The following is a 115343-nucleotide window of genomic DNA, read 5'->3' on the forward strand; positions in this document are numbered from 1 at the left end:
CCTTTATCAATTATCGCTCTAAGCTCGGATACTTCTTCTTGCAGTAATTTGACCCTGTACCTTTTCATCTTTTTTCTAAAGGTACTGAATTATTACGTTATTTTAAATTTTACTTAACACTAGTGATAGACGATATTTTCAATGAAGAAGAGGAACAAGTGATGGAAGGGGAAACTTATTGCTCTCTTCCTCTTCCGGAAGAGGAACATGCAGCATCTATAGGAGGGATGTCAAAATTTTATGAATACTTGGCCAAGAATATGCAATATCCCAGGCTTGCCCGAAAAGCCATGATTGAAGGCCGGGTGTTTGTACAGTTTGTAGTAAGTCCGGAAGGTATCTTAACCGACTTCAAAGTATTGAAAGGAATTGGGGGAGGTTGTGATAAAGAGGCGATTCGCGTATTGAAAAAAGCACCCCCCTGGAAACCTGCCAAGCAAAGAGGCCGTCCGGTAACACAGAGGATTGCCATTCCGGTTTTTTTTCAATTGAGATAGTCGGATAACTACTATCTTTTCTGTTTTTGAGATTGGTTAACAATAGAAAATTGAAAAAAGTACAAAATCATAGAAAATGCATTTTCCTTTGTAAGGCACTTGTAAAGAGTGTGTTATGATTGTTTTTTTATTAGGGTGGCCACTTTCTTTACCAGGTTAAATAAAAAAAGTAAAAAAAAACTTTTGTCAAACTGTATCTTTTTGTGACTCTACCATTATGGAGGTAAAAATCATTCATCTTTAACCCCTGTAAATTATGATAGAGAAACAAAACAATCATTGGAGTAAGGGTAGAGGACTTCATTTACAAATCGGCTTGGTTGTCAGCCTTGCTCTTGTATTGACAGCCTTTGAATGGAAAACCTACGGAGAAAAATCTTTGGTCAAATTAGGAGAATTAGAGGCGGATGTGACAGAGATGATCGTCATACCTATTACGGTAATACCGCCACCGCCACCACCCAAAATCAAGAACCCTACTTTTGAAGTAGTAGATGATGAAATGGAGATTCCGGAGATCGATATCGAAATAGATACGGAACTCGATCCGGACCAGGTTATCGAAGATATTTCCTTTGATGAAAGAGAAGAGGAAGAAAAACCGGTAGAAGAAAATGACGTGTTTTTGTTTTTGGAGGATTCTGCAGAGCCTGAAGGAGGAATGAAAACCTTCTACGAGTATGTGGCTAAAAATATTAAATACCCCAGTCAAGCTCGAAGGTCAACAGTGGAAGGCCGGGTGATCGTACAGTTTGTAGTGGACACGGACGGTTCGTTGACGGACTTGAAAGTGCTGAAAGGGATCGGAGCCGGTTGTGACGAAGAAGCTGTACGTGTATTGAAAAAAGCCCCTAATTGGAAACCTGGCAAACAACGCGGACGTGCGGTAAAACAGAGAATTACTATCCCGATCTTTTTCCAATTACAATAGCCGGAAATATCTGATCCTTATTCTATCCAGTTCCCTGAAATTACATTGATGATGAGTTATTTTACGAAAGAAAAAGCAGCCTCACGCTCAGACGTGAAAATCAACAGTAGTTCGATGGCCGATATCGCATTTTTGCTATTGATCTTCTTTTTGGTAACTACCACGATTGATTCGGAAAAGGGCATTCCAATGCTACTTCCTTCAAAGTTAGATCAGCCGCCTGTCAAGCAGCATGACCGCAATGTTCTGAATATTTTATTAAATGGTAAAAACCAACTCATGGTAGAAGATGAGTTGATGGACAATAATAACTTAAAACAAAAGGTCATGGAGTTTATTAACGGAACACCGGGGGAAAATGCTGCTGATAGTCCGGAAGATGCGATTGTTTCCATTAAAACGACTCGTCAAACCAGCTATGAAGCCTATATATCTACTTTGAATAAGGTGAAGGCTGCTTACTATGACCTCAGGGCCGCTCATTTGGGCCTTAGTGTGGAGGCATATCTGAAGTTAAATGCCAAGATACCTGAAGAAAAAGCTTTACTAGATAAGGCCCAGGCTCAGATTCCGATGAGAATATCGGATGCAGAGCCTGTGGAGATCGACCGGTAGTCCTTGAAGTCGTAGTCATGAGGCAAAGGGGAAAAGCTGTTGCGTTGCAACGGAACTTTTCCCTTTTCCTATTATTTTAAAATATTCTCAATTCTACAATCTGGATTCATTGTGGATCTGTGATAAGGCCTTGTTGTTGTTCAACCGGAAGTTCATCAATACGGGCAGGTGATCAGAAGCTGTGTGTGTACCTTTAAGTACTTTCCAATCCAGTGCTTGAATGTATTGGTTGTAAAAGATAAAATCAATATGTTCATTGGGATTGTCCGAAGGGTAGGTACATAGATTAAGGTTTTTGCTGGCTTCAACAGGTACAGCGGATTTTAAACCTGCTTCTTGTAAAAAGAGTGTGATGGTTGGGTTTTCTGACTGGTGCGGATCGCTATTAAAATCACCTACCAGAAGTACAGGTTTGTCCTGGTATTTTTTGTAAAGGTCTAATACGTATTTGCTTTGTCGTCTGCGCGTTTCCTGATCAAAGGCTTCCAAATGTATATTCATGACAATCACCTCTTCTCCATTCAATTGGACTGTACATACTTGTGCCAAGCGGTCGATATAGAAAGCATCATAATAAAACGGATGCTTGTAGGGGCGTTCTAAAACAATGCGTTTTTGCTCTTTGATGGGGTTGTTGCTCAATATTGCTTGCCCGGATACCAACCGTCCGAAATGTACTTCAAAAGGAAAGTAAGGAAAAGGTACATAGTTCTTATCCCAATTCACGGCAAGGGCGCCTTGCGGAAGAGAGAGTTGTTGCATCAATACTTCATCCTGTTTCACAAAGTATGAGCGGTTTGCATGAAAGTCGATTTCCTGTAAAGCCAATATATCAATGGAATGGGATCCCAGTGCTTTTACGACCTGGCTCATATTCTCTTCAAAAAACTTCTGGTTTTTACGGTAGGGGAGGTTGTTGGTCATTCCTGACAAATAACCAATATTATAGGTGACAATGGTCCAGGTGCTGTCAGGGCTTTCTTTTGCCAGTGAGAGGTTTTTTAATTGAGCGTATTCACTGACATCAAGCCCGGGAGAAGATGCCCAAAAGTAAAAGCCACTGGCTGAAATGACGATGGTCAATAGGATGACCGCTAATAAGGTGAGTAGTTTTTTCATTGTGTTTTTAAGTAATGGTTTAGGTTGAAGGAGTCAGGACTGTCCTAGGTGCTGGCTCTCAGTGGAATATTTGCCTGGTGATTCTTACATAAAATAGTCTTAAAAATACACTTTATTTCCAAATTATTTGAAATAAGAGGCCGTTTCACCACCGGTTTGAACTTTAATTTTTCCAATCGCTAACTTGCTTTCTTGGGGCTATTGCCTTCTTAAATGCGAAGGTTTTATATTTTTGCAACATTAAAAGTGACTTTATGGAAATAGAAAAGAGTTCTTTTGCTACTTTTCTGGGCTTACCAAAGGAAACTATGTAATTTCGGTGGGCTGATAATGATTTTAACGAACATAAATATTTCAAAAAAATATGGAACAAAAAGTGCGTGTGCGTTTTGCGCCCAGTCCTACCGGGCCACTACATATCGGAGGCGTAAGGACGGCTCTTTTTAATTATTACTTTGCAAAAAAGAATAACGGGACGTTTATCATCCGCTTGGAAGATACTGATCAAACGCGTTTTGTGAAAGGTGCTCCCGAATATATCAAAGAAGCCTTGGAATGGTGTGGTATCGTACCGGACGAAAGTCCTTGGAACCCCGGAGAGTGCGGACCTTATGTACAGTCGGAAAGAAAAGACTTGTATGAAAAATATGCCTTGCAACTCGTAGAGGAGGGAAAAGCATATTATGCGTTTGATACCCCGGAGGAGCTGGAGGCAATGAGGGAGCGCTTGAAGGAAGCCAAGGTGGATAACTTGCAATACAATGCCATCACCCGTACTCAAATGAAGAACTCCCTGACGCTTTCTGAGCAGGAAGTAAAAGCCCGTATGGAGGCTGGCGAACCTTATGTGATCCGGATCAAGGTTCCGCAAAAAGAAGAAATACGTTTGCATGATATCGTGCGGGGTTGGGTGAAAGTACATTCTTTTACCTTGGATGATAAGATTTTGATGAAATCCGATGGAATGCCAACCTACCATCTGGCGAATATTGTGGATGATCATTTGATGGGTGTCACCCATGTGATCCGTGGAGAAGAGTGGTTGCCTTCGGCTCCTTTACACGTATTGTTGTATCAATATTTAGGTTGGGAGGATTCTATGCCTCAGTTTGCTCACTTACCTCTGATCCTAAAACCGAACGGAAAGGGTAAGTTAAGTAAACGGGATGGGGATAAATTGGGCTTCTCGGTATTTCCCATCGAATGGAAAGATCCCGAAACAGGTGAAATTTCCAGCGGTTTCAGAGAGGACGGTTTTACTCCGGAAGCATTTGTAAACTTCCTTTCCCTGTTGGGGTGGAACCCAGGTAACGAGCAGGAAATTTTCTCATTTGATGAGTTGACTGAGCACTTTTCATTGGAGCGGATTGTCAAAGCCGGCACCAGCTTTGATATTGACAAAGCCCGTTGGTTTAACCAACAATATTTGAAAAATAAACCGGATGCAGTTTTGGCTACCGAACTGCTGGATATTTTGAGCAAGGAAGGAATCGATTGCTCACCAGAGTTAGCCGAAAAAATTGCCGGGCAAATGAAAGAACGAGTGACCTTCTTAAAGGAAATTCCGAAAGAAGCAGGCTTTTTCTTTGCCACTCCCGAAGAGTACGATGCTAAAGTGGTGAAGAAAAAATGGACGGAAGAAGCGGTACATGTATTTGGTCAGTTCAAAGATGCCGTGTTGACGATGGATGATTTTACGGCGGATACGGTGAAAGAAAAGCTGAATACCGTTTTGGAAGAGAATGGAGTAGGACTTGGTAAAGTGATGCAGGCACTGCGGGTAGCCGTCACCGGAAAAGGAGGCGGACCTGATTTGATGGCCATAATGGAGATTTTAGGAAAGCAAGAAGTACATGACCGGATTCAGAAAGCCATTGAAGAACTTCCTGTAAAAGGTCAGTAAAGATTGATCAGAAATCGTAAAAAGCCGGTGATTGAAACCGGCTTTTGCTTTTCAAACCCTTCCGTGACAAGCAAAGCTATTGATTCTGTTTATTGGAGTTTTCTTCTTTCTGTCCGTTTTTTTTAGGCTTTTGTTCATTCACTTCCTCCGCAATCACCACTTCGCTGGGTGGAGAAGCAAGGTCCGCATCATTGACACTTCCCAAGTAGGTAGGAAGATCGATGCCCGCCTGCTTGGCCAAATCATGAATAGGGGGTAAGGTGCTGATAAAATCTTTGATAAAGCCGGAAGTCGCTCCTTGCTTGCCATTTGCCCCGGAGTCCCAAATGGTAATTTTATCGATTTTGAGATTCGAAATGGCTTCGGTTTGTTTGGAGACCAAGTCGTCCAACTTTTCTAATAATAACAAGGTTGCTGCTGCCTTTGTATCTCCGTGGCAGGCATTGATGATTTCCTGATACCCTTGGGCTTTGGATTTGAGAAGTTGTTTCAAACCTTCTGCTTCTGCCTGGTATTTTGCCAATATCGCATCCGCTTCTCCACGCGCTTCTCTTCGGGTTTGCTCTGCAATGGCTTCGGCCTCGATTTCCCGTTTGCGCTTTTCAATTTCCTTTTGAACGATTTGCTCTTTTTCCAACCGGCTTAATTCCGTAGCTTTTTGGGCTTCCAGAATTTTTTGTAAGGCATTGGCATTGGCTACTTCGCTTATTTTGCGTGCTTCGGCTTCTTTTTCGGCCAAATTCGCATTGTAAGAGGCTACCAGTGCTTTGGATTGGTTTTCTCCTTCTACAGCCTGTGCTTCGTAAGTCGCCACCTTGATCCGTTTGCTGGATTCGGCCTCTTTCACGCCTTCATCAGCTTTGGCTTTTTCAATGGCTAATTGTACTTCTTGCTCCCGTTGGGCACCGGCTTCCCCGGTGGCCGCTTTCGATTCCAGACTGGCAATGGAGATCCGTTTTTGTGTCTCGGCATTCTTTTTTCCCTCTTCTGCTTGAGCCATTTGCATGGCTACCTGGATTTCTTTTTCCCGGTTGGCTTTGGCCTCTCCGGTAGCTCCGGACCCTTCTTGTTCCGCCACCTCTACCCGGGCTTTATTGACGGCTTCCGCTGCGGCTTTCTTACCTATGGCTTCAATATAACCGGATTCATCAGTGATGTCCTTGATGTTGACATTGATCAATTCCAATCCGATTTTATTCAGTTCAATAGCTACATGCTTGTTGATTAGTTGTAAAAATTGCTCGCGGTCTTGGTTAATTTCTTCGATGGTTAATGTGGCGATGACCAACCGCAATTGTCCCAAAATTATATCCAAAGCCTGGTCTCTGACTTCGTCAATCCCTAAGCCCAAAAGCCGTTCAGCTGCATTCAACATGATTTCTTCACGGGTAGAAATGGCTACGGTAAAGGTACTGGGTGTATTGATCCGGATGTTTTGTTTGGATAACGCCCCACGTAAGTCGATTTCAATGGGTAATGGATTTAAATCCAAGTACTTCCAATCCTGAATGACAGGCCAGATAAACGAGCCCCCGCCATGCACACAACGGGCACTTTTGCCTTTGCCTACTTTTCCATAAATGACGAGGATCTGGTTAGAAGGACAGCGTTTGTACCGGCTGATAAAAAAGAGTACTAACACGACCGTGATACCGACCACAATACCAATGATGCTTCCGAAAAATTCCATTTACATAAGGTTTAATGAACTAAAAATAAAGGAGTTGAGGGCTTTGCTGTTCTGGTAAATAACTAAGCCTGGACGTTTTCAGAGGATATTTGGTCTTCGTATTTTTCGACAAGTAATCTACCGTCTTCTACTTGATAAATCAAAACTTTTTCACCGGTTTTTATGGCGGTTCCTTCTGTTTCGGCATCCAACATAACCAGCTTGTGTTGTAAGATAATTTGGATTTGTCCGGTACCTTTTCGTGCTCCGGGAATACTCAAATACACTTCTGCCGTTTTGCCGATGGCATTATGAATATCCAAATTGCCACTGGATTCCAAAAGCTTTAATTTTTTGAAGGCAAATCCGGTCAGGAAGAAAGCGGCTAAGCCTGCCCCGGCAGATATGAGAGAAATCGATATATGTGAAAAATCCGTAATTTTAAAACCCAATACGCCTGTCCAACTACCTGCCATAAGCAAAGCCAGTACTGCCGTGATGGAAAAATCGCCCATCTCCAGGTCCAAATCAACATCCGATTCAATGTCCAATCCCAATAAGTTTAACAGACTTTTTATTCCCAGAAGGCCGGTAGAGGAAACCGCTATAATCCAAAACAAAGCCTCTAAATTGGTAGATGTCTCAAAAAAATCTTTAATGAAATCCATAGACTATTGAGATAGAGTAAAAGAGAGTGTTAATCAACCCCGGTTGGGATTTTGACAGGACAGGCTGGTTGTGCTTATTGGATAGTTGGTTTTTTGGGCGTCAAAAACTGGGTGTTTTTGTTAATGAATTGTATGTTGTTTCAACATCTCTATAATTAGCTATACGTAGAAGTGAATTTTTGTTTTCAAATTTCCAAACTTTATTTCTATCTAATTAAATATTTGATGCATTTATTTTAAATATTGATATTCAGTAGAATTATATTTTACAATGGAAAATAAAACAAGTTTATATTTTGTTGCAGCCTTGCCCGGGCAGGAATTACAGGAAGAAGTTACTCAAATAAAAGAGTATTTTGCCAATCATTATCAGAGTAAACATGCATTGAAATCTCCGCCACATGTAACGGTGCAAATGCCTTTTTACTGGCCGGATCATTTATTGGAAAAATTAAGCGAGCTGCTCCGTAATTTCTCAAAACATTTTCACTCTTTTCCTTTACGTTTAAAGGACTTCGGGGCATTTCCCCCACGGGTAATCTATGTACATGTAGAACCTTCCAAAAAGCTGGAAAAACTCAAAAAAGCGTTGACTTCTTTTTTTGAACATCAGATCATGCTGGATCCCAAATTTTTGGATAAAAGGCCTTATACACCTCATATGACAGTGGCTTTCAAGGATTTGCAAAAGGAACAATTTAAATTGGCATGGGCAGAATTTAAAGAAAAATCATTTTCGTATGATTTTAAGGTAAATGCTCTTTCTTTGTTGAAACACGATGGAACCCATTGGGAGGTGATTGAATCGTTTCCTTTTGGGAGTGAGGACTAAGTAGGGGAAAGTACGACAGAGGTTTGTTACCTTTGAAATCCGTAAACCTAAATTCGCGTGTCTACGTGAGTATATCTTAAATAGGAAAATATCATATCTTAAAAAACGAAATATAATGAATGCTGAAGAGCTGAAAAATATCAAAGAGAGGCTGGAAAAGACCATCCAAACATTGGAAAGTCAGACGAATACCTTGAAAAATGATTTGAATTTGATCAAAGAGTATTTGGCAAAGCCCGATCAGGAAAAAAACAGTCAAGGTGAACAGTTTGTCAACGAGTTGAAAGAACAAGCACACAATACCGAGAATCAGATTGAGATCAATCAAGGCTTGTTACAAAAGTTGAAATCCACCCAGACGGAATCGACCGACTCCAAAGACTATTATGATCGATTGGGAGAAGAGGCTATCAGTTTACTACAACGGATGAAAGATAAAGTCAGCCAGCAAGAAATTCTTTCGGAATTGTATCGTACGGTTACTCCTGCGTCCAAAGAATCCGATAAGGAAGAAAAAACCAAAGAAGAACCTCAAGCACCCCCTTCCGATCCGAAAGCCGACCTGGAATTTGAGAAAAAACTTCAAAAGTTTGAAGAGGAAGATGCTTTGGCCGCTTTGAAAAAGAAGATGGGGATAAAATAAGAACTAGCGATTGGGAATGCCTGGGAAATACCCTCTGTGCACACCTTCGTAGGAGGAGTTCTTTGCCTCCAAAAATTTTTCAATGGCAAAGGTACTGGAGGAGAAAGCAATGTCTTGCCAGGGAATTTCGTGATAGGCAAACATCCGGACCTCAGTACTTTCCAAGGTGCTAATAGAAAAATCCGGGGATTTCATCCGCGCCAGAAAATGTAAATACACCTGATTGAATTGTGGGATGCTGTATAAGACATGGAGCCGGATGATTTCTACTTGGGCATGAGCTTCTTCATACGTTTCCCGGATGGCTCCTTCTTCAGCCGTTTCCCCGTTTTCCAGATATCCGGCAGGCAGGTTCCAGAAGCCTGCACGGGGTTCTATCGCTCTTTTACACATCAGAATTTTGTCTTCAAATACGGGAAGGCACCCCACAACTATTTTGGGGTTTTGATAAAAAATTTCTCCGCATTGTTCACAACAAAACCGAGGTAAACTGTCTCCCTCAGGGATTTTTAAGCTGATTTGCTTGCTTCCGCAATTGCTACAAAAATTCAAGTTTATAGTGTTTAATGGATATTTTTTGAGTAATCACACCTGAATGTTTGACCAAGTTGGGGGAAGGAAAGGTTTTGACTTTTCCCCTCTGATAAATTCCATACCTGGTACTTAGGTGATAACAGGTGTTTAAATTAAGTAATAAATACGGAAGGGAAAAATTCTTGGGTTGGAATACAGTGTGGAATAGGGGAGTGGATTGAGAAAAGAACCGCATACCCTCAATCGACATGCGGTTTTGGGGTGATGTTAGCTTAACCGGTTTTTATACACTTCGTATCCGAATTTTTTAACTAATTGAAAGGTGTTGTCTTCTTTCCAAATACCGATGGAAGGCAAGCCCACCCCGTTAAAACTTGTGGTTTTTACCATGGTATAATGAATCATATCTTCAAAGATGATTTTATCACCCACTTGTAAAGCCTTTTCGAAGTAAAAGTCTCCCATATAATCTCCCGCCAGGCAAGTTAAGCCTCCAAGGCGGTACTTGTGTTTACTCTCGTTTACAGAATGAAGGACCCGTGGTTGATAGGGCATTTCCAGACAGTCTGGCATATGTGCAGAGAAAGAGACATCCAGCATGGCTGTTTGGATATGCCGGTTTTCCACAATGTCAAGTACAGAAGCAACCAAGTATCCGGTGTCCCAAGCTACGGCACTACCAGGTTCCATAATGATTTCGAGTTGATAATTTTGCCGGAGGTTTTTGATCAACTCTATCAAGAGTTCTAAGTCATAGCCTTTTCGAGTCATTAAATGACCTCCGCCCATATTGAGCCATTTGGCTTGGTGCAATAAATGTCCAAATTTCTCTTCCACTGCTTGTAGCGTTTTTTCCAGGTCTTCGGCACCACTTTCACAAAGTGTATGAAAATGCAAGCCCTCAATTCCTTCAGGAAGAGTATCTCCCAATTGCTCAGCCGTAATGCCCAGGCGTGTACCCGGAGCACAAGGGTTATACAGATCTACCTCTACTTCGGAAAATTCCGGGTTGATACGCAGTGCAGTCGATAGGGGTTGTCCGGCTTGTTGAACTTTGGGCTTATATTTTTCCCATTGAGAAAGCGAATTAAATGTAATATGACTACAGATTTTCAGTATTTCATCTATCTCATCTTCCAAATAGGCCGGGCAATATGCGTGTACTTCTCCGCCAAATTCCTCTTTGCCTAATAAAGCCTCGTTTAAGGAACTTGCCGTGGTACCTGGTAAGTATCGACTAACCAGGGGAAAGGCACTGTACATGGCAAAGCCCTTTAAGGCGAGAATGATTTTGGCCCCACTGGCTTTTTGTACATAGTCTATGACCTTCAGATTATTATGCAAAGCCTGTTCATCCAATACAAAGCAAGGAGAGGCTATTTGCTCAAAATCTATTTTAATCGGCATATTTCTTCTTTTTTAAATTCAAGCGAAGTTAGGTACTTATGATGAAATTATCCGGTTTAAGTAACCGTAAAAAAACAGGTTAACGACCTGAAAGCCATTAACCTGAGAGTTGAAACTGTTCTCATTTGAATATTCTAAATTCGAAGAGCGTTGATTGGGTTGGGAGAGAAAGAACCAACCAATCCCTCAACTTTTCTATTTTAATATTCGTGAGGCAATGCCGTGTTCACTTTCTCATGCCATGGCAAGCCATGTTTGGCAAGTTGCTCTAAGAATGGATCAGGGTTGAATTCTTCTACGTTAAATACTCCTTCGCCTTTCCATTGGCCTGTCAACAACATCATGGCACCTACCATTGCCGGAACGCCAGTAGTATAAGAGACGGCTTGTGCTTTCACTTCTTTGTAAGACTCTGCATGGTTACAGTTGTTGTAGATGTAATAAGTCTTTTCCTGTCCGTCTTTCATTCCCTTAATTTGGCAACCGATAGAGGTTTGACCTTCGTAGCCTTCCCCTAAGGATGAAGGTTCAGGTAACACTGCTTTTAAAAACTGTAAGGGGACAATTTCCACTCCTTGGTAGGTAATGGGTTCAATGCTGGTCATTCCTACATTTTGTAAAACTTCCAGGTGTTTGATGTATTCCTGACCAAAAGTCATCCAAAAACGCGCTCTTTTGATGCTAGGGATATTTTTGACCAATGATTCTAATTCTTCATGGTAAAGTAAATAAGACTCCCTCGGGCCGATTTCGGGGTATTCAATCGGCTTGTGAATAGACATAGGGTCTATTTCTACCCATTGACCGTTTTCCCAATACTTTCCTTTCTGGGTGATTTCACGAATATTGATTTCCGGGTTGAAGTTGGTAGCAAATGCCTTACCATGATCCCCGGCATTACAGTCTACAATATCCAAGTAGTGGATTTCATCAAAATGGTGCTTGTTGGCGTAGGCAGTAAACACGCCTGTTACTCCCGGGTCGAATCCACAACCTAAGAGAGCTGTTAAACCGGCTTCTTTAAAGCGGTCTTGGTAAGCCCATTGCCATTTATATTCGAATTTTGCCTCGTCTTTGGGTTCGTAATTTGCGGTGTCAAGATAATGCACCTTGGTTTCCAAGCAGGCATCCATGATCGTAAGATCTTGGTAAGGAAGAGCTACATTAATCACCAATTCAGGTTGTACTTTTCGGATGAGGGATACCAATTCCGGTACGATATCCGCATCCACCTGTGAAGTTTGGATTTCTACTCCCGTAGCCTCTTTTACATCTTGAGCAATTTGCTCACATTTTACCAATGTACGACTGGCCAAATGTATTTCAGAAAACACTTCAGGAACCATTGCACATTTGTGTGCCACTACATTGCCAACCCCTCCGGCCCCGATGATTAAAACCTTACTCATTGCTTGCTGTGTTTATTTTGAAAAATAAAAATATAAAACTGATTTGATTCAATGTTTATCAAGCATCTTTACCTGATCAATTACTTTTCCATTGATTTATATTACTGAATCTATGGATGGATTACAAGTGGAATCGCAAATTATTTAATTGGTAATTAATTGATTATAAGCTTATTATCCTTTGTATTCTGTTGGTGTTTTATCAGCTGGAATTAAAGAGGCACAAATGTAAAGAAAAGGGGGAAGATAAAAAGCGAAATTCGGGCAAAAGATTAGTGGATTCGATGATTTTCTTGTAATATTGGCAGCTTTCTATAGGATACGCGGAAGCGTAATAGGTCTTAAAGGAAGATTTTAAAGTAAATTTGACGTTTGAATTGAATAGTACAATAAGGCACTTCTATCAAGGGAGATGATGCCAAAGCCCTCTTACATAACCAATGATCTTAATAGAATGAAGAAGTTTTTTTTAGGGAGTTTTCTCGTATTGTTTTTAGGTTTATATTCCTGTAAATCTTTTGAACAACCGGAGTTCAAAGGTATAGAGAATGTATCCTTATTGGATTTGGAACAGGATGAAATGCAGTTGGAAGCGGATGCGATTATGTACAACCCTAATGGCATTGCGGCTACGGTAAAGGAAATTTATCTGAAAGTGTATATTGGTGAGAACGAAGTGGCTTCCATGACGGAGGAAATGAATGTAAAGGCTCCTTCCAAAGAGAATTTTGCCATACCGGTAAAGATACGCTTTGCCAAAAAGAAAATCTACAACAATATAATGGAAGGCCTGATTAGTATTTTATCGTCCAAGAAAGTAAACCTGAATTACCAAGGACATATAAAAGTAAAGGCGCTGGGAGTTACTTGGAAAGTTCCCATGCGCCAAAAACAAGAGCTTAAACTTTAATATACTTCTTTTGCAGCTTGTCCAGTAACTGGTTAAGCGAATACAATATAATTCCTATCAGAATGGTCAAAAAGCCATAGAGCGCCCCGGAGGCTATGGCTTTTTCTTTTCCCAATCCTCCAAATTGTTGAAAATCTGCAAAATCGTTGATAAATATAAGTTTGGCCGGGTTGGCAAGTTGCTTTTCAATTTCCTGTTTTCTTTCCAACAATTGCAAATTCCCTTCATACACTTTGATCGGGTCTGCCATGAGGGATTGGGTATTGGCCAGGTCTATTTTTAAAGTAGAACTTGAGCCATTCTTACCATACTGAAATACCGCCTGGTTAATACGGTCTTTTAACGTATCCAAGGTGGCTAAATCATGATTGATTCTTTGCTTCTCCTCTTGTAACAGTTGACGGGAAGTTTTATAGTTTTGGGCTACATAATCGTTGGAAGCGATAAAGCTTTGAAGGCCCTTTTGTATTTTTTCCAAGCCGGTCCCCATCCGGTACATGTTCATGATTAAGACAAATTCTTCACCGTGAATTTTATTGGCCATTTGTAAAGAATCCTTGAGCATTTCATCATTGCCAAAGGCCTCTTCTAAGCTGTAATAATCATAAAAATTAATTGCCCGGATACTTTTGAGAGAACGTGCTTCATCAGGTTGCAGGCCAAGGCGTTTGCCTAATTCCGTGTAGTTACCCTCTTGGCACAAAATGTCCAATTTGTTGATCTCGGAAATAAAACGTATTCCGTTTAGGTATTTTGATTTGACCGTTGAGTTGGTTTCAAAATAAGGTGTGGATTTTTGTTGATACAAAAAACCCGCAAGACCGCCCAACACAGTTCCCAAAAGAAATAATATCCAAAACCGGAAAATGACATAGCGGAAATGAAGGATGACTCTTAGGAAAAAGTTGAGTACACTACCTACCAATGCCGCGATGCTTTTGGTAATATACCCGAAAAACTCCCGTAAATCAATCTCATCCTCATAACGTTTAGGAGGATGAGATTTTGTAATCTGTTCCTCTGACCTCTTATTTTCTTCCATCAATTATCTAAAAAATTATTTGGTACTTGATAAAACCGGATGCGAAAATAGGTATTTTTAGGAAACTTTCACTTCTTTGGACTCGATGAAATCAGGTTTGAATAATTCCTACATTAAAAGATTCAAGTTGTGCCTGATGGTTTGCTGCTTCTATACCCATAGAAATTGTATTACGGGTTGCTAAAGGGTCAATGATTCCATCGATCCACAAACGGGAAGCGGCATAATAAGGGGAGAGCTCTGCATCGTACTTTTGTTTGATTTGTGCCAGTAGCTGGTTTTCTTCTTCCGCACTGATTGTTTTGCCTTTGGCCTTCAAAGAGGCAACTTTGATTTGCAAAAGTGTCTTTGCGGCAGAGTTGCCACTCATTACAGCAATTTGAGCCGTGGGCCAGGCAAAAATCAATCGGGGATCGTATGCTTTGCCACACATGGCGTAATTTCCGGCCCCATAGGAGTTGCCTATTACAATGGTAAATTTGGGAACCACCGAATTGGCTACAGCATTAACCATTTTTGCCCCGTCTTTAATGATTCCACCGTGTTCTGCACGTTTTCCTACCATAAATCCTGTGACATCCTGTAAGAAGACAAGGGGGATGCGCTTTTGGTTGCAATTCATGATAAAACGGGTGGCTTTGTCTGCCGAATCGGAATAAATAACGCCACCCATTTGCATTTCTCCGGATTTGGATTTGACAATTTTACGTTGGTTGGCCACAATGCCCACAGCCCATCCGTCAATCCGGGCATAGCCACAAAGCAAACTTTGTCCGTAGTTCTCTTTATACTGGTCGAATTCGGAATTGTCCACTAAGCGATGAATCACTTCTACCATGTCATAGGGTTTTACCCGGTCAGCTGGAAGAATACTATACAATTCAGAGGGGGACTTAAGAGGAGGGTAAGGCTTGGTCCGGTCAAAACCAGCTTTAGGAAAATGTCCTTGTTTGCTGAGTAAGCGTTTGATTTGGTCCAGGCATGCCTGATCATTTTCACATTTATAATCCGTCACCCCGGATATTTCGGAATGGGTGCTGGCCCCCCCTAAGCTTTCGTTGTCAATGTCTTCCCCAATGGCTGATTTTACCAAATACGAACCGGCCAGAAATACCGAACCCGTACCGTCTACAATCAAGGCTTCATCTGACATTATTGGTAAATAGGCCCCTCCGGCTACACAGCTACCCATGATGGCTGCAATTTGAGGAATTCCTTTGGAAGACATTACCGCATTGTTGCGGAAAATGCGTCCGAAATGTTCTTTGTCGGGAAAGATTTCATCTTGCATGGGAAGAAACACACCGGCACTGTCAACCAAGTACACAATGGGTAAATGGTTTTCCATGGCTATTTCCTGGGCCCGCAAATTCTTTTTAGCCGTGATGGGAAACCAAGCCCCCGCTTTTACGGTGGCATCATTGGCGACAATGACACATTGTCTGCCACTGATGTAGCCAAGTCCTGTAACGACCCCTGCGGAAGGGCAGCCCCCGTACTCTTCATACATTCCTTCACCGGCAAAGGCTCCTATTTCGAGAAAATCGGAATCTTTATCTATCAGATAGTCAATGCGCTCTCTGGCAGTCAGTTTTCCTTTTTTGTGTTGTGAGGCAATTTTTTTTTCACCTCCTCCTTTTTTCACCTCTTCCAGTTTTTTGGCTAATTGGGAGCATAATTCTTTCAAGTGGTCTTCATTTTGGGTGAATTCCAGATTCATTTTCATAGAGCGTGTGTTTTATTTTTGGTTGTTTATCTAGGCTTTGGTCAGCTATCATTAAACATAGATAAAAAGGCCGAAAAATGAAAAATAAACCGCCCGGAAAATATAAGGGTAGTTTGTGAGGGAAGAAGAGGAAATGCTTTTGCCTGTAATAGAACTCGTCATCAAATGTCTTCTTTCCAGATTTGTTGAGGGTTCACCTGATGACGAGTGCAAATGAGAGTGCTTGCTAAAATATGAGAAGAGTATTGTCTACCAATCGATTTCCGGAAGGTTTTTCGATTTCAGGTATTCATTGGCTTTGCTAAAATGATTGTTGCCGAAAAATCCTCGTTTGGCGGATAACGGAGAAGGGTGAGGGGACTTCAGTACTAAATGTTTGGATGTGTCAATAACAGCTCCTTTTTTCTGTGCGTAAGAGCCCCAAAGGATAAAGACTACGTTTTCTTTTTGTTCAGAGACCACCTGAATCACTTTATCGGTAAAGGTTTCCCAACCTTTCTTTTGATGAGAGCCCGCATCATTGGCTCTTACAGTAAGAGTAGCATTCAGCAAAAGTACTCCTTGCTCGGCCCATCGCTCCAGGTTGCCGCTTTGGGGAGGTTCTTTACCTATATCGTTTTTTATTTCTTTGAAAATATTGCGAAGGGAGGGAGGGAAGGGAATGTCATCATTTACAGAAAAAGATAAGCCGTTTGCCTGTCCGGGACCATGATAAGGATCTTGACCGAGTAGAACGACTTTGACTTGTTCGAAAGGGCATTTGTCAAAAGCATTAAAAATGAGTTTACCAGGGGGGTAAATTTTGTAATTTTGTATATCCTCTTTAATAAATTGCGTTAAATTTTTGAAGTAATCTTTGTCAAATTCCTCTTTCAAAAGTTCCTTCCAAGAGTTGTTAATACTTACATTCATTTTTATTAAGAGTTTTTCTGAAATAATTTGAAGAATTATGTAGTTTATTTTTTGTAATATAAATTGAGCACAATAGCTTTATAGGAATTTTACTATTTTCGGATGTAAATTAACTATCATCAGGGAACTTCCGTCTATTATAATTGATTTAGTTTTAAAATTTCTTACATACGATGGTGACCAAAATTACTGAAGGCATAAAAGTAAGCGTTGAAACGGAATACCAGCCAGAATATTCCAGTCCTGTACAGTCTCATTTTGTTTTTACTTATAAAATCACCATAGAAAACCATAGTGAATTCACCATTCAGCTCTTGCGAAGGCACTGGTTTATTTCGGATGCCAATGGCATCCGAAAAGAAGTGGAAGGAGAAGGGGTGGTCGGCAAACAGCCGGTGATTGAACCTGGGCAAGTACACCAATATGTTTCGGGATGTAACCTGAAGACTGGCATAGGAAAAATGCGTGGAACGTATTTGATCGAGCGAATGATCGATGGCAAACACATCCACGTCAATATTCCTGAGTTTAATTTAATTGTTCCTTTCCGAATGAACTAAGAAAGGGTTTTATTCATCATCAAATTCTTCTAACCTTACTACTGCATTTTCCCATTCTTTTGTAGTTGATTCTACGTCAGATTTCACTTGCTCATATTGAGCAGATAATTCTGAGAGTTTGGTATTGTCCGAATAAATTTCCGGGTCAGCCATTTGGCCTTCCAGTTGTTGCTTGAGCGTTTCCAACTCGTCAATTTTTTGCTCGGTTTCTTTAACTTTGTTCTCTAGCTTTCTTCTTTGTTTTTGCCGCTCTTTAAATTCCGCATCGTTGTAGCTTTTCTTCTTCTCTTTCTTTTTACTGAGTGATTTTTCGGGTTGAGCTACTTCTTGCTTGGCTTCTTGTTCATTTTTCCAGGTTAAATATTCTCCATATGTACCGGGATATTCTTTGATTTGATGCTCTTCTATGTACCAAATTTTATTGGCCACATTAGCAATGAAATGCCTGTCGTGAGAAACGGTGATAAATGAGCCTTCGTAATTATTCAGTGCTTGAATCAACAGGTTGACCGATTGAATATCCAAGTGGTTAGTCGGCTCATCCAGCAACAAGAAATTTGCCTCTGAGATGAGCGTTTTAGCCAGTGCTACCCTGGATTTTTCTCCTCCGGATAGAACTTTGATCTTTTTAAACACATCATCCCCACTGAACAAAAAGCAACCCAGTACGCTTCTGAGGTCTTTTTCTGTTTTTCCGGAGCCGGCTTGTTTTAACTCTTCCAGAATTTCATTTTCTATGCCCAAGGCTTCCAATTGGTGTTGGGCATAGAAAGCCGGCAATACATTGTAGCCGGTTTCCCGGTGTCCGGTTACAGGTTCGGTGCCTGCAATGATTCTGAGCTGCGTGGATTTTCCCTTTCCATTGGCCCCGATCAAGGCAATCTTATCCCCCCGTTCTATGGTTGCATGACTTTCCTGCAAAATGATTTTTTCTCCAAATGCCTTTGAGACATTTTCCATTCGGAAAATAATCTTTCCTGGCTGTTGCTGAAAGGTAAAGCGGATATTTAAATCTACGATTTCTTCGGTCACTTCTTCCACTTTATCCATCTTTTCCAACAGTTTCATTTTTGACTGTACCTGTCGCGCTTTGGTAGCTTTGGCCCGGAAACGGTTAATAAACTGTTCCGTTTGCTTTATCTTTTGTTGTTGGTTTTTGAAAGCGTTGCGTTGGATTTCATTTCTCAACTCTTTTTCTTCCAAGTAAAAAGTATAGTTGCCGGAATAGAGTTGGAGTTTACCACCGGATACTTCCACAATGGTATTCACGGCTCTGTCGAGGAATTCCCGGTCGTGAGAGACAATAATAACCGCCCCTTCGTAATTGCTTAAATAGTTTTCCAGCCATTCGATAGAGGGAAGGTCTAAGTGGTTTGTCGGCTCATCCAGCATCAGAACAGAAGGCTTTTGCAAGAGAAGTTTTGCTAACATGACCCGCATACGCCATCCTCCGGAAAACTCCCATAAAGGACGTTGCAAATCTTCCGTGCTGAATCCCAGACCTTCCAGGATTTCTTCCGCTTTCGATTGAATGGTATAGCCGTCTAAGGCTTCGAATTCCTCCTGTAATTGTGTTAGTTTATGCACCAGGTCCTCTTCATAAGCTTCTTCCAACTGTTTGATGACCTGGTTGATTTGACTTTGCAATTTCAATTCTTTCTCAAAGGCCTGCATTGCTACTTTAAGTATGGAATCGTCACTTTGATACGATAACAAATCCTGATTCAAAAAGCCGATCGTACAGTCATTTGCCTTTGAAATAGTACCTGCATCGGGAGTCAAATCTCCATAAATCAATTTCAAAAGGGTGGTTTTACCGGTTCCGTTTAAGCCTACTAAGCCAATGCGGTTTTTAGGTTTTATATGCAATGAAGCATCTTCATAAATGGTTCTGCTTCCGTAGTGAAAGGAAAGGTTTTGTATTGCTAACATAGTTTGATCGTTTCGGAATTTTTGAATGTGCAAATTTCTTGAATTATTCCCTGGAAAGAAAATTGACTTGAAAATGCTTGAAGAATACGCCAGAACTTATCTATTCACAATATTTGCTTCTGTAAACGGCTCCCTCATGAATCCCTAATTGGTAAGCTTGGGACCATAAGTTACATGCCTGAAGGGTATCCTTTACTTGAAGGTGGTACAGCCCCAAGTAAAAATAAGGAATGCCATTCTTCGGGTTTATTAAAAGGGCATCATTTAACTTTGGAAGTGCCTTTTCAGGTTGATTTAATTGGAGTTGGCTCACTGCAAAACCAATTAATGCTTCTCTTCGGAGACTGTCCGATGCTTTCTCTATTGATAAGACTTTGTCGTATTCTGATAAAGCTTCTTGAAACAGTAACTCTTTGTAAAGGAAAATGTCCCCTTTTAATAGATGAGCTTCCAGATAATCAGGCGAAAGCAACAAGGATTTTTCCAGGGCTTCCAGAGAATTTTGATATCGCTGGGCATTGTAACAAGCAATGGCAAGTGTCCAAAAGTATTCTTTCGGAGGGTTTTCTGACAGTGTGATAGCCCGGTTAAGATGTGAAATGGATTCGGCAGAGCGAACCTTTTCCCGTACATATATACTCCCTAACAAGAAGTGGGCTTTTTCAAAATCATCGTCTCTTTCTATGGCTTTGGAAAGCAGGCTAATTGCTCCGTAGGGATTGTCTTTTTGGATTTCGGTGGCTTGCCTGTAAAGGCTTTTCGCTGTGTGTTTCTGCATAAAATTGAAAAACAAGGCCATCGCAAAAAGTATGGCAATAAAGCCCAAAGCTACAGCCAGGTGAATTTTTCCGCGGTTTTCCGGAGGGACTTTCCGGGAAAAACCTTGGTAATATTTTCTGGTGTGCCTGGTTTCCGGCCCTGAAGACGGATGAGTAGTAGTTTCGGAATAGTCTTTTAGTAAATACTCATCATGAAGGGCCTTTTTGAGAGGATCAGACAAAATTTGATACGCTTCGTTGATCAATTTGAATCTTTCCTCTGATTGATGGTCTTCCGGGTTGCGATCGGGATGATATTTTAGCGCTAACTTTTTGAAAGAGGACTTGATTTCATGCTCACTTGCATTATGATTTAAGCCTAATATTTGGTAACAATTTATCAAGGGCGATGTTCGGGTTAATCTTCAGTATATGAAACAGCTTTCTAAAAACTACTATATTAGTACAAAGTTAGCAGATTCTTCAGGGTTTTGTTTTAAAACCTTGAACTTAAAGATGGAACTTTGTGAAAGTTATTGAGGGTGGATGTTTGAAACATTGCTACCGGGCTAAGGTAATTTTCAAAACCGCGAAAGTAGAGTTCCCAATGAGCTTATCCATGTGCTGCAAGAGTAAAGTGCGTGCAAAAGACAAACCTAGGGTGTTTGGAAAAGAGTAGGGGCATCAAAAGCTTCTGACAAAGTAATTTGTGGTATGAATGTATAAATTTAAACATGCTCTTATAGGGATTTTGAGAGGAAGGATGTATTATGTTGGTTTATTTAAATAGTGATTTGACAGTGGTATTTCTCCGGTTATGGCTTTAATCAGTAAGAAGAAACCTATTTTTAAAATTAATAAGACATTGAAAGAGTACCTTATCCGGTATAACCGCTATGCCAAGGTGCCGATTCATTATCCTGACCTATTGCGTTATGAAAATGCCATCCCTTTGTATGACTCTCTAGGCAATGATACATTATGGGTAACTGTATTTTATAGCCAGACAGATATGAGGACGATTTATGAAAACCTCAAACATATCTATGCCATTTTAAAAGCCGGAGGGGATGAGTCGGTGATCAAGCATTTGTATATCGACCGGGTGGATTTGTGTATTTATGGAAATACGAGGCCTTTCCGGGTGCGGGTTGTCAACGAAATCAATGACAACTTTGACTATTTTTATGTGAAAAATGCCGATGCTTCAAGGGTATACGGTTTGGAGTTGGAAGAGGTGCTGTCGCCTAACCGGGTAAGCTATTTGGTACATGGGGAGACATTGATCGAAGAGCATATCGCCGGAATACCCGGAGAGCAGTTTATCAAAGAATATTTGGACGATTGGCGTTTGAACAAAATCCGTTTGGCCAAAGAGTTTGTCAAATTCAATGAACGCTGTTTTGTAAGACTGTTAGGGGATATGCATTCGAATAACTTTGTGGTGGATATCACTCCGGATTTTGATGAAGTCAGTTACCGAATCCGGGCGATTGATTTTGATCAGCAGTCGTATGAAGGAAAGCGCTCCATTTACATGCCTCAGTATTTTAAACAAAACAATCCCATCATCCATGTAGGGTTGGAATGCATGACTCCGGAAACAACCCGGCAATATCAGAAAGAGGAGAGGGTGTTGATTGCCAACCGGTACCGGGCTTCAAAGTTCAAAATCAGAGGGATTTTATATGCGATGAAGTATGACTATATCTCCAACCAGGAAAACACCCAGAAGTTAAAGGAAGAATTGAGTCAATATTATAAGAACAATGCCTTTATGCAATGCAAAAATATGGGTGAAATTCTGGAAACGAGCCTGAATTTCACCGTATTGAAAGTATCATGATAATTTGCCTTCCTCAATCATTCCCTTCAACATGAAGTGGGCTGCTGCCGGGTTGGTTGCCAAAGGAACATTGTGCAGGTCACAGAGGCGAATAAGCATTTGAACATCCGGTTCATGTGGATGCTTGCCCAGAGGGTCTCTGAAGAATACCACGGCTTTGATTTGCTCTTCCACTACCATAGCGGCAATTTGTGCATCTCCTCCTAGCGGGCCTGATAATTTTGCATCCACTTCCAGGCCTGCTTGTCTGACAAACTTTCCGGTGGTGCCGGTCGCTACAATTTCAATATTTGATAACCCGGTCAGATGATCTTTTAAAAAGGCCACCATTTCTGCTTTTTTGCCATCATGGGCAATGATTGCTATTTTCTTATTCGTCATAATTTTCGTTTTATATCCATCACTTTACCAGGTCAACAAAAAAATAGCCGACCTATCCTGGTCGGCTAAATTAAAATCAATTCTGCGTATTTCATATACTTACTTGTAACCTTTTTCCGGCTATTAAGGAGCTTAAGGCTCTGGTATACCCTTTGTCTTTTAGGATATAATCCATAATTCCCAGCTTAATAATCTCAAATAACAGTTCCTCATTATCTTCCGGAAGTAGTAGAATTAAATGGGTGTCCGGAAGCATTTCGTACAAACTTTCCACCATATGCAAACCACTCATATCTGACATAGGGTAATCCATAATGATGACTTCGGGAAATTGCTGATGGTGATCTTTCAGGTACTGAATGCTTTGGAAGCATTCTTTGGGGTCTTTAAGAGAGATGATTTCATATTCACCTTTTAAAGAAGTTTTTAGGTAAGACATCCCCGCTTTTTCTGCTTGGATATAATACAAGGTTCTCATTGTAAAGAATGATGCTTGGTTAAGGATTTTAGCTAATTGTTGTTGCTAGTATCAGTAATATAAATTTACTTGTTTCTGAGGTTTTGTGGACTTTTCACATGTCCCTTTAATATTTATTAACGAACAGAAATATCCAAAGGTATTTTAGGATTAATTGAAGGGCTGCAAAAGAGTCACCCTTTGTTCTGTGTTTATTCAAAAAACATGCAATAATTAAATTGAAGAAAGAGGGTTTTTATCTTGGCTTGTTAGATGAATGAGTAAAAAACGGATACGTAAATGATGTCACTTGGGGGAAATAGACGTAAAAAAATAAGGTTTTGAAACGATCTGTTCAAAACCTTATTTTTTTACAAGTGGAACGTATTGGATTCGAACCAACGACCCCTGCCCTGTCAAGACAGTGCTCTAAACCAACTGAGCTAACGTTCCTTTTCTTTGGCTGTGCGAAATTATAAAAAATACCTGTTTTTTCTGCTTTTTCAGGTAAAAATATTTGTCATGGGGGAAAATATCTTCCGGATTGTTCTGTCCGGAAGATATTGTTTAAGTACTTTTAGCGGGTGTTTTTTATTAGTATTGATTTCATTTTCAGAATGTTTCTCTGCTTAGTGAACAATCAAAATGTTGGAAACCTTCCGTTCACCCCGGTGATCAAATTTTTTGTTATCACTAGGCATGTTTACCACGCCATTGTCCGGTTGATCTTTAATCCACATCGTTGTGGAGCCTCCTCCATCCAGGTTGATTGCTTCATTGCACCCCAGAGCAACCAATAGTTTTTGTAATTCGGGCAAAGTCATTCCCGAAGCTTCTTCGGCACGTCCGTCAATGGTGATAAGATAGAGTTTGTTTTTCACGGTGCAAGCACATGTACGGGGGTGTCTGTTTTGTACAAACTTGGAAGGGTTCTCTAAATTTTGCAGTTGGGCATCATCAATCAATACCGGACCGGTGACTAAGACTTGTCGCAAATTGGGGTTTTGATTGTAGTTACGATGATCTTTTTCTTGTTGTGCGACACTCACAGCATTGTTCTGATCAATCAACAGGGCCCCGTTCAAATGATCATGCGGTTGCCATTTGCCTACTGTATCCTTGTCAAGAATTTTCCCATCTACCTTGATATACGTTACAGAACCTCCGTTGCGCATATCAAAAAAACCGGCATTGACAGCCGCAATGGCTTCTGTCTCTTTGGCCATTTGGCTGGTAATGACGTTCTCTTCGGGGTTATAAACGAGTTTTACCTTTCTTTTTTTTAGATTGACCTCCAAAAGGTTGATATTTTGTGAGGTTCCATTCCATGACTCGAGATATGCGTGTTTCCAAATAAGTCCTTTAGCGATTTTTTCTTTTCCCCACTTGATTTTTTGTGCTTGGGCATAAACGGAGTTTAGTGAAAGTAAGCCGGCTAAAAGCAGTAGCAATTGAATTTTTAGCAGTTTCATCGAAATAGTATACTTTTAAGTTTTGATGGAATTGAATCATACAAAGAAGTGAATTAAACTTTTTCTTTTTCCGAAAAGATGTTTCAAAAAGGCCTCCTCTGTGTTACTTTTTTCAACAATAGCTTTGGTTATTCTCTTCAAAAAGTGCCTTGATGAGCCGATTTTGATTCCATCTTTGGTCAAAAACTAGAAGTATAAACCACTTCAAATTCATATCCTCGAATTTAGTTGGGAATGGTGATAACTATCCTTGAAGAAGACTCTTTTTTCTGAAAGAAAAACAATGTTCGAGAAAGGGGAAGAACTCTCATCGGTGCTATGATAAGTCGAGGCATACTTTTATGCTTTTGCAAATTCATGAATATATTCCAAAGACAGCCGGTCATTTAGCCTTTGTGAATAATGTAATTTACGCATGATCAAATCTTGATCTAGTAAAAATTCCGCAGGCATGGTGTTAATGGACTCACCGTCAGCCATCAAATGCATCGGCAGCCCTTTGAGTTTTGCTTTGATAGCCGTTTGTACAAAGGAGGTGATATGACTCATGGTGGATTTGTAGGCAGACTCTTCGAGGCCATATGTTTGGTACCATTTTTTATCCGGATCTGAAATGATAGGGATGGGGTTCATCTCTTGTAAGAAGGAGCTTTTTGTAATGACACTTTCCTTTGACTCGAAAAAGAAGATCATTTCCATGCCTTTTTCTTTCAATTCCTGGTATGCTTTTGACAATGTGTAGACGCGTAAGTTGCAAAAGGGGCATCCTGCATGTCTGAAAAACCCCAGAAATACCTTTTTGCCTTTGTATTCTGTCAGGTCTATGGTTTTGCCAAATACATCTTGGGTTTTGAATAAAGGGGCAGAAAGGTTAATTTCAAGAGGAGAGAAGGTTTTGTTGTCCATGTAAATTCAGGTTATTGGGTTTACAATATACATTTTATCTTACCAAATACCGGTTTGGTTGTGTAATTTAAAGTACATGATAGTTTTCGTTTTATGATATCTCGTAAAAATTGCATTCCGTTTGTTAATTTCACAGATTCACATTGAGACATAAACGAATTGATGAACCGTTTCTTAACCACGGATGAAGCCTTGCGGCTCCTTCATATTTGCAATGATTGTGAAATCCCTTTTCAATACGACCGGGAAAAGCACCGGTTGCTCATTCCTTACGAAAGTCAGGGTGGGCAAGAGGAAGTAAAGTTTCGGCTACCGATACATGTACCGGAGCCGGAGAGTCCGGATGAATTTGAGGAGGAAGGGATTAACTATGTACTGGTTCTCATTCAATCCGGAAGTGCTGCCGTAGGATATTTTGAGCATGATTTAAACCTCGATCATAAGGTGTTTAAATCCTATATGGTGAGAAAAAAGCAAGGCAAGAGCCAAGTGAAGTATTTGAAGTCCAAAGGCAAGTCCAGGGCTGGTTCAAGAGTGAGGTTGGCAAATACTGTCAATTTTTTTGAAAATATCAACGAGCGCCTCCAACAGTATTTTGATGACTATAATGTTCACCGGATCGCTGTCAGTTGTTCTAAAACCTTAATCCCCTTTGTTTTCAATTCCAAAGTAGAATGCCCTTTTACGAAAAAAGACGAGCGTATTTTGAAAATTCCCAAGCATTTGCCCGCTCCTAATTACGAGGTTTTGTTGGAGGCCCACCGGTTTTTGATGAAAGGAGAGTTGATTTTTGACGAACCAGCACAGGCTTTTGTAGAAAGATTGCTTCAAAAGGCCGGAGCAGGAAGTGATTGAGTGTATAAATTTTCTGCAAGGTATTCCACGAAACAGATATCTCTCTTTTCAGGTATTAAAACTATCCGGATTAGACAGGGCTTAAAAAATCACAAACTGGTGTTGATATGTTGATAAGTATGTTGATAACTAATGGGTTGTGCTTTTCGCTTGGGCAAAAAATATTGGGGTCTTTATGCGAAATCATAACCGTGGATATACCCTCTACAGTATGTACCTCTTACTCTCTGCGAAAGTCAAAAAAAACAATCTTTTTCCGTTCCGGCTTACAAATCGGAAATTAAGATTTCGAAATCTTAATTTCTTAACTAATTTTGCCATTGCTGTGTAATATGGCATATGTGAACCATAAGGGTTTTGTATAAATCCAAATTGAATACTGAATACGATGCAAATACTTAGTGAACAAGAGATTCAAAGAAGGGAAAAAAGGCAAGAATTAATGAAATTAGGGGTAGAGCCCTATCCTGCCGAGTCCTTTGAGGTAAATGTTACCACCAAAGATATTTTAACCAACTATCCCAGGTTTAAAACTCACTATAAGGATATTTCGATTGCCGGTCGTTTAATGATTAAACGGGTGCAGGGAAAGGCTTCTTTTGCGGAGATCCAAGACGCTTCGGGCCGTATTCAAATTTATGTGAACCGGGATGAAATATGCCCGGAAGAGGACAAAACTCTTTACAACACAGTATTCAAAAAACTGATGGATATCGGGGATATCATCGGGATTAAGGGATATGTATTTACCACCCAAATGGGGGAAATTACTATTCATGTAAAAGAGTTAAAACTCTTGTCAAAATCCTTGAAACCTCTCCCTATTGTAAAAACGACTACAGACGAAGAGGGCAAAGAAACCGTACATGATGCCTTTCAGGATTCGGAAATGCGTTATCGCCAACGCTATGTGGATTTGATAGTAAACCCTGAAGTCAGAGAGGTGTTTATCAAACGCACTAAGTTGATGAATGTCATGCGCAATCATCTGAACGATAAAGGGTACCTGGAAGTAGAAACGCCCATATTGCAACCTCTTTACGGAGGAGCGGCAGCCCGTCCTTTCAAAACACATCACAATACCTTGGACATGACATTGTACATGCGTATTGCCAATGAACTGTATTTGAAAAGACTGATTGTCGGGGGGTATGATGGGGTGTACGAGTTTTCAAAAGACTTTAGAAATGAGGGAATGAGCCGTTTTCATAATCCGGAGTTTACGCAAATTGAACTGTACGTAGCCTATAAAGACTATGAGTGGATGATGGATTTGGTGGAAGAATTGGTAGAGAAGATCGCCTTGGAATTACACGGTGACACCAAAGTGCAAGTAGGGGAGAACATCATCGACTTCCAACGACCTTGGAAACGCTATACCATGTTTGAGGCTATTGAGGAGTTTACCGGAATTGATATTTCGGAAATGGATGAACCGACCTTGGTGGATACTGCTAAAAAACTGGATGTGAAGGTGGATGATACGATGGGCAAAGGCAAACTGATCGATGAAATTTTCGGTGAAAAATGTGAACCTTATTTGATACAACCTACCTTTATTACGGACTATCCGGTAGAGATGAGTCCATTGGCGAAAAAGCACCGTGACAAACCGGGTTTGGTAGAACGGTTTGAAGCGATCTGTAACGGAAAAGAAATTTGTAACTCATTCTCCGAGTTGAATGATCCCATCGATCAACGCAAACGGTTTGAAGAGCAATTGGAGTTGGGTAAGAGAGGCGATGACGAAGCGATGGTCTTGGACGAAGATTTCTTAAGAGCCTTGGAGTACGGAATGCCTCCAACAGCCGGATTAGGAATCGGTATTGACCGTCTTTCGATGATCATGACCAATCAACCGTCCATTCAAGACGTTTTGTTTTTCCCACAGATGAAACCGGAGAAGCAACCGGAAATAGCCACCTTGGAAGACTACAAAAAACTAGGTGTACGGGAAGAGTTAGTCCCTATTTTGCAGAAATTAGGTTTATATACCATTGAAGCGCTACAAGAGGCCATTCCAAGTAAGCTGTTCAATGATGTATGTGGAATGCGAAAGAAGATGAAGTTAAAAGAGGTGAAAAACCCTTCGAAAGAAGAAGTGGAAGCTTGGGTAACAGCGAAAGTAGAAGAAGAGTAAAAATTAGTTGAAAAACAGGGGGAAGGGGGAAAGGATTCAGGTCTTTCCCCCTTTTTCTATCTTGAAAGTTCCTGAGAGTTACATCTTGCTGTTTTGATCCGCTTGGTTTTTGAATGGGTGATTGATTTGCTCGGAAAGCGCTTTACCTCCTTTGATATTAAAATCGATCGTCCGGATCGGCCATGGAATACTGATATCGTTTTGGTCAAAAGCTTTTTTAATTTCTATAATCGCTTTGTTTTTTGCCATTAGGTAATCTGCCTGGTGGTTGGAGTTGATCCAAAAATAAACTTCAAAATCAATGGAACTTTCATTAAAAGTGGTGTAGTTGATCAACATATCATCTTTATAAGTAATATAAGGCAAATCCATTAAGGTATTCCTGACCACATTTTGTACGAACTCCAGGTTTTCGGCATAAGAAACTCCCACTTCCAATTTCACTTTGCGGCCGGGAGTAGAGTGGAAATTAGTAAAAGGATTTTCGATGATTTCTTTGGATGGAATCAAAACGATTTGCCCGTCAAAAGTCTTGAGATGCACCACCCGTAAGTCAATTTGCTTTACAACCCCCATATACTCGTTGATCTCAATTAAATCACCTACCCTCAATGGACGCTCCACCGCAATGATAATTCCCGAAATAATATTAGTGGCGATATTTTGAAAGGCGAAGCTAAGCCCCAATCCGATGATGCCGGCACCGGCCAAAAGGGATGTGACCGTTTCATCCAGATTCAGAATATTGAGTGTGATAAGGATCCCTTCTATAACGACAAAATAGTACAACAGGATAGAGAACAACCTGCGAATGGTGACATTATCAATAAATTTTTCGAAGAGGGAAAGAGAGGCTTTTTTTAGCAGTTTGGCTATTTGCAACGTAACAACAATGACAAAGGTGGCAATCAGAAGGTTGGGCAATAAGTCAATAAACCCTACCAGCCAGTTTACTATTTTTTCTTCAACAATTTTTTTTCCTAACTCCAAAATTTCCTTCATGAATAATTGAATATTTGAGAAACCTAACAAAAGAAGCTGCAATCTACATCAATTCGGGATTATCTTATGCACTATGTGATCGTGATGTATCTTTTTTGTGAAAATTTAAACATACTCTTAAAGGGTATTGGATGTAAATTATGTTTTAAAAATACTGTTTTTGACATTAACCTCTAATGAAAAAGCCATTTATAAATTGATAGTCAAGTAGTTGTTGTTCGTGAGAGTAGTATACGGGGTAGTATAAAACTCGATGATATCCTCATAAAATGGCTTAAACAACCAGAAGAGTATTTGCTAATTTGAAGAATGTATCTCATTTTTGTCATTATTTAAAATAAGTCTAAATAAATATATAGTATGCCAATTTCCAGCACTACCATCATACTAGCGGATACTCAAGATCTTATATCGAATGGGATTAAATACCTCTTTTCCCATCAAAAACAGTATCAATTGATTAGCACAGTTGGCACTCAAAAGGATTTATGGCAAGTGTTAGAAACGGCTCAGCCCGACTTATTGATCATTGATTATCTGAATGTGCGAAATCTACAAGTAGAGGATTTACAACAAATTAAAGGGACGTTTCCGGCAGTTCAAATTTTGATCATCACTGCGGATAAGTCCAAAGAAAATATCCTTAAAGCACTGAAAATAGGTGTTATAGGCTTTCTAACAAAAGATTGTTCCAGTGAAGAGGTGCTTCAAGCAATCTGCTCCGTTATGGATGATAAAAAGTTCTACTGCCAAAGAGTGTTGGAGTTTTTAATGGAGGAACGGGTTGCAAAAGAAGAAAAAAGTATGCATCAATTCAGTGCTCGCGAGATGCAAGTCATTCGCTTGATTGCCAAAGGCAAATCCACTCAGGAAATCGCCGATGTTCTGTGTTTGAGTTTTCATACCATTAATTCCCACCGCAAGAATATTCTCAAAAAACTCAAAGTAAAATCTCCGGTGGAATTGGTCGTAAAAGCGATAGAAATGGGCTTAATCACCCCCAATAGCAAATCTTAGCATAGCACGTTTTGACGATTAACTTGTAAGTTTGTTGGCAGAATGACTATGTGCCACCCAATAAGCTTATATCCATGCCGGCTTCTCAAGGAAAAACGTTGCTCAAATTTCTTTTTTATATTGTCAGTATCAGTTTAATTGTTTGGGGATGGAAAACAGATACGATTGACTTTTTTTCATGGACCGCCAGAGTCTATGCATTCTGGTTGGGTATTGCCATTCTTTCGGCAATCATGTGGGCATTGGGTCCTTTGAATTCCCCGAAATGGCCATTGGTCGCTTGGCTATGGGCTGCTTTGCTTCTCGTTGATGCCTGGTTTATTTGGAGAATGTCCGGCCATGGTAATTTATGGTATGCCGTAGCTACTACCGTATTGGTGATTCCCTCCGGATTCGGTATCGGTATGTTAGTATTGACCGTAGAGAAATATAAAAGAAAAAAATAGGGGCTAATTGGACTTGTCATATTGAGGTTCTCCTATCGTTTGTCTGTCCCCAATCAAATCGTGAATGATCGTTCCCGGAAGGCCGATCCCGGAAGGCTCTTCTTACTATTTCCGATCAAATCTCTTTCGTATTGAACAAGGTTTTTCAATCACTTATCATTTTCATCCTGTAACTAGACTCCTTTATGGTTTATTTAAACGGAGCGATACAGGGGGGGAGGTGGATTAGAAATTTAGCATTTTTAAAATTGAAGTTTCAGAATAAATTGAAATAAAAGAAAATACTCGGTTCTACTTCCCATCAAAACGGCAATACTTGGTGAAAGCAAGGAGGGTAAGCGGTATTGAAGTATGGCCTTTTGCGTAAATGCTAAATTATATATACCTAATAGTAGTGATGTATACCTATAAATAGTATACGCTATTCCCTAGTAAAGGAAAGGTAAATACGCTTGGTCTAGCGATTGACAAGGAGAAAGGCGACCTATACCTTTGTAGTAATTTAAAATCATTCTAAATAACAGATATGCTTAAGATCAAAACCCTCTTCATATTACTTATGGCTTGCGCAGTTTATGCCTGTGGGCCGAAACAATCGGCCGAAACCGTAGAAAATCAGAAACAAAACGATGAAAAGGTACTGCATAAACTCGTGACAATTGGAGGTACTGTTTCAGAAATTGTTTGTGCATTAGGCAAGCAAGAGTGGATTGTAGCTACTGACCGGACGAGTACTTATCCAGCTGCTCTTCAACAGTTGCCTTCGGTGGGGTACCGGACGAATATCAAAGCCGAAGGAGTTGTTTCTACCGGGGCCAACATGGTATTGGCGGACGAAACCAGTATGAATCCGGATTTAAAAACTCAATTGGAGGATGCCGGAATTACTGTAAAAGTATTCAAAAACGAATTAACCCTTGACGGTACCAAGAAGTTGATCCATGAAGTGGCAGAAAGTTTGAACTTGAAGGAGGAAGGAACGAACTTGGTACAAAGCCTGGAAGCCGACTGGCAAAAAGTAACGGAAAAACTGCAAGGCGTAGCAACAAAACCCAGTGTCATATTTGTCTATGCCAGAGGGGCAGGAACGATGAATATTGCCGGAAAAGGTACTTTTGCTGATGAGATGATCCGCTTGGCAGGGGGCACTCCGGCCATTCGGGATATTGAGCAGTTCAAACCCTTAACTTCCGAAGCCTTGATCGAAGCCAATCCGGATTTTCTTTTGTTTTTTGATTCGGGCTTGGAAAGCCTGGGTGGGGTAGAAGGTGCCCTGAAAATTACCGGGGTGGCAGAAACTACGGCCGGGAAGCAAAAGAATATTATCGCTATGGAAGGACAATATTTATCCGGCTTTGGTCCCAGGGTAGTGCAAGCAGTCTTGGAATTAAGTGAATTGATTCACCCCCAAGCTCAATAAAGGTTGATTGTGAGGTTGCCTTTGAGGCGACCTATTGTGAGAAGAAGAATTTATGAATAAAACTACATTGATACTGTTGGCTTTGTCCGGACTATTGGGGTTGAGCGTTTTGTGGTCACTTTCTGTAGGTGCGGTAGACATTAGTAGCGGACAAGTCGTGAGTGTTTTTTTACAAAAGCTTTTGGATGTTTCCTGGATGGACTTTTCAGATCAACAGGCGAGAGTTTTGATGGATATCCGCTTCCCTCGCATTCTGTTCTCAGTAGCAATTGGGGGGGGCTTAGGGATCAGCGGAGCAGCCATGCAAGGTTTGTTTCGCAATCCTTTGGTGGAGCCTGGTTTGATAGGAGTGTCCAGCGGAGCAGCATTGATGGCCGTATTGTTAATCGTCTTTGGCAGTTTATTGCCAGCGGAAATCTTTGAGCAATGGAAAAATAACCTACAGCCATTGGTTGCCTTTGTCGGTGGCTTAATTACCACACTGCTTGTATACCGATTGAGTCGGCGAAATGGTAAGACGCAAGTTACATTATTGATTTTGTCAGGCGTGGCGATCAATGCGATTTTAGGAGCCAGTATTGGTTTGGCCTTGTACTTTGCCGATGACCAGGCCTTGAGAAGCTATACTTTCTGGAGTATGGGCGATCTGGGCGGGGCATCGTGGAGCAAAGCGGGTTTATCGATTCCTTTGGTATGTGTGCCCGCTCTGTTTTTAGTTTTCTTTTATAAACCCTTGAATGCACTGGCTTTGGGCGAAGCGGAAGCCTGGCACCTGGGAGTCTCTGTAGAAAAGGTGAAATATGTCATCATCGGACTGAGTGCTTTATCCATTGGGGCCTCGGTGGCCGTAGCAGGAATGATCGGATTTGTCGGCTTGGTAGTCCCTCATATTTTGCGGGTCACTTTCGGTCCCAATCACCAACTTATTCTGCCAGGATCTATGATAACAGGCGCTTTGTTACTCAATTTAGCGGACTTATTTGCCCGCACAGTGGTAGCGCCCTCCGAAATCCCCATTGGGATTGTTACGGCTTGTATCGGAGGGCCTTTTTTTCTCTGGCTATTAATGAATGTCAATCAAAAACGCTTGGTTTAAGAGAGTATAAAGGTCGAGTCATATCGGTTTCGAATTTGTGATTCCGTTCCTGCAATTCCTGATGTTTAACTATTTGAAATGTATCAAATAACCGTACAAAAACATACTGTTGGTCATAAGGTGTTACTTTCAGACTTGAGTTTGGAAATAAAACCGGGAAAAGTATTTGCGATTTTAGGGCCAAATGGTGCCGGGAAGTCTACCTTATTGAAGTTGCTTTCAGGGGAAGCAAAGGTTAAGAAGGGACGCGTTGTACTTAACCAGTTGCCAATTGAGAAGATTCCTCCGGCACAATTAGCCGGTATGCGGGCCGTATTGCCACAGCACTCTCAAGTAGCCTTTCCTTATACCGCTTTGGAAGTTGTAAAGATGGGAGGGTTTTCGTGGAAAATGTCACAGGGAGACTTGACTGTGAAAGCCCGGAAAATCATGCAGGACCTGGAAGTAGATCATTTGAAAGACCGGGTAATTACTACCTTATCCGGTGGAGAGCAACAAAGGGTTCAATTAGCCCGGGTAGCTTTACAAATCAGTCAACCTTCGGAAACGGATAAGTTTTTGTTGCTAGACGAACCCTCTTCCAGTTTGGATATGGCCTGTCAGCATTTGATCTTTGGGTTTGTAAAAGAACTTACTCAACAACAAATCGGAGTGATTGTGATTGTACATGATTTGAATATTGCGTTACAGTATGCCGATGAAGCGGCTTTGCTTATGAAGGGTAAGTTGCTGACCTTAGGGACAACAGAAGAAGTATTGACGCAAAAGAATATAGAAAAGGCTTACCAACATCCGGTAAGGGTGGTGTACGATCCGGAGGGATACAGAAGCCCCATCATTTTGTCAGAACCGAAGCCGGTTAAGGCAACAAGTACAGAGAGGGAAAAAGCCGTTTTCAAAGATTGATCGCAAAAGATTGAATAGTGTAAGAGTAAAAAAATATATAAATAATCTCATGAGTACAGCAACATTTGAACAGAATACCAGAGTTAATTCTTTAATAAAAGCTTGGGAAGAGATTCAGAAAGCAAAGCCCGAAACTCGGATACGGAATGCGGCACAGGAGCTGAATGTCAGTGAGTTGGAGCTGTTGGCTACCAGGGCCGGAGAGGATTGCATTCGATTGACGGGCAATTGGCCGGAATTTGTCAAGCGTTTGCCAGAGCTGGGTCCCGTAATGTCACTTACCCGGAATGAAAGTTGTATTTTGGAACACAAGGGTACTTTTGACGAAGTCAGTACTTTTGGAGAAGGGAGCAGGGCCATGGCTACGGTACTCGGTCCGATTGAAAGCCGTATGTTTTTTAAGTCTTGGTTTGTGGGGTTTGCCGTAAAAATGGAAAAGCGAAACCGGACCTTGCATAGTGTACAAATTTTTGACCATGCAGGTGAAGCCATTACTAAAATATACCTTCAAGAAGATAGCCATTGGGAAGCTTATGAAACGCTGATCCGGGACTTCTCTTCTCCCGATCAAGGCAAATTACAGGAAGTAACTCCCTATCCGGAGGAAATTTATGCCGAAGAAATCGACCAAGAAGCCTTCTTGGAAGATTGGAAAAACTTGAAAGATACACACGCGTTTTTCGGAATGTTGCGAAAATACAAAGTACACCGTTACGATGCGATGCATCTGGCGGAAGGGCACTTTACGTTTCAGTTGCCAAAAGCGTCGGTAAGGCAGCTCTTACAAAGGGCTTCCGGCCAGAAGCTTCCCATCATGATCTTTACCGGTAACCGTGGAAATATCCAGATTCATCAGGATATCGTCAGAACGATCCGGGTGATCGAAAGAGAAAGTGCCGTATGGTTGAATGTATTGGACCCCACATTTAACATGCATTTGCGTGAAGATCATATCGCCTCTGTTTGGGTGGTGAAAAAACCTACGGAAGACGGAGTGGTTACTTCCGTGGAAATATACGATGATAACAAAGTGTTGATCGCGCAGTTTTTCGGTTTACGCAAACCTGGAAATCCGGAATTGAAGGAATGGGTTGAACTCGTAGACCAACTTCAGCCATAGGTATTGTATACGAATAAAGCATCCGTCAAAGGGAGACTTATGTGGTGATAAAATTACCAAAATGAGTGATAAAGTTTCCAGCCCAATGTTGTTACACACATAAGCTCCCTTTTTAATAAACAAACAAACGGTACAGTCTGAAATCAAACCAAGAGTGTATTAGCCGGTTCCGGTACAGCTCAAGTTAATGCTTTCGATTATGAACAATTATCCATTCAAACATGTGGTGATCCTCATGCTGTGTTTGGGAGTAAACTTCACTATCCATACTTTACACGCTCAGCAACTGTCAGTGCTGTCAGGCCGGGTATACAATGCTCAAGGAAAACCTGTGCCTGGCAGCCATGTGCTGCTATTAGGAACCACCCAAGGAAGTGTAACAGACGACCAAGGAGCTTTTGCTTTCTCCGGAATAACGGCTGGTTTATATCAACTGGAAGTTTCAGCCATAGGGTACCAACGTGTACGAAAGGAAGTGCTGATAGAAGCCGGGAAAAACAAGGAGCTGACCATCGCCTTAAAGGAAAACAGTACGCAGTTGGAACAGGTAGTAGTCACTGCTACCCGGACAGCCCGCTTGGCCGACGAGGTTCCCGTGCCTTTACAAGTGGTCAATGCCTCTCAAATCCGTCAAATAGGGGCTATGCGTTTGACCGATGTCTTGGCAGAACAAACCGGTTTGCAATTGATTCAGGACCATGGAACAGGGATCCAGGTGCAGGGACTCGATGCCGACTATACCTTGATTCTTTTGGATGGAGAGCCTTTGATCGGAAGGAGTGGAGGAACGCTGGATTTGGACCGTCTGTCGGTCGGAAATATAGAACGCATAGAAGTACTAAAGGGGCCTTCTTCTGCGCTGTACGGTAGTGAAGCAATGGGCGGAGTGATTAATATTATTACTCAAGGTCAAAAAGATCACCAAGGCATTTGGGGAACTGCTAAAGGACAGTACCGTAGTTTTCAAAAATTGGACCTCAACTTAGAAGGGGGGCTTCGGACGAAACGCCTGGGGGCAAGCTTGTTTGTAAACCGGAATTCTTCCGAGGGCTTTGATCTGGACCCTTCCACAGTATCTCAAACCGCTCCTCCTTATACCAGTCATACCGTGCAGCCCAAGTTGCGTTATCGATTTGCTGAAAATATCAATTTGGAGCTGTCAGGCAGGTTTTATCATGAAAAGCAAGAAAATACCTCTGAGGTAGAAATAAATGAACGAATGCAATTGTTGGATGAAGAAAGCCAATTGAAAGAAGGTAATTTGACGAGCAAGTTAACCTGGCAATTGGAAGACAAACATCTCTTCACATTAAAGAATTATACAACCCGCTATAAAACCTTGTCTGAGATTTTTCACCGGGAAGATGGGTCCGCATATAGTACCGATGAATTTACGCAATGGTTAAGCCGGTCGGAATTAAAGTACGATGTGTATTTTAATGACCGGCAAATCAGTACTGTTGGAGCCGGATATACGTTGGAAAAACTGGATGCAGACCGCTATTCGGAAACCGACCATTTCAACACTTGGTTTGGTTTTGCCCAACACCAATGGATTCCCCATAAACGTTTTAACCTGACTGCCGGCTTCCGTTTTGATGCCCATAGCCATTATGCCGACCGGATCAGCCCGAAATTGGCGGCTCTTTGGAAGCCTTTTGATTGGTTGAGTTTGCAAAGTTCTATAGGCGGGGCTTATAAAGCTCCCGATTTCAGACAGTTGATGCTAAACTTTACCAATCCCACCGTAGGATATACCGTCTTGGGTTCTACATTGGTAAAAGAAGGGCTGGATAGACTGATTGCCGAAAAACAGGTGATAGAAAGCGACATATTATTGCCTCTTGCTGAAGATTATGAAATCAAAGCCGAAAATTCCATGGGGTACAATGTTGGTTTTGCACTCAACCCTATATCTGCTCTGAAGCTGAATACGAATTTTTTTAGAAATGATATCCATGATTTAATTGAAACAGTAGCCATTGCCCGGAAAACCAATCAACAATATGTGTATACCTATATCAACCGGAACAAGGTAAGAACTCAAGGGATAGAAATCAGGGCAACGTATGCTCTCCCCGTGAAAGGAATGGAAATAGGTGCGGGATACAATTATTTGGACACCAGGGATTTGGAGGATTGGGAAAACCTCAAGGCTGGAAAAGTCATCAGAAAGAATCAAGCTACAGGGAAAAACGAACGGGTAAAAAAAGAGGAATACGAAGGTTTGTTTAACCGTTCGAGGCACTCAGGAAATATTAAGTTGAGTTATCGAAACTCCCGGTACCTGTACGGATTGTCCGTCCGGGGGATTTACAGAGGGCGGTATGGCTGGCGGGATATGGATCAAAGCGGCTTGCTCGATCAAGATAGCGAATATGCGGACGGGTATTGGATGTTTCATATTTCAGTAAACAAAACCCTTTGGAAGAATTTGACCGTGGATGCCGGAGTTCAAAATGCTTTGGACCTTGAAAGGACTGAAGGGGCCAGCATTCCGGGAAGAATATGGTATGCAGGACTTGCTTTCAACTTCTCAAAAGAGAAAAAATAGTTGAGGATTAGCGCTTCCTTTTCTGAGAAGATTTTCGAATACTCTTATTAAAAAACAGGATTGTCATTCGCTTTTTTACAGGTGAAACTGGCAAGTCTATGATTTTGATTTTCAAAATTACTCAAAAACCACGATTGGTTTCCTCTTACATTTCTAAGTTTTGAAGAGGGAGGCATATATAATTTCTAATTCAATTTTAAATTCCAAATGATAACAAAGATGAAATTTCTTAATTCAGCAGTGTGTGTAGTATTAATGAGCCTGGCATCGTTTGCTTGTGATAAAGATGATGATAAGAACACGGATACGCCTCAACCGGATTTGGAAGTAAAAGCAGCCAAAGATATTCCGGCTAATTTAGAAGAGGGCGGAACTCCGAAATTCACCTATTATAGTTTACGTACAGGCGAAATAGTGAACGAATCAGCGGCCAATTCCAAGCAATGGGATTTGGCATTTTCCGGTACTAAAATATTGGTGAATGGAGGAGCCAGCGGACCGGGAGAAGGCGCTGCATTGATATTGGAAGGGGAGTTGTTTGACGAAGTGGAGGAAGCACCTGCCGAAGGGTATACCCAGGATGGGGAAGAGGTGCTTGCGATTCCGGCAGGCTCCGGCAATGGTTGGTACAAGTATACCGGTGGAGAGCCTCCTATTCATGCGATATTACCCATTGTAGGAAGGGTGATTGTTTTAAAAACCGGTGATGGTAAATATGCCAAAGTAGAAATTATCAGCTATTACAAAGGGAACCCGGATACTTCAACCGAGGAATTTGCGGACCCTGAAAAGCGTGAGGGCAGGTATTATACCTTTAATTATGTACTGCAAACTGACGGAAGCCGTAATTTTTAATAAGGTTTTTGTACAAAAGAATATACATGCTTCATGTATCATGAGGCCATCCAAGATATGGGTTAGTTTCTGGGATCGGTGAATGTGTTTTTCTCCGGTCCCTATTTTAATAGTTCAAATTCAAGTTCTGGCTACTGTTTTCCTTATCGGAAGTTGAAAATTCGTTGCGGGGTAGAGAAATTTTAAAACAAGTATATTCTTCCGGTTTTGAATCAACATCTATTTCTCCATGAAGCTTTTGCACTGCTTTGCGCGCCAAATATAAGCCCAAACCATTGCCTTTGGAATGTACATTTCCCCGGTAAAACATATCGAATATTTTGTCTTTTATCTCGTTTTTGATCCCGGCCCCGTAATCTTTAATTTCAATTTTGTAATGTTCGTGTTCTAGGATGAAGTTAACCTCTACATTTTTATTCACGCTGTGTTGGTTATAACAAAATGCATTTTCCAGCAGGTTGGATAAAATCACTTTAAGCAATTGTATATCGGTAATTATCTGAAAGTGGGAGGGAAAGTTTACATGGAAGTATTCTTTTTGAAACCCAGGGAGCGAGTACGTGAGGCTTTGTAAGATGTCTTCCACTTTTTCTTGAGAGATTTTTTCGGTTTTAATCAAGTTCTTTTGCAAACTATAAATGGTAAGAAGTTTTTGCAGCGTTCTTTCCAGGTTAAGGGATGTATTTTCAAAATGAGTAATGTATAAATGTAATTTATTGGCATCGTTTTCCAGATGCGCAAGTTTCAAAATGCCCAACATGGTAGAAATGGGGCCTCGCAGGTCATGAGAAGCTCGATATAAGAAAGTTTCCAACTCCTTGAGTGTATGGTTTAATTTGGAAGTTCTTTCTTTAATCATCAATTCCAAATCATTATTCATTTCCTTTAGCTCTGTTTGTGCGGTTTCCAAGGCTTGATTTTTCAGGTCAATCTTGTCTCTTTGCATAGCCACTTCATCCAATAGTGTCTGGATCTCTTCATTTTGAGCTTTGATCTCTTTATGCTTCTCTACTAATTCATGGTTGGAAGAGCGCAATTCGTGTGTTCTTTTGACAATTTCCGTCTCCAGCTTGTCTTTTTGTTGTTTAAGGTAGCTTGTTCTGATTTTGATCAAGGTATAAACCAAAAGAATCGCAGAGAAGGCCATGCAGGCTTTGAACCACCAGGTTTGGGTGAAGGGAGGAGAAATTACGATTTTTAAGGTGCTGGCATGTTCCGGCCAATGTTTAGTATCCAAGGTGGCTTTTACCTTTAAAGTATAGGTGCCGGGGCTTAAATTACTGTAATGGACATAGCGCCTTTCCGAACTGGTATATTGCCATCCGGAATCTAAATTTTCCAAATAGTAGGCGAATTTTACATTGTTTTGAAAATTATAGGTGAGGGGAGAGAATTCCACCGTGAAAGAGTAATCCTTGTACGATAAATGAAGTTGTTGGGTAGAAGCCAGACTTTGAGAAAGCAGTTCCCTTTGATCATACAGCGTGTTAGGAAATATCTTTTGATTAAATATTTTGAGATTGGTAAAGGTAACCTGTAAAGGTATCGCTTGTATTTGAAGACTATCCGGGTTTAGTAGATTCAAGCCATTTGCTCCACCGAATAGCAAGGAGCCGTTATCCAGGCAAAAGGAAGACCTAGGAAGAAATTCTTTGCCCTGTAAGCCGGCAAACTGTGGGATTTCTGTGATTTGACCGTGCATGGTGTCTATTTTTGCAATCCCGTTAAAAGAGCTTGCCCATAGGTTTCCGTGATGGTCGAATTGTAAGCCCATGATGGCATCGCTGTGTAAACCTACTTCTTCATTGATCACTTTTATGAGGCGGTAAGTTGAATCCAGTACATTGATACCACCTCCCTGTGTCCCGGCCCAAACCCTTCCATAGCTGTCTTCGATCATACATATGATACTGTTGTTAGAAACCCGGTAAGGCGGAGGGCTGTTTTGGTGTATATGGGAAAAAATCCCCTCCTGCTCATCGTCCAGAATATCAATTCCGTTGGAAGTTCCCACCCACAGCGTATTTTTTGAATCGACCAATAGGCATAGTATATCATTATTTGCAAGTGATTGGGGATTTGTGGGCTTGTTTTGAAAGTAGGTAAAGGTTTGGGCCTTTCTGTCAAAGTAGCATATGCCATCTCTCAAGGTTCCCAACCAAAGGTTTCCTTTTTGGTCGGGTTGAATATCCCATATATGCAAGCTTTTCAGGTCACTGTTTGCTGCGGTATATTGTACATATTCTTTTTTATCGGGGTGGTAACAAAGCAAGCCTTCGTTCCAGGTTCCCATCCATAAATAGCCCTCATCATCTTCGTAAATGCATTTGATGACCTCTGCTTTAAGCTTATTGAAGGTAGCGTTCACTTGTTCGAATTTAGCCTCTTTCCGGTCGAAGCGATACAGCCCTTTGCCATCCGAACCGATCCAAATGCGTTTTTTATGATCTTGTTCGAAGGAGAGGATTTTATTGGTATGAAGGCTATGCAGCCCTTGATCACGATGAAAATGCGAGATGTTTGTTTTGTTGGGACTATGTTGTGCCACACCACTTTTCATTCTTCCCAGCCAGACATTGTTGTCCCGGTCTTCGTAAATGGCATAAACCGGATCCCTTTGTGTAAAGGCATCCGGTATCCCTTCTCTACTGTAAACAGTGAAGCGGTTACTTTGTGAATTGTACAAATACAGGGCTTCACTCCCTATCCACAGGTTGTGTTGCCGGTCGGCTTTTAAAGAGGTGATGTAATTAAAATGAAGCGCACTGTTGCCTTTGTGGTAATTATAGAGCGTATGTTGGTTTAAGTTGATTTTGTATAGACCGTTTTCTTCCGTTCCGATCCAAAGCACAGTATCATGTGATGAATAATAAAGGCAAGAGACAGACTGATGAACCTGACTTACCCAAGGATAAAATTCGGCCACGTCTTCGGGGAGAAGTACTTTTCCGAATTGGTCAATGACTTCCAGACCGTCAAAAGTTCCTACCAAGAGACTGGAATCGGGTAGGAATACCAAATCGGTAATGGTATTACTTTTTAATTGTCGGCCTTGTTTTCCAGCGACATTATACGTTTTCAGCTTTATTTTTTTGGAGGCCGAGACGACTTCTATGCCATCTCCAAAATAGCCTACCCAAATATTCCCTTTTCCATCCTGCACCATTTTACTGACCTGATTGCCCCATAGTTGGTGAGAGAGGGCGCCCCGGGGCAGTCTTTTCATAGATTCCGTAGCGGTGTGATAGACGGTGATTCCCGAGGGGGTACCGATCCAAAGTTCATCCTCTACGCTGAGGAGGTTTCGTACTGTGTTATTACTCAGTGAATTACTATCGTTTGGGGAGTGGTAATACGTACTGATGGTATAGCCGTCAAATTTATTTAGCCCATTGGGAGTGCCAAACCACATATACCCTTGTTGGTCTTGGCTAATGGCATAAACATGGTTGTGGGAGAGGCCCGCTTTGTTATCATAGTAGTCAAAATTTAACGTAGTTTTCTGTGAAATTCCCCATAAGGGAATAAGGTTCATGAAAATCAGTATGCGAAAAATTTTCCACATGCATTGTTGGGTTATTTATGGAAATATAACAGTCAATTCTAATTAGGTTGATGATTGGAAACCTAAATCAATCTAAAAGCTGAAGTTGTTTACCTTGCTGAAATTGAGATAGATAGTTTGTGTTATGCTGTGCCTGTTAAATTCACTCTACACCGGGTCCGGTTTAAGAATGATTGCATTTCAAAAGAGTACGTTTGAATAGCCCCACAACGCAAACCTTCACATAGGTTGAATGTAAAAAGGAGAGGTTATGTCATAACTTTTTTTGAGAATCAGGAGTAATGAGTCGAATCTTTCAGTACTACATATAGCCACCTGACTCATTGTTAACGAATGCACTTTCGACTTTGAGAAAAATACAAAGCCATTTTAAGATTGTATTAATTTAATAGGAAACTGGACTACGAACAAAAAAAAAGCCCGGAATTTCCGGGCTACGACCAAATTAAATTTTTTCTAAATTACTTTTTTGCTTCTTCGGCTTGTGTTTGAAGGGCCAATTTTGCTTTTTTCTTCTTTTCTTTATTCTCCGCTAACAAATTAATTCCAGCCTCTAAAAAGTGCATATAGAATGCCATGATTAAAATGGTCAGATGAATGTTAAACAAAGCAAAAGAGAGCAGAGACACCAAACCAAAATATATCAAATAAAAACTGACATCAGCGGCAAATTCCACCACAAAGTTGTATTTCTTAAATTTCTTTTCCAGATAACGGGTAACCGGATCTTTATAAGTAATGCACTTGTAGGAAATCAAGATATAAAAGAGTAGGATAGTCAATACCCACCAAGGGGATAAAATATTTTGCCCTTTTTCCAAAGAGAGGAAGGCATTTAACAGAATCAGAGGGCCGGGCATTTCTCCCTGTATGGTTTTGTGAATGTCTTTATTTTCAAAATCCCCGACAATCACAATCCTGTCATTGGTGTAATCGTGAATTTCTTCGGGAGACAAATAGAGAAGCTCTTGTAAGTATACGTGATTATACGCTTTCTTTTTAAATAGGTCAATACTGTTGATATAAAAGTCAAGGATATACGAATTAAAAATTGTTTCCCCTTTTAGCTGATCGTATAACAAGCCCTTTTTAAGTTTGGTATTATACAATTGTTCAAACATTAGCAAAGGGGTGGTTTTCAAAGAATCACCTTGTATCAGGTGATACTTCAACACAATGTCGTCCATATTGTCCTTGATTTGCCCTTCCATATCCGAAAGACCCAGAGGCGCTTTAAAAATAGGGTATTTGGGAGCATCTTTTTTGTCTTTATGGTAAGAGACTAAGCCTTTTTGGAGTTTTTTCAATTCATGAGCCAAAAGTGAGTCCTTCGAGGAAGGTAAATAAAACTGTATATCTATGATGACAAATTCATAATTGGGATTTTGGTTGAAGGTATGTACCAGTTTACCCAAGGATTCACGGTCAGTAATATCTATTTTGCCGATAGGAATTCCCAGTGAATCGGTTTTGTCAATGAGTTGCTTTTCCCAACTGATATCGATAAATAAAAACCGGTCACGAGGCGGTTTTTCCCCTTCTCTGAAAAATGATTTTTTGACTGCGGATGAGAGTTCAATTAAAATCAATTCATCGTCTAAGGAAAAGGGAAGCGCCAAATACACCAAAGTGACAATCATCAAAATGATCGCATGTACTACGGAGGCGGCTAAGCGGTAGATTGCTTTGGAATTTTTTCCAATAAGCTGGTTCACGGTTTGAAAGTATTAGGTAAATAAAGGCATTAACTCCATAGGTGGAAATCTATGTATTTTTCTCCTGCCCTAAGTAAAGTTAGAGCAGCTTTTTACCGTATATTCAGGTTCGGTTATTTGGCTTGGGGTAAGTTTTTTCAAAAAAAAGACAGCATAAAGTTAATGCTGTCCGGAGGAAAAACTATCAAATACCAAGGGTTAATTTTGTGTGATCACTTCATTTTTTTCGACCCAAAGATTAAAGAAGTAAGGGTCGGTTTTTCCGTAGATATCGGAAATAAAGCTGAACAACTCGTCTTTCAGTTCTTGCCCTTGCATTACGTTGTGTTCGGTGAGAAAATTACTCAATGATTTCAATTCTTTAATCAGGATATTTTCTTCTACAAATACAGGTTTGAAAGTTGCCAACTTGTTCGATACACTGGCTTTTTGATCAAAATAATAAAGATCTACTTTCTCTATTTCATTAGGGTCAATGGTTTTTCCTTTTGATTTGTATAATTTTTTCTTATTAAAAACCAGGGTTGCGTTTTGAATTTTTAAGGGTTTGTTGATTGCTCGGCCTTCGTGTTCATACCGGTATACAAACATCCGTTCCTGAGAAACCTCATAGGCATCCGGGTCAACGTCTATCCGGAACTCATCGCCCAGGATCGCAAAACGATCATTTCCAAAATACTTGTTAAAATCCGATACTTTGGTAATGTTAACAGCCCGTGAGCTCATTTGAAGGTTTTTTTTCATGGGAATAATGGCGTTTTTCACCAAAGCAATGAATTCTCCTTCAAAATTATCTTCATCAGGTTGTGCTTTTAGCACCATGCGGCCTTGTTCTTTGCTCATCACCACTGCAAAGGCATTGGGTTGTGAAAAGGTCAACTCATCGGTGCTTTGCAAGCGGTCACCCACCTTGATGGAGACAGAGGCTTTTTTTAGCTGGATTTTTCCACGGACGTGGATCACATAATATTGGGCGTAGATAGCACTGCTAATTGTCAGACATGCTAATAAGAGAAGCAAACGTTTCATTCTAATTCCTCATCTGTTTGTTAATATATTGGAGTTGTACGGATAAACCCGCTGAATGTTTATACTAAAGGAAGGAAATTATTCTCTTTTATCCTAAAAGAGAGAAAACAACACCGGAATGCGAACAAAGAAGGGGGGAGAAAAAACCGGGTGCTGCCCGGTTTGGTTCTTTTATCTGATTGGAGCAATCGAAAGCCCCGATAAGACAATGTTTATCCGGTTCAACCTGCCTTTTTCAAGTTTACTGGTTTTGATACCGTGATCATCATTGGTCAGATCTCCTTTTTGAGCCCGTACCCAATACACCTTGGTATCTAATTTTTTAAAAATGACTCTCCCTTTTTTATTGGTTTTGCTTTGAGCTTTGATTGCGTTTTTATCGTTTTTATAATCTTCTTCGGTTTTATATAACTTTACGGAAGCCCCTATTTGAATATTACCGGCATCGTCTACTACCGTCACTTGCAAATTGGTTGGCAATATCCCGTCTTTTTGGAAACTACCCAACAGAAACAATAATCCCGTTAACACAGCGACTAATTTTAATTGTTTGATCATAATGATAAGGATATTTAAGTTTAAATGAATGCTACAAATCTATAGCAATTTCCATGTAATTATAGTTAAGTTATCCAGGAAAATTCATAGGAAATGATGGAATCTTTTATGGATTGCTCATTATCTGAGAGGCTTTTTTTAGTTTTGACAAAATTTCAGATTTGGCTGAATGGAGTAAGTGCCTGATGAAGGGAATAGCTTATAATACAGACTTACTATTTAAAGTACCCGCTTTAATTGAAAAAAATGAAAAAGGAAATTTTAATTTTGAATGGCCCGAATTTAAACCTTTTGGGGAAGAGAGAGCCCGATATTTACGGAAGTACTACATTTGAAGAGTATTATGCTTCATTAGAGAAAAAATATCCCGAGGTAACGTTCCGGTATTTCCAGTCGAATTCGGAAGGAGCTTTAGTGGACAAAATCCACGAAGTGGGGTTTGAAATAGACGGTATTGTGATGAATGCGGGGGCATATACCCATACTTCCATCGCCATTGCCGATGCCATTTCGGCAGTAAAAAGCCCGGTGGTAGAGGTACATATATCAAATGTGGCCAAACGGGAAACTTTCCGGCACATTAGCTATATGGCTAAAAGCTGCGTGGGAAGCATCATTGGTTTGGGATTGAAGGGGTACGAACTGGCGGTAGAATACCTGATCGAGCTGTAGGTTTACCGGTTTAAAGGTTAATAATCTTGTTGGTGAATCAACCGGGTGATCTTCTCATAAAGTACGTTTTTATCAAAGGGTTTGGAAATATAATCATCCATTCCGGCTTGAATACAGCGATCGGCCTCTCCTTGTAAAGCGGAAGCGGTCATGGCGATGATGGGAATTTTCGATTTGGGTTTGTCAAGTTGTGTACGGATGGCTTTTGTCGCATCATAGCCATCCAGTTCGGGCATATGTACGTCCATCAATACCAAGTCGTAATGTTTGGCCTTGAGTTTATCAATGGCGATTTGACCGTTTTCCGCCACATCCACATGATAATTCCAATCGTCCAGTAACGTTTCGACCAGCAGTTGATTTACCTCATTGTCTTCGGCCAACAGAATGTTCTTTTTCCCATCCCATTCCGGTTTTTCTTCTTCGATGATGGGAATATTTGCCGGGTTGGTCAGTTCGATAGTTTTATTTTGGTCGATATCTTTTTTGAATTTGATTTCAAAAGAGAAAGTGCTGCCTTGCCCCACTTCACTTTTCAGGTATAAACGGCCTCCCTGCATTTCAACCAGTTGTTTGGAAATGGAAAGTCCCAATCCCGTTCCGCCAAACTTCCGGGTGGTTTCGCTGGTGGCTTGAGTAAAAATGCTAAAAATACTTTCTTGTTTTTCTTTAGGAATGCCAATCCCCGAATCTTTTACATAAAAGCGGATCCATACATTTTTTTCATCTTCCTTCAAGAGAGTAGCCCCTATGGTGATGCTGCCTTTGATGGTAAATTTCACCGCATTACTGAATAAATTAAGTAATATCTGGTTTAGCCGGACAGTATCACCGATAAAGGTCTCTGGCAATGAGGCATCTATGGATGTTTGGGTCTCTAGTTTTTTCTGAGTGATTTTAGGCTGGCAGCTGGCGATGACCGTATCGATCAAGGTTTTTAAAACTATTTTCCGGTCTTCAAATACCAGTTTGCCGGATTCGATTTTAGACAGGTCCAGAATGTCGTTGATAATAACTAATAAATGATCAGCGGAAGAGCGGATGATTCGTAAAAAATTTTGCTGTTTCTCATCCAGTTCTGTGTTCATTAGCAAATCAGCTACCCCGATGATTCCGTTCATAGGGGTCCGAATTTCATGACTCATATTTGCCAAAAACTGTTGTTTGGCTTTGGCCGAGCTTTCCGCTTGGTTTTTGGCTTTGATCAATTTGTCATTTTTTTCCGCAATCAAGTACAGCATATCGTTGTAGGCATCCACCAACTTACCAATCTCATCGGCTCCGGTATGCTGAATGCTTACCGTTTTCCGTTGGTTATTGGAAATTTCCTTGGTTTGTTTTTCCAATTCTACAATCGGCTTTGAGATTAATTTTTGCAAGTAAGAAGAAAAGGCAAGCGAAACAAAAAAGCTAATTCCAAAAATAGAGACGAATACCACACTGTATTTGACATAACGGTCGTAGAGTTGTTGCAGGTCCGACCGGATAAATACCGTGACCAGCACTTCTTGGTTTTCGTCTTTGATCGGTACGTAAATATCCAGGTAGTCTTGCCAGATATTGAGCACCACATCTTCTTCTTTGTAAAGGGGAGTGAACTGGCTTTCGGAAACATCCAGAGAATCGTTGACAATGAATTCGATAATATCTCCTCCTTCGGGAAGAACTTGGTTGATCAATTGCCGGTCAAAGAAGGCAAAGAGTTGATCTTGTCGGTCAAAAATGCATCCGTAAAGAATATTTTCATCCCTGTAAAGAAGCTCGTAGAGTTCGTTTTGAGCAGATTTGGGGGCATTCATCTCTACGGTGATGGTATTGTTTTTACCAATCAGACGGGCCAACTGCTCTTGTTCTTGAATAAGGCGTTGCCGGTAAGTAATAAAATCGTAGATGAAAAAAATTGAGAAAGCGAATAACAATGAGAAAGTACTGATCACCATTGTGATCGTGATCAGCTTTCTTTTAATCGTGAGGTCTTTTATTTTATTCCACATTGCTTGAAACAATCTCCTTAGCTAAATCCAGTAATTTGGCTCCTACTACTAAATCGGCGTTATTAGCCGATTCGAAATTAATGTTAAACTCATATCCTTTTCGGATATTGATAATTCCCCCGTATTTACAGAAATTATCAATATCATCTCCAATGGTGAGCACAAAAGCATACCGTTGCCGGTAGATGGCTTGTAATATTGTTGAAGTGTCTTCTTGTTTGGAGCGGCCCACAAAAATGATATGACAATTTTTTAGCTCGCGAATGTCTGCCCCCCGTTTTACTTCAAACCTGCGACCATTGATGCTCCGGTTTTTAAGCGCACGGTCTATGATAGAGCCAAAGGGGTCTTCTCCCAGTATGCCCAGGCGAATACTGTTGTCGCTGTCAAAAGCTCGGTCAGGCCATTTAATATATTTGGCAAAGCTGAAAATTAACCCCGCTTTAATCTCATATTCGGTGTACTGTGCATGGGCTTTTTCTGCATGCATACACTGCACCCCAAAGAGGAGCAATAAGCAAACGATGATATTTTTTGCGTTAGAAGTCAATATTTGGTTTAGTTAATTAGATTGTAATATTTTAGAAATGAAAGACTACTTCAAAGTACCCTACGGGTACATCTTTCAATTCCGTCAGAATAAGTTCTTTACCTATAATGCCTTGTTGCAAAAGCCACTGTTTAATGCTTTGTACCCGTTGTGAATTGAGTGGTTGGTTAGTCGCATTAACATGCAAAATCTCTACTTTCAATTTGGGTAGGACTTTTACAAAATCTGTAATCTTTGTTAAAGCTCGTATTGATTCATCATTCAATTGATTGGATTGTTTTTCAAATTGTACGGTTGTCCGGATAGGTTGAGGATCCAGCATGATATAAGGACTGGTATTGCCACTTAAAGGTTCTTCCAGCTTAGAGATGGGATACCTTTCAGGATCTTCAAAATATTTGTCCAACAAATCAAACATCCGGTTGTAATAGGTTTCAGGGTCTTTTTGTGTAGAAGAACTGGGCTTGAAAATATCTTTTTCCAAACCGGAAATTTTGGAAAGAACTGTACTGTCAGTGCGTTCAATGATGTATTGTATCAATTCTTCCAGGCCATCATATCGCTGGTGGGCACTGAGTTGATCACCGGATTTATCAAGTTGAATGATGGAAAAATTCGATTTGCCTACCTCTACCTTACCGATCATGGTTCCATGCAATTCCCTTTGTTGTATGTTGAATTCCTGGTTTAATTCATACATATAGGTATTTTCAGGAATATTGATTTGTAAGTTTCTTAGAAGACTATGGCCTAGTCTTATGTCCATGGAGTAACTTCTGCCAGGTTGAACCAACATAAAATAGCGCCCGCTCAGCGTATCAGGGTTGAATACATAGGATTGCTGTTCGTTAGATTGAGCATCGATCACTTCCAGTTCCAATGGTAAGGTGGTATGGTTTAACTTGGCTACCATATTTCCTTTTACCATTGCCATGGCTACAGGTTGCCGTTGGTAATGGATACTGATAAGGTCATATCCCCCTAAGCCGAGGTTGTCTTTGGTTACTCGGTTAGAAGCCAAAAATGAGACTGACTTGTCCGGTGATTGCACAAAGTAATCATCGTCAAAAGTGCTGTTGAGAGGGAAGCCTAAGTTTTCCGGCTCTGTCCATCCGGCTCCTGATTCTTTTGTTCTGAAAATATCAAACCCCCCAATCGACTTCGAAGAGTTTGAACTGAAATACAAGGTTTTGTTGTCAGTATGCATGGTAGGGTTGACTTCATCGTCCGGGCTGTTGACTACAGGACCCAGGTTAATAGGTTCAGACCAAGAGTCCCTGCCCGTTTGGTAGGATTTATAAAGGTCAAAGCCTCCATAACCTCCGGGCCGATTGCTGGCAAAAAAAATCACCTTGCCGTCAGAAGCAAAGCATCCTCCTTTTTCAATATGTTGAGAATTGATAGGAGCAGGCAGTTTATGAGGGGAACTGCTCCACTTATTGCGTTTCAGTTGGACAACATATAAATCCCCTGTTTCTTGGTCGGTACCTTTGTATATCAATAATTGTTTACCGTCCCGGGTTAAGTCCAAGGCTTGAATGACTTTGTCTTCGATCCCTGTTTTAAAAGGTCCGAACCATTCTTTGGGCTGATCGCCCTTTTGCATTTCATACAAGAGTTGTGCTTTATTCTTAAGGGAATCCGGAATGACCAGATAATCATCTCCCAATACCGAGTGAAAGCTGTCTTCTAGCCGGTCAGAAGTGAAAAACAAAGAGGAACCATCGTTGGAAAATACCGGGGCATAATCGTCAAAAGAAGAATTATAGGGAAAGGGGAGGAGTTTTAAGTCCAAAGCAGTGTTGGGCGTTTGGGATGCTTTTAATGCATTTTCACATGCTTTGATTTTCTTTTCCAAATCAGCGATTTTACCAGGCTTATTGTCCATCAACTCGTTATAAGTAATAAATTGCTGAATCGCCAATAAAAAATCATTTTCCTTCGCGTTGGGATTTTCTCTGTATTGGTTGGCCCTAAAATGATATGCGCAACCCAAGTAATAATGAAGTTCGGTAGGGAGCTTCTCTTCCGGGTATTTTTTTAGTAAGTTTTCAAAAATCTCGATTGCTTGTGTATAATATCTTTTTGAATAGAAGTAACACAAAGCGGATTTATAAGGGTAAATGGGTTCGTTGGGTAGGCGTTGGCTTAAAGTCTGGTAAGCTTCACTGGCGAGGTTAAAATCTTTTTGTTTCAAAAGAGAATCCGCACGCAGAATTTCACGTTGAAGCTTGGAATCAACTTGTTGACCAAACACCAAGGAAGTGCAGGTTAACAAAATGATGAGAATGCAACTGTATTTTTGTGAAATCTGAAGAAGCATGTATGTATAGTTGCCGGGACGATTAATTTGGTTTATTGTTAATTTCAAAATAAGTTAAAAAAAAGGGAAATTAAATGGATTCGGAAAAAAAACTTATTGCTATTAAAACTAAAAACGAGCCGGAATGTTCCGGCTCGTTTTTTATGTGTTTCAAATGATACAAATTCTAAAATAAATCCTATTCTTTTTTCTCGAAAAAAAGTTTTTAGGGAGCTAATAAGCCGGAAGCACTGGTTTTGATGATATACATATCCACTCCTTTTTTTGCAATGGATTTGGTATACCCGGCAATCACAAAACCACCGTCATTGGCTTCCACAAGGGCGAATCCTCTTTGCTCTTTTTCACTTCCCAGCGAACGTTCCCAAATTCTGTCACCTTTAGGATTAATTTTTACTAAATAAATATTATGGCCTTTTTTACTGGCATTTCCTCCCTCACCATCATCAATCCATTCTTCCGTGTATCCGGCAAATGCATAATTGCCATCCTTTGTGGGAATTACCTGAAAGGCTTCGTCCGTACTGACGCCACCAAACGCTTTGGCCCAAATCTGATCCCCTTTGGAGTTGGCTTTTACGACCCAAGCATCCAAGCTAGATACTGCAAAAGAGTAGGTATACCCGGCAATAATATAATTTCCATTTTCGGTCAGGAGAAGTGAATTTCCCATTTCATTATCGCCTCCTCCGAAGGTATTATCCCAACGCTTATTTCCCTTTTCGTCAATGTTTAACAACCAAATATCCCATTTCCCTTTTCCATAGGTTTCCGTATTGCCTACGATAGTATATCCATCGGTTGTTTTGACAACGTCATTTCCTTGTTCGTTGCTTCTTCCACCGTATTTTTTATCCCATTGCTTATTGCCACTTTCGTCAATTTTTAACACCAGAATATCACTGGCAGGTACCTCGGCACTTAAATCCAAGGTGGTGCCAACGATCAAGTAACCTCCGTTGTGGGCTTCTACAATTGATTTTGCTTCGTCAATACTGGTATCAGTGCCAAATGTTTTTTGCCATTCTTGTTTGCCTTGTGCGTTTACCTTTACCACCCACATATCTTTAATATCCGGACCACTGCCATAGGAGTCCGAGTAACCTACGGCGATAAAACCGCCATCTTTGGTTTCTAATATGTCAAAGGCTTCTTCTGATTCTCTGTCACCATATTTTTCGTCCCATATCAAACTGCCTTTGTCATCCAGTTTTAGTAAGTTCATATCTGTATTACCTGATGCGGAAGCAGATCGCCCTGCAACTAAGTACCCGCCGGATTTCGTTTTGATCACCGCTTTGGCTTCATCGAAACTACGCCCACCATATTGTTGTTCAAAAGTACTTCCCGGAGTGATTTTACATTGCTGCAAACGCATTTTTGCATGCGAATGCCCTTCTTTAAATGTTAACGCTTGTTGATATTTCTGTTGGGCTAATACAAGGTTTTGGCTTTCGTAAGCCGCATCGGCTTCTTTGATCAAGCGACTAAATTCATTGTCAATATAAGCAGTACATTCCTCCAACTTCTTGGTGGCATACTTATCACCCGGTTTATTGTCAAGAGCAAGTTTGTAGGCCTTTTTTGCCTTTACCATATCTCCTTGTTCGTAGTGTTTATCCCCTTCTTCTCTGTATTGTTTATATTTTTTCTTATCATCAACTTGGTCGAATTTGGCGGGATGGCTCGCAAAAGTGGTATTGTTTACCAGTAAGCAAAGTGAGAGTGTCAGTGTAATGAAATACTTCATTTCTAGTAAAATTTTAATTGAATCTTGAAAAAATTATAGGATATGTACTTTTGCTAATCCTTATTTGCATAGTAACGAATATTTCAATTCTAGATTGATTCCGGATTCTAATAATTTCCTGGAAAATGAATGAGAGACAAGCGAAATTTTCAATAAAAGGAGAGCTGTTGTATTTATTACCGGAAAGGTGCATCTATTGGCCCTGTCAAAAAGCCCTGCTTCTTTCGGATCTTCATTTGGGGAAAGCCGGACATTTTCGTAAAGCCGGGATTCCTGTTTCCGCTCAAATCCACCTTGAAGACCTGGCCCGTTTGTCTACTGTGCTTGTTGCGAATCCTGTGGAACGTGTATTGATTTTAGGCGATTTGTTCCATAGTGAAATGAACAGGGAGTTTGCGGCTTGGTGCAGTTGGCTTGATCAACACCAATATTTACAATGTACTTTGGTAGCGGGAAACCACGACCAACTTACGTTACAAGAGCTGTCTGAAGTAATGGAAGTGAAAGAAGTTGAATATGTCGGACCTTTTGCATTGGTACACAATCCGTTAGAAGTAAAATTAAAGGCTGGGTATTATCCGATTAGCGGGCATTTACATCCGGGTATTACCCTTAGTGGTAAGGGGAGACAATCCCTCTCTCTGCCGTGCTTTTATTTTGGTAAGAACGGGGGTGTTTTACCGGCTTTTGGCAACTTTACCGGCTTACACCGTCTTCGGCCTGCTAAAGGGGATCAGGTGTTTGCTATTACCAAAGAGAAGGTTTATTCTTTTTCCGGTTTGTTTGAGCGCTGAGTGTATATGTAATAGTGAATGTAAAAAGCCATCATTTGTGCATGATGGCTTTTGGGTAAAGAAGTACTATTCATTTATTTTTTGCATAATTTCCAATTTTCTCTTACGCTCTTCCATACCAATGTTAAAACATTTTCTGCAGCGAGCTTCATAGTGGTTTTTTTCTCCTAACAATACCTCTTCTTCCTGGTCTACCAACCGGAATGAGTAATTTCCTACATCGCCACATTTTGCACAAATCGCATGCAATTTGGTTACATATTCCGCTACACTCATCAATTCGGGGATTACCCCAAAGGGCTTGCCTTCAAAGTTCATGTCCAGCCCGGAAACAATCACTCTAAAACCATGGTTGGCAAGCTCTGTGCAAACTTCTACTAATTTGTTGTCAAAAAATTGAGCCTCATCAATGGCTACTACCTGGCAGTTTTCAGTATAAATTAAGATATCTTCGGCTTTTTCGATCGGAATAGACTCTACATAATTTTGATTATGGGAAATGATGTCTTTTTCATCGTACCGCTTATCTATGGCCGGCTTTAAGATTTTAACGGTTTGCTTGGCAATCGTTGCCCGGTTGACTCTGCGAATTAACTCTTCGGTTTTTCCGGAAAACATCGAACCACAAATGATTTCTATCCAACCGGTTTGTTTTTCCGAAAATCGATCATGCAGTTTAGGCTCAATAAACATAGGTTACTCGTTAGTAATTAAAATTAAATCTTTATTCCTTTTGTGTGAGTTTACAACAATAGTGTATGTTTTGATTTTGTTATGCGCAATGTCCGCCTCGGAATAACAATGCCATAACCCTTAGGAAAAAATACCATTTGCAGGTCAAGGAATCATCTCAATTGTGTTGACTGCGCCAAGTATATTTACTTAACCTCCCTCAAGAAGCGGGCAAAAATAGAAACAAAACAGTTTCTCATGGAGAAAAAAGAGAAAAGTATATGATTTTTTTCTAACCTATTGAAACCGTTCTGAAAAAATACCGGCAAACATACTGTATCAAAAGCATGTCCATTATTAAACATGCTTTTTTACATAAATGATTTGATCTCCTTTGTCAATATCCTTGATTTTTTCAGTGAAAGGGATCAATACATTTTTGGGTTTTTCTAAAAATACAGGGACAATTTTACCATTTTGCTCTTCGATAAAATCGTCCATTTGTTCTTTATTATCAAACTTTTGCGTTTGAACGAGTTGTGTTCTTTTGAATAATTGGGCGAGTCCCATATAATCGGTTGCCCCTTTAAAAAGTAAATTTTTAGGTTTGCTTAAATCCACCATTTGGATTTCCCTGGGAGACACCAGGCGGAATACCTTCTCTTTCCCAAATTCGTTGCCAAACAAGCGGCATGCAAGGATATTGATTTCCGTATTGGAGGTGGTTGCATACAAATGACCATAGGATGATAAATCCAAATCTTCAATGTTGGATTCGCTCAAAATACTCCCTTCATACACAGGAAGCCATGCAGACTTCGCCTCGTTGATATTGGCTTTGGAAGTGTCGGATAACAGCACGGGAATGCCTTTTGCTTTTAGTACTTTGGCCATAAAGCGGGCGGTTTCATTGGCTCCCAAGAACAACACGCCATTGGGTTCCTTTTGTGTTACCCCTAGTAAATTGGCAATCGGTTTAGCCGTAAGCCCTTGAATAACTACGGTTCCCAGAATAATCAAAAAGGTGAGAGGCATTAGTAAGTGAGCATCGAAGGCCATTACATTGGAATCAGAAGGGGCCAAAGAGCTTAGCTTTTCCGAGAAAATAGAAGCCACCCCTGCAGCTACAATACCCCGGGGACAGATATACGATAAGAAGATCTTTTCATTGAGTTTCAAATCGGCCTTGTGGGTACTCAAAAAGATAGTGACCGGGCGGAGCAGGTAAACAATCACAACAAACAACAGCAAGCTTTTCATGTTGAGCAGGAGTTGAATATCGGCAATATCTATCCTGGATGAAAGCATTACAAAAAGAAAGGAAATGAGTATCAGGGTAACATCCTCTTTGAAACTGAGGATTTTTTTCAAATCATCAATTTTCAGATTGGCGAGAATAATACCCAATAATGTTACGGCCAATAAGCCGGATTCTTCGTGAGCCATATCGGCAATGACAAATGCCAGCATGACAAACGCCAGCACGATGATGTTTTTGAGATAGCCGGGGATTAAGTCTTTTTTGAGTAAGTGAAATAATAGGTAAGCAAATATCCCCCCTACAACTACTCCGGAAATAATTGTGAGTAAAAAACCCTTTAACGCAAAAAAGGTGAATTGCTCATTAGGTCTTCCTGAAATAACAAATTCGTAAATCAAAATAGCCACCAAAGCACCTACGGGATCTATTAGAATACCTTCCCATTTTAAAATGGTATTGATGTTTTGGTTGGGGCGTACGTTTCGGAGAATCGGACCGATTACGGTAGGACCGGTTACAATGATCAAGGCACCAAACAAAAAGGAAGCTTGTACGCCCATGCCTATGATATAATAGGCCGCCATAGCCCCACCTATCAGGCAGATAATGGTGCCGAAAAGGATGAGATTTCGGACGGTTTTGCCCAGATTGCGTAACTCTGCCACTTTTAAGGTAAGCCCTCCTTCAAAAAGAATCAATCCTACGGAAATGGAAATAACATCAAAAATTTTTTCTCCATTAAAAATATTATCTCCGTCAATAAATTTAGAACCGTCAGGAGTAATAAAAGTGGAAAGTGGTCCTACCAACAGACCGATAAGTATTAAAGGTAAGATGGCAGGTACTTTCAGTCGCCAGGCCAGCCATTGGGCTAACAAACCTAATATAATTAAGCCAGCTATTTCTATCATAGATTATGGGTTAATGCTTCCTTTAAAAATATAAAAAACAATCCGAAAATAGTATTTTAAATTAAGGCCAATTGCTGATTGATTTCCAAAGCCATTGCCTCTTGTTTTAATTCAGACTTTATTTGTTTCACATAATCGACCACATCATCCATGTGCCGGTTCATATCTGCCTGGGTCGCGTACGAACTGACAATGTAGACTTTTTCATCTACCAAACCTGTGTGTTCACTGTTCCAGACGCCTTGTGCTTCTTTGGTGGTAGACCCACCGAACCGCTCCGCCAAAAAGTTAGAGGTAGTTTGTACAAAAGGCCGGGTGTCACTGGTTTCATTGATGTTGACGGTACTTGGAATATAAATGGCAATTTGGTTGGTGCGTTCCATCCGGTTGATGAGTTTGTTTACGACTTTGGCCAATTGAATAGGTACCGGTTGGAGTTGTGGAATATCCGGAAATTGTTTTAAATGAGGCAGCTGAAAATCTATCCTGTCTTGCCAATAGGAAATGGCCCCGTTTTCCTCTTGATACCTGTTAATGATTTTTAAAAGGTTGATGCTATTTGCTCTTGAGTGGTTCCTGATATGTTTTTCTACCTGCTCCACTTTCCTTATGATATTCGTCCGGCAAGGGATATAAAGAATGACTTGCTTTGCATAATTCAATAACTCGTCCAGTTCTACCTGTGCTTTTGCATTGACTCCAATAATTACATTGTCATAATCACCTAGCAAACTGTCAAGCATCAGTGTATTTCGTGCCGAATGTGGCATGAGCTCTTTTTCTTTGTAAGACACTAAAACCTCATGCCCAGCCGGGTGTGGATATATTGCCTGATCTTTCTGTACCGGTAAATCATTGATGATGCGTTCCGGGTGAGGATATTCTACATAAATAGTGGATTTCCGGGATTTTTCTCTGATATTGGAGGCAATCAAATTCCCCAGTGTAGTGCTACCTTCCGCATGGCTTAAGTCATAGATGAGCACTACTTTTCCGTCACGCTTTCCATAGCTCATTCGTCTGGAGGCCTCTACCAAATACCTGCCTAGCATTTTTGCCAATTCAATGGTTACTTTCGGATATTCATGGAGAATATCCAAAAAATCATGACGACTGATGACCAAAACATCGACATCGCTCAAGGCACAGACGGTGGCAGACCGGGGTTGGTTTTCCAGGATCCCGACTTCCCCAAAGGTCATTCCCGGCATCAGGTATGCCAGGATCTTTTCCTTTTTATCCATTTCGTTTTTAATTGTCACAATTCCGTTGACAATCAAATACAGGCTATCACTGGGTTTTCCTTGATAGACAATACTGTCTTCCGGAAAGTATTGACGCAACTTGGCCACCTTAGCAATTTTTTCTAATGCTTGCCTGGATAAGTCTTTGAATAGTGTAGATTTTTTTAGTGCTTCAATTGTGTCCATCTAAAAAAATTGGGGATTGTAATGCATGATAACAAGTTGATACAATAATAATGAATTTACAGAAATTACTTGTGGCTTGGTAAAAGAAGAACCGGAAGAGGGTTGTAAAAAAACAGAAAAATAACAACAGGGATTCATTGTCTAAAGCAAATGACAATGAATCCCTGTTTGAGAAAAATGATGATAAAACTAAAAAGGGAATGGGGTTCCCCCTTTTGTTTACTCCTCTTAAAAACTTCTTTTAGAGGAAGATCCGAAAGGAGTTATCGAGGTATATTCTTAATTGCTTTGATGCGTTTTTAATTCCCGGATGTCATCTTCCAGGCGCCAAAACGCTTCCTTTAAATCCTGTACGGAAGTGCCACTTTCATCCGGGAAATTTTTGCTGATGTAGGCGGCAAATTTCCAGATTTCAATTACTTCTCCGGCGGCAATTTCGTATGGGGGGTAATTTAAATTGGAAGATTTCAATAAGAAGCTGCCCCGGTCTTTTACTTTGCTAAACAGTTTTTTCAACACGATTCCTTCCGAGCGTGATACGATGACACAAACTTGCCCGTCTTTCAGGTCGTTCCAATCCATTACGTATTCACCGATCACAATGGAGTTCGGTTGTAAGGGTAACATGGAATCCCCACTGATTTCAAAAGCCCGGTAGGTTTTGCCCCGGCTCAGGAAAGGTAGTTTATATTTGGGCAGTTCTGCCAGATACGTTTCATCGGCATACCCGGTCGTATAGCCAGCTGCGGCCTTTTCTGGGATTAGCTCTACATTTTCGTTTTCATCTTCATTCAGCGTAATGGTCAGTACCCGAAAATGCTTGCCGGAAATGTAGTTTTTCATTTCCTCTTTTTTCTGAGCTTCTGCTTGACCTAACTTTACTAACTCAACATTGATCAACTGATCTACGGTGATATTAAAGTAATCCGCAAGTTTGTTGAGTAATTCCAGCTTGGGTTCTGCTCTCCCGTCTTCATAGGAACTAATAGCACTACGCGTCACTCCCATGGCTTCCGCAAGTTTTCCTTGACTTTGCTTGCCATTTTGCTCTCGCAGATAGCGTAAATTTTTACTTAAATACATAGTTATGCTTATTTAATGAGCAGAAAAGTAATTGGTTTAATTGGTTTTGCTATCAAAGTTAACAAATGATGTTTTAATAAACAAATATAAGCTTGTATATTTGACAGTGACAAGAAGATGAGCAAAAATACGAACAAAAAAATAAAGGAGGAGGGTAGGTGATGCTTTTGAGGTAAAAGAAAAAGCTCTCTAAGTGGGAGAATGCCTCTAAAGAGAGCCTTTTGAGGTGGGCTTCGGGTGTTTATTTGACCACCACACCTTCCGCAACAAAGGCCAGTTCCACTTTGTCTTCTTGAATGGCAGCAATCTCTTCTTTACTTTTTCCGGCATCCTCGGCATAGTGTTGTAAGGTCTCTCTTGAAATGACTTGTTTTTTGGCCATTCCTTTGACGGTAGCTTCCTTGCCGACTATATCCTGGTCTACAAAGAACCCATAGTCTTTGAAAGTGACCCGTACGATGTTGTTGTCACTGCTTTGAAGCTTCATCCAGCAACCTTTCACTTTGCACACTTCCAGTACTTTGCCTGAAACGGTGGCTTCTAAAGAATCTATTGTTTGTAATTTTTCTTCCATCTGATCCAGAGACATTGCATTGCTTATTTCAATGGTTTCTCCGTACGTTTTATGCTCAACTTGAGCAAGTTCCTGATCCGGTGTCTGCCCTGTGGCAGTGGTTTGGGTTTCCGGTTTCTTTTCACAAGCTGTAAAAGTCAGCCCTGCCAATACTACTAAAATGATTTTTTTCATGATGTAAAAGGTTAAGTGTAAGTTGAAATTGAAGTGGTTTAAACTTATGGTTTTTGACCGAAGATGGAGTCCAAACTGGCTCATCAAGGCACTTTTTGAAGAGAATAGCCAAAGCTATTGTTACAAAAAGTAACACGGAGGAGGCGTTTTTGAAACATTTTTTAGGAAAAAGAAAAAGTTTAATTCACTTCATTATGTACTTGTTTGTTTATCTACAGGAATAAGGTGTATTCTTTTCGTTACAGGGTATTTATTTAAAAAAAAATCTAACGAAATGAGTGCTAAGAGATAAAAACTGGTTAAAAGTTAGGAGGGGGTGTTTTGCCCCCCCCCTTTCTTTTTTTTAATTCTTCGGGCTTTGAGAGGTATTGCCCTGAAATTGTTTTTTAAAGAGCATGAACCGGAAATTTATCTAATCTAAACATGAGATACATATTCGGGTTCGGCTTCTTTTATGTCAACAGTGCCTTCTTCGTTGATCGCAACGAGTTCGATTCTTTTCAACTCATTGGTTAATACAGGGTCGTATTTCGCAGTGACCTTGATATAGTTTTCGGTGAATCCATGCATCATCCCATCCTGTTCGGCATGTTCAAAAAGTACGGTTTTCGCAGCTCCTAAGTGTTGTTCATAAAAGGCTCTGCGTTTTTTATGAGACAAAGTACGCAACATTTTAGAGCGTTCGTGGCGTACTTTTAAGGGCACCACTTCATCCATATCCACTGCCGGGGTATTGGCACGTTCTGAGTAAGTAAATACATGAAGATAAGAGACATCCAACTCATTCAGGAAGCGGTATGTATCCATAAACTCTTCCTCGCTTTCGCCCGGAAAGCCTACAATCACATCTACTCCGATACAACAGTCAGGCATGACCGATTTGATTTTTTCTACCCGCTCGGCATAAAGACTGCGTTCGTACCGTCTACGCATATTCTTTAGCAACTTATCCGAGCCGGATTGCAGGGGAATATGAAAATGTGGTACAAATCGTTGAGACCGGGCTACAAAATCAATAATCTCATTGGTCAACAAGTTAGGTTCGATGGAGGAGATTCTGATCCGGTCGATGCCCTCTACTTTATCCAGTTCTTTTACCAAATCGAAGAAGCGGTACTGTCTTTTGCCGTCAATGATTCCGTAATCCCCCAAGTTTACACCTGTCAGTACCACCTCTTTTACTTCTGTAGCAGCAATTTCCCGGGCATTCACAAGTACGTTTTCGATGGTATCACTGCGGCTTTTTCCCCGGGCTAAGGGGATTGTACAAAAGGTGCAGTTATAATTACAGCCATCTTGCACTTTGAGAAAGGTACGAGTGCGGTCGTTCATGGAATATCCACTATGGAATGTATTGGCTTCTTTAATATCAGAGGCATATACTTTTGGAGTGTTTGATTTGATAAAGCCATCCAGGATATCCAAGAGTTGAAACTTTTCGGCAGCACCGAGTACGGCATCTACGCCTTTAATTTCCGAAATTTCTTTGGGCTTTAATTGGGCATAACAACCAATAATGATGATATAAGAATCAGGAGAGATGGCTTTGGCCTCTCTTACGATTTTCTTGCATTTTTTATCGGCATTTTCGGTAACCGAGCAGGTATTAATGACAAAGATATCGGGTTGTTCAGTGAATTCTACCTTTTGGTATCCCCGTTTTTCAAACATCCGGGCAATGGTAGAAGTCTCCGAAAAATTCAATTTACAACCTAGCGTATAAAATGCTACTTTCCTCATCTGCGCTTTTTATGATTCTAATGAATAGGCAAAATTAGGGAAAGATTAGCAGATACGGAACAGTTGGCAGGGTTCAGTTCAAGGAGATCGCTTAAAGAAGGGACTTCATACTGTACTTAATCGGCAGGGAAACATGAAAAACCGTGCCTTTGTGTTCTTCACTTTCAAACCAGATACGGCCCTGATGAGCTTCTATGATCTTTTTGGAAATAAACATACCCAACCCGGTAGAATGTTCTCCCTTGGTACCCGGCCGGCCGGCTTTGGTGAATTTGTCAAAAAGTATCGGTTGTAAAGCTCCCGGAATACCCATACCCTCGTCTTTTACGGAAATGATCAATTGATCGTCTTTGCGTTGGGTTGTAAGTATAATGGATTTACCTTCGAAGGAATATTTAATTGCATTGGAAATAAGATTGTCCAAAACCCTGGAGATTTTTTTCTTATTGATTTTTAAAATAATCTGGTCTGGGGGCAGGCTGTACTTCAACGAAATATTTTTGGTGTTTTTTGCCCAGGAAACATAAATGGGCAATAACTCCCGGATAAAATCTTTAAACCGGACGGTTTCTATTTTCTCCTCGGAACTTTGTGGGTTTTCAATAATATTAAGCGCAGTCAAATCATTGATGATGTTATTGGCATTGGAGCCCGCTTGCTTGACCAAATTTAAGATTTTGACAATTTCCGGGGTGAGGGCATTTCCCAGTTCAAAACGTAATACTTCCATCAAGCCTTGAATTTGGCTTATGGGGTTACGCAGGTCATGGGCGACTACCCCCAGTATCTCGTCTTTAGATTTGTTCAGTTCTATTAATTGATGTGTATGCCTCTTTTCCAGGTTGATGTTGGTGATCATCTCGAGCCGGTACAAATACTTTCCTTCATCGCTGTAAACGGCTTTTGATAATATCCCGAAGTAGTTGTATTGTCCCTTTTTATTTTTTCGTTTTTCTTCGAATTGTTCACTTTCTATATGCAATTCATTTAGTTTTTCCACTCTGTCCAGATGCACGTTCCGGTAGCTAGGGTGGATAAACTGTTCATGCAATTTTACGCCCAGCAATTCTTCCAGGGAATAGCCGGATAGTGCTATGAATTTTTGATTGCAGTGGAGAATATGATTGCCCCTGTCCAACAGTAAAATTCCACACGGAGCCGTATCATATAAGTATTTGCAGTCGAGGTTTTTTCCTTCCTGCACCCTTTGCGTTTTTTGCAAGATACCCACCACTTGTCCACCGGTAAGGATAGGCTCAATGTTTAGTTTGTATTTTTTAGAAGAACAGTAAACTACTTCCGGTTGATTGACCGGCTTTCCTGTTAAAACTTCGTGGAAATAATCAATCCAGCGAGTGTGATTAGCCTCTCCTATATATTGAAAAATGCTATCTTGAATTTTTGGGGCGTTTCCATGTATTGATGGGAATTCTGTGGCAAAATTCCGGTTAAATGCTACTAAACGAAAGTCTTTATCCAGACACGCTATTTGTTCCGGTTGTGTGTCCAATAGCTTTTGCATTATCAGCGAAGAGTCCAGCCCCACAGAGGGTTTCCGCTTTGAATAGCGAATCTCAATGAAGTTAGCAACAATGGTTTGGGTCTCTAATTCCAACAAAACAGACCGGACGTTCACGGGGAGTAAGCTTTGATCTTTGCGAACTATACGCAATTGCCAGTCGAGGATCTGATCTTTTTCAAACTTTAGTTTCCGGAAAGTACTGATGCTACGAAGGGTATCTTTGGGGTAGAGGAGGGGGCTGAGGTTTTTTCCTTTTAATTCATGAAAAGTATACTGAGTTAATTGACAAAAAGCAGGATTTGCCTCTACGATATTTCCCTGTTTGTTTACAATCAGTAAGCTGGTGTTCAATGTAACGCACAGTTCCAATTCAGCCTTTTGCATGATACTAATGGAATTATTTGATTAGTTGACATTAACAAAATTAATTGATTTTCTCAGAGTAATGTTAGAAAAAAGACAAGAATTTATAATAGGATTTGAAGAAAAACCTTATGAAACGGCTGAGGAGGCAAGCTTAATAAATGTTAATTAAAAGGCTTGATTGTCTGAGAGTAAGGTGGTTTTCAGGCAGAAAGGCGAAGAGTTTCCTTCCAATCCGACTCCTAACTGTGGGGGAGTATAAAATTTAAAAACCACTACTTTAAAAAGTAATTCCCAACACTACTCAGTATTGGGAATTGTGATATTATAATAGCTATTTGTAGAATTTCCGGAAAATAAACTATCCGTCTGTTGTTATTTTTTGCTGCCTTTGTACATTTTGTATTGCTGAAATTTACAGACGAGGGCACCATTGTAAAGGGTTAATTTTTTGGAAGCTCGCAATCCAATACATTTCAACGCTTCTTTATTGCTACTTAGCACCCATGCATCATAGCCGGAGTATTTTTGTTTCAATGTATCCCCAATGGATTTGTATAAGTTCTCCAGCTCTTCCGGTTGTAGCCTTTCTCCGTAAGGAGGGTTCGTAATCAAGAGGCCGTTATCTTGAGGTGGAATTTTTTCTTTAACCGCTTGTGGTGAAATACGGATAAAGCCTTCAAGCTTTGCTGCTTGTACATTTTCGATAGCCGCCCGGCAGGCCTTTCTGGAAATATCCGATCCTTCGATTTTATAAGCAAACCGTTTCTTTTGTGCCTTTTGAGCTTCTTCCACTAAGGATGACCAAAGTTTTTTATCAAAGTCTTCCCAGTTCATAAAGGCAAAATGCTTTCTGAAAATCCCCGGGGCTATGTTAAGAGCATACATGGCGGCTTCAATTAATATGGTTCCGGAGCCACACATCGGGTCTATAAAGTGGCTATTCGTGTCCCAGTCGCTTAGAAGTACCATGCCTGCCGCCAATACTTCATTCAAAGGTGCGGAAGTACGGGTTTGGATATATCCCCTACGGTGAAGCGGGATACCTGAGCTGTCCAGGGACAGAATACAATCCTCTTTGTTGATATAAATATTGACCCTGAAATCCGGGTTTTCGGTATCGACATTCGGCCTTTGATCAAAGACTTCCCTGAATTGATCGGCAATGGCATCCTTCACTTTGAGGGCCACGTATTTGGAATGTTTGAAGTGGGTTGATTTGACTGTACTTTCCACGGCAAACGTTTGGTCGAGGCGGAACATTTCCGTCCAATTGACCAACTGGCAAGCTTTGTACAATTGTTCCTCGTTAGAAGCCCGGAAATGGTGGATGGGTTTTAATATCTTGATAGCGGTACGCGACCATAAATTGCATTTATACAACGTAGCCAAATCTCCTTTGAAAGACACGGAACGTACCCCCTTTTTGATCTCTGTCCCTCCAAGTTGTTGGATTTCCTTGGCAAGTATTTCTTCCAAGCCAAAAAAAGTTTTGGCAGTATAGTGTTCCGTTTTATGCATTTGAGTTTTGATAATGGTACGGTTTATAATGTTTTCAAATGATTGATCGATCTAAATATTCCTGGCCTTATCATTGCCGGGTATTGTATGCGCAAAATTACATAAATCCCCAAGCTATTTTTATAAAGTACACTTCTTTTCGTTAAGTAGGATTTTGCTAGCCTGTGTCATTCAGTTGATTACAAATTTTTTTTTCGGTTCAGGCAACCATTTATCGATAAAATTTATCTTTAATACAAGATAAGATTCTTAATCCTTAAGTATATTTGTCCGGCTAACATTTAAATCAATAGTTATGACTTTTAGCGAATATTCCCAATATGCCCATACCGAAATCCAACGATTATGTGTTGAGTACATGGGTATGGAAAAGCTACCTCAAGTAATCTTATGGGCAGTACCTTTTTTGTTATTGTTCACCTTAATCGAATTCCTGGTATCCCAGAAAAAACAACTGAAAATCTATGAAAAGAAAGATTTTTGGGCAAATGTTGGAGTCGGAATTGGTAACTTGGTTGTGAATGGTATAGTACAAGGTTTTCTGTTCGTTTCCGTGTTTTATGTGTACGATATTTCTCCTCTACCCATGGTGCCTTTCACTTGGTGGGGATTTGTTTTATGTTTCTTCTTTGTCGATTTTCTGAGATATTGGGTACACCGTTGGGGGCACGAACGCAGAGTGTTATGGGCAACCCACGTTACACATCATTCTTCGGCGAAGTATAATTTTGCCGTAACCTATCGTCTCTCTTGGACACAAAGTATCAAGTTTATTTTCTTTTTGCCAGTGGCCTTTTTCAAGTTCAATCCCATTATGTTTTTTATCTGTCACCAGATCGCGGTATTAGCACAGTTCTGGTACCATACGACATTGATCAAAAAACTACCGGCATTTATCGAATACATCTTTGTGACACCCTCTCATCATCGGGTACATCATGGAAAAAATGACATCTATATCGATAAAAACTATGGGACGGTATTTATTATTTGGGATCGTATTTTCGGAACCTTTCAAGAAGAAATAGAGGAACCGGTCTACGGGATTACCACTGAGTTAAACACCTACAACCCCGTAACGTTGAACTTCCATGTATGGCAAGATATCTTCCGGGATGTAATTCACGCAAAATCGATCAAAGAAGGCTTACATGCTATCTTCCGCAGAACGTAAGCAACGCCTATCCGGAATACAAAACACCCCCTCTGGACAATATGTAACAGAGGGGGTGTTTTTTTGGGTATTGTTTTTATTTAAAAGTGGCAGTGAGTTTAGTCCAGAAGGGCGGTGATGGTAAATAGTAAGAATATGCCTATAATCATGACGGCATACATAATCAGGTCTATTTTTATATACTTCTTATATTTAAGATATAGTTCTTTGATTTTCATTCGAAACAGTATTTTAAAGGCTTTTTGAATAATTTCTTTAGGGTTATTTACACTATTGTCATTGCAGAAAGTTATCCCATCCTTGAGAAGGGGGGGATCCGAATGAATGAATCAGACCTGCTAATTTACTTTTTTCTTTAGAGAAATGAGGGTGGCCAGGTAAGTTTTCTCTTTGTTAAGAGAATCGTAAAGCGGAAAAAATGTGAATAAAAAAAGGAAAGGTTGGTGTCCTTCCAACCTTTCCTCAAAAAGGAATTTATTATTCTGTAACTTGTCGGTCTTCTGTTTTTTTTGTTTTCGCTGCTTTTTCTTGACCTTCTTCATTCAGAAGTTGCAGGCATTGCTTTACCATGTTTTTCGAACCGATAAACAGAGGAACCCTCTGATGCAGGCTTTCAGGCATGATATCCAGAATGCGTTCTTTGTCGGAAAAGGCCATTCCCCCGGCTTGTTCCGCCAAGAAGGCGAGTGCATTGCACTCATACATCAGCCTTAGTTTGCCCTGTGTATGTTTTTTGGTAGCGGGGTAAAGGTACATGCCTCCTTTGAGCATATTCCGGTGGAAATCCGAAACCAATGATCCGATATACCTTCCACTGTATTGGTTTTTCCGGCAATGTTCAATAAAGTTTCTGATACCTTCCGAAGTTTGGTAATACAATCCGTCATTAAAAGAATAGATTTCCCCGTTTTCTTTCATCTTGATGTTCGGATGGGAAAGGAAGAATTCGCCCAATGAGGGTTCATAGGTAAATCCGTTTACGCCATATCCTGTGGAGTAGACCAACATGGTAGAAGAGCCGTAGAGTACATACCCTGCCGCAATTTGGTCGCGGCCAGGTTGTAGCATATCCTCCAAGGTAGGGGGAGTGTTTAAGGATGTACGTCTTCGGTAAATGGAAAAAATCGTCCCGACAGAAACATTTACATTGATGTTAGAAGATCCGTCCAGAGGGTCAATAGCGACTACATATTTCGCCTTGGGGTTTTTGGTGTCAATGAGGTTTTCGTCTTCTTCGGAGATGATTCCACAGGTTTGTTCGCCTTTTATCAAGGCCCGGATAAAGCGGACATCGGCCACCACATCCAGTTTTTGTTGATTTTCTCCCTGGACGTTTTCTTCTCCTACACTGCCTTCAATGCCGGAAAGACCGGCCCGGTTGATTTCCCGGTTGATGATTTTGGCCGCCAAGGCGATGTCTCTGAGCAGTTGCGACAACTCTCCGGTGGCAAAAGGAAACTGTTCTTGTTTCTGGGCGATAAACCGGTCCAAGGCAGTACCTATGGGTGCAGTAAACTTTTCAAGCATGGTTATGTGTAATTTTAATTATTTTATTGGTAGATTAAGTTACATAGTTCTTGGGCAAATTTATATAGCAAGTAATATAAAAATTCTATAATAAGTGTAAACTTTGGCCAATCCCCTTGGTTTATTGATGGTAAGTCGATAGGTTCGCAGCTCTAAAGAATAAGACAACCATCAATTAGCACCGGAAGAGAGAAGCGCGGAACTGCCCTGGAAACTGAAGATCAGCAGTATCAATGAACCTCAAGTACGTATAGCTAACCGATTATTAAAAAAAATACGAAGTAGTTTATGCAAGCAGCTCAGATCATTCAAGATTTTTGGGACTCCTTGAAGGACTCTTTAAAAGAGTTTCAAAACCCATTGCATTTACCTGTGTTTGGAACGATATCCTCTCGGCAAGTACCCAGTTTGAGAAAGGTCGTGTTAAGAGAAGTGAATATAGAAAAGCGTTTCTTGGTCTTTTATTCCGATTACCGTACGAGTAAGATTCAGGAACTGAAAGTGGCTCCAAGAGTGTGTTGGTTGTTTTATGAGCCTGAAAAAGAAAGACAATACCGGGTGTATGGTGATACCAAAGTGTATCATACCAATGAAGTTGCCTGTAAGTATTGGAAAAAACTTTCTTATCAGGATCAAAAGGAATACCATCTGCGCTCCACACCCGGTACTACCTATCCTAAAGACAAGTTGGAAATAGAAACCGATTCACAAGAAGCGTATCAAAATTTTTGTGTGGTAATTACACAAATTGACGAGGTGGATTACTTGGAGTTGGGAGTAGAAGAGCACTTCAGGTACCTGTGTACTTATCAACAGCAAGAATGGGTGGGAAAACGTTTGGTGCCTTAAATCCGGTTTGAATAGGAGGGAAGTTCTTTCCAAGTGGATGTCTGGTCATAGTGAAAAAAGAAATAGGTTCCGAATGAAAACCACATGGTAAATGAGTATTTTACGCTGTTGATTTTTATAAAAAAAATCCCTGTCAATCATTGTCAGGGACTTTTTGAGTAATTTGAAAAACCATGAACTATTCTCTTTTTTTACTGGAATATATTTGTTCTTTTAGTACTTCAATCTCGTTTTCCAATTCAGATTTTTGTCTGAACATTTCTTCTTGAGTGGCCTGTAACTCTTCTTGGTTTTGACGCATTTCTTCTTCTGCAGCTCTCAATTCTTCTGTTTGTTGTTGGGATTGTTCTAACAGTGATTTTGTGTGGATATTGATCTTGATACTGTACAAGGTAGAGGCAATGATCTCGCTTAATTTTTCCACAAATTCAATTTTAGCTTTCTCTAATTGAGTAAATGAAGCCAGTTCAATAATCCCAAACACTTCCTCATTGATCATGAGTGGAACAATCAGAATGCATTTCGGTTTCCCTTTGCCTAAACCTGAAGAGATTTCTACAAAATCCTCCGGAATTTCAGTTAGGAAAATAGTCGCTTTTTCCAACCATGCTTGCCCGGCCAGGCCTTCCCCTTTTTCGATGTGTTGTTGCATATACTTTGACTTGCCCCAAGCGTAGGTTGCCAGTAGTTCCAAATAAGGCTTTTCCTGACTTTCTTGATTGATGATAAATAGTTTGCCTTGGTTTGCGTCCAAATAGTTAATCAAGTTAGAAATCAACTGTTGGCTCATTTCTTCAAGATTGTCTTGGTACTTCCGGAGTATTTCTCCGAAAGTGGCGAGCCCCTTCGTAGACCAGTTACGGATTTTTTCGGCATCAGCGGTCGTCAAAAGTTTTTGATGCATGGCAAGTAAAGCCTGGGCCAGCACATCATTGGCGTATTGTTCTTCATATTGGATGTTTAATTCCCCATTTCCAATACGTTCGGCAAAACTTGCAGCGGTTTTAATTCGGTCAATATGATTGTTTAGGGCTTTTAGGGATTCCCCCGTTTCATCGGTGCTTTTTACATTAAGTTTGTCCGGATAAACTCCTTGGGAAAGTTGAACAAGACAATCTTTAATTGACAAGATGTTTTTGCTCAATTTATTAGAAAAAATGCTGGCAATGGCCATCCCTATGGCCAATTGAGTGAAAAATACGACTATGAATAAAGCAATTGAAATGCCGACACTTTCTTGGGTCTTTCGATAAATGACCATTTCAATATCATGTACAGTGTTTTCCACTTTATGTGCCAGGCTGCGCATCTCCCCTTTTAACCCGTCTTTAGGTGAAAAGCCAATGATATTTTCGGTTTCCGCAATACTTTCAAAAATCTTTCTATATTGTCCGATCCATTCTAATAGTTGAAGCCGGTCGCTTTCCGATTCACTATCTGTTTGGGTGGATTGTACAGATCTCTTAAATACTTCCACTGCATTGAGAAAACTATTATAACTCGTTTCATTCCAGTTCAGGGCAAATTCCGCTTCGAATTTATTGGTTTTGAAATACAGGCTTTTGTCAAAAGGGTAGGAGCTATTTTCAATTTTGTCCTGTATGGCCTTCATTTCTCCAATAAGCCCCCATTCCCCATAGCCTCTGTATTTATAAGATTGTGTCATTAGAAGAAATTGATCGGAATAACCCAACAGGTATTCATGCAAATCGGTTAAATAACTCTCAATATGAAATGCTTGTACATAATCATTCTGTTGTAAGAGGTTAAACTCATGTTCGAATTTCTTACTAAGCGAATGGTGCTCATCTATGTATTTGCTTCTCCCCGACTTATTAAATTCTTCACTGACAGGCTCCCGCATGATAAAATCTTTCTCCAACCTTCGAAACTCTAATAGCATTACATTAAAGTTGGAAAAAGAGGTTTTTACTTCATTCAATTCCAAAATACGGTGAATGGAGAGGTAGCCCCATAATGCCAATCCAAAGGAAAGAAACAGTAAGCCACCAAAAGAAAGGAGTAATTTGGATTTAATAGTTAATTTCATGTTTGTGGTTTTTGAGAAATAAAACTTTGTGGAAGTTGGAGTTGATAGGAGCTTTGTATAAGCTGAAGAAGAGAATTCTTTTCAGTTATTTAATTAACTTTCTACTGTTCAAAATGAAATGTTAAGACAAAGAAAGGCATGTAGGTTTAAGATCTAATTATCAGCGTTTTAATAGGGTGTTGAACTCGTAATCAACTTGGGATGGAAACCTTACGTGTATTTAATGAAGAACGGATGCTATTTTTTGAATGTTAGTTAAATGATTTGTGTGTTAAGTTGCTTTAAATCAGTTTTTTGCGAATCATTTTCTTTGGCTTGATTTTGTGTTTTTGTAGTTTGGGTAACTTTATTAGATACATGTAAGTTGGTATAAAAATTAAATATTCTCTTTCCGGGAAAAAGAAAATTATGCAATCAAATGTGATAAAGAGCGGCTTATTGGGTTTAGCCATAGGAGATGCGTTAGGGGTTCCTGTGGAATGGGTATCTCTAATTTTTTTATTCCGGGCGGTTTTGAAGTTCGGGAGGTGACAAAGAAAGAAGGGTATTATACCTTTTATGCGAAGTAATGTTGCCAATAATTAGGTGGTTTTGAGCAGTTCGAATGCCTGTGGAATGAGTTTCCTTTTGAAGGACAACGGGTCACTAATGAACACGTGGAAAAATTATTTCTGAACAGTGACAGCGTAAGTACTTGACAAGCTTGCCAAAGAAGAATTGGTTAAAGCTTTTAACCCCACAAAAGAGGAAGTGGAAGCGCTTCGTCCGGAGGGGATTGATTTTTATCCGGAAGGAGAGGTGGGTTTGACTTATTGCCTTCCCGAAGAAGCTCCATATGAATACATGAAAGTCTGCTTTTCCAATGAACTGGATGCCGTAGAAACTACGTTTGGCTATTTCTGAAAAACAAGTTCAAATCCAACACCGTTTTTTTAATCCTGCAAGCTACTATTTTTTAGAAAAAGCTTGTATCTTTTTCTAAATTCTTCATTATGTAAAAAAAGTAAAAGGGATTTATGGAATCTGTTGTGGATTTGCATCCTTACTAAAAATTGTCACATCTAGATTACTTAGTGATGAAGAAAACCTTACTTATATCCGGTTCAATACTTCTGTTTTTGACAGTGGTCAGTACCTTGTCTTTTCGATTTAAGCCAACTTCGGATTTTATCAATCACCTTATGAAAAAATTAGAAACCTACCAACATCATTTACCCCAAGAAAAGGTTTATCTTCATTTTGACAAACCTTTTTATAAACCGGGGGATGATCTCTGGTTTAAAGCTTACTTGCGTAACGGGAGCAACCTTCAAGCTTCGCAGACTAGTGAAATTATTTATGTAGAACTCATTAATCCCAAAGGGACCATCGAGAAAGAGCTTCGTCTGGTCGCTCAAAACGGATGGACCAAAGGAGATTTCCATTTGGACGAGTCCAGTCCCGGGGGAATGTACAAAGTGAAAGCCTATACCCAATGGATGAAAAATTTTGGGGAGGATCTTTTTTTTGAAAAGGACCTTCAAGTACAAGCTTTAGTACTGCCGAAGTTGAGAATGAAGCTGGATTTTGAACGGAAAGCCTACGGTCCGGGCGACCAAGTGGTGGCCACACTGGATCTGGCGACCTTGAGTAATCAAGCATTAGCCAAACATAAGTTCAACTATACTGCCCAGTTACAAGGGGGTGAATTTAATAAAGGAAAAGGACAAACAGATGCAAACGGAAAAGCCCTTGTAACATTCGACTTACCCGAAAAACTCGAAACCAACAATGGTTTGTTGAATATTACCATTGATTATGAAGGGTCCATCGAATCGATATCCCGCTCCATCCCAATCGTATTGAATGCCATTTCACTGCAATTTTTCCCCGAAGGGGGAGATTTGCTCAGTGAAGTAGAGAGTAATGTAGCCTTTAAGGCCCTGAATGAATTTGGAAAACCGGCGGATGTGGAAGGAGTGGTGTTGAATAAGGATGGGGAAGAAGTAGCCGTATTTAGTAGTTTTCACCAAGGAATGGGGGCTTTTACATTGACCCCGGAAGAGGGAATGTCCTATTCGGTTCAATTGACGAAACCGGAAGGTGTCGCGAAGAAATACACATTGCCAGAGGTATTGCCCAAAGGATATCGCTTGTCACTGGAGTCGCAAACATCCGGAGAGTTAAACGTGAATGTTCATGCTCCTTTGAAAGCTTCGCTAACCTTGATTTTACAACAGGGGGGAACCGTTTATTTTAAAGAAGAAATTTCTGCTAAAGAAGGAGAAAATTCCTTTGAAATTCCTACGGCCAATGTACCAGCGGGTGTGGCACAGTTGACCCTCTTCGATCGCAAGCAAATTGCCCGTTGTGAACGCTTGGTTTTTGTAAGCCCGGAAAAACAATTACAGGTGGAAATCAGCACCGATAAAGAAAAATATTTGCCTCGTGAAAAAGTAGAAATGACCATTCGCACCAAAGATGAAGCCGGTTTACCTGTTCCGGCTAATCTGTCTCTGGCAGTGGTAGATGACAAGCTGATCAGTTTTGCCGATGACAAGCAAGACAATATCCTCTCTTACTTACTATTAAGTTCGGAAGTGAAAGGCAATATCGAAGAGCCGGGTTTTTACTTTAAAAAAGACGAACCTAAGGCCCAAGAGGCCTTGAATTACCTGTTGATGACTCAAGGCTACAGGCGCTTCACCTGGAAAGAAGTATTGGAAAGTACGGAAGCCAGCCTGAAAGACCGGATAAAACTACCGGCTGAAAAAGCGGTTGTCAGGGGAAAAATACTCGATCCGGATACGGAGGCACCCGAATTAAACGCCAAGATAACTGTGTTGGAAACCGAGGAGGTGACCTATACGGACCAGGAAGGAAAATTTGAATTTAAAAATCTGGATTTATCCATTCCGGTTACCTTACAAATGGAAACCAAAGACGGGAAGACCCGGATCATTCAAGTGAATGATTATGCACAAGAATATGTCGTTGGTCAACAGTTTGAAGGTACGGTAACGGATGTGTTAGGAACAGTACTTCCGGAAGTTTCGATTGTTGTTAAAGGAACCAACATTAGTACTGTGAGTGATGAGAATGGGAGGTTTAAGTTACCGGTAAGTGATGAGGACGCTATTTTTGTTTTTAGTTGTGTGGGTTATGAAACCAAAGCCATCAACCCTTCTAAAGTTCGTTCTCAAAAGGTGGTATTAAAGGAAGAATACAAGGACCTAGAGCAAACATTTGAAGCTGCCGGTAATATACAGCAACTGAATATTAGAAGGAAGAACAAACTTTTTGCAATGCCTGAAGTTGCAGAAGTGGTGCAGAAACAGGAAATGGTGGAGGAAATCGAAATTGACCTGGATGTGGAAATAGAAGAGCCGGAATTGGGTTTTGATGAGATGCTAGAAATGGACGAGTGGGTTGAAGTAGACCCGGATATAGATGCATTATTTATGATTACGGAAAAACTGGCACAACCTGAAGGGGGAATTGAACAGTTTTATCAATATTTGAGAAACAAAATAAAGTATCCTGAACAGGCGCTAAAGTTAGGACGGGAGGGCCGGGTATTTGTGCAATTTGTCGTGGAGAGGGACGGATCTATTACGAATGCTGAAGTTGTAAAGGGTATTGGAGCAGGCTGTGATGAGGAAGCACTAAAAGTGATTTCAAATGCTCCTAAATGGGAACCAGGGCAACAGGATGGTCAAGCAGTGAAAATGAAAATGGTGCTTCCGGTAGTTTTTTCCACTGAAGGAGAAAATGAAAATCAAGGAGGGGCGTACTTTCAAGTTGCTAACCAGAGTCACCGGAAATTGATCACGCAGAAAGCACAATACCACCGTACCAGAGAGTTTTACGCACCGGTTTATCAAGTGGGAGAAGTGGTAGAAACCCGTACGGATTTCAGGCAAACGATTTATTGGAACCCGGAAGTGCGGATTGGAAAATCAGGAGAAACCACTCTTACTTTTTACAACTCCGATGAAGTCACTACTTTCCGGGCCACCGTGGAAGGAGTAGCGGATGAAGGACTGGTGGGGCGTCAAGAGTTTACCTACTTTACACAATTACCCTTCAGCATGAGCACCAAAGTGCCGCCCGTATTGGCATTTGACGACCGGGTGGAAGTACCGGTGACTTTGAAAAACAATACGGACAAAGCTGTAACGGGAATGTTGAGTGTTCGTACCCCGGAAGGCTTTCAGTTGGCGGGTGATTTTAGCCCGGAAGTCAGCGTTCCGGCCGGAAGTGTTAAAACGATTACGATCCCGTATGTAATCACACATCAGAAAGCGGGCAAGGGAAAATTTACCATGGCTTTTATGAGCTTGGGCTTAAGGGATGCATTTGAGCAAACCGTTGAAATCCTGCCCAAAGGATTTCCTGCAACGGTAGCCTTTTCCGGGAATGAGTTGAGCCAATCTTTTGAAGTAGAAATCAACGACTTGGTAGAGGGTTCTTTAAGTGCTACTTTCACTGCTTACCCGGATGTACTCACCGACCTGATGGCCGGCATTGAGTCCATTTTACGGGAGCCTTACGGTTGTTTTGAGCAAACGTCTTCCAGCACCTATCCGAACATCCTGGCTTTGCAATACATGGAAGAAAGTGGTCAATTCGATCCGGCCGTTCGTAAGAAAGCCCTGGATTTGATTGACAAGGGGTATAAACGCTTGATTTCTTTTGAAACTGCAGAAAAGGGGTATGAATGGTTTGGTGGAGTGCCTGCCCACGAGGGTTTGACGGCCTATGGCTTAATGGAATTCAAAGACATGGAGGAAGTATACGCCAGTGTGGACCCTAAAATGGTAGAACGTACGGCTAACTGGGTGATGAACCGGAGTGACGGACAAGGAGGGTTTAAATTGAGCAGTCAGGCACTGGACGAGTTCGGCCGGGCGAGTCAGGAAGTATCCAACGCCTATTTGATCAACGCATTGACAGAAACGGGGTACGGAGATGTGAGTAAAGCTTTGGAGAAGGCAAACCAGGAGGCGCTTTCGTCTAAAGATGCTTATCGAATGGCTTTGATAGCCGGGGCGTATTTTAATGAAAATCAAAAAGAAAAAGGGCAGGCCTTGCTCAAGGAACTTTTGAAACAAGTGGATAAAAGAGGTTTTGAAAAGCTGCATGCCGAGCATTCCATTACCCGTTCCGGAGGCAAGTCTTTACAGGTAGAGACGACTTCGTTGGTTTTGCTGGCGATGCTGAAATCCGGTCATCCAGAGATCAAGCATTTGCAGGAGGGAGTTGATTTTCTGGTGAACTCCCGGGAATATGGCGGTTTCGGTTCTACACAAGCGACCATTTTGGCGCTAAAAGCCTTGACTGAGTATGCCAAGTTCTCGAAAAGCACAGCCAGCAGTGGTACGATTGTCCTTTATCGAAATAGCAAAAAAATAGCCTCTGTTCCATACGAAGAAGGTGCACGGGGAGAGATCGTCATCGATCACTTGGAGCAATATCTAAAACCGGGCACGCAAACCCTGGAAGTGCGTTTTGAGGATACCCAAGATGCCCTGCCGTATACCTTGAATGTGGCTTGGTCTACCTATACACCCAAAGACAGTAAATTATGTAAGGTGGGGTTGGACACAAAACTTTCGACAGAGAAAGCGAAATTGGGAGAAACGGTGCGTCTGACTACGGTATTGGAAAACAAAACTTCCGAAGGGCAACCTATGACCTTGGTGAAGGTCGGAATCCCCTCAGGTTTGAGTCCACAACCCTGGCAGCTGAAAGAATTACAGGAACAACAAAAGGTTTCCTATTATGAAGTGACCGGGAATTATGTGGTCTTCTATTTCCGTTCATTGAAACCGAAAGCCAAACATACTATTCATTTGGATTTGAAATCGGAAATACCGGGCGACTACGTGGCCCCGGCCAGTTCGGCCTATCTGTATTATACCAATGAGTTCAAAGCTTGGTCAGGAGGAGAACGCATACGATTAGTACGTTAAATAGAGTTTGTTGAGTATCATTTGTATAGATAATGAAAACACCCGTATGGTCTCCAAAAGACCATACGGGTGTTTCTTTTTGGTTTTATTAAAATTTTAAACGAGCAACAGGAACAAACTTTCGATAGTTTGTATCAACTACAAAAAAGAAATAAAGTCAAAAGGGTATTGAAAAATTAATTCTTGAAGAAATAAGGAACATTTATAACGGTGAATATTATTCTTATCAACCCTGCCTACCGCCCATCCTTCAATCTTTCATTCTTATAACTATTCCATTGTCAGAATTAGATAAATCTAAGATTCTGAAAGGGGGCTAGGACTTTTGCAAGTTTTTTGAATTAGTTAATTGACCTTTCTTCAGAATTATTACATTTGCAGCGATTGTATGAAGGACAGAACATAATAACAATGGCTACTTCCCTAAAAAATTTAAGCGATTATCAGATCAAAAAACAGGTTGATCTTTCCGATAAAAAATTTGCGCTAGTCGTAAGTGAGTACAACGAAAATATTACCGGAGCTTTGTTCCAAGAGGCTTTTCACACCTTGGTAAAAGAAGGAGCAAAAGAGGAAAATATAGAAGTACATACAGTGCCTGGTGCGTACGAATTGACCTTTGGAGCACAAAGGGCTGCCAAAAAAGAAGATATTGATGCGGTGATTTGTCTCGGTTGTGTCATTCAAGGAGATACCAAACACTTTGATTTTATATGTGATGCAGTGGCACATGGCATTACCCAAGTGTCTTTAAAGTTTGACAAACCGGTAATCTTTGGAGTATTAACGCCCAACACCCTTCAACAAGCGCTTGACCGGGCTGGAGGCAAACATGGAAACAAGGGTGTGGAAGCAGCGGTTGCAGCCATTAAAATGTTGGAAGAATAATTGCATTCCTAGTTAGTTGTTGGTTCTTGTTTAAGGTATGGACCAACACAATGGAAGACATTTGAATAAAATAAAAATATAGCTAAAGCCTGCAAGGCATTGGGTTAAGTTTATGTGGACATCACTAGCGCATTTTGTATTAAAATACCGTTTGCCCCTGATTATTCTTCTCTTAGCGGTCACCGGATTTATGGGGTATATGGGGACCAACGTAAAGTGGTCGTATGAGTTGATTAAAATTGTACCGGATGACGATCCGGCCATGGAAGATTACACCCGGTTCAAGCAACTTTTTGGAGAAGATGCCAATGCTTTGGCGATTGGTTTGAATAGCGAAACGGTATATCAGTTGGAGAACTTTCAAAAGCTTGACCAGTTTTGCGATTATATCAAAGAACAAGAAGGAATTGTAGATGTACTTTCGATTTCTAATATTTTATATCTTCATCCGGATCAAGTTGAAAAACGCTTTGAGCCAAAGCCTTTGTTCGAGCAGATACCCTCGTCTCAAGCAGAGTTGGATAGTTTGTTAGAGGTTGCCAAAGGACTAAAAATTTATGAGGGAGCCTTATTCAATTCTTCTACGGGGGCTACGGCCATATTCGTTACTTTTGACGAAGCACACCTGAACTCAGCTGACCGCGATCATGCCATCCATAGAATTGAAGAAAGGGCGGACCAGTTTACTCAAGAAACCGGTATCGATATGCATATTGCCGGCTTGCCATACGTAAGGTCTACCATGGCCGTCAAAGTGAAAAAGGAAATGGAAATGTTTTTGGCGTTTTCTATCCTGATCACCACCTTGATATTATTCCTTTTCTTCCGTTCTTTTTCTCCGGTATTCTTTTCGCTTTTGGTCATCGGGATGGTCATCATCTGGACAATGGGGACCTTGTCTATTTTGGAGTACAAGATCACCATCCTCACAGGGCTATTACCTCCGATTTTGGTAGTTATAGGCATTCCCAACTGTATCTATTTGCTGAATAAATACCATCAGGAATACGCCAAGCATAACAATAAAATATTAGCGCTGAGCAGAATTATCCGGAAGATCGGTATCGTCACGCTGATTACCAATACCACTACAGCGATTGGCTTTTTTGTGTTGATCTTTACAGGAATTGTTCCAATGATGGAATTCGGGATTGTGGCTACGATCAATATCTTTAGTACATTTTTGATCAGTATCATTTGGATACCCGCTGTCTTTTCGTATTTGCCCGAGCCGCAAACGCGTCATATCAAGCACTTGGATTTTAAACCTACGGTAGCGGTATTAAATTTATTCGACCGGATTGTCAGTCATTACCGTACTCCCGTATACATCGTTTCGGCAATCATATTGGTAGCGGCAATCATTGGTACGTTAAAAATCCAAGCTCTTACTTTTATGGTAGACGATATCCCCGATCACAGCCGATTGAAGCAAGACCTGGCTTGGTTTGAAGATAATTTTGAAGGAGTGATGCCTTTGGAAATTATTGTGGATACCGGTAGAAAACAGGGAATCCGGAAACGCGCTAATTTGCAAAAGATTGAAGAACTGGCTCAGATTATTGGGGAGTATCCGGGAGTGACCACACCTATGTCCATGGTTACTTTTTTGAAGGCGGCCAACCAATCTTATTTTGGCAACCATCCTACTGATTACCGCTTACCTTCCAAACGGGAAGAACCCTATGTACTCAGGTATGTAAAGAATCAGGATGAAGGTGTAGGTGGCATGGCAAGTACCTTTGTAGATTCTACAGGGCAGTTGCTTCGCGTATCCATGAAAGTAGCAGATTTCGGTTCGTTGCGTTTGGACTCGTTAATTAATTATGAATTGAAACCTGCCATCGATTCCGTATTTGAAGGAACAGACCTGAAAGCCGATATTACCGGAACAACTTTGATCTTTATCAAGGGGAATGATTATTTGATAAACAACCTCCGGAACAGTATGATCATTGCCTTTATATTGATTGCCATCATTATGGGAACCTTATTTGGCAACTTCCGGATTATCATTATTTCACTGATCCCGAATATGCTTCCTCTCCTGTTGACAGCCGGATTGATGGGGTATCTGGGAATACCTTTAAAACCGAGTACAGCCTTAGTCTTTAGTATTGCTTTCGGAATTTCCGTGGATGATTCCATTCACTTTCTGGCAAAATACAGGCAAGAACTATTGGCGCATAAGTACAATGTACTACAAGCGGTAAGAGTCAGTTTAAAGGAAACCGGAACCAGTATGATTTACACTTCGATTGTGTTATTTGCCGGCTTTGTGATCTTTGCAGGTTCCGAATTTGGCGGAACCATTGCTTTAGGAGCTTTGACATCTACTACGCTTCTTATCGCTATGCTCACCAACCTGATTTTGTTACCCTGTTTGCTACGTTCTTTTGATGTGGATCGTAAGCAGGTGCGATTACAACCGATCTTTGAGCAATATGACAATGTGTATTTGGAGGACGAAGATGAAGAAATCGATGTAAATCTGATCGAAGTAAACCCCAGCTATTCTCGGGATAAACAAGACGGTTGAAGCTTGTGAAATTCAATTGAAAATAGGATAAATTAAAAGGCGATCTAATACAGGTCGCCTTTTAATTTGCTATAAATGAAACTAAAAGGCTGTCGCAAGTTGCGCTTTAACATCATTTATCACTACAGATTATCAATAAATATTACTTGATTAATCAACCCCTAAGTTTTCCCGGTTTTCCCGAAGGATTACTGGGTTGAGGTTTGGGTTTGAAACGAATAATGATGGACTTGTATTTGATTGGGTAACTTGTTGAGTCACTTGATAATAAAAGGTTGAAAACAGCACTAATACGATACATTGTATAGTAAAGTGGGCTTTATTTTCGGGGCGATAATTGTTTACTGCCAAGTAATAAATTCAAAGAGTAATTATAACTGCTTTAGTAATTACTAAACTAACACCTCTTTGAGGTAAAGCTCCCCCTCAAAAAAGCAGCAAACAATATCAAAACTTCAATTCATTATACTCACAAGGAAATATTTGTCATTCAAACAGAAGCTTTTTAAATAGTTCTTCACCCTGCTATATAACGGTCAATGGTAGTAGGTTTTGGTTTATCAACAACACTTCCGAAAGATAGAAAACCTTTATTTAAGGGTCTTGTACACCTCCTTCTGCTTATTGTACCCACTTAATTTTCGAGTAATATTTTGATGCGGGGTAGACCCCATATATCATTCATTGCTGAGATGTAAGAGGCAATTCAAACAAGGTGTAAATACCTTTTGACTATCCTGTAGTTTATCGGTTACTCATTAATGAAAAACTTCTATGTCAGAATTACAAACATTTCAATTACCTGAATCTATTAAAGGCACGTATTCAGACAGGTTTTTGGCAAAAGAAATGATTAATGCTTGGAGAACAGATGGCATTTTTCAAGTGGAAATAAACAAATTTGTAAGTCAGAAAACCCAAGCCGCTTTTGATGCCAGCAGGCGTTTTTTTCGATTGCCGATGGCACTCAAATCACAATGTATAAGCGATCTTTCCTATGCAGGGTATATTGCCTCCGGTGAAGAAATCACTGCGGGGAAGGCTGACTTTTCCGAAATTTTTACAGTATGCCGGGATATCCCTTGCAATGATCCCCGGGTCCGTGAAAAGTGGCCTTGCCATGGACCGGTACCTTGGCCTGATGAAAGGTACCAAGAAAGTATGAAAGCCTATATGGAGGAAGCAGGTGCAATTGGTGAAAAACTATTACAACTGGTTGCTCTCGGATTACAATTGGATATTAACCATTTTACCACATTGACAGATGGAGGTTGGCATCATATGCGGGTGCTGCGCTTCCCTGAAGAGTCCTCTAAAAAATCGACTAGAGGAATCGGGGCTCACACAGATTATGGTTTATTGGTGATTGCCGCCCAGGACGAAGTCGGAGGGTTGTTCGTACGGCCTCCGGTAGAAGGGGAGCCTCGAAATCGAAATTGGTTGCCTACGGAAAGCACTGCTGGTATGTATGAGCAGGAAGAGCCTTGGGTTTTTGTAAAGCCCGTTCCCAATGTGTTGACCGTATTTCCCGGGGATATCCTTCAATTTATAACGAATGGTTATCTACTTTCCACTCCTCATAAAGTAAAACTGCACCCCTCCAAAGAACGCTTTGCCCTTGCGTATTTTCATGAACCCAATTTCGAAGCTTACGCTAAGCCAGTAGGCAGTTTGAATAGTGAAGAATATATCCATTACGGAGAGCACTTTACGAATATGTTTATGAGGTGCTATCCAGACCGGGTTACTACCCAACGGATTGAAAAGGAGGGGCGTTTGGCCGTTTTACAAAAAATGAAGAGCCGGGAAGTCGAATCCATCTAACCTTCACGAAGAAGTAAATTAAGAGAAGCGAACAGGGGCTACCTGTTTTGCTTCTCTTTTTTTAAGGATAAAAAGGCAACTGTTTCAATAGAGAAAATACTAATCTTGGCTTTATGAAACTGGTTTTGGTCCAAGTACAGAAAGTCATTTTCTGTCAATTGGCAATAGATTTTTGTTTAGACCGGAAGTCACTGATTACTTCATAAGTCTCTTTGGTAAAGGGGATAATAAAATGATCTTCTTTGGGCTTCGGAAGACCGAAACCAAGGGAAAGGGCAAGCCAGCTCAATTTGTCTTGATGGTGGGTTTTGCCAATGTACAAATAATAATTTTTAGACTGGGCATTAGAGGGTAATTGATGGATGGATAATTCATGTAAAGAGTGTATTTCTTCAAAAAATGTCCCGAAAATTCTGATTTCTACGATAGAGAAGTATTCAATATCTTTCCAGGGTATATGAATCCTTTTGAAGGATACTCCATCCTTATCAATAAGAAACTTTTCTTTAAATATTCCAAGGTAGTACTTAATCCCTATCCAAATAGAAAAGATGTTTCCTAACAATATAATTATATTATAAAAAGAGTCTATTTGCAGATACTCTTTCATTGAAGGGAATAGTAGTTTAAAGGCCCCCATCAAAAGTGAATGGAGTAGTATAAACCCTGCTGCAAATAGTATTACGATAAATCTCTTAGGTAATCTGGGTGTTTTGTATTCGGTTATTTTCATTAGTGTGGTTTGTTTAAATGATATCTTTAATTGCTTGTCGACCGGAGTATTATAGAATAAGCCGAATCAGCCTTCTTATTAATTTCCATAGAGTCATCTTATTAAATCACTTTCCAGGGTAGGTGATGCTTTGGTTACTCAAAATTATCCTTTACTTAAAGGGAAGATCAATGTATACGCTGCATTTTTTGAGTTGGCCGGAAAGTAGTTGTTGACATTCAACAAGGAGTTCGTCTAAGTCAAAGCCTTGAATGGCTCTACCGATTAGAAAAGAACAAGTGTATTCTTGCCAACTTTTACCTTTACTCCAAACAACTTCCACACATTTGTTCAAATAGTCATTGGTTTGTTCTTCGGTAAGGTAACCTAACCAAAAACACCATTTTGCCAGATTTACCGCTCTGCAAATATCCCATGCATATGTAGATGCTATTTTTCTTACATTTTCAACGGGTAATTCCAAACCCTTGGCAATCTCTACAAAGACAGTTCTTAAACCTTGGTGTTCTTTGCAATGTAATAGTAGCTGGTCATATTCTTGGCTTCTTTCCAGCCGGACCAAACCATTAAGGACTTCAAGAGCTTCTTTTGTATTTGTAATTCCCCATTGTTCTTTCAATCCGTATTCGTATTTATCCAAACGGGAATTAGGAATCAGGGATAAAATGTCTTCTGACCGGGTATATGCCAGGATAGCTCCATAAGCCAAAGCTTTTTTTTGATTCGGATTTAATGGCTTTCCGGAAAACCGTTGTTTAAAATCGTCTATTTGTTTTGCTTTTCTCTTTTTCATCATCTGATTTAACCTTAAGAGATATACAATAAAAGCAATTGCAATGGCTGAAATAATGTAATATGTATTGGTATTCATGGTGTTTTGAAGTAATATTGATTAGTTATAGAAGTGAATTAACCTTTTTCTTTTTCCTAAAAAGTGTTTCAAAAAGGCCTCCTCTGTGTTACTTTTTTACAATAGCTTTGGCTATTCTTTTTAAAAAGTGCCTTGATGAGCCGATTTTGATTCCATTTTCGGTCAAAAATTATACGTTTAAACCACTTCATAGTAAACAAAAGTATAATCCCGCCAAATGCTCATTGACGGCGAGCTAATAAGTAGCAACTGAAAGTCCCAAAATCAGCAACTAGTAAATAACAAAACGGGTGCTCTTTGGTAGTAGTAGAAGGGATATGTCGAGTATCCCCCTTCAGATAAAGTAGATAGTATGATTCCGGGTCAAATGGAAAAGACCCCGGTAAAAAAAATATGCTAACAGCTAAAACAGGAGTTAATTTTTGAAGGTGTCACGTACTTGTTTAATTCCGGAAATGAGCGTGATGATTCCTACAGCTTCACATAAAGCTAACAAGGTATATTTCCCACCTAAATCATATAATCGCTCTGCTAATCGCGGCAACCTAACCTCTATTCCGGCATCTTCTTTTGCTTTGATTTTAAAGAAGATATAGAGTCCGAAGAGGATTACAACGACTCCTATAATGAGAAGCCAAAGAGCATTTTGCTTTTCAAGTAGTTTCTTTAGTTTGTCCATAAGAGATTGGCTTTAATTGAATTCTTTTGAAGTAATCTAGCTTGTATTACGTAAAAAAAATAAATCCATTTGTAAAGAATGGAGAACTTAGTAAGAGTAAGTTACTCTCCCCAAATTTAGTTATATCTTTAAATTATCCAATTTTTCTGATTGCTTTTTATTAGCTTAATATGGGTATGTGTATTTTTGGGAGAGAGTTAGGTATTAATAATTATGACAGACAATTCTTATACAGAAGAACTCTCAAAAAATGAAGTTCTAGAAACAGGAGCTACCCGGTATGATAAGTTTTAATAAGAAAGGAGATGAATATTATCATGAGAAAAATATGTATGACGAAAAAGAACTAGGGTGGACTACTTTAATTGATTTTGACGGTTATGAAGTGAATTAACCTTTTTCTTTTTCCTGAAAAGTGTTTCAAAAAGGCCTCCTCTGTGTTACTTTTTTCAACAATAGCTTTGGCTATTCTTTTCAAAAAGTGCCTTAATGAGCCGATTTTGATTCCGTGTTCGATCAAAAACTATAAATGTAAACCACTTCTATTTTAGAAAAACAGATGAAAATTAATGGAAGGTTTGTTAGGCCTATATTAATCAGTAGTTTATTTTCAAATTCAAGCAGAGAGTTATTTGAACGATGTTCAAGCGAGGTATGAAATCTTCATAAGATAGAGAAAGCTATAAGCCCTTTTTAGAGTTTTATTTTGAATCAATGCTGTCCTAAATAAATCTGATAATTTTTATTGGGGAAATGTAAGTTTACTTACAGGGAAAAGGGATTGAAACGGGTTATATTCTTCACAAAGAATTTGGAGTATATTTTATGAGAAGGTTGAAGACTATCCAATTTGAGTTATGAGTTGATCCTGAATGAGCCTGATATTTGGAAGCCTTCAACTATTTGTCTTTCCGTATTCTCTACCTATCAAGGTATTAATTTAATTTTTCATGGTTTTTGGTTGTGTCACAAAAGTAAAAGGAATATTTAATAAAACAAGTTTTTGTTTGTTTTATTGAGTGCTGTTATTTGTTGAATCTCTCTTAGTGGATAGTGATTTTAATGGTAATTTATTGATTTTTAGATTATTGTTGTTGTTTGATGGGAATTAATAAACAAGTTGTATGAATGTTTATTATGGGGCAATACTCATATGGTAGTCGGGTATTATTTGATGGTTTTGATTATGCGGTTCGTGTAAATAAATTCGTAGTTTGATTCAGAAATTAAAGATTGTAAAGAACCATGGAAGAAACTCAGCCCGCTTTATATTATGAATACTTGTTCGCTATGGACGAACATACGGTATTAGTTGCCAGTCTCATACTATTCTTAGCATCCTTGACCCAACCTGCATTTTATATTGACCGAGAAGACAAAGGTGCTTGGTCAAACTCCATCGGGCTGGTACTAACTGGTTGGATGGGGGCATTGATGGGAGGGGGCAGTGCTTTAGCGTGGTTTGCCAACCCTCTTATTTTTCTGGCCTGGATTTTTACGTTTAAATACGAAATCGTACCTGTTATATTAAGTGTAATTGCTTCTGCTTTAGCACTTTCTTTTTTACTGTTCGATAAGGTGATTTCCAGTGAAGCTCCTGTTTATTCTAAAATCACACATTACAAAGCCGGATATTGGTTTTGGGTATTGAGTATACTGGTGTATACGATCGGGATGGTGTATTTAAGATGCTTGGTGTAATGAGTAATCGGTTGGAATTTGGAAAGTTTGTGATATAAAATGAATGTGAGGCCTTAGTATAGATGACTAAGGCCAGTTGGCGTTTTTAAAAGCATTTGTCTTCCAGTTCTTCACATTGATAACCTAACGCTTTGATAGAATGGATGACCTCGTTGAGGTTGGCGCCCTCACTAACAACCCGGAGTATACGATCGCAATCTTCCAAGTCAGTGTTCCACTCTATCACACCTGGTAAATGATCTAGTGGAAGCTTTACCGGTACTTTTTCCGGTAAATTCGTGCGAAATACAAATACTTCTTTTTTCGTAGTGATTGACTGAATTCTCATAGCTTCGTACATTAAAGCAAATCAAACTTATTTTTCTTTTGGCTAAAGAACCCCCCATTACTGACAACCCTATGTCATTGACTGTTTGGAATTTCAAAAAAATCTTTTTGGGTTGATAAACAACCAAGCCATAAGCTCTCAAAAACAATTTCACAAACTAAATGTTACCCTGATACAGTATACAATGAGGTATTAGTTTTTCTTAATCGGATGGTAATAACTATAGAGATATTTTATGAAAATTTTACTGACCGGTGTCACCGGGTATATTGGCATGCGTTTATTGCCGGTTTTACTTGAGAAAGGGCATCATGTTGTTTGTTGTGTCAGAGATGGGAAACGCTTTGAGTTTGCCTACGAATTTCCCCACCGTTTACAAGTGATTGAAGTAAATTTTTTGGATACTTCTTCGCTTGGTCGTATTCCCGATGATATTGATGTGGCTTATTACCTCATCCATTCTATGGCTGCATCTACCCATCGCTTCAAAGATTTGGAAATGGAATGTGCTCAAAATTTCAAAGCATATGTAGAGAATACTCGTGCAAAGCAAGTCATCTACCTTAGTGGGATTGTTAATGAGCAAAAATTATCCCCGCATTTGGAGTCTAGGAAGGGTGTGGAAAATATGCTCAAGTCAAAGCATTACCACCTTACCGTATTAAGGGCCGGAATTATTGTCGGATCCGGAAGTGCTTCGTTTGAAATTATTCGTGATTTGGTGGAAAAATTACCCATTATGGTTGCGCCTAAATGGCTGAACACCCGGTCCCAGCCAATTGCCATTCGAAATGTCATCCAGTACTTGGAAGGGGTACTTCTGTTGGAAAAAGCGTACGATCAAAGATTTGATATCGGCGGTCCTGAAGTACTTACCTATAAGCAAATGCTTATGACTTTTGCCCGGATTCGGCAGCTGAAACGCTTGATTTTTACACTGCCTGTTTTGACCCCGAAATTGTCCTCCTACTGGTTGTATTTTGTAACTTCTACTACGTATAAGTTAGCGGTCAATTTGGTGGATAGTATGCGGGTGGAAGTGGTCTGTAAAAACAACCCCTTAACAGCGTGCTTGCATTTGCATTTATTGACTTATGAAGAAGCGGTCCGTTTGGCATTTGACAAGATCGAACAACAGGAAGTACTTTCTAGTTGGACGGATGCGCTTTCCCAAAGTTCCATGGAAGCAAAGTGGGGCCGGTTGATGAAAGTCCCTTCCTTTGGTTGCTTAAAAGATATGAGATCTTACCCGGTGCACAATCAAGAACGTACCCTTCAAAAGATTTGGTCAATAGGAGGGGGAAACGGATGGTATTATGCTCAGTGGTTGTGGGAGTTAAGGGGCCTGCTGGATAAAATACTTGGAGGAGTCGGATTGCGGAGAGGGCGCAAAAACCAAGCAACTCTCAAACCCGGGGATACATTGGACTTTTGGCGGGTAATCCATGCCTCCAAAGCCGAAAAACGCCTTTTGTTGTATGCCGAGATGAAATTGCCGGGAGAGGCCTGGTTGGAATTTTACCTTCGTGAAGATAAATTGTACCAAATTGCCACCTTCAGACCCAAAGGAGTTTGGGGAAGAATCTATTGGTATGTATTACTTCCCGTGCATCATTTTATGTTTAAAGGAATGGTCAAACGTATGGCCCTGGAAGAGTAATCATCAAAAATACAGGCCATTGTGAATGATTCTAAATGTTCAAAATAAGAAATTTCCCTACATTTATCAGTTCATAACAAGTTGTACAATTTTTAAGTGGTTTTTTCCTAAAAAAAGTAGTCTAATCAGTAATAGAGGCTAATTAGGATGGGTTTTTTGTTTGAATGGGTAAAAGCCTTGAAGAAAAAAGTTAAAAATATTGTAAAAAAGTTACACTTAAATGGTTATTTTTTAGTAGTTTAGAATTGGCTAAACTCAATAACCTTAAAACGGTATTCTCAAAAAGATTTGGAGGCATGCTTTGAGGAAGAGCATATTACCTTACAACCTTTACTTTTATTGCGTCAAATTACTCAAAATGACTACCGAGTACAATACCAACTATTTGAGGGCGGCTTTTTTTAACAAAGCACAAGAGTCTTTCGCTATTTTTGACAAAGACTTAAACCTGATCGATGTGAGTGAAGCCATTCTAGACTCACTTCAACTGCAAAGAGAGCAGATTATAGGAAAAAACATCTGCGAACTAAGTCCCGGCATTGATGAAACAGAACAGTACTCCATGTACCGGAACGTCATAAGGACGGGGAATTCTATTGTGATTAATAACGTACAGCTGCACCCGAAACTTGGAGGACATATTGCCAGGGTTCGGGCTTTTAAATTAGGGGAAGGCCTGGGCTTGGCAACCTTAAATATTACAAGCCTTAAGCAAGCTATTGACGAATTGAAGCTTGCCCGGTTAAATCTGGAAATTGCCAATGAGCATTTGGCGCAAAAAAACCAGGAGTTGGAAGAATTCTCATTTATAGCGGCACATGATCTGAAAGCTCCGCTTACCAACCTACAAGGTTTGCTGAAAGTACTGGATGCCGGTGCAGTCATTAGCCAGGAAGGCAAGCCCGTTTTTGAAAAAGTACAGCGGGTTGTCCATTCGATGCGTACCAAACTCAACACATTGAACGATATTATTGCTTTAAAGGCTACTTTAAGAGAGCAAAAAGAAAAGGTGCATTTCGGTGAGGTGTTCAGCAAAATTATGCATGAAATTTCCGAGCAAATATCGGAAAGTGTTGTTGAGATACATGCCGACTTTTCAGAATGCCCTTTTATACATTATAATCCGATTCAACTGCACAGTGTGTTGTACAACCTGACCATCAACGCTATCAAATACAGACACCCGGAAAAACAGGCCTTTGTGAAAGTGAATACCTGTATTTCTCAAGGAAAAACCCTGTTGATCGTAAAGGATAATGGGTTAGGTTTTGATGAAATAAAAGATAAAGCAAAGCTTTTCAGGCTTTTTAAAAGGGTGCATTCTCATGTGGAAGGCTTGGGTATTGGGCTTTATATCGTCCGGTCGATTGTATATTCTCATGGGGGGAGTATAGAAGTAAACAGTAAGATCAACCAAGGCACTACTTTTAAGATTTATTTATCATGAAAGAATTAACCTATTCCCTACTGAATGTACTTCTGGTAGAAGATGATGAAATTACCAACTTCCTATCGACAATTGCCCTGAAAGAAATCGGAATTGAAAAAGTAGATGCCGTGGAAAATGGTGAATTAGCCATTTCCTATATCAATCAAACGTGCCCTGACCTGATTTTTTTGGATTTGAATATGCCCTTGATGGATGGCTTTGAGTTTTTGACGTATGGCATTGAGAAAGGTCTGTGCCCGGAAACCCGTATTGCCATCTTGACGTCTTCCACCCGTCCGTCTGACCGGGAGAGGGCTTTTGCCTATCGCAATATCATTGACTATGTAGAAAAACCCTTAGATGCCCAAAAAGTAGAACAGGTTTTGGCAAAATTTTAACGGTTTCTTAGTTCTCTGTTGAATTTATATTGAATACCTTTGAGTGGGTAATATTTAGCGCGGTTGTTTAAAATAGAAAAAAACATACCTTAGCAGGTCGTATAATTCGACCCGGAAAAGAATGAAAAGAGTACCAGAGAAGTTACTGACGGAACCTTATAACCGAAGGTCATTAAAAATGAATGGGTGTACGGTTATAGAATCCTGTATGCCAAGCCAAGCTTCCGATAGCGAAATGCTAGTCGGGGAGCATCTGCTATTGTTTGTATTGGAAGGGCGGTATAAAGCGGAATTGGGAAACGAGCACTATACAGTGGAACAGGGGGAAGGGGCCTTGATTCAAAAGACTCAGCACCTTAGGTATCAAAAACATGGGCTGACAGAGGGAAAACCGTATGAGGGCTTGTTGTTTTTCTTACAAGATGACTTGATCAAAGATTTTTTATCCCTACGGCAAATTCAAGCGGATAAAACTGATGTATGTTATCCAATATCTATCATTCATCCTAATGAGTCCCTAGAGGTTTTTCTGCAATCGGTATTGGTTTCTTTTGAAAACCCACTTTCCTATGACCCGGCTTTTTTGCGGATCAAGTTATTTGAATTGTTGTTTAATTTGGCTGAAAACAATCCCGGCCTTTTTTCCGCACTTACGCAATTCTCTTATCCGCAAAGAGTAGATTTGGTAAGAGTCATGGAAGCTAATTTCACCCAATCATTACGCCTGGAGGATTTTGCTTATCTGGCCGGAAGGAGTTTGTCTTCATTCAAAAGGGATTTTCAAAAGGTATTCAATACATCTCCTCACCAATGGCTTTTGCAAAAAAGGTTGTACCATGCCAAGTCGTTGTTGGAAAGCACACATATGCAAGTTTCGGATGCTTGTTATAATGCCGGGTTTGAAAATCTGGCTCATTTTTCAAGAGTATTTAAAGATAAGTTTGGGTTTACACCCTCTTCCTTGAAATCTGAGCCGATAAATCAAAAATATTGAGCTTTTTAGAGAAATCCGGTTGCTGAGAAGTATGCAATTTTGTAAGGTCAATCTATCAGTAAATCATTTAAAAAACTTACAAAATGCAAACAACCCGTTATTCTATCCATGGGCAGTTATTTTTAGCATTGGTGTTCACCTATTTTTTGTGGAACGATAGCCAGGCCCAATCAACTATTTCGGAAGAAAGAAACCCCTCCGTAGAGATGGGGATTATTACCCTGCTGGTGACTTTCCGTGTAAAACCTTCTGAAAAAGAGCTTTTTAAACAAGCTTTATTGGAAGATGTACAGTATGCCCGTAAGGAAAAGGGAAATATCACGATGGAGCTTTATGAAGGTAAAGACCGTCCAAACACATTGTATCTATTTGAACGCTGGGAAAACCAGAAAGAGCTGGACAAACATTTTGAACAACCGTATACTCAAAAAGTGCTGAAACTTAATGAAACAGCCTTGATTGAGCCAATGGAAATAGCCTACTTGGACGATTTGGCACCTCTTTCTGTCGAAGCATTGCCCCGGCCAGTGTACACTGACAAGATGGTAGATCTTGTGGTTGTATTTAAAGTGAAAGAAGGAAAGCAGGCAAAGTTTATCCGGCAATTCCGGAAATCAGTCCAGCATAGCCGGCCGGAAACAGGTAATATCGCTTTTCATATTCATTCGGTGAAAGACGATGCTGTCACTTTTGTCTTGTACGAACGGTGGCAAAATCAAGAAGCTTTAGATTTCCACTTTGAACAACACTATACAAAAGAATTATTTGAAACTTTTAAAGAAGTGCTTGACCGCCCTGTGGAAGAAAGTTTACGTTTTATTACTGAAATTTCCACTCCGCTTCAGGAAGCAAAGTAATATGGTTTATGGATCAATTCAAGGCTTTGTACCTATCCGGCAAGGCCTTGAATTCTTTATATGAAAGCAGTTTTTATTTAAATGATATTAGGTATTGAAATTAGTACTCCGGAATATATATTCACTACTGAATATCTAATTTAATAAGAATGAAAGTTATTTTTTGTGACAGTGTAGTGTAGATGCCAAGTTGGTTGAACCGGATTTTGAGGAGGGGTTGCAAGCTGTTAGAGCCGCAGGCTTTTCAAGTGCATTGATCAGTTATGAAGAACTGGTGAATGGCAATGTAGCACAAGCATTAAAGTTTGTCAAAGAATCAGATATACAAGTATCGGGAGTGTATCGTGGCTGGATGCTGACACCATTACAATACGAAGCCTTGTATACCGGATTATTGCAAAAAAACATCCGTTTGGTAAACATTGCTGAAGAATACCTGCATACTCATTATTTACCGGCATCGTACAGTAAAATCCGTTCCAAAGCTCCTGTCACCAAATGGCTTCCGGTGGAGGGAAATGTTGAAAGGAATAAAGTCCTTTCGATCACTCAGGAGTTTGGGGATCATCCTATTATCATCAAAGACTATGTAAAATCAGAAAAGCATTATTGGGAGGAGACTTGTTTTATTCCGATAGCTTTTGATCAAGACAATGTTCAAGAGGTTATTACCAGGTTTTTAGCATTGCGGGGTGACAGTTTAAATGAAGGCTTGGTGTTTCGAGCATTTGAGGAACTCGAATATCTTACCCGGCACTCTCAAAGTGGAATGCCTCTTACTAAAGAGTTCAGACTCTTTTTTGCCCACCGGAAACTCGTGGGTATATATCCGTATTGGAGTGAAGGAAAATATGGAGACACGGAAACAGACCTTAGTGATTTTCTCCAAATTGCCGAAACAATAGATAGCCGGTTTTTCAGTATGGATATAGCCCAAAAGAAAAACGGAGAGTGGGTAATTATAGAGTTGGGGGACGGACAAGTTACCGGCTTACCTGATCAGGCAGACAAATTTTTATTTTATGAGAAATTATATGCAATTCTTTCCCGATGAGATCAATGAATTAACCAGAGAAGAGGACTGATATATTTTTCAGGCCTCTTTTTTATTGTATGGTTAACAAGAGTCAATTCGAATAATTGGCTTTAAGTCATAGTGATATATGATTTGGTTTATGAGAAGAATATTTCATTGAAAATAAAGGAGGCTTGATACAGAAATGGAATGTGTCTGATGGTTTGCTGAAAACTTTTATACAACCCCTAAAATCAGTTAATACCTTGAATTCTTCAATTTATTTATTAACTTTTAGATAAGTGGATATAGGTATTGTTTTATCGAGATGAAGGTTGTTGTTTTTTTGAAACAGAAGCTTGTATTTAATACGGTAGACTGCTTTAATAAGTCTCTGAAAACCTGTGAAGTAGCTTGTTGTTGTGTGCGATTGATCCTTGCCTTTGAAAAGGAATACCTGTAAAGTATTTAGTCTGTGAAATTTTGACAAACGAAGACAATGTATATTTATGAATGCATCCATTACTCTTAGGCATGATCAACTGGATAGGTTATTTCCTTTTTATCTGATGTTGGATAGAGCGCTGAATGTCGTTTCGTATGGTCAAAGTTTAACGAAGCTCTGCCCGGTAGTGAAGGGCTCGGCTTTGGAGAGTTTGTTTGAACTGAAGAAGCCTGTTTTAAAAAAACTGTGTTTTGAGGAGTTACAGCCCATTTCGGGGCAATTGGTCGTGTTGGAGTTTGTCGATGACAGGGGGTTCTATCTAAGAGGACAATTTGAAGCAGAGGCAGATCACCGACAATTACTTTTTATCGGCTCTCCTTGGGTAGAATCCACAGAGCAAGCACAAGAAAAGGGCTTAAATATGGATGATTTTGCCAGTTATGATCCGCTTACCCGCTTGTTGGACATTTTAAAATCTCATAAAGTAGCCAACGAAGATATCAAACGTCTGTTTAACTCTCTTTACCAGCAAAACGACCGTCTCAAACAAAGTCAACAAGAGTTGCAACGCCTGTCCCTGGTGGCTAAAGCGAATCAACACGGTGTACTTTTTACCCGGCCTAACGGACAGATCAGTTGGAGTAATGAAGAGTTCCTAAGTTTAACGGGCTATGACATGCAAGATGTATTGGGTAAAACGCCCATCGAACTTTGTATGGGGCCTAATACCAAAAGAAAAGTGGTAAAAGAAATGGTGGAGTTATATGAAAGAGGAGGGGCAGTGGATTTGGAAATGGTGATGTACCGCAAAAACAAAAGTTGGTTTTGGGGAAATGTGAAAATACAACCCTTGAGAAATGAGCAAGCGGAAACCGTAGAATTCTTTTCTATTGTGGAAGATATAACAGAGCGTAAAATGGCTGAAGAAAAACTGAGAAAGTCAGAGGCCAGTATGTCAATGTTAATTGATAATCTGCAAGTGGGAGTATTGTTTGAAGATGAAAATCACAGAGTAGTACTGATCAACCGGAAATATTGTGACCTGTTTGGAATCCGGGCTTCTCCCGAATCCTTGATTGGGGTAGATTGGAAGGATTTAACCCTGAAAAATAAAAATTTATTTAAGGATCCGGAAGAGTTTGTCTGGAGAAAAGAGCGGATTTTATATCATCAATTACCCGTTTTGGCGGAAGAGTTAGAATTGAAAAACGGCCGTTTTCTCGAGCGGGACTATATTCCCATTTTCGTTGACGGAGTGTACAAAGGACATCTGTGGAAATTCAACGATATTACTGCCCGGAAGAATTATGAACGGACGTTGAAAGTTCAGGAAGAGAAATACCGGAATATTATTGCCAATATGAACTTGGGAATCATTGAAGTGGATCAGGAAGATACGATCCATTTTGCCAATCATAGCTTTTGTGAAATGTCCGGTTATTCTTTTGAGGATTTGCTTGGGCAAAAGGCTTCCAGGCTTTTATTAAAAGGGGGAAGCGTACAGGTAGTACAAACGAAAAATAAGTTAAGGGAAACCGGGCTTTCTGACCTTTTTCAACTGCCGATTTATAATAAACAAGGGGAACAACGATGGTGGATAATCAGCGGAGCGCCCAATTACAATGATGCCGGGGAGTTTATCGGTTCTATCGGAATTCATCTGGATATTACCGAGCAAAAGAAAATGGAACAGGACTTGGAGCTTGCCAAGCAAAAAGCGGAGGAATCGTCCAAAGCTAAAGAAAGTTTTTTGGCGAATATGAGTCATGAAATCCGTACGCCTCTCAATGCAATTATTGGAATCATGCGGGATTTGGCCAGAGACCAACTTACTACCAAACAAAATAAGTATTTGCGGTATGCGGAGACGGCTGCCCAGCATTTACTTTCCATTATCAATAGCATTTTAGACATCTCCAAAATTGAGGCGGGCGAATTTCAATTGGATAAGATTCACTTTAGCATGCACAGTGTGATTGAAGAAACAGTAGCGATTATGACAGTAAATGCCCGGCAAAAATCAATCGGACTGGAGGTGATCATCGCAAATCATTTACCGGCTGCCCTTATAGGCGATCCTGTCCGTATTCGTCAATTATTAATCAACCTTTTAGGGAACTCCATTAAATTTACCGAAGAGGGGCAAGTGAGTATTGATTGTCAAAGTACGCCACTCAATGAGCATCAACACCAAATCCATATTTCTATTACCGACACAGGGGTCGGAATGGACAAAAACTTTATGGAAAACATCTTTAAAAAGTTTTCTCAAGAAGAAAACTCGGCGATTCGTAAATACGGAGGAACGGGACTAGGAATGGCCATTACGTACGAATTAATCCAACTAATGGGCGGCTCTATTCAAATCGCCAGTGAAAAACATCAGGGAACACAGATAGATATTTACCTGCCTTTGGAAGTGGGAGATGTGCAACAAATAGTATCGGTGGTAGAAACGCAAGATTTTGGAGTATTACAAAATCTTAAAATTCTGTTGGTAGAAGACAACGAATTGAACCGGATGGTGGCGGAAAATTCCTTAACCTACTATGGATGTAAAATACAGGAAGCTGAAAATGGCTTGGTCGCCATTGACCGGGTCAAAAAAAATAAATACGATGTCATTCTGATGGATTTGCAAATGCCCGGAATGGATGGTATTGAGGCTACAAAAGTAATTCGAAAGGACTTGAAAATTACAACTCCCATCATTGCCCTGACGGCGAATGCTTTTCAAAAAGAAATTGACTATTGTATGCAAAGCGGGATGAATGGCTATGTGACCAAACCCTTTGAAGAATCAAAATTATTGGGTTCTATCTTAAAAGCATTTCGCGCTTCTCAAGCCTCTTCGATGAAAGTAACAAAGAATACATTAAATAATGCCAAAACAATGTCGAGCGAAAGGCTATATGATTTGAGCAAACTCATTGAAGCCAGCCGGGGTAATGAAGAGTTTGTGAAGAAAATGGTAGCTTTGTTCATAGAGCAAATACCTCCTTCACTATTGCAAATAAAAGAAGCATACCAACAGAAAGACCTGGCCACTGTGCACAAAATTACCCACCGGATCAAACCTAGCATTATCAATATGGGAATCCATTCCATTGTGAATGAAGTCCGAGAAATTGAGTTAATGGCCAAAGAAGAAAGGGATGTGTTGAAGCTGGCTACGATGCTAAACTTCTTAGATGAGGTATTAAATAAAGTTTTGAAACAACTTAAACAAGACAATTTCGAAAGTAAACTTTAAAAGACTACATTCATTGACAAGTTCCTCCCATGCATCTTGAATAGTTAAAAAATCTCTCTGTTTTTTCAAAAAGAACATGAAGTTACACATCCGTATTAAGTGGCTGAAAAGGGATAACTATCGCTTAATAGTAGACCGTATATTATAAAACCCTACCTGAAATGCTCCTTATACTTTCTTAAAAAGCGATAGTTTTGAAAATATTTACCAAATCACTTTCTATCAAAGTTTGTATCCTTTATTGGAATGTTTCAATTTTTGAAAGAGAAACATTAATTTTTATTTCAAGATGTTACATAGTGATGTTTTGTATAGATTTTATGGACAATACTGTAACGATTTATAGGTATTGTATGTAAAGATTTACTCGCCATGGAACAAGCTCAACAATTTAAAATTTTTTTGGTGGACGATGATGTGTTTACCCTGAATCTCTACCAACAACACTTAAACAATCTGGGTTTTTTTGATGTGTCTACTTTTCATTCCGGCACAGCTTGCCTGGAGGAATTGATGCAAAAACCCGATGTGATTTTTTTAGACCATAATATGGACACATTGACCGGCTTTGATGTCTTGAAAAAGATCAAACGCTTTGATCCGAATGTGTTTGTCGTGATGGTTTCCGCACAGGAAGAATTGAAAATAGCAGTGGATGCGCTCAAATACGGGGCCTTCGATTACATTATCAAAGGTGATCAGGAAGTAGAAAAAATGCGGCAGGTATTGAACCGGATTACCCAGGTTTTAGAGCTGCTCAAAAAGGAAAAGCCTTCTTTCTGGAAAAAAATACTGTCCTATATATAGCTTTTGTGACTAATACCATGAATAGAATTCTTTTATTCATATTATTAGTGGGTGTATTTGCGCAATGTAAAACGTACAATATTCTTGAGACAAAGAGAGCCGAGCGAAAGCAAACAGAAGCGGAGTTAGACAGTGCTTTTCTTTATAATCCGGACTATCAGTATACTATCCGCAAAAATGACAAGATCAGCATTAGTGTTTGGGGACAGGATGAATTGAGTGTAGGGTCGGTATATGGCATTTACAATTCGAACGAAGTATATGGAAAGTGGTTGATGGTGGATGTGAACGGACATATCGAAGTGCCTAAAATCGGAACCATGCATGTACTTGGTAAGACCATTCCGGAACTCAAAGAAATTTTGGCATGTGTTTTACAAAAGTGGATAGTAACCCCCATTGTGGATGTAAAAGTATTGAATAAGGAAATAACCTTGTTAGGCGAAGTGAAAGACCCCGGTGTCATCCCCATTGATAAGGACCATTACACACTGTTAGAAATCATTGCCCGTGCGGGAGGTTTTGAGTTTTATGCAAATATCCGATCGGTTAAAATACTTCGGCAAGAAGGAGAACATGTACGGGTGGCACATGTCAATTTGGCCAAATCAGGTGATTTTTTTAAGAAAAATATTCAATTGTACCCGGGGGATTTCGTCATTGTTCCTTCCAAGAAAAATAAGGATTTTGATAAACGGGTATCCACGATTATCCCCTTTACGACAACCGCCACAGCCGCGGCTATTTTGATGGGTGTTTTTTAAACTTTATTCTCAAATTTTGCTACTCACAGTTGGTTAAACAAATGGTTTAGCAAATCCCTTTTTCTCAACTTTTTAGTAGAGAATGTATGCAAGAAAGCTTCAGACTTCTCAAACCTTTTCTTCGGGGGTTTCCGATCATTGTTTTGGCAATGGTCGTCTCCACCATGGCAGCTAAGAAATACCTTAGTTATGTCACCCCTAAATACGAAAGCGGAGCGAAACTGAAATTAGCAGATGTGGCGATTGGGGTGCCCAACAGTAATTTGTTCAAAGATTTAGATGTGTTTGTTACTTCCAATAAAATAGCCGTTGAAATAGAACTGTTGAAATCAAAAATGTTGATTGACCGGGCCTTGGATAGCTTGGATTTTGATGTTGAAATTTCCCGGAAAGGAAAGATCGGTACGGCCGAACTTTTCCGGGATTCCCCGATTCTGATCGAAGGGATTTTTCACAGTCATAAGGCTTATGACCGGAAGTATTCCTTACGGGTGATGTCCGATAAAGAATATAGATTGCAGAGTCCGCTTACCGGAGAATTGTTGAAGGGCTGTATTGGAGATACCTTGAATTTTGAATACGGTCAGTTAATCGTCTCTTTAAATCATGCCTTGATCACCGAAAGGCCAAGTATAGCCATTGCAGACCAATACGAAGTGGAATTTTTGAGCCGGAAAAAGTTGATTGAGAAAGTGTCTTCTCAGTTGGATATCGTAGCTGTTGACAAAGATGTGGCGGTGATCCGGATCATTTATAAAAGTACAGTGCCCTTAAAGGCTTCTTTACTGGTCAACAGGCTGGCTGAAACTTATATACAAGATTATATCAATACGAAATACCAGGCTGCCGAGACGACAGTACAGTTTCTTGAAAATCAAATAGATGAAGTCTCTTTGAAATTAGCCCGTTCGGAAGATGCCATTGAAAAATACCGGAACGATAAGAGCATTACCAATATCCGGCAAGAAACCGAAACGGATTTGAGACGGATATCCCAGTTGAAAATCCAAAAGGTGAATCTGAAGATGAATTTGCAGGCAATCGAAGAGTTGAACCGGTATATTCGTGAAGGGAGAGATAATTTTTTAGAATTGGCCCCCAATTTTGAAGCTTTTACGGATTTGCTATCGACTGAAATTGTCAAACAAATCAAACAATTACAAGCAGAGAAAAAGGATTTGTTGTTGGTGTACACCCCGAAAGAAGAAAAGGTAGAAGTTATCAACCGGAAAATACAAGACTTGATCGATTATTTGATCGAAAGTATCGGAAACACCAAGAAAAACCTGGAAATTAAATACCAAAACCTTTCAAAGGATATTGAAGAAGCCGAAGCGCTTTTGGTGGATGTGCCGGAAAATGAAAAAATATTGACCATCTTAAACCGCGATTTTCAGATCTATCAGCAATCATATAACTTTCTCAATGAAAAGAAAATAGAAGCCGAAGTTGCAAGAGCGGCAAAAATTGCTTTTCACAAAATTATTTCACCCGCAGAAATTCCGACCAAACCCGTGTCGCCCAACCGACCGATTATTATCATAGTCTCGGCTATTATGGGACTGTTTGGTTCTATAGTATTGATTTATATTGTGCACTTGGCAAAAGCCAAAGTAAATGATGCATATACGATTGAAAGCAATTCGAACATTCCGATAGCACTCTTGACTCCAAGGCTAATGAGCGATGCAAAAAGAGAAGAGTACTTTTTGAAAGAAGCGATACAGTTGGAATTGAAAGGAATCCTTAAAAACAATCGCACATTGGTCTTCACATCCCATAGTACCAAAGAGGGCAGAGGGTTTCATGTAATGCATTTATCAAGGGCATTGGCTTTGCAGAAAAGGAAAGTATTGCTCATTGATGCTTGTGGAATGATAGAGGGTATAACATTGAATACAATGGATTTGGGCAAGCCCACACCTTCCGGGTTGGAGAACATTGATTACCTGGATGTAAGCCACCCGAAATACAACTGTTATTCTAAAATGGCGATGGAAGCATATCTCAATACATTCAGAAATAACTATGATGTATTTGTAGTCAATAATGAACCGATGAAAAAAGAAACCATAGGACTGCTAATGATGAGTATTGCAGATTCCAATCTATTTGTACTCGACTCTCGAAGAACTCCTGCCAAGCAAATTTTGACCACTGAAATTTTAAAAGAAGAGTATACACTGCCGGATATTTGGTTTGTACTGAACAGGACGAGGTATAACCCGAATATTGTAAAGCAAATAGCCGGCTGGACCAAAAAATGGTTTGAAAAACAGAAGTTTCCAAAATTACCCCGTTCATGAAAAGACATATCCAATCCCTCTTATCAGAAAAGGTCTTGGTTTTGCTGGATCAGGCTGTTTTTAGTGGGAGTAGTTTTGTAAGTACATTATTACTTGCCCGGGTTCTAAGTCCTACGGATTTTGGAATATATGCTTCTGTATTGCTTTATATTTACCTTACAATCAGCGTTACAAATGCTTTAATCATTCAACCTTTGCAAGTCTCTTTGGCAAAAATAGAAATAAAGGAAGCAGATTCGTACCTGTCTTTTGTCATTTACGGACAGGGTGTTTTAGTACTGTTTATTGTTGGGTTTACTTGGGGGTTGATGCAATTTGAAATTGAATTCCTACAACAGTTGAGACATATTTCTTTTTCAATCATTTTTCTCCTTACGGGATTTCTTTTTCATGATTTTTTTAGAAAAGTATTTTTAGCCAAAAGTGAAATCCGGAAAGCATTACTTATCGATAGCATTTGTTGTGTGTTGCAAATCAGTTTTTTAACAAGTGTATATTTTACCTTATCATCAACGCTTTCTTCCATTCTTCTGTGGATAGGGGGAGCTTATATTCCAGCTGTTTTACTTGCAATTGCATTTACAAAACCTTCATTCTATGATTTCCGGAAATGGAAGGAGTATATAAGGTTACACCTTCGACAGGGAAGTTGGTTGTTGATGACGGCTGTGATTCAATGGTGGGCAAATAACCTGTTTGTAGTAGCTTCAGGGCTGTTTTTGGGAGTGGTTGCCTTGGGTGCTTTCCGGTTGGTACAGTCACTCTTCGGCGTATTAAATATTCTTCTTCAAACCTTTGAGAATTATGCCTTGCCACAGGCTGCCCGTTTATACCAGTCTTCCAGTAGTGCATCCAAACAGTATTTAAGGTCTGTCAGCTATAAGGGGGCAATGATCTTTGGCGTCATACTGGTGGTACTGTTTGCCTTTTCAGAGTCCGTCATTGTCTTGGCCGGAGGAGCAGAATATAGAGAGTTTCACTTTGTAGTACGTGGAATGACAGTTTTGTATTTTATCATTTTTATAGGATATCCTGTACGCATGGCCATTCGTATGATGTTGTTAAACCGCTCTTTTTTTATAGGATATATCTTGTCTTTTGCACTTAGCCTTTTGAGCTTCAATTACCTCCTGGAAGAATGGCATTTATGGGGAGCCATATCAGGCTTAATTGCCAACCAACTGATCATGTTGTTCTATTGGCAGTATACATTAATGAAAAAAGAATTTATACTATGGAGATAATTCATGTTGTGTTAGGAAAGGTGAATCCCGAGCGTATGAATGGGGTAAATAAAGTGGTTTACCAGTTGGTGTCGCGACAGGTAACCGCAAGGAAAAATGCCAGTGTCTGGGGGATCACTAACGAACTGAGCCACAACTATGGCGAACGGAATTTTGAGACGCGCTTATTTAAGGCTCAAACAAATCCTTTCACTGTAGATAAATCGTTGGTTCAGGCAATACAGGGACAAAAAGGAAAAGCTGTATTTCACTTGCATGGGGGGTGGGTACCGACTTTTTCAAAGGTTTCAGCACTGTTATATCACAAAGAGATTCCTTTTGTTTTTACACCACACGGTGCCTACAATACCATTGCAATGCAAAGAAGCAAGTGGAGAAAGAAACTCTATTTTCAACTCTTCGAAAAGCAATTGCTAAACCGGGCTGCCAAAATCCATTGTATAGGGCAAAGTGAAGTGAGCGGTATTCGAAGCATTTATCCAACAAACAAAACATTCCTTTTACCCTATGGCTTCGAAATCAACCCCATTCCTGTACGGCAAGACCAAGCCAATCAAGCTCCTTTTACCCTTGGGTTTGTCGGTAGGCTGGATATATATACCAAAGGCTTGGATGTGCTTTTGAGTGCGTTTGCTGCATTTCAGCGTAAAGTGAAAAACACCCAACTGTGGATTGTAGGAGATAGTACCGAACGCAACAAACTGGATAAAATGATTTCAGCCAAGCATTTACAAGGGAAAGTAACCCTTTGGGGGAGCAAGTATGGCTGGGAAAAAGAAGAACTGATGCAGAAAATGCATTTATTCGCTCACCCCTCCAGAAACGAAGGTTTGCCTTCGGCAGTACTGGAAGCTTCGGCGATGGGCATTCCGTGTATTGTGACCCGGGCCACCAATGTGGGGGAAGCCATTGTCCGTTACCAAAGTGGACTCGTAATTGAAAATGAAGATGTAGCTGCTTTGGAAAAAGCCATCCACGATTTGTATCAACAATGGAAAGAGAACCGCTTAACCCTTATGGCTGCCAATGCACAAAAAATGGTCAAAGTAGAATTTTCCTGGAACCGGATTATTCATGCATTCGATGAGCTTTACCAAGTATCATGAAACAAAAGACCATTCCTATCGACCACGGTTCTTTTTTGAAGAAAACAGATCGCTATTTATTTATCCTTCTGTTTTTAATGGTTTCTTGTTTTTTTACCTGGAGTGAAAATGTAGCGATTACCCGGGGAATCAAAGTGGTGGGACGCATGGGTGTGTTGATGGGTTCGTATATCCTGTACTACAGGATCATCCGGTACGGAGCGGCAGATTCCATAAAATGGAAAAATGTATTGGCACCACTCTTATATGCCGGCTATCTGACATTGGGTTTCGTTTCGTTTATGTGGAGTACCAACCCGGGCTTTAGTGCTTTACAGTGGTTTATGACTTTTCAAAGTTTGGCTTTCTCTGCATTCTTTATCAAATGTATTACCTTGTTGGATATTTATTTTCCTAACCATACCACGCGTTTGTATAATTTATTGGGGGATACGGTTTTTTACCTGATTACCATATTCGTAATTGGTATGTATGTGGATCCGGATACCTTTTTTCGGTTGACGCACGGAGGAGAGGAGGCCCGGTTGGGAGGGTATATCATGAACCCCAATGAGTTGGGGATGCTGGCCGGAGTTGGGATAGCCTGTCTGATCTTTGATATTTATAGGAATCATCATAAATGGTGGACGGTTTTTAAAGTACTGGTCATTTTTTATGCTTTGTTTATGACGGGTTCCCGCTCTTCTTTGATTGGCGTGGTATTGATTGTTTTTTTTCACATTAATCAATCTAAAAACCAGAAGTTAAAGACTATTATCATTATCGGTGTTTTATTGGTTTTGCCTGTTGCGGTCAATAAAATTATTCTTAAAGATGACGGCAGTCGTTTGGAAGAAGTACTTAGCATGACCGGACGCTTGCCTTTTTGGACGGCTTTAATCAACGAAGGTTTACCTCGTGAGCCTTTGTTAGGTTTTGGGTTTATGCGAATTGATTATAAAGAATATTTTCAAAGTACACATACATACCCGGGAAAAATGACACACAACACCTTTATGCAGGTGCTGATGAATTTGGGTTTTATCGGACTTACATTGGTAATATTCCAAATGGTTTTTACCATCAGAGGATTTTTGCTGGAGGAAAAGGAGAAAAAATTAATGTTGATCGGTATCCTGATTCCCATTCTTATCAACTCCTTTACCGAATTCGGTATTTTTGGAGAGTCCAATTACGGGATACTTTTTTATCAGTTAATTATCATGTCTATATCCTTCCAAAAAAGTCCGTTTTTGACCATACGTGACAAGATTCATTTACAACACAAACGACCGGAATTGTCGCTTTGAAATTTTAGTCAAATTCAAAGAACGCAAATATGATTTTAAACCTTTTTTAACGTTGTACTTGTACACCTCGTCAAAAGATTTTTTTCGCTCCTGAATGATTCATTCTTTAGACATTTACCGGAAAGAGAAACAACTGCATCTACTCAAAAATTAACTATCATTTTTAAAATGTACTTCATTCGGAAGAGTACTTTTTTCTCTTTTTTAACCCCGTCATTATGAGTTATAATGTCTCTAGTATTTTAGAGAAAGCAGGGCATCCGGTGACTAGTCGTGAGAAGGATGCTTCGTGTCAAAAAATTGAATTATATTATTTGAAAAACCCTGACGGTACAGTGCGGTGGACTTGGCCGGTACATTTGCGTAAACCGTTATTTCTGAAATTCTATTCTGTATCCGGACTTAAGTCAAGGCTTTTTGTACGTTTAATTCATATCGTATTCCGTTGGCGACTACAGCGGGTGGTTTTTAAAAAGCTGTGTTATCATCTTGATAAGACCCATGAAAACGTATCTCCTCTTTTTTACCTTGACCAACCATGGGCATTATTCACAGGCACACCAGGACCCAATCAAAAAGCCGTATTGGTCACAGAAGTCGGTTCGAAATTTACGTTTATAAAGTTGAGTGCGAATGGATCGGCCAGAAAATTGTTACAAAATGAGGCCAATGTCATAGAAAAGCTCAACAAAGCCCGGCTACAGACTTTTAATTATCCTCAAGTCCTTTTCTCTAACACAGATCTTTTGCAGCTTTCCGATGTGTCTGAAAAGGGGATAAGGAGTACCCGGTTCTCTAATAGGCATTTACAGGCATTAGCTGAATTAAATAAGGCATCTGCTCGGGTTTTGCCTTTAAAGGAGCTTACTACCTGGCATCAGTTGAAAGAGGATTTAAAGAAAATTACAAAGGAGAAGGACGAGCGTATCCCTAAAGGTATGTTGAGAAAGCTGACAAAAATCGTGGAAGGGATGGATGAAAATATTATCGTAGAAACCTCTTTAAGCCATGGGGATTTTACTCCCTGGAATATGTATGAAAACCAAGGGAAGCTACAGATTTACGATTGGGAATTGTCACAAGAAAATTTGCCAATAGGTTTTGACGCGTTTCATTTTATCATTCAAAAAGGAATATTGATTGACAAAGAACCTTGGGTTGAAATCGAAAAGGAGATCAAACGTATATTGTCTCCTCATAACTTCCGAAAAGTATCTTCTTATCCGGTAGTGCAGCGGGATCTCAACAATTATCTTACTCTTTATTTAGTATATAACATTGTGTACTATTTAGGGGTGTATGCCAGACAGGAAGTGTGGCATACACAAGTTCATTGGTTGTTGAACACTTGGAATGAAGCCTTGAGTAGTTTACTTGTTCAAAAGGTTCGCCACCGGGAGCTGGTGTTAATGGATCTTTTTGATTTTTTGACGAACAAACCCTATGCGGCATTGAAATTCCCCGAAATTCATCCTGAAAAAGTGAGCGAATACTCGGACGTAGACCTTTGTGTTGAACGGAAAGTAAATAAAGAAATACGGGAGTATTTAGCCAGCTATCCGTTAATTAGTTATTTGAGGAGTGAGAAAAAGTCCTATATGGCTACACATCAGTTGATTTGTAAAGATGGAAGCTTGTTAAGCCTGGATCTTATATGGCAGTTCAAAAGGAAAGGAGTCGTATACCTGGATGCCCCGGAGTTATTACAGAATGCCGCTGCGAACAGTTATGGAGTAAAAAAAGCTTCTCCCAGGGATGATTTCCGGTATTTAGGGCTTTTTTATGCTTTGAATCATGCCTTGATACCCAGTAAATACCAATCTTATAGAAACTTTGTGAAAAACTCCCATGATCCTATCGATCAACAATTATATACTTATTCTCTACAGAAGAAAGGAGGGACTTCCACACTTCACCAACTTGTGCATACTCAAAAACATAATCGGGGAGGGGCATATTGGTTCAACCATCTCAACTACTTGGGCGATACGGTGAAAAGTATTTTTCTTCATAAAGGCATGACCATTACATTCAGTGGAGTAGACGGTGCGGGAAAGTCTACGGTAATTGAAAATATACGGTACATGGTTGAAAAGCAACTGCGAAAAAGGGTAGTGGTAATCCGCCACCGGCCATCCATATTACCCATATTAAGTGCATGGAGACTTGGCAAAATCCAAGCGGAACAGCAAGCAGCCGGCACCTTACCCCGGAAAGGCACAAACAAAAACTTTTTCTCTTCATTACTCCGGTTTGGTTACTATTATTCCGATTATTTTTTCGGGCAATATATTATTTATCTGAAGTACATTATCAGAGGCTATGTGGTGATTTATGACCGGTATTATTTTGATTTTATTAACGATAGCAGGAGAAGTAATATACAGTTGCCTTCATGGATTACCCGTTGGGGGTATTTTTTCCTCTTAAAGCCAGAACTGAACTTTTTCCTGTATGCAGATCCGGAAATTATTTTACACCGGAAGCAAGAACTGAATGCCAAAACGATAAAAGAGCTGACAGACAAATATCTACAACTATTTGACCGGCTGAATCCGAATATGAAGAGTGAGCAATATACACCCATTGAGAATGTCGATCTGAATACTACGCTTAATGAAATTTTTCACAAAGTCTCTACCGTCAAATCAAAATATGAAAAAACTCATTGAAAAGATAATCCGCTGGCGTAATCCTTCATTCCGGTTTGACCCCTTCTTGAATCAAACGGCCATCATACAATTTGTCTGGGTACATGGATGGGCGATGATAAGGGGACTAAGAGTATTTCTGTATTTTAAAAATCCCAAAGGAGCAATGTTTGGCCCGAAAGTCAGCTTTTTTAATTTACCCAAAATCAAATGGGGAAGGTTTTTGAAATTAGGTAAGGGGGTATATATCAGTGCTTTGGGCAAGAAAGGAGTTGTATTTGGAGACAATGTTGGTATAGGATCGTATAGCCGGATTGTGGTTTCTACTTCCCTCAATCATTTAGGAGAATTTATTAAGATAGGAAATAATGTAGGAATTGGCGAATATGCTTATTTGGGTGGGGCCGGAGGACTGGAAATTGGTGACGATTGTATTATCGGGCAATATTTAAGTTGCCACCCCGAAAATCACAACTTTGGTGATCCCGAGTCTCTTATCCGTCAACAGGGTGTCAGTCGACAAGGGATCAAGGTAGGGGCAAACTGCTGGGTCGGAAGCAAAGTAACCATATTGGACGGAGTGACTATTGGAGAAGGGTCAGTCATTGCAGCCGGAGCCATCGTTACCAAATCATTTCCGGCAAATAGCATTATCGGAGGCATTCCGGCAAAATTAATTAAAAGGCGAATTGAAAATGTATAAGACAATTTTAGCTACAGCTTATGCCATAAATCCTTATAAAGGTTCTGAAGACGGTATGGGTTGGAATTTTGTACGGCAGATTGCCCGCTTCAATACGGTGATCGCTATTACCCGGAAAAACAATCAGCCAATGATTGAAAAATATATGACGGAGTATCCCGATGTGGTGTATGAGAATATGCAGTTCCTATATTTTGATTTACCTTACTGGATGCGGTTTTGGAAGAAAAAAAGCCGTGGGGCCATGCTATATTATTGGATGTGGCAGCGGGCCATGCCCCGGTTTATCCGGAAACAGCAACTTTCTTTTGACATCATTCACAATTTGAACTTCCACAATGACTGGACTCCAAGTTATTTGTGGAAATTGAACAAGCCGTTTGTTTGGGGACCTATCGGACATCACCCTTCCATTCCGGGCCAATATTTAATAAATTATAACAATGTATACAACATAAAAAATAAAGCCACTTGGATGGTCAAACAAGCCTTTTGGAAATACTCCTCTTCTTTGAAAAAGACTTTGGATAAGGCCGATTATGTATGTTGTATGAATTCACATGTGGCAAAGGTTATTCCGTTACAAAAGGGGAAATACAGTATCATTCCTTCTGTGGCAAGTCAGGACTTTGGATATGAGCCCAAACAGCATAAGAAAGCATTTACACTTATTTCTGCCGGGAGGTTTGTTCCTCTAAAAGGGTTTGACTTAAGTATTTTGGCCTTTGCCCGATTTCTGGATTCACTACCCAAGGCAAAACGAGAGGATTGCAAACTTATCATTGTGGGGGCTGGCCCCGAGTTTCCCCTGTTGCAAAAACTTGTTCGTGAAAATAACATCGAAAATCAGGTGCAATTTATTCATTGGGTTGAAAGAAAAGAGTTGTTAAAACTGTATAAAAATGCTTCTGCATTTCTTTTTCCCTCTCACGAAGGGGCAGGCATGGTGGTGGCCGAAGCGCTTTCTTTCGGTCTCCCTGTGATTTGTTTGGATAACTCGGGACCGGGAGAGTTTATAGACGACACTTGTGGGGTTGCAGTAAAAGAAACAACATATACGCACACACTTACACAGTTGAGCCAGGCGATTGCCAAATTATATCAATTTCCTGAGTTGGCGGAAAGAATGGGGAAATGCGCCCGTATTAAATTTGAAAATCAGTTTCACTGGGATCGAAGAGGAGAGCAATTGCATTCGATCTATCAAAGCCTTTAAGACTATTAACAACCTAATCTTCTTAGGGTATTCGCAAACAATTCCGGAAAATGTGAGAGCAGACAACTTCGAGTTTTTCATTCCATAAAACACCTGTATGAAAATATTTGCTTTTCATTTATTAAACGATTACAGTGGTAGTCCTAAAGTGTTGATGCAATTACTGAAAGCTTGGGCGAATGAAGGTCTGGACGTTACCATGGTAACCTGTGCCGGAAAAGAGGGGTTCCTTTCCAACCTTGAGCATATTCAATATAGATACTTTTGGTATCAATGGGCAGCTAATCCTTTTATTCGTTTGTTCAACCTATGTATGAGTCAATTTCTTTTATTGGTTCAAATGATTCTAGTGGTTCGAAAAGAGGATATTCTCTATGTCAATACCGTACTGCCTTTTGGTGCGGCTGTCTTGGGAAAGATAAAGGGATGCCGGGTGATTTATCATATACATGAAACTTCCGTAAAACCTCCTCTTTTTAAAAAAATCCTGTTTGGAATTGTTCGTTGGGCTGCTTATGATGTGGTGTATGTATCAAAATATGTAGCGAACCAGGAAAGGGTAGAGGCCAAAAATACGTATATTTTGCACAATGCCATTGAGAATGAATTTATCGAAACGGCCGTTGCCCAACGTAAAGCAAAAGTACCTGATGGAAGGGTGCTGATGGTTTGTTCTTTGAAGGTATATAAAGGCGTGTTTGAGTTTGTCGAATTGGCAAAGCGGCATTCCGAATACCGCTTCCGTTTGGTGGTAAATGCAGATCAGGAGGCCCTGGATCTTTTTTTTGAAGGGACTACTTTGCCACAGAATTTGGAAGTGTTTCCAACACAAAAGGATGTGCACCCTTTTTACCAATGGGCGGATGTAATCTTGAACCTTTCTCGACCGGATGGTTGGGTGGAAACCTTCGGGCTGACCATCTTGGAAGGTATGGCTTATGGCTTGCCAGCTATTGTTCCTCCGGTGGGAGGGATTACGGAACTAGTCGAAAATCAAAAGAATGGCTTTCAAGTTGATTCCAGAAGGCCTCAAGTATTGTCGGAAAAGCTACGGGAAATCCTGAGCAATCCTTCATTTTATGCGCAACTTCAAGCCTTTGCATTATACAAAATCAACTTCTTTAAAGAAGATATTTTTATCAGGCAAAGTTTGCGCATTTTCCAACAGTCAAACAAGACTTTCAATAAATCTGATTTATCAACGAACCTTGAACCCACAACTTCTCAATCTATACTCAAAGATTGATGTTTTCATATGCAAAACATCCACGCATTAAACCAAGATTCTATGAAAAAAAATAGGAAGAAAAGGCTTGCCATTATCGGTACGGTAGGTTTACCTGCCAGCTATGGTGGGTTTGAAACCCTGGCAGATCACCTGGTTAAAAACTTAGGTGAATCGTATGATATCACCGTCTATTGTAGTGGCAAAAAATACCCTTCTCACAAACGGGCAGACCAGTACCTTTCTGCAAGGCTAAAGTATATTCCGTTGGAAGCCAATGGTATCCAAAGTATTCCCTATGACTCGATTTCTATCTTGCATGCGCTTTTTTATGCGGATGTGTTATTGGTCTTAGGAGTTGCAGGGGCTTGGATTTTACCATTTGTGAAAAAATTTACTCGGAAAAAAATTGTAATTTCTATTGACGGTATTGAGTGGAAACGGGACAAGTGGAATTTGTTGGCCAAGTGGTATTTGTGGTGGGCCGAAAAAGTTGCAGTAAAAAACTCACATATTGACATTTCGGACAATGAATCGATACAGGACTACACCGCCCGGCGGTATGGAAGTTTGAGTAGAATTGTGGAATATGGAGCAGACCATACCATAAAAACTTTTCCTTCACAAGAGGACAAAGAGAAATACCCGTTTTTACATGCTTCTTATGCCTTTAAAGTATGCCGGATCGAACCGGAAAATAATGTGCATAAAGTTTTGGAAGCATTTTCAAAACTTCCCTCTCATACTATGGTGATTGTAGGCAACTGGAAGAACAGTGATTATGGCCGGAATTTACGCGTCCAATACAGCCAATATCCCAATATTATCTTACTGGATCCGATTTATGAGCAAAGGACTTTGGACATGCTCCGGGGGAATGCAAAATTATATATTCACGGCCATTCGGCCGGGGGCACAAACCCCTCTTTGGTAGAAGCTATGTATTTGGGCTTGCCCGTCATCGCTTATAATGTCTCTTACAACAAGACGACTACAGAGAGTAAGGCAAAGTACTTTAGTACCTCAACAGAATTGAAAGAGCTCGTGCAGAACATTACGGCTGCAGATCTGGTGCTGATGGCTGCATCTATGGGTGAAATTGCCAACAGGCGTTATATCTGGAAGGTAATTGCCTCTAAATATGATCTCTTGATTCAAGAGGCTCTTTTTCAAAAAACAAAACCACCGGTAGGGCCGAAATTGAAGGACCTCGATCAGTCGGAATTGTTAAAACACAATGTTGCGCATTTACAAGATCAATATTATTTTTTTGAAAAGCGATAATCTATTTCAATATGAATCTGTCGGAAGAAATTGAACTGCTTATTACGGGAGTTTCCGCTTTAATTGTCGGCCTTATCCTGGTCCCAAGGTTGAAACGCTGGGCGGTAAAGGTGAAACTAGTGGATAAGCCCAATCATAGAAAGTTGCATACGGAGCCAATTCCTTTGGTAGGAGGGATTGCCATTGCGATTGCCTCATTTTTGACACTATTGCTCAGCGAAGCTTTTATCCATACTATTGACAGGCATCTCATTGTGTTAGGCGCCAGTACCTTATTGCTGATTGTCGGGGTGTTGGATGATAAGATGGACATCAAGCCTCTGTACCGTCTATTGATCCAAATGGGCTGTGCATATGCTGTTGCCTCTTCCGGGATTAGAATAAGTTCATTTTATGGGATTTTTGGGATGTATGAGTTGCCATTAACCATCCAGTACATATTTACGATTTTGGTTATTACAGGTGTAATCAATGCCTTTAACCTTATGGATGGCATAGATGGTTTGGCCGGAGGGCTTTCTATCATGGGCTTTGGTACGTTAGTCATTTTATCGTATTTGTTGGGAAGGTTTGATCTTGGCAATCTCTACATTGCTTTTTTCGGAGCAACTGCAGCTTTTTTGAAACATAACCTTAGTAAAAAGAAAATCTTTATGGGAGATGGGGGCTCTTTGTTCCTTGGCTTTACTCTTGTGATTGCAGGAATCCAAATGATTGAACTCGCCAGTCAGTCCGGAAGTATTCGCTCCACTACGGTTTTATTAATTATCATGGGGATATTTTGGATCCCGGTATTGGATTCTATCCGAGTGTATAGAAGCCGGATTAAGAAAGGGGTTTCTCCTTTCACTGCCGACAAAAATCACTTACATCACCTCTTTTTGTTGACAGGCTTAAGTCATCAAAAAACCTCTCTGTTAATAAATCTTTCCGCTCTGTTTTTTCTTTTGTCGATTGTTGTATTGGCTTACTATTTTCCTTTGACCATCGTATTATTTGTCGTTACTCTGCTTTTTATTTTGTTGGCCAGTGTACTGAACATTAACAAAAGCCTGAACGAGTGGCGGAATAAGATCAGAGAAATGGAAGAAGATTAAGAAGAAAATATACACCTTGAAGAAATTGAAAACAGATGATTCCATCCTGTCATTTACGAGATAACAGGATGGTTTTTTTATAAAGAGAAGTGAATTAAATATTCACGGAATTTAGCCTTTGTGTTCGCTGGCACAGTTGTAATGGTAAACCCCAAGGGTCGCGTAACATTACAATATGACTGCCGTCCTCAGTTTTTACCTCCTCTACAAAAGAGGCTCCGCAAGCTAATAACCTGTTTTTATCAGCCTCAGCATTTTCAGATTCGAATGCAAAATGAAAAGTGAGTTGATGTTGTTGACCGTATTCGATAATTGGAAATTCGGGCCGGTGATATAATTCGCAGACCACCCTGCCGGTGGAGTCGGCAAGAAAGAGCATATACGGAGGCTTATCCATTTGCCAAGCCACCTTGAGTTCCAAGTGTTCACAATACCAATCTCTTACGGCCAAAGGCTCGTTTACGTTAATCGCAAAATGTTCAAAAATCATATGAATGGTAATTTTAGTATGTGCACTAAAATTAACAATGAGATTTCGGAAGAGGTAAAAATGCACTGACTTTATAAAAACGTGGAAAGTTCTCTCGGTAAAAATACAGCGTTTTTTGGGGCTTAACCAAGGTCTATAGACGTTTCTGCAGGGGGCTTTTACTTCTGATCCATTTGAATATTTCCATGACGGCCAATAAGATAAGAGCAAGACCAAAGAATGTAAACCATTCTTTTAGGCTAATGGGATTTACCTCAAGTACGTTTCCCATCATAGGAGTATACATAGACAAGATATGTATACCCTGGGCTAAGAATACACCTACAATTAGGAAATAATTTCGACTCAAAGGAATCTTGAAAGCCGATTTTTTCTCCGAACGGCAATTAAACACATGTACATTTTCCAAAAAAACCATCAATAACAAAAGGAGGTTGCGAGCTTCTTTTTCAGCATATCCGGAGGATATCAGATGATTCCAGACAAAGAAGGCAATGAGTCCAATGGTCAATCCTGATACAACTACCTGGGAAACCATTTGTTCGTTAAAAATGCCTTCGGTCGGTTTCCGGGGGGGCTTTTTCATGGTGCCGGGTTCCCCCCTTTCAAAGGTCAGAGCTTTATCCTGGATTCCGTTGGTCACTATATTCAGCCAAAGTAATTGTACAGCCATAAGGGGTAAAGGCAAGCCAAAGCTCAGGGCTAGGATAAAGAGTACCACCTCTGCTCCTCCTGTGGAAATCAACAGGTAAATCACTTTTCGGATATTATCATACACATACCGTCCCTCCTCAATGCCCGTCTGGATTGTTGTGAAATTGTCGTTGGCAATGATAATGGACGCGATATCTTTGGCCAGGTCCGTACCGGAGCCCATCGCCAGTCCGATATGGGATTTTTTTAATGCAGGTACATCATTGACCCCATCTCCGGTTACGGCTACAAAATTTCCTGCATTTTTGAGACCTTCCACCAGTTGTAATTTCTGGAGGGGGGTGACCCGGGCAAAAACCCGGGCTTTTTGAAGGATGTTCAAGAACTCCGGATGATTGGAGCTTTCAAATTGTTCGATTTTTTTGCCTATTATGACTTGTTCAAAAGAATCCGCAATGTCCAATTCTTTGGCAATCCCGAAAGCCGTAACAGGATGATCCCCGGTAACCATAGAAACTTTCACACCTGCCTCCAGGCATTTTTGCACAGCCTCTTTTACTTCAGGTCTGAGCGGGTCTATAAAACATAAAAAACCTAGAAAGGTGAGATGGTGTACACATTCAGGTTGAAGCTTCTCTTTATCATACACTTCTTCCACTTGTCCAAATGCAACTGCCAATACCCGGTAGCCTTCATTGATCAAAACTTCATTTTGCCGTTTGAGTGCTTTGAGGTTTAATGCCTCGTTTCCTTGTATTGTTTGTACCTGTTCACATAATGCGACAATGGTTTCGAAGGCACCTTTTATAGCAATATTAATGGAAGTGTTTTCTTTAAAGAAGGTTGCCGCATATTTGTATTCGGATTCATAAGGTATGTTCGCGAGTATCTGGCTCTTGGTTTTCAGTTCTTCTGGAGAAATTTGCAATTTATACCCCATGGCAAGTACGGCAAGGTCCATTGCATCTCCATTGAATTTCCATTCCTTGTTTTTCATGTAAAGTGAACCCTCACTGCACAAAATGGCCATGGAACACAGAGTTTTAAGCAGCTCTTGTTCCCTGTCAGATGGCTTGCCATCTTCCAAGGAAAGTACGCTTCCATGTCCGTTATATCCTTCTCCGGTAACTTTGAAGTTTAGCTGATAGGGAAGGGAGATTTTTTTGACGGTTTGTTTATTTACCGTCAAGGTGCCGGTTTTGTCACTGGCAATGCAAGTCACACTGCCTAAGGCTTCCACCACTGTTAACTTTCTGATAATCATATTTCTTTTGGCCATCCGCCTGGTTGCAATTGACAAGGCTACGGTAATGGACACCGGCAAACCTTCGGGAATGGCGGATACCGCCAAGGCCACGGCAAAAAAGAAGACTTCTTGAATTTGCATGCCCCGGAACAAGGCGATGATTCCCAGAATAATCACTGCTATAAGTACGATAGCACTGATTTGCCGGGCAAATCTCTCCATACGGATAATGAGAGGGGGTTTGGCCGAGCTAGTTGTGGTGACGGCCTTGGCAATCTTGCCTACCTCCGTGTTCATACCGGTGTTAACTACAATCCCCAATCCCCGGCCTGCCATGATGGTGGTACCGGCAAAGGCCATATTGTGCCGGTCACTTACCGGAGTAGCTGTTGTCAGCAGTTTTGTATCCTTTATGACAACCATCGACTCTCCGGTGAGCAAGGATTCGTCTACCTCCAGGCGGTTAGTTTGAATCAGTCGTATATCTGCAGGCACCCGGTTGCCCGACTCCAATAGAACGACATCTCCGGGAACCAATTCCTCCGCCGACACCGTGGTTTCATGGCCGTTGCGTTTGACCAAAGCAAATATTTTTAATAATTTTTGCAAAGAGGCCGCATTTTGTTCGGCCTTCCACTCTTGCACGGTTCCTATCAATGCATTGAGAATGAGTACCCCGTAGATAAACATGGCATCCACTACTTCATCAATAATTAACGAAACCGAGCCGGCAATCAGTAATACATAAATAATCGGACTTTTAAATTGATTGAGAATTATCTTCAATAAGGTAGGAGGTTTTTGCTCCGGAAGTAGGTTCAGTCCATATTTTCGCTGCCTGACCTTAACCTCTTTATTGCTAAGCCCTTTCCGGCTACTCTCCGTTGCTTCTAATAACTCCGGCTCTTCTATTGAATGCCACTCCATTTTTTAGAAATTTTGTATGATTCGTAATACTATGAGCTGTAGGTTTTGTATGGGTAACCAGAGGATTAATTTGGTAGGGGTCTGACAAGTGATGGGCAAGATAAATGAATTGTACTCTTAATTGGCAAGCGCAAAGTAAGGAGAATATAAAGAATTTTATCTATATGATTTATATTGTCAAACCGGAAATAAGCAGGACTACCCAGTGTAGTTTTCAGAAGAATTTATAAATATAAGTCGCAAATTCAGTGTTTAAGTTCGTGTGGTAAGGTCAAATCTTCAAAAGCCTATAACCATAGAGGGGAATAGACATACACTTAAGTGGAAGGATGTGTAAACTACAGAGAGGCCAGAGCTTTTGTAATCCTGATTTCAGATGAAAAACCATAAACATTTTGAAATACGAGCATTGAGAACAATAAAAA

The 115343-nt window shown here is 40.2% G+C and carries 88 protein-coding genes and 1 tRNA gene; 48 read left to right on the forward strand and 41 right to left on the reverse strand.

Annotation, left to right across the window (positions count from 1 at the left end; all coding sequences use genetic code 11):
* Positions 1-122: 122 nt before the first annotated feature.
* The 3 genes from AAG747_RS18225 (at position 123) to AAG747_RS18235 (ending at position 2043) form a co-directional block, all read left to right on the forward strand.
* On the forward strand, positions 123-497 hold the full coding sequence (locus tag AAG747_RS18225) for an energy transducer TonB (RefSeq protein WP_346822647.1): 375 nt from the start codon (positions 123-125) through the stop codon (positions 495-497).
* A gap of 256 nt (positions 498-753) precedes the next feature.
* On the forward strand, positions 754-1428 hold the full coding sequence (locus AAG747_RS18230) for an energy transducer TonB (RefSeq protein WP_346822648.1): 675 nt from the start codon (positions 754-756) through the stop codon (positions 1426-1428).
* 48 nt (positions 1429-1476) lie between these two features.
* Positions 1477-2043, forward strand: coding sequence for an ExbD/TolR family protein (locus AAG747_RS18235; protein WP_346822649.1), 567 nt, complete (start codon positions 1477-1479; stop codon positions 2041-2043).
* A gap of 93 nt (positions 2044-2136) precedes the next feature.
* Here AAG747_RS18235 and AAG747_RS18240 read toward each other — a convergent pair whose 3' ends face one another.
* A complete protein-coding gene (locus AAG747_RS18240) occupies positions 2137-3162 on the reverse strand; it encodes an endonuclease/exonuclease/phosphatase family protein (protein WP_346822650.1) in 1026 nt (341 codons plus the stop codon).
* 364 nt (positions 3163-3526) lie between these two features.
* Here AAG747_RS18240 and gltX point away from each other — a divergent pair, with 364 nt between their 5' ends.
* The gene (gltX, locus tag AAG747_RS18245) at positions 3527-5065 is read left to right on the forward strand and encodes a glutamate--tRNA ligase (RefSeq protein WP_346822651.1); all 1539 of its coding nucleotides are present in this window, start codon (positions 3527-3529) and stop codon (positions 5063-5065) included.
* Between the two features lie 76 nt (positions 5066-5141).
* Here the strand turns inward: gltX and AAG747_RS18250 are convergent, their stop codons facing one another.
* Both AAG747_RS18250 and AAG747_RS18255 read right to left on the reverse strand, forming a co-directional pair.
* A complete protein-coding gene (locus tag AAG747_RS18250) occupies positions 5142-6755 on the reverse strand; it encodes a flotillin family protein (protein ID WP_346822652.1) in 1614 nt (537 codons plus the stop codon).
* Between the two features lie 62 nt (positions 6756-6817).
* The gene (locus tag AAG747_RS18255) at positions 6818-7402 is read right to left on the reverse strand and encodes an NfeD family protein (RefSeq protein ID WP_346822653.1); all 585 of its coding nucleotides are present in this window, start codon (positions 7400-7402) and stop codon (positions 6818-6820) included.
* A gap of 271 nt (positions 7403-7673) precedes the next feature.
* Between AAG747_RS18255 and AAG747_RS18260 the strand changes: the two genes are divergently transcribed.
* On the forward strand, positions 7674-8234 hold the full coding sequence (locus AAG747_RS18260) for a 2'-5' RNA ligase family protein (protein WP_346822654.1): 561 nt from the start codon (positions 7674-7676) through the stop codon (positions 8232-8234).
* 115 nt (positions 8235-8349) lie between these two features.
* Complete coding sequence (locus tag AAG747_RS18265) at positions 8350-8877, forward strand: hypothetical protein (protein ID WP_346822655.1); 528 nt, start codon at positions 8350-8352, stop codon at positions 8875-8877.
* Between the two features lie 3 nt (positions 8878-8880).
* Here AAG747_RS18265 and AAG747_RS18270 read toward each other — a convergent pair whose 3' ends face one another.
* The 3 genes from AAG747_RS18270 to AAG747_RS18280 all read right to left on the reverse strand — a co-directional run bounded on the left by AAG747_RS18270 (position 8881) and on the right by AAG747_RS18280 (position 12227).
* On the reverse strand, positions 8881-9429 hold the full coding sequence (locus tag AAG747_RS18270; RefSeq protein WP_346822656.1) for an NUDIX hydrolase: 549 nt from the start codon (positions 9427-9429) through the stop codon (positions 8881-8883).
* Positions 9430-9678: 249 nt separating this feature from the next.
* Positions 9679-10818, reverse strand: a complete 1140-nt coding sequence (gene nspC, locus AAG747_RS18275) for a carboxynorspermidine decarboxylase (RefSeq protein WP_346822657.1) — start codon at positions 10816-10818, stop codon at positions 9679-9681.
* A 200-nt stretch (positions 10819-11018) separates the two neighbouring features.
* Complete coding sequence (locus AAG747_RS18280) at positions 11019-12227, reverse strand: saccharopine dehydrogenase family protein (RefSeq protein WP_346822658.1); 1209 nt, start codon at positions 12225-12227, stop codon at positions 11019-11021.
* 454 nt (positions 12228-12681) lie between these two features.
* On the opposite strand from AAG747_RS18280, the gene AAG747_RS18285 reads away from it, so the two are divergent.
* Positions 12682-13137: an LEA type 2 family protein gene (locus AAG747_RS18285; RefSeq protein ID WP_346822659.1), complete on the forward strand. Its 456-nt coding sequence runs from the start codon at positions 12682-12684 to the stop codon at positions 13135-13137.
* Here the strand turns inward: AAG747_RS18285 and AAG747_RS18290 are convergent.
* The 3 genes from AAG747_RS18290 to ung form a co-directional block, all read right to left on the reverse strand.
* Positions 13127-14179, reverse strand: coding sequence for a hypothetical protein (locus AAG747_RS18290; RefSeq protein WP_346822660.1), 1053 nt, complete (start codon positions 14177-14179; stop codon positions 13127-13129). The two genes, AAG747_RS18285 and AAG747_RS18290, sit on opposite strands and share 11 nt — an antisense overlap.
* A gap of 91 nt (positions 14180-14270) precedes the next feature.
* Positions 14271-15899 carry an acyl-CoA carboxylase subunit beta gene (locus AAG747_RS18295; RefSeq protein ID WP_346822853.1) on the reverse strand — a complete coding sequence of 543 codons (1629 nt, stop codon included), beginning with the start codon at positions 15897-15899 and terminating at the stop codon, positions 14271-14273.
* A gap of 255 nt (positions 15900-16154) precedes the next feature.
* A complete protein-coding gene (ung, locus tag AAG747_RS18300) occupies positions 16155-16817 on the reverse strand; it encodes a uracil-DNA glycosylase (protein WP_346822661.1) in 663 nt (220 codons plus the stop codon).
* Positions 16818-16990: 173 nt separating this feature from the next.
* Between ung and apaG the strand changes: the two genes are divergently transcribed.
* Positions 16991-17377 (forward strand): Co2+/Mg2+ efflux protein ApaG, encoded by a 387-nt coding sequence (apaG, locus tag AAG747_RS18305; RefSeq protein ID WP_346822662.1) that lies wholly within the window; start codon positions 16991-16993, stop codon positions 17375-17377.
* Positions 17378-17386: 9 nt separating this feature from the next.
* Here the strand turns inward: apaG and AAG747_RS18310 are convergent, their stop codons facing one another.
* Both AAG747_RS18310 and AAG747_RS18315 read right to left on the reverse strand, forming a co-directional pair.
* A complete protein-coding gene (locus AAG747_RS18310; protein ID WP_346822663.1) occupies positions 17387-19309 on the reverse strand; it encodes an ABC-F family ATP-binding cassette domain-containing protein in 1923 nt (640 codons plus the stop codon).
* A gap of 100 nt (positions 19310-19409) precedes the next feature.
* Positions 19410-20471: a tetratricopeptide repeat protein gene (locus AAG747_RS18315; RefSeq protein ID WP_346822664.1), complete on the reverse strand. Its 1062-nt coding sequence runs from the start codon at positions 20469-20471 to the stop codon at positions 19410-19412.
* Between the two features lie 413 nt (positions 20472-20884).
* Here AAG747_RS18315 and AAG747_RS18320 point away from each other — a divergent pair, with 413 nt between their 5' ends.
* Complete coding sequence (locus AAG747_RS18320) at positions 20885-21913, forward strand: hypothetical protein (protein WP_346822665.1); 1029 nt, start codon at positions 20885-20887, stop codon at positions 21911-21913.
* Here AAG747_RS18320 and AAG747_RS18325 read toward each other — a convergent pair.
* The 5 genes from AAG747_RS18325 to AAG747_RS18345 all read right to left on the reverse strand — a co-directional run bounded on the left by AAG747_RS18325 (position 21908) and on the right by AAG747_RS18345 (position 25129).
* A complete protein-coding gene (locus tag AAG747_RS18325) occupies positions 21908-22294 on the reverse strand; it encodes a methylglyoxal synthase (RefSeq protein ID WP_346822666.1) in 387 nt (128 codons plus the stop codon). The genes AAG747_RS18320 and AAG747_RS18325 overlap by 6 nt on opposite strands.
* 91 nt (positions 22295-22385) lie before the next feature.
* Positions 22386-22772: a response regulator gene (locus AAG747_RS18330; RefSeq protein ID WP_346822667.1), complete on the reverse strand. Its 387-nt coding sequence runs from the start codon at positions 22770-22772 to the stop codon at positions 22386-22388.
* 357 nt (positions 22773-23129) lie between these two features.
* Positions 23130-23204 (reverse strand) — tRNA-Val (locus AAG747_RS18335).
* 176 nt (positions 23205-23380) lie between these two features.
* Complete coding sequence (locus AAG747_RS18340; protein ID WP_346822668.1) at positions 23381-24223, reverse strand: phosphodiester glycosidase family protein; 843 nt, start codon at positions 24221-24223, stop codon at positions 23381-23383.
* A 339-nt stretch (positions 24224-24562) separates the two neighbouring features.
* A complete protein-coding gene (locus AAG747_RS18345; protein WP_346822669.1) occupies positions 24563-25129 on the reverse strand; it encodes a redoxin domain-containing protein in 567 nt (188 codons plus the stop codon).
* A gap of 162 nt (positions 25130-25291) precedes the next feature.
* Here AAG747_RS18345 and AAG747_RS18350 point away from each other — a divergent pair, with 162 nt between their 5' ends.
* Entirely contained in the window at positions 25292-25984 is a 693-nt protein-coding gene (locus AAG747_RS18350) for a hypothetical protein (protein WP_346822670.1), read from the forward strand.
* A 388-nt stretch (positions 25985-26372) separates the two neighbouring features.
* Positions 26373-28124 carry a lysine--tRNA ligase gene (gene lysS / locus AAG747_RS18355; RefSeq protein ID WP_346822671.1) on the forward strand — a complete coding sequence of 584 codons (1752 nt, stop codon included), beginning with the start codon at positions 26373-26375 and terminating at the stop codon, positions 28122-28124.
* A gap of 78 nt (positions 28125-28202) precedes the next feature.
* Here the strand turns inward: lysS and AAG747_RS18360 are convergent, their stop codons facing one another.
* Positions 28203-29126, reverse strand: a complete 924-nt coding sequence (locus AAG747_RS18360) for a mechanosensitive ion channel family protein (protein WP_346822672.1) — start codon at positions 29124-29126, stop codon at positions 28203-28205.
* Between the two features lie 360 nt (positions 29127-29486).
* Between AAG747_RS18360 and AAG747_RS18365 the strand changes: the two genes are divergently transcribed.
* The 8 genes from AAG747_RS18365 to AAG747_RS18400 all read left to right on the forward strand — a co-directional run bounded on the left by AAG747_RS18365 (position 29487) and on the right by AAG747_RS18400 (position 38540).
* Complete coding sequence (locus AAG747_RS18365) at positions 29487-30143, forward strand: LuxR C-terminal-related transcriptional regulator (protein ID WP_346822673.1); 657 nt, start codon at positions 29487-29489, stop codon at positions 30141-30143.
* A gap of 74 nt (positions 30144-30217) precedes the next feature.
* Positions 30218-30589: a hypothetical protein gene (locus AAG747_RS18370; RefSeq protein WP_346822674.1), complete on the forward strand. Its 372-nt coding sequence runs from the start codon at positions 30218-30220 to the stop codon at positions 30587-30589.
* A gap of 526 nt (positions 30590-31115) precedes the next feature.
* Positions 31116-32009, forward strand: coding sequence for a heme/hemin ABC transporter substrate-binding protein (locus tag AAG747_RS18375; RefSeq protein ID WP_346822675.1), 894 nt, complete (start codon positions 31116-31118; stop codon positions 32007-32009).
* Between the two features lie 52 nt (positions 32010-32061).
* Positions 32062-33105 (forward strand): FecCD family ABC transporter permease, encoded by a 1044-nt coding sequence (locus tag AAG747_RS18380; RefSeq protein WP_346822676.1) that lies wholly within the window; start codon positions 32062-32064, stop codon positions 33103-33105.
* 78 nt (positions 33106-33183) lie between these two features.
* On the forward strand, positions 33184-34011 hold the full coding sequence (locus AAG747_RS18385) for a heme ABC transporter ATP-binding protein (protein WP_346822677.1): 828 nt from the start codon (positions 33184-33186) through the stop codon (positions 34009-34011).
* Positions 34012-34060: 49 nt separating this feature from the next.
* On the forward strand, positions 34061-35131 hold the full coding sequence (locus AAG747_RS18390; RefSeq protein WP_346822678.1) for a hemin-degrading factor: 1071 nt from the start codon (positions 34061-34063) through the stop codon (positions 35129-35131).
* A 199-nt stretch (positions 35132-35330) separates the two neighbouring features.
* Positions 35331-37685, forward strand: a complete 2355-nt coding sequence (locus AAG747_RS18395; RefSeq protein WP_346822679.1) for a TonB-dependent receptor — start codon at positions 35331-35333, stop codon at positions 37683-37685.
* Positions 37686-37904: 219 nt separating this feature from the next.
* Positions 37905-38540, forward strand: a complete 636-nt coding sequence (locus tag AAG747_RS18400) for an HmuY family protein (RefSeq protein ID WP_346822680.1) — start codon at positions 37905-37907, stop codon at positions 38538-38540.
* A 106-nt stretch (positions 38541-38646) separates the two neighbouring features.
* Here the strand turns inward: AAG747_RS18400 and AAG747_RS18405 are convergent, their stop codons facing one another.
* The 4 genes from AAG747_RS18405 to AAG747_RS18420 all read right to left on the reverse strand — a co-directional run bounded on the left by AAG747_RS18405 (position 38647) and on the right by AAG747_RS18420 (position 45407).
* Positions 38647-42105, reverse strand: a complete 3459-nt coding sequence (locus AAG747_RS18405) for a two-component regulator propeller domain-containing protein (protein WP_346822681.1) — start codon at positions 42103-42105, stop codon at positions 38647-38649.
* 461 nt (positions 42106-42566) lie between these two features.
* Complete coding sequence (locus AAG747_RS18410) at positions 42567-43820, reverse strand: CHASE2 domain-containing protein (RefSeq protein ID WP_346822682.1); 1254 nt, start codon at positions 43818-43820, stop codon at positions 42567-42569.
* Positions 43821-44018: 198 nt separating this feature from the next.
* The gene (locus tag AAG747_RS18415; protein ID WP_346822684.1) at positions 44019-44849 is read right to left on the reverse strand and encodes a hypothetical protein; all 831 of its coding nucleotides are present in this window, start codon (positions 44847-44849) and stop codon (positions 44019-44021) included.
* A 171-nt stretch (positions 44850-45020) separates the two neighbouring features.
* Positions 45021-45407 carry a carboxypeptidase regulatory-like domain-containing protein gene (locus AAG747_RS18420; RefSeq protein WP_346822685.1) on the reverse strand — a complete coding sequence of 129 codons (387 nt, stop codon included), beginning with the start codon at positions 45405-45407 and terminating at the stop codon, positions 45021-45023.
* A 246-nt stretch (positions 45408-45653) separates the two neighbouring features.
* On the opposite strand from AAG747_RS18420, the gene aroQ reads away from it, so the two are divergent.
* Positions 45654-46079 carry a type II 3-dehydroquinate dehydratase gene (gene aroQ / locus AAG747_RS18425; RefSeq protein ID WP_346822686.1) on the forward strand — a complete coding sequence of 142 codons (426 nt, stop codon included), beginning with the start codon at positions 45654-45656 and terminating at the stop codon, positions 46077-46079.
* Between the two features lie 17 nt (positions 46080-46096).
* Here the strand turns inward: aroQ and AAG747_RS18430 are convergent, their stop codons facing one another.
* The 4 genes from AAG747_RS18430 to AAG747_RS18445 all read right to left on the reverse strand — a co-directional run bounded on the left by AAG747_RS18430 (position 46097) and on the right by AAG747_RS18445 (position 52696).
* On the reverse strand, positions 46097-48073 hold the full coding sequence (locus AAG747_RS18430; protein ID WP_346822687.1) for a hybrid sensor histidine kinase/response regulator: 1977 nt from the start codon (positions 48071-48073) through the stop codon (positions 46097-46099).
* On the reverse strand, positions 48063-48623 hold the full coding sequence (locus AAG747_RS18435) for a YfiR family protein (RefSeq protein WP_346822688.1): 561 nt from the start codon (positions 48621-48623) through the stop codon (positions 48063-48065). Before AAG747_RS18435 ends, AAG747_RS18430 begins: the two co-directional genes overlap by 11 nt.
* Before the next feature lie 31 nt (positions 48624-48654).
* Positions 48655-50946 carry a hypothetical protein gene (locus AAG747_RS18440; RefSeq protein ID WP_346822689.1) on the reverse strand — a complete coding sequence of 764 codons (2292 nt, stop codon included), beginning with the start codon at positions 50944-50946 and terminating at the stop codon, positions 48655-48657.
* A gap of 205 nt (positions 50947-51151) precedes the next feature.
* Positions 51152-52696 carry a hypothetical protein gene (locus tag AAG747_RS18445; protein WP_346822690.1) on the reverse strand — a complete coding sequence of 515 codons (1545 nt, stop codon included), beginning with the start codon at positions 52694-52696 and terminating at the stop codon, positions 51152-51154.
* Positions 52697-52821: 125 nt separating this feature from the next.
* Between AAG747_RS18445 and pdeM the strand changes: the two genes are divergently transcribed.
* The gene (gene pdeM / locus AAG747_RS18450; protein ID WP_346822691.1) at positions 52822-53490 is read left to right on the forward strand and encodes a ligase-associated DNA damage response endonuclease PdeM; all 669 of its coding nucleotides are present in this window, start codon (positions 52822-52824) and stop codon (positions 53488-53490) included.
* A 66-nt stretch (positions 53491-53556) separates the two neighbouring features.
* Here the strand turns inward: pdeM and AAG747_RS18455 are convergent, their stop codons facing one another.
* The 8 genes from AAG747_RS18455 to AAG747_RS18490 all read right to left on the reverse strand — a co-directional run bounded on the left by AAG747_RS18455 (position 53557) and on the right by AAG747_RS18490 (position 64741).
* Positions 53557-54183 (reverse strand): thymidine kinase, encoded by a 627-nt coding sequence (locus tag AAG747_RS18455; protein WP_346822692.1) that lies wholly within the window; start codon positions 54181-54183, stop codon positions 53557-53559.
* 336 nt (positions 54184-54519) lie between these two features.
* On the reverse strand, positions 54520-56334 hold the full coding sequence (locus AAG747_RS18460; protein ID WP_346822693.1) for a cation:proton antiporter: 1815 nt from the start codon (positions 56332-56334) through the stop codon (positions 54520-54522).
* Between the two features lie 56 nt (positions 56335-56390).
* Positions 56391-57764: a cyclic nucleotide-binding domain-containing protein gene (locus AAG747_RS18465; protein ID WP_346822694.1), complete on the reverse strand. Its 1374-nt coding sequence runs from the start codon at positions 57762-57764 to the stop codon at positions 56391-56393.
* Between the two features lie 279 nt (positions 57765-58043).
* Positions 58044-58847 (reverse strand): XRE family transcriptional regulator, encoded by an 804-nt coding sequence (locus AAG747_RS18470; protein WP_346822695.1) that lies wholly within the window; start codon positions 58845-58847, stop codon positions 58044-58046.
* Positions 58848-59088: 241 nt separating this feature from the next.
* Positions 59089-59595, reverse strand: coding sequence for a DUF4920 domain-containing protein (locus AAG747_RS18475; protein WP_346822696.1), 507 nt, complete (start codon positions 59593-59595; stop codon positions 59089-59091).
* A gap of 417 nt (positions 59596-60012) precedes the next feature.
* A complete protein-coding gene (gene mtaB / locus AAG747_RS18480; RefSeq protein ID WP_346822697.1) occupies positions 60013-61335 on the reverse strand; it encodes a tRNA (N(6)-L-threonylcarbamoyladenosine(37)-C(2))-methylthiotransferase MtaB in 1323 nt (440 codons plus the stop codon).
* A 91-nt stretch (positions 61336-61426) separates the two neighbouring features.
* The gene (locus AAG747_RS18485; RefSeq protein ID WP_346822698.1) at positions 61427-63241 is read right to left on the reverse strand and encodes an ATP-binding protein; all 1815 of its coding nucleotides are present in this window, start codon (positions 63239-63241) and stop codon (positions 61427-61429) included.
* Between the two features lie 354 nt (positions 63242-63595).
* Positions 63596-64741: a THUMP domain-containing class I SAM-dependent RNA methyltransferase gene (locus AAG747_RS18490; RefSeq protein ID WP_346822699.1), complete on the reverse strand. Its 1146-nt coding sequence runs from the start codon at positions 64739-64741 to the stop codon at positions 63596-63598.
* Between the two features lie 295 nt (positions 64742-65036).
* Between AAG747_RS18490 and AAG747_RS18495 the strand changes: the two genes are divergently transcribed.
* Positions 65037-65915, forward strand: coding sequence for a sterol desaturase family protein (locus AAG747_RS18495; RefSeq protein ID WP_346822700.1), 879 nt, complete (start codon positions 65037-65039; stop codon positions 65913-65915).
* A 477-nt stretch (positions 65916-66392) separates the two neighbouring features.
* Here AAG747_RS18495 and fbp read toward each other — a convergent pair whose 3' ends face one another.
* Entirely contained in the window at positions 66393-67442 is a 1050-nt protein-coding gene (gene fbp / locus AAG747_RS18500) for a class 1 fructose-bisphosphatase (RefSeq protein WP_346822701.1), read from the reverse strand.
* Between the two features lie 288 nt (positions 67443-67730).
* Here fbp and AAG747_RS18505 point away from each other — a divergent pair, with 288 nt between their 5' ends.
* The gene (locus tag AAG747_RS18505) at positions 67731-68291 is read left to right on the forward strand and encodes a pyridoxamine 5'-phosphate oxidase family protein (RefSeq protein ID WP_346822702.1); all 561 of its coding nucleotides are present in this window, start codon (positions 67731-67733) and stop codon (positions 68289-68291) included.
* A gap of 178 nt (positions 68292-68469) precedes the next feature.
* Here AAG747_RS18505 and AAG747_RS18510 read toward each other — a convergent pair whose 3' ends face one another.
* Entirely contained in the window at positions 68470-70341 is a 1872-nt protein-coding gene (locus AAG747_RS18510; protein ID WP_346822703.1) for a GAF domain-containing protein, read from the reverse strand.
* Positions 70342-71058: 717 nt separating this feature from the next.
* On the opposite strand from AAG747_RS18510, the gene AAG747_RS18515 reads away from it, so the two are divergent.
* The 5 genes from AAG747_RS18515 (at position 71059) to AAG747_RS18535 (ending at position 81546) form a co-directional block, all read left to right on the forward strand.
* The gene (locus tag AAG747_RS18515) at positions 71059-71244 is read left to right on the forward strand and encodes a hypothetical protein (protein WP_346822704.1); all 186 of its coding nucleotides are present in this window, start codon (positions 71059-71061) and stop codon (positions 71242-71244) included.
* Between the two features lie 278 nt (positions 71245-71522).
* Positions 71523-76295 carry a TonB family protein gene (locus AAG747_RS18520; RefSeq protein WP_346822705.1) on the forward strand — a complete coding sequence of 1591 codons (4773 nt, stop codon included), beginning with the start codon at positions 71523-71525 and terminating at the stop codon, positions 76293-76295.
* Positions 76296-76706: 411 nt separating this feature from the next.
* Complete coding sequence (ribH, locus tag AAG747_RS18525) at positions 76707-77183, forward strand: 6,7-dimethyl-8-ribityllumazine synthase (RefSeq protein WP_346822706.1); 477 nt, start codon at positions 76707-76709, stop codon at positions 77181-77183.
* A gap of 112 nt (positions 77184-77295) precedes the next feature.
* Positions 77296-79722: an efflux RND transporter permease subunit gene (locus AAG747_RS18530; RefSeq protein ID WP_346822707.1), complete on the forward strand. Its 2427-nt coding sequence runs from the start codon at positions 77296-77298 to the stop codon at positions 79720-79722.
* Between the two features lie 774 nt (positions 79723-80496).
* Positions 80497-81546 (forward strand): isopenicillin N synthase family dioxygenase, encoded by a 1050-nt coding sequence (locus tag AAG747_RS18535; protein WP_346822708.1) that lies wholly within the window; start codon positions 80497-80499, stop codon positions 81544-81546.
* Between the two features lie 154 nt (positions 81547-81700).
* Here AAG747_RS18535 and AAG747_RS18540 read toward each other — a convergent pair whose 3' ends face one another.
* The 3 genes from AAG747_RS18540 to AAG747_RS18550 all read right to left on the reverse strand — a co-directional run bounded on the left by AAG747_RS18540 (position 81701) and on the right by AAG747_RS18550 (position 83829).
* Entirely contained in the window at positions 81701-82156 is a 456-nt protein-coding gene (locus AAG747_RS18540) for a hypothetical protein (RefSeq protein WP_346822709.1), read from the reverse strand.
* Positions 82157-82430: 274 nt separating this feature from the next.
* Positions 82431-83150: a DUF1266 domain-containing protein gene (locus tag AAG747_RS18545; RefSeq protein WP_346822710.1), complete on the reverse strand. Its 720-nt coding sequence runs from the start codon at positions 83148-83150 to the stop codon at positions 82431-82433.
* Between the two features lie 415 nt (positions 83151-83565).
* Positions 83566-83829 carry a hypothetical protein gene (locus AAG747_RS18550; RefSeq protein WP_346822711.1) on the reverse strand — a complete coding sequence of 88 codons (264 nt, stop codon included), beginning with the start codon at positions 83827-83829 and terminating at the stop codon, positions 83566-83568.
* 1245 nt (positions 83830-85074) lie between these two features.
* On the opposite strand from AAG747_RS18550, the gene AAG747_RS18555 reads away from it, so the two are divergent.
* Entirely contained in the window at positions 85075-85530 is a 456-nt protein-coding gene (locus AAG747_RS18555; protein WP_346822712.1) for a hypothetical protein, read from the forward strand.
* Positions 85531-85615: 85 nt separating this feature from the next.
* On the opposite strand, the gene AAG747_RS18560 is transcribed toward AAG747_RS18555, so the two are convergent.
* On the reverse strand, positions 85616-85858 hold the full coding sequence (locus AAG747_RS18560) for a hypothetical protein (protein WP_346822713.1): 243 nt from the start codon (positions 85856-85858) through the stop codon (positions 85616-85618).
* 235 nt (positions 85859-86093) lie between these two features.
* Between AAG747_RS18560 and AAG747_RS18565 the strand changes: the two genes are divergently transcribed.
* The 19 genes from AAG747_RS18565 to AAG747_RS18655 all read left to right on the forward strand — a co-directional run bounded on the left by AAG747_RS18565 (position 86094) and on the right by AAG747_RS18655 (position 111601).
* Complete coding sequence (locus AAG747_RS18565) at positions 86094-87518, forward strand: SDR family oxidoreductase (protein WP_346822714.1); 1425 nt, start codon at positions 86094-86096, stop codon at positions 87516-87518.
* Between the two features lie 358 nt (positions 87519-87876).
* Positions 87877-88965: a sensor histidine kinase gene (locus AAG747_RS18570; protein ID WP_346822715.1), complete on the forward strand. Its 1089-nt coding sequence runs from the start codon at positions 87877-87879 to the stop codon at positions 88963-88965.
* Positions 88962-89345: a response regulator gene (locus AAG747_RS18575; protein WP_346822716.1), complete on the forward strand. Its 384-nt coding sequence runs from the start codon at positions 88962-88964 to the stop codon at positions 89343-89345. Before AAG747_RS18570 ends, AAG747_RS18575 begins: the two co-directional genes overlap by 4 nt.
* Before the next feature lie 121 nt (positions 89346-89466).
* A complete protein-coding gene (locus tag AAG747_RS18580; protein WP_346822717.1) occupies positions 89467-90339 on the forward strand; it encodes a helix-turn-helix domain-containing protein in 873 nt (290 codons plus the stop codon).
* A gap of 83 nt (positions 90340-90422) precedes the next feature.
* Positions 90423-91196, forward strand: a complete 774-nt coding sequence (locus AAG747_RS18585) for a putative quinol monooxygenase (protein WP_346822718.1) — start codon at positions 90423-90425, stop codon at positions 91194-91196.
* A 217-nt stretch (positions 91197-91413) separates the two neighbouring features.
* Positions 91414-92250 (forward strand): ATP-grasp domain-containing protein, encoded by an 837-nt coding sequence (locus AAG747_RS18590; protein ID WP_346822719.1) that lies wholly within the window; start codon positions 91414-91416, stop codon positions 92248-92250.
* 470 nt (positions 92251-92720) lie between these two features.
* On the forward strand, positions 92721-95909 hold the full coding sequence (locus AAG747_RS18595) for a PAS domain S-box protein (protein WP_346822720.1): 3189 nt from the start codon (positions 92721-92723) through the stop codon (positions 95907-95909).
* A 372-nt stretch (positions 95910-96281) separates the two neighbouring features.
* Positions 96282-96716 (forward strand): response regulator, encoded by a 435-nt coding sequence (locus AAG747_RS18600; protein WP_346822721.1) that lies wholly within the window; start codon positions 96282-96284, stop codon positions 96714-96716.
* Positions 96717-96733: 17 nt separating this feature from the next.
* Positions 96734-97480, forward strand: coding sequence for a polysaccharide biosynthesis/export family protein (locus AAG747_RS18605; protein WP_346822722.1), 747 nt, complete (start codon positions 96734-96736; stop codon positions 97478-97480).
* 86 nt (positions 97481-97566) lie between these two features.
* Positions 97567-99786: an exopolysaccharide transport family protein gene (locus tag AAG747_RS18610; protein WP_346822723.1), complete on the forward strand. Its 2220-nt coding sequence runs from the start codon at positions 97567-97569 to the stop codon at positions 99784-99786.
* Positions 99783-101030 carry a lipopolysaccharide biosynthesis protein gene (locus AAG747_RS18615; protein ID WP_346822724.1) on the forward strand — a complete coding sequence of 416 codons (1248 nt, stop codon included), beginning with the start codon at positions 99783-99785 and terminating at the stop codon, positions 101028-101030. The genes AAG747_RS18610 and AAG747_RS18615 overlap by 4 nt, the downstream gene beginning before the upstream one ends.
* Positions 101021-102136, forward strand: coding sequence for a glycosyltransferase family 4 protein (locus tag AAG747_RS18620; protein ID WP_346822725.1), 1116 nt, complete (start codon positions 101021-101023; stop codon positions 102134-102136). The genes AAG747_RS18615 and AAG747_RS18620 overlap by 10 nt, the downstream gene beginning before the upstream one ends.
* The gene (locus AAG747_RS18625) at positions 102133-103425 is read left to right on the forward strand and encodes an O-antigen ligase family protein (protein WP_346822726.1); all 1293 of its coding nucleotides are present in this window, start codon (positions 102133-102135) and stop codon (positions 103423-103425) included. The genes AAG747_RS18620 and AAG747_RS18625 overlap by 4 nt, the downstream gene beginning before the upstream one ends.
* Positions 103426-103643: 218 nt before the next feature.
* Positions 103644-106097, forward strand: coding sequence for a nucleoside/nucleotide kinase family protein (locus AAG747_RS18630; protein ID WP_346822727.1), 2454 nt, complete (start codon positions 103644-103646; stop codon positions 106095-106097).
* Entirely contained in the window at positions 106081-106779 is a 699-nt protein-coding gene (locus AAG747_RS18635; protein ID WP_346822728.1) for an acyltransferase, read from the forward strand. Before AAG747_RS18630 ends, AAG747_RS18635 begins: the two co-directional genes overlap by 17 nt.
* Complete coding sequence (locus AAG747_RS18640) at positions 106772-107995, forward strand: glycosyltransferase family 4 protein (RefSeq protein WP_346822729.1); 1224 nt, start codon at positions 106772-106774, stop codon at positions 107993-107995. Before AAG747_RS18635 ends, AAG747_RS18640 begins: the two co-directional genes overlap by 8 nt.
* 97 nt (positions 107996-108092) lie before the next feature.
* Entirely contained in the window at positions 108093-109241 is a 1149-nt protein-coding gene (locus AAG747_RS18645) for a glycosyltransferase family 4 protein (RefSeq protein WP_346822730.1), read from the forward strand.
* 42 nt (positions 109242-109283) lie between these two features.
* Entirely contained in the window at positions 109284-110504 is a 1221-nt protein-coding gene (locus AAG747_RS18650) for a DUF1972 domain-containing protein (protein WP_346822731.1), read from the forward strand.
* Positions 110505-110515: 11 nt separating this feature from the next.
* Positions 110516-111601 (forward strand): glycosyltransferase family 4 protein, encoded by a 1086-nt coding sequence (locus AAG747_RS18655; RefSeq protein WP_346822732.1) that lies wholly within the window; start codon positions 110516-110518, stop codon positions 111599-111601.
* A 94-nt stretch (positions 111602-111695) separates the two neighbouring features.
* Here AAG747_RS18655 and AAG747_RS18660 read toward each other — a convergent pair whose 3' ends face one another.
* Together AAG747_RS18660 and AAG747_RS18665 are read right to left on the reverse strand one after the other, a co-directional pair.
* Positions 111696-112091 (reverse strand): VOC family protein, encoded by a 396-nt coding sequence (locus tag AAG747_RS18660; protein ID WP_346822733.1) that lies wholly within the window; start codon positions 112089-112091, stop codon positions 111696-111698.
* A gap of 133 nt (positions 112092-112224) precedes the next feature.
* A complete protein-coding gene (locus tag AAG747_RS18665; protein ID WP_346822734.1) occupies positions 112225-114918 on the reverse strand; it encodes a cation-translocating P-type ATPase in 2694 nt (897 codons plus the stop codon).
* Positions 114919-115343: the final 425 nt, after the last annotated feature.

This window comes from Rapidithrix thailandica (assembly GCF_039710355.1).
GTDB lineage: Bacteria > Bacteroidota > Bacteroidia > Cytophagales > Flammeovirgaceae > Rapidithrix > Rapidithrix thailandica.

What these genes read in the sequence shown, in the direction of transcription:
- AAG747_RS18340 (WP_346822668.1), bottom strand. Translation starts at nt 24,223, where the DNA reads ATGAAACTGCTAAAAATTCAATTGCTACTGCTTTTAGCCGGCTTACTT.
- AAG747_RS18545 (WP_346822710.1), bottom strand. Translation starts at nt 83,150, where the DNA reads ATGAATACCAATACATATTACATTATTTCAGCCATTGCAATTGCTTTT.
- AAG747_RS18625 (WP_346822726.1), top strand. Translation starts at nt 102,133, where the DNA reads ATGAAACAAAAGACCATTCCTATCGACCACGGTTCTTTTTTGAAGAAA.
- AAG747_RS18465 (WP_346822694.1), bottom strand. Translation starts at nt 57,764, where the DNA reads ATGGACACAATTGAAGCACTAAAAAAATCTACACTATTCAAAGACTTA.
- AAG747_RS18570 (WP_346822715.1), top strand. Translation starts at nt 87,877, where the DNA reads ATGACTACCGAGTACAATACCAACTATTTGAGGGCGGCTTTTTTTAAC.
- AAG747_RS18385 (WP_346822677.1), top strand. Translation starts at nt 33,184, where the DNA reads ATGTATCAAATAACCGTACAAAAACATACTGTTGGTCATAAGGTGTTA.
- AAG747_RS18320 (WP_346822665.1), top strand. Translation starts at nt 20,885, where the DNA reads ATGGCTTTAATCAGTAAGAAGAAACCTATTTTTAAAATTAATAAGACA.
- pdeM (WP_346822691.1), top strand. Translation starts at nt 52,822, where the DNA reads ATGAATGAGAGACAAGCGAAATTTTCAATAAAAGGAGAGCTGTTGTAT.
- AAG747_RS18235 (WP_346822649.1), top strand. Translation starts at nt 1,477, where the DNA reads ATGATGAGTTATTTTACGAAAGAAAAAGCAGCCTCACGCTCAGACGTG.
- AAG747_RS18600 (WP_346822721.1), top strand. Translation starts at nt 96,282, where the DNA reads ATGGAACAAGCTCAACAATTTAAAATTTTTTTGGTGGACGATGATGTG.
- apaG (WP_346822662.1), top strand. Translation starts at nt 16,991, where the DNA reads ATGGTGACCAAAATTACTGAAGGCATAAAAGTAAGCGTTGAAACGGAA.
- AAG747_RS18660 (WP_346822733.1), bottom strand. Translation starts at nt 112,091, where the DNA reads ATGATTTTTGAACATTTTGCGATTAACGTAAACGAGCCTTTGGCCGTA.
- AAG747_RS18565 (WP_346822714.1), top strand. Translation starts at nt 86,094, where the DNA reads ATGAAAATTTTACTGACCGGTGTCACCGGGTATATTGGCATGCGTTTA.
- AAG747_RS18645 (WP_346822730.1), top strand. Translation starts at nt 108,093, where the DNA reads ATGAAAATATTTGCTTTTCATTTATTAAACGATTACAGTGGTAGTCCT.
- AAG747_RS18405 (WP_346822681.1), bottom strand. Translation starts at nt 42,105, where the DNA reads ATGTGGAAAATTTTTCGCATACTGATTTTCATGAACCTTATTCCCTTA.
- AAG747_RS18430 (WP_346822687.1), bottom strand. Translation starts at nt 48,073, where the DNA reads ATGTGGAATAAAATAAAAGACCTCACGATTAAAAGAAAGCTGATCACG.
- fbp (WP_346822701.1), bottom strand. Translation starts at nt 67,442, where the DNA reads ATGCTTGAAAAGTTTACTGCACCCATAGGTACTGCCTTGGACCGGTTT.
- AAG747_RS18615 (WP_346822724.1), top strand. Translation starts at nt 99,783, where the DNA reads ATGAAAAGACATATCCAATCCCTCTTATCAGAAAAGGTCTTGGTTTTG.
- AAG747_RS18665 (WP_346822734.1), bottom strand. Translation starts at nt 114,918, where the DNA reads ATGGAGTGGCATTCAATAGAAGAGCCGGAGTTATTAGAAGCAACGGAG.
- AAG747_RS18530 (WP_346822707.1), top strand. Translation starts at nt 77,296, where the DNA reads ATGTGGACATCACTAGCGCATTTTGTATTAAAATACCGTTTGCCCCTG.
- AAG747_RS18455 (WP_346822692.1), bottom strand. Translation starts at nt 54,183, where the DNA reads ATGTTTATTGAGCCTAAACTGCATGATCGATTTTCGGAAAAACAAACC.
- AAG747_RS18420 (WP_346822685.1), bottom strand. Translation starts at nt 45,407, where the DNA reads ATGATCAAACAATTAAAATTAGTCGCTGTGTTAACGGGATTATTGTTT.
- AAG747_RS18620 (WP_346822725.1), top strand. Translation starts at nt 101,021, where the DNA reads ATGGAGATAATTCATGTTGTGTTAGGAAAGGTGAATCCCGAGCGTATG.
- AAG747_RS18585 (WP_346822718.1), top strand. Translation starts at nt 90,423, where the DNA reads ATGCAAACAACCCGTTATTCTATCCATGGGCAGTTATTTTTAGCATTG.
- AAG747_RS18415 (WP_346822684.1), bottom strand. Translation starts at nt 44,849, where the DNA reads ATGAAACGTTTGCTTCTCTTATTAGCATGTCTGACAATTAGCAGTGCT.
- AAG747_RS18560 (WP_346822713.1), bottom strand. Translation starts at nt 85,858, where the DNA reads ATGAGAATTCAGTCAATCACTACGAAAAAAGAAGTATTTGTATTTCGC.
- AAG747_RS18445 (WP_346822690.1), bottom strand. Translation starts at nt 52,696, where the DNA reads ATGAAGTATTTCATTACACTGACACTCTCACTTTGCTTACTGGTAAAC.
- AAG747_RS18575 (WP_346822716.1), top strand. Translation starts at nt 88,962, where the DNA reads ATGAAAGAATTAACCTATTCCCTACTGAATGTACTTCTGGTAGAAGAT.
- gltX (WP_346822651.1), top strand. Translation starts at nt 3,527, where the DNA reads ATGGAACAAAAAGTGCGTGTGCGTTTTGCGCCCAGTCCTACCGGGCCA.
- AAG747_RS18540 (WP_346822709.1), bottom strand. Translation starts at nt 82,156, where the DNA reads ATGAAAGAGTATCTGCAAATAGACTCTTTTTATAATATAATTATATTG.
- mtaB (WP_346822697.1), bottom strand. Translation starts at nt 61,335, where the DNA reads ATGAGGAAAGTAGCATTTTATACGCTAGGTTGTAAATTGAATTTTTCG.
- AAG747_RS18505 (WP_346822702.1), top strand. Translation starts at nt 67,731, where the DNA reads ATGCAAGCAGCTCAGATCATTCAAGATTTTTGGGACTCCTTGAAGGAC.
- AAG747_RS18655 (WP_346822732.1), top strand. Translation starts at nt 110,516, where the DNA reads ATGAATCTGTCGGAAGAAATTGAACTGCTTATTACGGGAGTTTCCGCT.
- AAG747_RS18365 (WP_346822673.1), top strand. Translation starts at nt 29,487, where the DNA reads ATGCCAATTTCCAGCACTACCATCATACTAGCGGATACTCAAGATCTT.
- AAG747_RS18460 (WP_346822693.1), bottom strand. Translation starts at nt 56,334, where the DNA reads ATGATAGAAATAGCTGGCTTAATTATATTAGGTTTGTTAGCCCAATGG.
- AAG747_RS18555 (WP_346822712.1), top strand. Translation starts at nt 85,075, where the DNA reads ATGGAAGAAACTCAGCCCGCTTTATATTATGAATACTTGTTCGCTATG.
- AAG747_RS18250 (WP_346822652.1), bottom strand. Translation starts at nt 6,755, where the DNA reads ATGGAATTTTTCGGAAGCATCATTGGTATTGTGGTCGGTATCACGGTC.
- AAG747_RS18330 (WP_346822667.1), bottom strand. Translation starts at nt 22,772, where the DNA reads ATGAGAACCTTGTATTATATCCAAGCAGAAAAAGCGGGGATGTCTTAC.
- AAG747_RS18370 (WP_346822674.1), top strand. Translation starts at nt 30,218, where the DNA reads ATGCCGGCTTCTCAAGGAAAAACGTTGCTCAAATTTCTTTTTTATATT.
- AAG747_RS18550 (WP_346822711.1), bottom strand. Translation starts at nt 83,829, where the DNA reads ATGGACAAACTAAAGAAACTACTTGAAAAGCAAAATGCTCTTTGGCTT.
- AAG747_RS18285 (WP_346822659.1), top strand. Translation starts at nt 12,682, where the DNA reads ATGAAGAAGTTTTTTTTAGGGAGTTTTCTCGTATTGTTTTTAGGTTTA.
- AAG747_RS18360 (WP_346822672.1), bottom strand. Translation starts at nt 29,126, where the DNA reads ATGAAGGAAATTTTGGAGTTAGGAAAAAAAATTGTTGAAGAAAAAATA.
- nspC (WP_346822657.1), bottom strand. Translation starts at nt 10,818, where the DNA reads ATGCCGATTAAAATAGATTTTGAGCAAATAGCCTCTCCTTGCTTTGTA.
- AAG747_RS18310 (WP_346822663.1), bottom strand. Translation starts at nt 19,309, where the DNA reads ATGTTAGCAATACAAAACCTTTCCTTTCACTACGGAAGCAGAACCATT.
- AAG747_RS18610 (WP_346822723.1), top strand. Translation starts at nt 97,567, where the DNA reads ATGCAAGAAAGCTTCAGACTTCTCAAACCTTTTCTTCGGGGGTTTCCG.
- AAG747_RS18650 (WP_346822731.1), top strand. Translation starts at nt 109,284, where the DNA reads ATGAAAAAAAATAGGAAGAAAAGGCTTGCCATTATCGGTACGGTAGGT.
- AAG747_RS18535 (WP_346822708.1), top strand. Translation starts at nt 80,497, where the DNA reads ATGTCAGAATTACAAACATTTCAATTACCTGAATCTATTAAAGGCACG.
- AAG747_RS18485 (WP_346822698.1), bottom strand. Translation starts at nt 63,241, where the DNA reads ATGCAAAAGGCTGAATTGGAACTGTGCGTTACATTGAACACCAGCTTA.
- AAG747_RS18440 (WP_346822689.1), bottom strand. Translation starts at nt 50,946, where the DNA reads ATGCTTCTTCAGATTTCACAAAAATACAGTTGCATTCTCATCATTTTG.
- AAG747_RS18475 (WP_346822696.1), bottom strand. Translation starts at nt 59,595, where the DNA reads ATGAAAAAAATCATTTTAGTAGTATTGGCAGGGCTGACTTTTACAGCT.
- AAG747_RS18495 (WP_346822700.1), top strand. Translation starts at nt 65,037, where the DNA reads ATGACTTTTAGCGAATATTCCCAATATGCCCATACCGAAATCCAACGA.
- AAG747_RS18400 (WP_346822680.1), top strand. Translation starts at nt 37,905, where the DNA reads ATGAAATTTCTTAATTCAGCAGTGTGTGTAGTATTAATGAGCCTGGCA.
- lysS (WP_346822671.1), top strand. Translation starts at nt 26,373, where the DNA reads ATGCAAATACTTAGTGAACAAGAGATTCAAAGAAGGGAAAAAAGGCAA.
- AAG747_RS18605 (WP_346822722.1), top strand. Translation starts at nt 96,734, where the DNA reads ATGAATAGAATTCTTTTATTCATATTATTAGTGGGTGTATTTGCGCAA.
- AAG747_RS18345 (WP_346822669.1), bottom strand. Translation starts at nt 25,129, where the DNA reads ATGGACAACAAAACCTTCTCTCCTCTTGAAATTAACCTTTCTGCCCCT.
- AAG747_RS18580 (WP_346822717.1), top strand. Translation starts at nt 89,467, where the DNA reads ATGAAAAGAGTACCAGAGAAGTTACTGACGGAACCTTATAACCGAAGG.
- AAG747_RS18510 (WP_346822703.1), bottom strand. Translation starts at nt 70,341, where the DNA reads ATGAAATTAACTATTAAATCCAAATTACTCCTTTCTTTTGGTGGCTTA.
- AAG747_RS18290 (WP_346822660.1), bottom strand. Translation starts at nt 14,179, where the DNA reads ATGGAAGAAAATAAGAGGTCAGAGGAACAGATTACAAAATCTCATCCT.
- aroQ (WP_346822686.1), top strand. Translation starts at nt 45,654, where the DNA reads ATGAAAAAGGAAATTTTAATTTTGAATGGCCCGAATTTAAACCTTTTG.
- AAG747_RS18390 (WP_346822678.1), top strand. Translation starts at nt 34,061, where the DNA reads ATGAGTACAGCAACATTTGAACAGAATACCAGAGTTAATTCTTTAATA.
- AAG747_RS18635 (WP_346822728.1), top strand. Translation starts at nt 106,081, where the DNA reads ATGAAAAAACTCATTGAAAAGATAATCCGCTGGCGTAATCCTTCATTC.
- AAG747_RS18230 (WP_346822648.1), top strand. Translation starts at nt 754, where the DNA reads ATGATAGAGAAACAAAACAATCATTGGAGTAAGGGTAGAGGACTTCAT.
- AAG747_RS18520 (WP_346822705.1), top strand. Translation starts at nt 71,523, where the DNA reads ATGAAAAAATTAGAAACCTACCAACATCATTTACCCCAAGAAAAGGTT.
- AAG747_RS18295 (WP_346822853.1), bottom strand. Translation starts at nt 15,899, where the DNA reads ATGAATCTGGAATTCACCCAAAATGAAGACCACTTGAAAGAATTATGC.
- AAG747_RS18350 (WP_346822670.1), top strand. Translation starts at nt 25,292, where the DNA reads ATGAACCGTTTCTTAACCACGGATGAAGCCTTGCGGCTCCTTCATATT.
- ribH (WP_346822706.1), top strand. Translation starts at nt 76,707, where the DNA reads ATGGCTACTTCCCTAAAAAATTTAAGCGATTATCAGATCAAAAAACAG.
- AAG747_RS18630 (WP_346822727.1), top strand. Translation starts at nt 103,644, where the DNA reads ATGAGTTATAATGTCTCTAGTATTTTAGAGAAAGCAGGGCATCCGGTG.
- AAG747_RS18490 (WP_346822699.1), bottom strand. Translation starts at nt 64,741, where the DNA reads ATGCATAAAACGGAACACTATACTGCCAAAACTTTTTTTGGCTTGGAA.
- AAG747_RS18395 (WP_346822679.1), top strand. Translation starts at nt 35,331, where the DNA reads ATGAACAATTATCCATTCAAACATGTGGTGATCCTCATGCTGTGTTTG.
- ung (WP_346822661.1), bottom strand. Translation starts at nt 16,817, where the DNA reads ATGAATGTAAGTATTAACAACTCTTGGAAGGAACTTTTGAAAGAGGAA.
- AAG747_RS18260 (WP_346822654.1), top strand. Translation starts at nt 7,674, where the DNA reads ATGGAAAATAAAACAAGTTTATATTTTGTTGCAGCCTTGCCCGGGCAG.
- AAG747_RS18595 (WP_346822720.1), top strand. Translation starts at nt 92,721, where the DNA reads ATGAATGCATCCATTACTCTTAGGCATGATCAACTGGATAGGTTATTT.
- AAG747_RS18265 (WP_346822655.1), top strand. Translation starts at nt 8,350, where the DNA reads ATGAATGCTGAAGAGCTGAAAAATATCAAAGAGAGGCTGGAAAAGACC.
- AAG747_RS18255 (WP_346822653.1), bottom strand. Translation starts at nt 7,402, where the DNA reads ATGGATTTCATTAAAGATTTTTTTGAGACATCTACCAATTTAGAGGCT.
- AAG747_RS18280 (WP_346822658.1), bottom strand. Translation starts at nt 12,227, where the DNA reads ATGAGTAAGGTTTTAATCATCGGGGCCGGAGGGGTTGGCAATGTAGTG.
- AAG747_RS18470 (WP_346822695.1), bottom strand. Translation starts at nt 58,847, where the DNA reads ATGTATTTAAGTAAAAATTTACGCTATCTGCGAGAGCAAAATGGCAAG.
- AAG747_RS18640 (WP_346822729.1), top strand. Translation starts at nt 106,772, where the DNA reads ATGTATAAGACAATTTTAGCTACAGCTTATGCCATAAATCCTTATAAA.
- AAG747_RS18240 (WP_346822650.1), bottom strand. Translation starts at nt 3,162, where the DNA reads ATGAAAAAACTACTCACCTTATTAGCGGTCATCCTATTGACCATCGTC.
- AAG747_RS18325 (WP_346822666.1), bottom strand. Translation starts at nt 22,294, where the DNA reads ATGACGAATAAGAAAATAGCAATCATTGCCCATGATGGCAAAAAAGCA.
- AAG747_RS18375 (WP_346822675.1), top strand. Translation starts at nt 31,116, where the DNA reads ATGCTTAAGATCAAAACCCTCTTCATATTACTTATGGCTTGCGCAGTT.
- AAG747_RS18380 (WP_346822676.1), top strand. Translation starts at nt 32,062, where the DNA reads ATGAATAAAACTACATTGATACTGTTGGCTTTGTCCGGACTATTGGGG.